Here is a 112,430-nt window from a genome sequence, read left to right on the forward strand (position 1 = left end):
GGGACGCGGAATCGATAAGACCACGTGGTGTAAGATGGATCAGACGTTTTATGATGCCTGCATAGACTCTACGGACTACCGGCCCCGCCATGCGCCGTAGGTTTTCAAACTGAGACACTACCCCCGCGCTTGCACGATTGCCAAAAAACTGTATAAGCGCGCTCACTCTGCCGGTCCAGTTGGGGGCTGAACGGAGGGCCGTGCGCGTATTTCATCGAAAATCCGCTCATCGTGTGAAGGCAAGAGGCCTTCCGCCTCCCGTGTCTCCGCTCTCGACCGTCTCGACCATGCGCCTTTCTTCTCCCGCCACGGCGGGCAAAGACAAGTCGCGGAGGCTTAGCCGCTGGTTGCCGGGAGAGCGAAACGGAAGAAAGGCAAAGTAACAATGGCTCTTTACGAACATGTGTTCCTTGCCCGGCAGGATCTGTCGCAGCAGCAGATCGACGCGCTTGTCGAACAGTACAAGGGCGTCGTTGAAGCCAATGGCGGATCGATCGGCCGGGTGGAGAACTGGGGACTGAAGTCCCTGACCTACCGCATCAAGAAAAACCGCAAGGCCTATTTCACGCTCATGGACCTGACCGCGCCCGCCGCCGCCATCGACGAGATGGAGCGCCAGATGGGCCTGTCGGAGGACGTGCTGCGCTTCATGACTATCCGCGTCGAAGCGCACGAGGAAGGCCCGTCGGCAATGATGCAGAAACGCGATCGTGACGATCGCGGCGACCGGTTCGGCGATCGTGGTGGACGCGGCGACCGTGGCGATCGCGGTGATCGTGGCCCGCGCCGGCCGCGCGAACAGTCCTAAGGAGCACGACAATGGTCGACATCAACCAGATCCCGACCCGGCGCCCCTTTCATCGCCGGCGCAAGACCTGCCCGTTCTCCGGCTCCAACGCGCCGAAGATCGACTACAAGGATGTGAAGCTCCTGCAGCGCTACATTTCCGAACGCGGCAAGATCGTGCCATCGCGCATCACTGCCGTCAGCCAGAAGAAGCAGCGCGAACTCGCCAAGGCGATCAAGCGCGCGCGTTTCCTCGGCCTTCTGCCCTACGTGGTCCGCTAAGGATTTTCGGCGCCGCCGCTAGGCGGCGCCTGTCCCCCGCGACGGGCGCGGTACGGACTGATCGAACGAAAATCCCGGGCTGGGGCCCACGCCCCTAACTGCCGGATGGCAGGACAGCGACAGGACGGCGATCACGCCGTCATTCGGCTTCCCGCAATCCGGTCCGCGCCGCCAAGGCGCCCGAAACAAGGATTGGTATCATGGAAGTCATTCTTCTCGAACGCATCGCACGGCTCGGCCAGATGGGCGACACGGTCAAGGTGCGCGACGGCTACGCCCGCAATTTCCTTTTGCCGAAAGGCAAGGCACTGCGCGCCAACGAAGCCAACAAGAAAAAGTTCGAAGGCCAGCGCGTCCAGCTCGAGGCACGCGACCTGGAACGCAAATCCGAAGCCGAAAAGATCGCCGAGAGCCTCGACGGCATGTCCTTCATCATCGTGCGCGCCGCCGGCGAAACCGGCCAGCTCTACGGTTCGGTGTCCCCGCGCGACATCGCCGACCTGCTGGTTAACGAGGGTTTTACGGTCAACCGCAACCAGATCGAGCTCAACCAGCCGATCAAGGCGATCGGGCTGACGAACGTCATCATCGCGCTTCATCCGGAGGTCGAGGTGACCGTCACCATGAACATCGCCCGCTCCACCGACGAGGCGGAACGTCAGGCGGCCGGCGAAAAGTTGGATTCAGCAGAGGCGATCTACGGCGACGACATCAACGAGAATGCCCGCCCGGACAGCTTTTTTGACCCGAACGAGGATGGCGAAGACCTCGAAGAGGGTGATCCAACCGTCTGACACAGAAAAAAAATGGTTCAGGATCAATGCCCGGAATGCGAATTCCGGGCATTTTTTCTTGATCGGCGGGCATCTGTTCCCACATTCTTCGGTACAGGTGAACCAAATTGTAAATTGTTGCGGGAGGCGCTGCTCCCATGAACATGTTTTTGCGCAGCCTCATCGAACGCCTGATCCGGACAGGCAATCTGACCGTGATCGACCATAAAGGGCGATCGGCCTCATTCGGCGACCAGAGCGGAAAGCGCGTGACGGTCGCCATCCATTCGGCCCACGCCGAGCGCGCCATCACCTTCGACCCGGTTCTCGCACTGCCCGAATCCTACATGAACGGCGAGATCGACGTCCTGGAAGGCGATCTGCTCGACCTTCTGGAAGTCATCTACAAAAACGCCCCCACGCTCGATGTCGGCGCCTTCTGGACCCGGATGGCCGATGGCTTCCGGCACGGGCTGCGGCGGCTGCAGCAGTTCAACACGACCGAACGTGCCAGGCGCAATGTACGCCGGCACTACGATCTGTCACGCGAACTCTATCGGCTTTTTCTCGATACCGACCTGCAATATTCCTGCGCCTATTTCGCACGGCCGGACATGACGCTCGAGAAGGCCCAGCTAGCCAAGAAACGCCACCTCGCAGCCAAGCTGGCGCTCAGGCCCGGCCAGACCGTGCTGGACATCGGATGCGGTTTCGGGGGGCTCGGCCTTTACCTCGCCCGCAATCTCGACGTCGACGTTCTGGGCATCACCCTGTCGGAAGAGCAATTGGCGATCGCCACCGAGCGGGCACAGCAGGAGGGGCTGGAGGACCGTGCCCATTTCGAGCTCAGAGACTACCGCAAACTCGGCGAACGCTTCGACCGCATCGTTTCGGTCGGCATGTTCGAGCATGTCGGCGTCAACCATTATCGCGCCTTTTTCGACAAATGCGCAACGATCCTGAAGCCGGACGGCGTGATGATGCTGCATTCGATCGGCCGCTCGGGGCCGCCATCGGCGACGACACCCTTCATCCGCAAGCATATTTTTCCCGGCGGCTACATTCCCGCGCTTTCGGAAGTGCTGCCGGCGATCGAACGCTCGGGCCTTGAAGTGACCGATGTCGAGATCCTGCGCCTTCACTATGCCGATACGCTGAAACACTGGCGCCAGCGCTTCCTCGCCAACCGCGACCGCATTCGCGAAATCTACGACGAACGTTTCTGCCGCATGTGGGAATTCTATCTCGCCGGCTCGGAGGCCGGTTTTCGCTGGCAGGACCTGATGGTGTTCCAGATCCAGCTCACGCGCCGCAACGACACGTTGCCGATCACTCGCGACTATATCGGCGTCGCGGAAGACAGGCTGGCCGATGCCGACGAGCACAGACCGCATTCGCCACCCGCCACGCCGACGCGGAAACGCACGACGTCATAGGACTGGCTCCGCCCACGACGTAACTGGTGCGTCCGGAAGGAGAGCCTGGGCTTGCCGCGGTGATAGAATGTGATTCGGGTCAACTGGATTCGTCGTCTCCGAACACGCAAGTTTGTGGACGACTGTGGATGACGGGGTGGATGATGGGTATCGAGACATGAATCTCGGTGCCTGACAGATGAATCTTTCCCCGGCGCCGCCGCCTTCTGCTAACGCGAGGCTCGAGGGATTTTGACGGGGACACGATGGCAGAAGCAGTCCGCAAGCTCGGCGCGCCGGAAACGCCGCTCTACCGCGAGCCGCCGCACAATATCGAGGCCGAGCAGGCACTGCTCGGCGCGATCCTGGTCAACAACGACGCCTTCTACCGGGTCTCCGATTTCCTGAAGCCGGGCCATTTCTTCGAGCCACTGCACCGCAAGATCTTCGAGGTCGGCGGCGAGCTGATACGGATGGGCAAGACCGCCAACCCGGTGACGATGAAAACCTTCCTGCCGGCCGAGGAAAAAGTCGGCGACATGACGGTGGCGCATTATCTGGCACGCCTCGCCGCCGAGGCGGTCACGGTCATCAACGCCTCCGACTACGGTCGCGCGATCTACGACCTCGCCACGCGCCGGGCACTGATCACGGTCGGCGAGGACATGGTCAATATCGCCTTCGACGCCCCGGTCGACATGTCGCCCTCCGACCAGATCGAGGACGCCGAACGCCGTCTGTTCGAGCTTGCCGAAACCGGGCGCTACGATGGCGGGTTCGAAACCTTCACCGACGCGGTCAAGACCGCGATCGACATGGCCAACGCCGCTTATATGCGCGACGGCAATCTTTCGGGCATATCGACAGGTTTTCGCGACATTGACCGTCGCCTCGGCGGCCTGCAGCCTTCCGACCTTATCATCCTGGCCGGGCGACCGGCGATGGGCAAGACCTCGCTGGCAACCAACATCGCCTTCAACGTGGCCGCCGCCTACATGCCGGCGCAACAGGCCGACGGCTCATTCAAGGCTTCAAATGGCGGGGTCGTCGGCTTTTTTTCGCTCGAAATGTCGTCCGAACAGCTCGCCACCCGCATCATCTCCGAGCAGACGGAAATCTCGTCCTCGAAAATCCGCCGCGGCGAGATCACCGAAACCGAATTCGAAAAACTTGTCGCCTGCTCGCAGATGATGGAAAAGACGCCGCTTTATATCGACCAGACCGGCGGCATCTCGATCGCCCAACTCGCCGCCCGCGCCAGGCGCCTGAAACGCCAGCGCGGCCTCGACGTGATCGTCATCGACTATGTACAGCTCATGCAAGGCACCAGCGCGCGCGCAGCACAGAACCGCGTCCAGGAGATCACCGAGATCACCACCGGACTGAAGGCGCTCGCCAAGGAGTTGCAGGTGCCGATCATCGCGCTGTCACAGCTCTCGCGCCAGGTCGAAAACCGCGACGACAAGCGCCCGCAGCTCGCCGACCTGCGCGAATCGGGTTCGATCGAGCAGGATGCCGACGTGGTGCTGTTCGTCTATCGCGACGAATATTACCTGCAGAACAAGGAACCGGAAGAAGGCACGCCCGAATATGAGGAGTGGCGGCTGAAGTTCGAACGGGTGAAGGGCAAGGCCGAACTGATCGTCGCCAAGCAGCGTCACGGTCCGACCGGAACCGTGGAACTGGCCTTCGAAGGTCAGTTCACCCGCTTCTCGGACCTGGCCGAAGAGGATCGGCTTCCCGAGCGGTTCGAGTAACGGCATTTCGGAACACAAAGTGTCAGGCACAATCAGCATTCAGGAAACCGGCGTCGAGGCCCGGCTTGCCGGCGCGTTCGCCACGATCGACCTGCGCGCGCTGCAACAGAACTACCGCGCCCTGGCAGCCCGCGCAGCACCGGCGCGCACGGCATGCGTGGTCAAGGCCGACGCCTACGGGTTGGGGATCGCCAAGGCGGTCCCGGCTCTCGCCGCAGCGGGCTGCGACACGTTTTTCGTCGCCTGGCCGGAGGAAGGCCGCGCGGTGCGCGAGGCGGCGCCGGACGCGCGGATATTCGTGCTCGGCGGGCTGTTCGGCCGCGAGGCGGCGGAGGCCTACGCCGAAGCGAAGCTGATCCCGGTGCTCAATTCGCGCGGCGAAGCGGCGATCTGGGAAGGGTTTTGCAGCACCGACGGTGTAGCCCGTCCCTGCGCGATCCATGTCGACACCGGCATGAACCGGCTCGGCCTGACGCTGGATCAGGCCAGGACGCTGGCAGAGGAAAATGCGCTTACCGGCGCGCTTGATCCCGTTTTGGTGATGAGCCATCTCGCCTGTGGCGATCAGCCCGACCACCCGCTCAACCAGCGCCAGCTCACCGCGTTCACACAGGTGCGTCGCCTCTTCGGCGGCATCGAAGCGAGCCTGGCCAATTCGGCCGGGATTCAGCTTGGCGCCGACTACCATTTCGACCTCGTCAGGCCCGGCGTCGCCCTTTTCGGAGGCCTGTCGGGACCGGGCCTGGAACCGGTGGTGACCGTGCAGGCGCGGATCGTGCAGATCCGCCATGTGCGTGCCGGAGAAGCGGTCAGCTACGGCGCGGCGGCGGTGATGCAGCGCGACAGCCGTGTTGCGATCTGCGCGGCCGGCTATGCCGACGGGCTGCACCGCGCGCTGTCGGGCAGTGGCGTGCCGCTGCGCGAGATCACCGGCGGCGGGCACGGTTTCGCGGCCGGACGGCGCGTGCCGGTGCTCGGTCGCGTGACCATGGACATGACCATGTTCGACATCACCGATGTGGAGGGCGGCGCGCTCACCGTCGGCGACCGGATCGAATTTTTCGGCCCCAATATCGGTATCGAGGAAGCCGCGACGGCGGCCGGAACGATCTCTTACGAATTGTTGACCGGGCTCGGACGGCGCCACCACCGTACCTATATCGGGCCTTCGGGGGAAAGCGGCACAAGCGGAGACCAGCGCTGATGGCACGCGCACGCGTCCAGTTCATCTGCCAGAATTGCGGCAGCGTGCATTCACGCTGGGCCGGCAAATGCGACGCCTGCGGCGAGTGGAACACGCTGGTCGAGGAAGGAACCTCAGGCGGGATCGGCTCCGGGCCGGCCTCGGCGAGAAAGGCGCGGCCCGGCCGCCCGGTGGCCTTGACCACGCTTTCCGGCGAGATCGAGGACGCGCCGCGGATCGCCTCTGGCATCGACGAGCTCGACCGGGCCACCGGCGGCGGTTTCGTGCGCGGCTCGGCGCTTTTGATCGGCGGCGATCCCGGCATCGGCAAGTCGACCCTGCTCACCCAGGCCGCCGGCGCGCTGGCGCGTCAGGGCCACCGCGTCGTCTATGTGTCGGGCGAGGAGGCCGTGGCCCAGATCAGGCTGCGCGCCCAACGCCTGAAGGCCGCCGATACACCGGTCGAACTGGCCGCGGAGACGAATGTCGAAGATATCTTGGCCACCGTAGCCGACGGCAGGCGGCCGGACCTTTTGATTATCGATTCGATTCAGACGCTGTGGACCGACATGGCCGATTCCGCGCCGGGCACCGTCACCCAGGTGCGTGCCTCCGCCCAGGCGCTGATTCGCTACGCGAAGTCGACGGGCGCGGCCGTCGTGCTCGTCGGCCACGTGACCAAGGACGGTCAGATCGCTGGACCGCGCGTGGTCGAGCATATGGTCGACGGCGTGCTGTATTTCGAAGGCGAAGGCGGTCATCATTATCGCATCCTGAGAACGGTGAAGAACCGTTTCGGTCCGACCGACGAGATCGGCGTGTTCGAAATGTCTGACCGGGGCCTGCGCGAGGTTTCCAACCCGTCCGAACTGTTTTTGGGCGAGCGCAGCGCGCGCGCGCCGGGCGCGGCGGTGTTTGCCGGCATGGAAGGAACGCGGCCCGTCCTGGTGGAAATCCAGGCGCTGGTTGCGCCCTCGCCGCTCGGCACGCCGCGCCGCGCCGTCGTCGGCTGGGACTCGCCCCGCCTTTCCATGGTGCTGGCCGTGCTTGAGGCCCATTGCGGCGTGCGTTTCTCAACCAATGACGTCTATCTCAACGTCGCCGGCGGGTATCGCATTTCCGAGCCGGCCGCCGATCTCGCGGTTGCCGCGGCGCTTGTTTCCTCGCTGGTCGGGCTTGCCCTTCCCGCGGATTGTGTCTATTTCGGCGAAATCAGCCTTTCGGGCGCCGTCAGACCTGTCGCACACGCGCAGCAGCGGCTGAAGGAGGCCGAGAAGCTGGGATTTGCCCAAGCGGTCATGCCCGCCGGCAGCGGAGATGTCGCCGGGGGCATCGCAGCGCGATCCTTCCAGCCCGGCGCGCTTGCCGATCTGGTGGCCCGGATCGCGGGCTCGAAACGAGGACGCGGCGAGGATTGATGCCTTGCTTCAAACGAATGCCCGCGGGTCACAGGGAGTGGAGCTCTGATGCCGATCACGCTGCTTGACGGAGTCCTTATCGGCTTCACACTCGTGTCCGCCGTGCTGGCGATGGTACGCGGCTTCTCGCGCGAAATCCTGTCGATCGCGTCCTGGGCGGCGGCGGCCGCGGCAGCCTATTTCTTCTACCCGTTGGTGCTGCCTTACGTAGTGCCCTATATCGACAATGCGCAGATCGCGCTGGCGGCAGCGGCGGCGATCGTGTTTTTCATCGCACTGATCATCGTGTCGGTGATCACGATGAAAATTGCCGACTTCATCATCGACAGCCGCGTCGGCGCGCTCGACCGCACACTCGGCTTCGTCTACGGCGCGGCGCGCGGCGTTCTGGTGATCGCGGTGGCACTGTTGTTCTTCAACTGGCTGGTCGGGGAGAACCGTCCGGACTGGGTGGCGCAGGCCAAGTCGCTGCCGCTGCTTGAGGGAATAGGCGAAAGGCTGCAGGCGCTGCTTCCGGACGACCCAGAAAACTCGATCCTGAAGAAGATCACCAGCAGCGACGACGGCTGAACATCCCGGCCACAGCCGAGCCGGCGGCAACGCGGACGCCACCGCGTATCGCTCAACTGAAAGGCAGCCTGTCATGACGGACATGCTTGCAAAACCCGTTGGCGACGATGCCCGGGCCGCGGAAGCGGACGATCATTTCCACGACGAATGCGGCGTGTTCGGCATATTCGGGCGCCAGGACGCCGCGGCGATCGTCACGCTTGGTCTGCACGCGCTTCAGCACCGCGGCCAGGAGGCGGCCGGCATCGTCTCCTTCGACGGCAGCCAGTTCCATGTCGAGCGCCATGTCGGGCTGATCGGCGACACCTTCACCAAGCAGGCCGTGATCGACAGCCTGAAAGGCAACCGCGCCATTGGCCATACCCGGTACGCCACCACCGGCGGCTCCGGCATCCGCAATATCCAGCCGCTGTTTGCCGAACTGGCCGATGGCGGCTTTGCCGTCGCGCATAACGGCAACATCACCAACGCGATGACCGTGCAGCGCAATCTGCAGAAGCTGGGCGCGATCTTCTCGTCGACCTCGGACACCGAGACACTCCTACATCTGGTGGCGACCAGCCAGGAAAAGGATTTCAACGCCCGTTTCATCGAGGCCATACGCCAGCTCGAGGGCGCGTTCTCGCTGGTGGCGCTGTCGTCGAAAAAGATGATCGGCTGCCGCGACCCGCTGGGCATCCGCCCGCTGGTGCTGGGCGATCTCGACGGAGCGTGGATTCTCGCCTCGGAGACCTGCGCCCTCGACATTATCGGCGCGCGCTTCGTGCGCGACATCAAGCCGGGCGAGATGGTCGTGATCACCAGCAAGGGGGTCGAGAGCCACTTCCCCTTCGGCGAGGTGCGGCCGCGCTTCTGCATCTTCGAATATGTCTATTTCGCGAGGCCGGATTCTTCGGTCGAGGGCCGCAACGTCTATGACGTGCGCAAGAATATCGGCATGGAACTGGCGCGCGAATGCCCGGTCGAGGCGGATATCGTCGTGCCGGTGCCCGATTCGGGCACACCGGCGGCGATCGGCTTTGCCCAGGCCGCGGCCCTGCCCTTCGAACTCGGCATCATCCGCAACCACTATGTGGGACGCACCTTCATCCAGCCGGGCGATTCAATCCGCCATATGGGCGTGAAGCTGAAACACAACGCCAACCGGCGGATGATCGAGGGCAAGCGCGTAGTGCTGGTCGACGATTCGATCGTGCGCGGCACCACCTCGCAAAAGATCGTGCAGATGGTGCGCGACGCCGGTGCGAAGGAAGTACATATGCGCATTGCTTCGCCGCCGACGCGCGCCTCGTGTTTTTACGGCGTCGACACGCCGGAGACAGCCAAGCTGCTCGCGTCGCGCATGTCGATCGACGAGATGCGCGATTTCATCCGGGTCGATTCGCTTGGCTTTCTGCCGATCGACGGGCTCTACCGTGCGGTCGGCGAGGCCGCGCGCGACAACGAGGCGCCGCAATTCTGCGACGCCTGCTTCACGCGCGACTATCCGACCCGGCTTCTCGACCACGAGGGTGCCGATAATGTGCGCCAGCTGTCCATCCTCGCATCGCGCGCGCAATTCTAGCGAAAGCAGTCTCGACGTGACCTCTTCTCCTAATCTTACCGGACGCCTGGCGCTCGTCACCGGCGCCTCGCGCGGCATCGGCTACCATATCGCCAAGCAGATGGCGGCGGCGGGTGCGCATGTGATCGCGGTCGCGCGCACAGTCGGCGGACTCGAGGAGCTCGACGACGAGATCAAGGCCGAGCACGCCCGCACCGGCAAGGGCGAAGCGACGCTGGTGCCGCTCGACCTGGCCGACATGGCCGGCATCGACCGGCTCGGCGGGGCGATCCACGAGCGCTGGGGCAAGCTCGACATCCTGGTCGCCAATGCCGGCGTGCTCGGCGTGATCGCGCCGATCGGCCATGTTGAGGCCAAGGTGTTCGACAAGGTGATGACGGTGAACGTAACGGCGTCCTGGCGGCTGATCCGCTCGGTCGATCCGCTTCTGCGCGCCGCCGATGCCGGGCGGGCGATCGTGCTGTCGTCGGGGGCGGCGCATTCGGCACGCGCTTATTGGGGGCCCTACGCGGCCTCGAAAGCCGCGGTCGAGGCGCTGGCGCGATCCTGGGCCGACGAAACCAAAAACACACCGCTCAGGGTCAACATCGTCAATCCGGGCGTGGCGCGCACCGCCATGCGGGCACAGGCGATGCCGGGCGAAGATCCCGAGACCCTGCCGCATCCGTCGGAGACCGCCGCCGGGATCGTGGGGCTGGCCGGACCCGACATTACCGAGACCGGAAAGATCTGGGATGTCGAGCTCGGCCGCTTCGCCTCCTGGCAAAAGCCGCGATAGGACGGCTGCCCTACACGCGAACGTGACTGGCCCTGCGCTGTGCTCCACCGGAATATGCCTGCGGGGGCGGAGTACCGAATGCGGAGGAACGCCATGAAACGCTTATTGACGACGGTCGTATTGTCGACATTCGTTGCGCTCGCCAGCGCGCAGGCCCAAGACAATTCGATGAGTTTCTTCATCACCAGCGCCGGGCCCGGCAATGGCGCCGATCTCGGCGGGCTCGCCGGCGCGGACGCGCATTGCGCGAGCCTTGCGGAGGCGGCCGGCGTGTCCGGCAAGACCTGGCGCGCCTATCTGTCGACCGACACCGAAAACGCGCGCGATCGTATCGGCAGCGGACCATGGCACAATGCCAAGGGTGACAAGATCGCCGACGACGTCGCCGCGCTGCATAGCGACGCCAACGCGATCTCGAAGGAGACCGGGCTCGACGAAAGCGGCGCCATGGTCAATGGCCGCGGCGACCAGCCGAACCGGCACGACATCCTGACCGGCTCCAACCCGGACGGCACGGCGGCGGCCGCGACTTGCGCAAACTGGACCGCCAGCGGTGACGGCCAGGCGATCGTCGGTCATCACGACCGCATGGGCCTGCGCGACGACGCGCCGTCGAAATCGTGGAATTCGTCGCATCCCTCGCGCGGCTGTGGCCAGGAGGCTTTGCAGGGCACTGGCGGCGACGGCCTGTTCTACTGCTTCGCGGCCGACTGACTTTCGGGCCTCCCACATAAAAGGCCCCGGATGCGTGCTCCGGGGCCTCGTCGTGGCAATGTCTTCAAATCAGCGGCCGAGCCGCATCTGGTAATCCGCGCCGAACCGAGTGTAGCCGTTCGAGCCGTAGCGACGGTGCAGTTCCTCGCGCTTTTGCGCCTTTTCGCGCCAGTATTTCATCGCCGCCTCGCGCTTGGCCTTCTGCTTGGTCCGCCATGCGGCCAGACGGCGCTCGCCTTCGGCCTCGCGCTGGCATTGTTGGCAGTTCGCCTTGTCGTGCTTGACCTCCCGCTTGATGCGGCGGGCGCGCTTGGCCGGCTTGCCGCCGAGCACCTGACGCGTCACATCGCCGGGGGTGTAGCGCGTATCCATGCCAAACCCCTTGTCGAAGATGCACCACACGACCGTGCAGGAGAAATCGCCGACCAAACCGCCGATCACGCTCAGCCCGACCCGGCGCGGCGCGCCGCCCATCTGGATGATCTTGGCGGTGTCGTCGAGATTGTTGCGCTTCTTGGGGACCGGCCGGTTGGCGGTTTCTTTCTTCGGCACGGGCTTATCGCCGATCTCGATCGTGCCCCGGTACTCGCGGCCACTTCCGCCGCCATCGCGGGCCGAGGCGATATCGGCGGCAGCCAGAGAACCGGCCAGGATCGCGGCTGCGGTGAAGATATGGGTCAGTTTGAAGACCGTGGCAGACATGTCGTCCCTCCGCTGTGTGCGTTGCCAATAGCGTTTGGTCGTCACAGAGGAGGGAAAGGTTCACGGCAATCAGAAAAAATCCGGACCGAGGCCGCGCAGGAGGCCAACTGCCTGACGAAGTGAGAAATTCCGACCGGGCGCGCAAGCCCCGGAAGACCGAACCGTAAGGCTGCGAGTGCCTCGATGGGCTTTCGACGCGCCATCGCGCCTACTCGGGTCGGCGCGCTTCGAAGCTGATGATGTCGTCGCCGTTGCGCGGTTTGCGCCCGTGCTCGTAATTGCCCGACACCACCATGTCGGTGAAACCCGCGCCCCGCAGGACGAGGGAGAATTCCTCGACGCCCCACCAACGCAGCTTGAACAGATCCAGTTCGGATTTCAACAGACCTCCATCCCGCCAATGATCGTAACGCAGATGGGCAAGGGTGGTCTGTGCGACAAAGTCGGTTTCGACCCTTTGATCGGTGAGCGTCAGCAGATCACCGTCCTGCGTCGTCCAACTGCGAATGGAGTCTGTGGGTCCTAGGAAACTCCCAATCGGGTCGAGGTCCAGGACCAACTTTCCACCGGGAGCCAAATGATCGAAAAACCGCTGGAGCACGGCGGCTGCGGACGTCGCCTCCGTGATCAATTGAAACGATCCCGCCGGGACGATGATGGCCGAAAAACTGGTGTCGTAGGAGAAATCCTCGAATGTCTGGCGGGTCAGGCTCGCGAAAAGGTTCCTATCTCGGCACTCATGCCGGCAGTAGCCCAGCATCTCTTCCGATGCGTCGAAGCCCTCCATCGGAAACCCGGCCTCGAGAAGCGGAACGAAAATACGCCCGTTTCCGACTGCCGGCTCGAGAATCGGGCCTTCACACCCGTCAAGACGTTGCCGGTAATACTCCAGATCGCCGAACGAACGTCCGACCGGCTTGTCCAGATCGTAGACCCAGGATGCGAGCTTTCCGTAACGATTGTTCATGCTGCACTGACAGGATTGAAACAAGACGATGGCGACGCGCCGGGTTTCCCCGGCCGACCACCGAAGGCCCGGTAGACTATCGGGGGCGAAACCGCAAACGGGCCGGCGAGACCGCCCAGCGAAAATTTTCCCGTGTCGTCCAATGGACACAGGTCCGGATCGTGACCGGCCTTGCGGCAGGGCGGAATTAGAAACGATCTGCCGTGCGCCGCGTGGTCTCGCGCGGCAATTCGCCGAATTCGCGGCGATAGGCGGCGGAGAATCGGCCGAGATGGGCAAACCCCCATTTCAGCGCGATGTCGGTGACCGAAACATCCTCGCCATGCTGCAGATCGAAGCGCACGCGCCGCAGGCGCTCGCGTTGCAGGGCATGCATGGGCGACAGGCCGTGGCGGGCCTTGAAGGCGAGTTGCAGCGTACGCGGCGCCACATCGGCCGCCTCGGCGACGTCGATGAGGGTGATGGGACGATGGCAATTGGCGCGCAGGAACTCTTCGGCCCGGCGCAGGTGACGCGGTGTCGCACCGTGTGATCCATGCTCGAGGAAGATCGACATGTTGCTCGGCTGACCACGCAGGAACGCCTCCAACAGCCGCTGCTCATTATAGGCGGCCTGGATGCCGGCACTCCAGCCGGAACCGCATTCGGCGGTCTGGAAAAGCAGTTCGGCAAGCCGCCGCCACTCGCGCATTTCGGGACGAGAGAAATCGATCTGCGGATCGAAGATGACCGGCCCCGGCAGCGCGCGATCAAACAGGCGCTCGGCAAAGGCCATAAAGGGCGCCTTGCGGATCTGGACCAGCAATTGCCCACAGCCGCGCCACCAGTGCATGCGCGTTTCGAGATCGGCGTTCAGAACCGAAGCCGTCTCCAGACCGGTCAGGAACTCCTTGCGGCCGTTGCAGATAGTCGCCGCACCGGCGATCGGCATCTGGATGAGATAAAAACTGTCCAGAGCGCCGGGATCGATCATCACGTCGGCGCCGTAGCTGATGTAGTTGAGCGAGATCAATCCGCCGGGCGCATGATGCTGGGTGGCGTGAAAGGCGGCGCCGTCGCCGACGATCTCCAAGCGATGATTGCAGAAAATCCGCGCGACCCGTTCGCGCGCGCAATCCAAGTCGCCCGTCTCGAACAAGACGTGACGGGAAAGAGGAGGCGCGTGGCGGGAACCTTCTTCAGCCCTCATACCCGAAGTGTAGCATCGTTGGGGCGCCATCCAAGTTTTCGTCGCTTCATTCGGCCGCAACGAGGGTTTTTTTTCGCTTTTCGGATAGTCGGCTCGCAATCCGGACAGAAATCACGCTCGATTCGCGCCTAGTCTGGTACCGAGAACACAGGCGTCCGGTCGAAGGCGCCTCCTCGAGCACAATGGGAGAACGATATGAGCAAAGTCCTCGACAAGGGTATCACGCGCAACGGTACCGGCTTCAACGGCACCACCTGGAACATTCTCGGCCAGGTCTATTTCCCGAAAGCGTCTTGCGCGTCCACTTTCGCCTTCGAGACCAACAGCGATCCGGGCCAGTTTGTCCCGGTCCACATCCATCCGACCCAGGAGGAATTCATCCTGGTCCAGGAAGGCGAGCTCGACCTAAAGCTCGACGGCGAATGGTCAAAGGCGAAGGCCGGCGACCTGGTGCGCATGCCGCGCGGCATTCCGCACGGTTATTTCAACAAGTCGGACAAGCCGGCGCGGGCGCTGTTCTGGGTTTCACCCGCGGGTGAACTGGAAGCGCTTTTCAACCGGCTGCATGATTTGACCGACCCCGACGAGGTCGTAAAAATCTCCGCCGAACACGCGGTCGACTTCCTGCCACCCGAAGCCAACGACTGAGTTTCTAGCGCAGATCAACACGGCGGCCGCCCAAAAAGGCCGCCGGCGGCGTGTTGAGCGCGCCGCATGGCGGAGCCGTGGGCAAAGCGGCCGCCCAAAAAATCCGGGGAACCTCCATGGTCGAGAAAAAGAAAGTCGCCGTCATCGGCGCGGGTGTCAGCGGCCTGGCCGCGGCCAAAGCCTTCAAGGAACGCGGGCACGCGGTCACTGTCATTGAGCGCAGCCACGCGCTGGGCGGGGTGTGGGAGCCGTCTCGCTCCTATCCCGACGTCCAGACACAGAGCCCGAAGGATCTTTACCGCTATACGGGCAAGCCGATGCCGGACCACTATCCGGAATGGCCGAAGGGGCCACAGGTCCATGCCTATCTGACCGACTACGCGCACGAGAACGGCCTGACGCCGCTGGTCCGCTACAAAACGCGGGTTGCAGCCATGGAACGGCGCGCAGACGGCTGCAAGGGCTGGACGCTCGACCTCGAAGGCGGCGACGGCAAGGCGGCGAAGGAGGACTTCGACTTCGTCGCCGTCTGTACGGGCCAGTTTTCAGAAAAGAACATTCTGTCCCATCCCGGCCAGGAGACGTTCGAGCAGGCCGGCGGCCAGGTGATGCACTCGTCGGACTATACCGATCCGGCGACGCTGAAAGGCAAGAAGGTGGTGGTGCTCGGCTTTTCGAAATCCGCCACCGATATCGCCGTCAACGCGGTCAAATCGGGCGCGGCCGCCGTCACCATCGTCTATCTGGAAACGGTATGGCGCATCCCCTATTTCATCGGCGGGCTGATCAACTTCAAGCGCATTCTCTACATCCGGGCGCAGGAAAAGATGTTTCCCGGCTGGGGCCAGTCGACCCTGGCCAGGCTCAATCACGCGCTCGCCAAGCCGTTCGTGTGGGCGAACTGGCGGGCTCTGGAAAGCCTGTTGTCGATCCAGCTCAAGCTCAACAAGACCGGGCTCAGGCCCAAGGAGCCGATCGAACGCGGCATCAACTGCTCGGTGCCGATCGTCACGCCCGGCTTCTTCGACATGGTCGCCGACGGCCGCATCCGGGCCGTCCAGGGCACGTTCGACCATTACGAGCCCGGTACGGTCGTGCTGACCGGCGGGAAGCGGGTGGTCGCCGACATGGCGATCCTCGCCGTCGGCTGGAAGCTCGGCGTGCCCTTCCTGCCGGAGGAGTACCGCAAGAAGCTGGTCGAGCCCGACGGCCAGTACCGGCTTTATCGCATCATCGCCAATCCGGACCTGCCGGATATGGGGTTCGTCGGTTTCAACTCCTCCTTCTGCACCGTGCTGTGCGCCGAACTCGCCGCCAACTGGCTGGTGCGCTACGCCGACGGCATGCTCGCCCATCAGCCGAGCGCGGAGGAGATGAACCGCAATATCGACATGATGATCGAATGGAAGCGCAAAAAACGGCCGGCGGCCGGGGTCTATGGCGGCCTGTGCGTCGCGCCCTACCACTTCAAGCATTTCGACGAATTGCTGGCGGACATGGGCGCGCGCAAGAAAAAGCGCAATCCGGTGGCCGAAAACCTCACCCCGCCCAACGCTGACGCCTTTGCGCGCTATCTGGCCTCGACGCCGCAATATCGCGCGGCCTGAAACGTCGAAGGGCGGCCGCTGGGCCGCCCTTGCTTGTATTGGCTGAACGCCAGACCGATGGCCCGGTTCAGAGCGCGGCGATGACAATCACCTCGACGAGGTGCTGAGCGGTCGCAAGCCGTGCCTCGCCGGTGGCGCGCGCGGGCGGGTTCTGGGGATCGATCCACGCGTCCCAGACCTCGTTCATGGCGGCGAAGTCGCGCATGTCGGACATCCAGATCGTCGCCTGCAGGATCTTCGACTTGCTGGAACCGGCAGCGGCCAGATGACGATCGACGGCGGCCAGCGCGTCCCTGGTCTGATCGGCGACACTCTTGCCGGGGGTTCCGACCTGACCGGCCAGATAGACGGTGTTGCCGTGGATGACGGCCTGGCTCATACGTTTGCCGGGCTCGAGACGACGAATGGACATTGCAAAACTCCTTGTTGATTTGCGTGTGGAGAGGGTAAGCGAAGCTGCGGTTCGGGCCCCGCGTCAGGCGGGTCCGGCGGTCTGCTCGCTGGCTTCGCGGCGCCGGTAGAGGCGCCAGCTCACGGGAATGAAGGCCAGGTAGGCGAGAGCAGTCACGCTCATCGTGTGCCAAGGATAGTTAATCAGAAGCAGGACGTAAAACACGATCAACAAAATCAGCGGCATCACCATGTCACCACGGACGCGACCAATATTCTTGCCCGACCAGATCGGCACGCGGCTGACCAGCAGACAGGCGACAAGCAGGGTGAAGGCACTGGAAAGGCCCGTGAAAACCGCGCCGTGCTCCACGCCGAGAAAGCTGAGATAGGCCGGCAGAAGCACCAGCATGGCGCCAGCCGGCGCGGGCACACCGACGAAATAACCGCCCCGCCAGCCGGCGGCGCGGTTGGGATCGTGGTCCATGACGTTGAAGCGCGCCAGCCTGAGGCCACAGGCGATCGCGAACAAAAGCGCGGCGATCCAGCCCGGCGCGCCGGCCCCGTCCAGCAGGAACGCGTACAGCACAAGAGCCGGCGCAACGCCGAAATTAACGATGTCGGCAAGCGAATCCATTTCGGCGCCGAATTTCGAAGTCGCCTTGAGGGCGCGGGCCACGCGGCCGTCGACGCCGTCGAGAAAGGCGGCCAGAAGCACCATGGCCACGGCCAGTTCGATGCGCTGTTCAAAGGCGAGGCGGATGCCGGTCAGGCCGGCGCAGATCGCCAGCACGGTCACCAGATTGGGCACCACCATGCGCAGCGGGATCTCGCGAATGCCCGGCCCGCGCGGATCGGGCGTCTTCAACCCGGTCCCGCCGCCCGATTTGCGATCGAACGGCACCGGTCAGGATACCCTGACCAGCGGCGCGACCCGCGGCGCGCCGAATTCCGCAATCACGGTTTCGCCGGCGATCGCCGTCTGACCGATCGCCACGCGCGCCACCGCGCCCTCCGGCAGGAAAACGTCAACCCTGGAGCCAAAGCGAATCAGGCCGATGCGTTCGCCGACGGCGGTGTCGGCGCCCTCCTCTGCCCAGCAAACGATACGGCGCGCGACGAGGCCGGCGATCTGGACGGTGGCCACGGTGCCATGCGGGCTTTCGATGACGAGCCCGTTGCGCTCGTTTTCCTGGCTCGCCTTGTCGAGCTCGGCATTCAGGAACTTGCCGGCCCGGTGCTCGATGCGCGACAGCCGTCCGCGCACCGGCGTGCGGTTCACGTGGCAGGAAAAGACGTTCATGAATACGGAGATGCGCAGCATCTCGCCGGCGCCGAGGCCAAGCTCTCGCGGCGGCACCGCCGGCCCCACCGCTGAGACGATGCCATCGGCCGGGCTTATGGCCAGACGGTCGTCGACCGGGGTGACACGCTCGGGATCGCGGAAGAAATAGGCACACCAGGCCGTCAGGATGGCGCCGATCCAGAACAGGCTGGTCGAAAACACGCCCAGAATGATCGCCGCGCCGGCGAACGCGCCGATGAACGGCCAGCCCTCGCGGTGCACGGGCACGAATGCGTTGCGGATCGATTGCTGCAGGCTCATCGCCGTCGACTGGCTCCGGTTTCGTCAGAGCCGGAGGCTTATCCGAAACGCCAGCCGCCCGCAACGCGGCGTGTGCGCCGCGTCAGTCCCCAAGGGCATCGATCTCGGGCGTGCGACGGCGCACGACGACACCCATTTCGTCGGTCTCGCGGGCGCGGCGCAACCGCTCCTCGGCCTCGGTTGCCTCGCGCTGGCGATCCCACATCGCCGCATATAGCCCGCCCGCGTCGAGCAAGGCGCGATGGGTGCCCCGTTCGGCGATCAGGCCCTCCTTGAGCACGATGATCTCGTCGGCGCCGATCACCGTCGACAGGCGATGGGCGATCACCAGCGTGGTGCGGCCCTGGCTGACCAGATCGAGCGCGCTCTGGATTTCCTGCTCGGTATGGGTGTCGAGCGCGGAGGTCGCCTCGTCGAGGATCAGGATCGGCGGCGCCTTCAAAATCGTGCGGGCAATGGCCACACGCTGTTTTTCGCCGCCGGACAATTTTAGGCCACGCTCGCCGACCATGGCTTTGTAGCCGTCGGGCAATTGCCCGATGAAGCCGGAAATCTGCGCCAGATCAGCGGCTTTGCGGACGTCCTCGTCGGTGGCGTCGACGCGGCCGTAGCGGATATTGTAGGCGATGGTGTCGTTGAACAGTACCGTGTCCTGCGGCACCATGCCGATCGCGGCCCTGAGACTTTTCTGCGTGACGTGGCGCACGTCCTGGCCGTCGATGGTGATGCGGCCTTCCTGGATGTCGTAGAAGCGGAACAGAAGCCGGGAAATGGTGGATTTTCCCGCTCCCGACGGGCCGACGATCGCCACCGTCTTGCCCGGCGGAACCTCAAAGCTGATGCCCTTGAGGATCGGCCGGCTGGCGTCGTAGGAAAACCGCACGTCCTCGAAGCGGATCGCGCCCTGCCCGGGCACGAGGTCGGGCGCGCCGGGCCGGTCGCTGATTTCCTGCGGCACGTCGAGCAAGTCGAACATCTGCTCGATGTCGGTCAGCCCCTGCCGGATCTCGCGATAGATGAAGCCGATGAAGTTGAGCGGCACGGAAAGCTGCATCAGCATGGCGTTTACGAACACGAAATCGCCGATCGTGTGCGTGCCGGCCATCACTTCGCGCGCCGACATCACCATGATGGCGGTCATCCCGACGCCGAAGATCGCGCCCTGGCCGAAATTCAGCCAGCCGAGCGAGGTCCAGGTCTTGGTCGCCGCACTTTCGTAGCGTTCCATCGACCGGTCGAAACGGCGCGCCTCCATGGCCTCGTTGTTGAAATATTTGACGGTCTCGAAATTCAGCAGCGAATCGACCGCCTTGGTGTTGGCGTCGGTATCGGAATCGTTCATCTCCTTGCGGATGGCGATGCGCCAGTCGCTGGCGCGCACCGTGAACCAGGTATAGGCCCACACCGTCGCGGCGATTACCGCGAGATAGGTAAGGCCGTAGAAGAAGCCGAACACCACCGCCACCAGGGCGAATTCGAAGATGGTCGGCACCGTGTTGAGGATGGTGAAGCGCACGATCGTCTCGATGCCCTTGACGCCGCGCTCGATGACGCGCGACAGGCCGCCGGTCCGGCGCTCCAGGTGAAAGCGAAGCGACAACGCATGCAGGTGCACGAAGGTCCTGTAGGCGAGCTGGCGCACGGCATGCTGGCCGACCCTTGCAAACAGCGCGTCGCGGAGCTGGTTGAAGCCCCATTGCACCAGCCGCACGACGTTGTAGGCGACGACCAGCATTACCGGCGCAAGCAGAAACGCCGGCAGGTAGGGTTGCGCGGCGCCGTCGTCAGCGAGGGCGTCGGTGGCCCATTTGAAGAAGAACGGCACCATGAGCAGCACGAGCTTGGCCGCGACGAGGAAAAAGCTCGCCCATATCACCCGCAACTTCAGATCCGCGCGATCGGCCGGCCACATATAGGGCCATAGATTGCGCAGGGTCTTCAGCGTGGCGCCGGAATCGGCGGAAACGGTTTTGTCGGCCAATCAAGGCTCCCTGGATGGATTGACTGTCACGTCGGTGTCAGACGTGGCAACAGGACAGAAAGGTCGACACCTGTTCTTCAAGGCGCGCCACCGCCTCGCGGTCGACCATGTAGCGCGAGCGTCGATTTTCCGGCCGGTAATGCACCAGGCCGGCATCGACCAGGACTTTGAGATGTTGCGAGACCGTCGACTGCGCCAGTTCGAACGTGTCGACGATCTCGCGACAACAGCAGGCGTCCCGACGGGCCAGATGGCACAGAATGCGCAGCCTCGCGGGATGCGCCAGAGCCGCGAAACCGGCAGCGAGGACAGGCAGATCGGTCGCCGCGCCGGCGGTCTTGCTGGGGATATCGACGTTATTCATCGTACATCGACGATAAACGATGAATGCGACCCGCGCAAGTCTCGGGCAAATGGGATCTTATTCGACGGCGGTCGTCGCCTCGCTGGCGGCCCCGATCGTGGTCATCTGATCCTCAAGCGCCCGCATGTCGGCCTCCTCACCGTCATCCGAGGTGTCGGGAACACGGAACACCTGCCCCGGCCAGATCCGATCCGGATCCTCGATCTGGTCCTCATTGGCGAGATAAATCGTGGAATAGCGCACGCCACGGCCATAGACCCGTCGCGATATGCGCCACAGCGTATCGCCCCGGCGGATAATCACCGCGCTCTGCACGGACTGCAACTTCGGTGCCAGCACCTCCGCGACCGCGGTTGCCGCCGGCTCGGCACGCGCCGCGACGACCGCTTCCCCGGAGTCTCCGGCCTGATCCCTGCCGGTCTCGCCGGCGGCGGGCGGCGTGGTTTCGGCGCTCACCTGCGGCCGTTTTGCCGGCAGGTCGGCGGACATCTCTTCGGCGGGCGCCTCCTCGGCCCTGACCGTCTCTACCGTCCCCTCGGGCGCCGACGGCGGCGGCGCGACGGCGGCGACGGTCTCGCCCGGCTCGCGCTGGAACGGCACGGCCGCGCGGGCCACGACCTTGCGGCCGCCATCGTCGAGCAGATCGGCACGCACAATATAGTCGCCGACCGGCAAATCGCGCTCGGTCTCGATCAGGAACCGGCCGGAAGCGGCGACCTGCGCCTCGCCGAGCAGGATCGCGTTGGCATAAACCCTGACGGTCATGCCGGACGCACCGGTGCCGGCCACGAAGACCTGGCGGCCCTCGATCTCGACAGCCTCGACGCGCACGCGCGGCGAGGCTTTTTCAGCTGGCTTCGACGCCTTGTCCGGCTGCGGTTCCTCCGGCCGCGGCGCGACCACCGCCTCGGAGGCGTCGGAGCCTTCCGGCGCCGCTGGACCAGGCTCGGCTGCCGCGATCCCGACCGGATCGTCTCCCGCTTCTTCAGACCGGTCGGCCTTGTCGGCCGGATCGACAGGCCTCGTATCGGGCAAATCTCGCGCGGCCGTGTCGACCGGCGCTGCGCGCGCCTCCGCCGTTTCAGGCAAATCTCGCGCAACCGTGTCGACCGGCGCGTCGACCTGCGCTTTTGACGCGGGCTGGTCGGACGCGGTTTCCTCAGCGTCCTCCTTCGGATCCTCGACGATCGTGCCGGAGTTAGCGACATCGGCCGCGGCCGCGTCGTCCTCAACCGCTGCGACTTCGGGCAAGGTGATCAGCTTGCTCGGCTTTCCCGGTTCCTCGACCAACGCCAGGACCTGACCTGATTCGGTCTCCGGCACCGCCACGACCGCGGTCTCGACGGAGGTCGCGACCACGTTGTCGGGCGTCGTGGAGCGCAGCACGATCTGATAGTTGCCGGGCTCGAGCGGGTCGTCGAGGATGACCGCGAAATCGCCTTCGGGGGTCGCGGTCGCCTTGGCGATCACACGCGTCCCGGTGATAATTTCAACCGACGCGTTCGGCGCGGCCTTGCCTGCAAGCACGACCGAACCGTCTGGCTCAACACGAACCAGATCGAAGCTTGGCGGCAGGATGTCTTTCTTTTCAGCGCCTTGCGTGTCGTCTTGGTTAACCGGCCCGACCGATGGACCGTCCTTGTCCGAGGTCGCCCGATCGGTGTTCCTGTCGGCCCTGATGGCGGCACCATCCTCCGGCAGGGCCGCGACCATCGCCGGCGGCTCTTTCAGCATGCCATCGAACGCGCCGCTTACATAAGCGGCCGAAACGGCAGCGGCCGACCCACCGGCCAGAAACAGAAGCGCCTTGAGCGGCGAAATCACCATTTTGAGAGCAGTCCTTTGCCGATTAGGGACGATTTATCCTGTTTTGCGTGGTGCGACAAGAAAAACGGCATCCGGCACTTGACCCGCAAAGTCAGGGGGACCACCAATCGCGACTATGAAAAGAATCCACTCGATCTGTGTCTATTGCGGTTCATCTCCAGGTAGCTCCGCCCGCTATGTCGATGCCGGCAGGGCGCTCGGCGCGGCCATCGCGAGGGCCGGCCTGCGCCTGATCTATGGCGGCGGCGCCAAAGGCGTCATGGGCGCGGTCGCGACCGGCGCCATGGGCGCCGGCGGCAAGGTGACCGGCATCATTCCGCGCTTCCTCATGAACAAGGAGGCCACCGAAGACGCCCTTGCCCAACTCGACGAACTCGTCACCACCGAGGACATGCATCAGCGCAAACACATCATGTTCGAAAAATCAGACGCTTTCGTGGCGTTGCCCGGCGGCATCGGCACGCTGGAGGAAATCGTCGAGATCATGACCTGGGCCCAGCTCGGACGCCATTCCAAGCCAATCGTCTTCGCCAATCTGGACGGGTTCTGGGACCCGATGCTGGCGCTGCTCGAGCACATGCGCGCCGAAGGCTTCGTTCACACCGGCGACCGCGTGCGCCCGCTGGTCATCGACCGTCCGGAGGAGATCGTCTCGACGCTGATCGCCGACGCACGCCCGCGCCACGACATGACCGGCGACCGGCAGGTGATCAACAGGCTTTAGAGCCATTCATCTCGACACTGCACGATCTCTGGATCCGGGCGCGGCTCCGAGCTGGGCGTGGGCCTACGCTGACGCGCCGCGATCCCGGTACATAGACCAACTGTAAAGGGCCAGCGCGATCCAGATCAAGCCGAAGGCCAGCAGGCGCGTTTCGCCAAACGGCTCGCCGAACACAAAGACCGCAAGCAGGAAAATCATGCTCGGGGCGATATATTGCATGATGCCGATGGTCGACAGCCGCAACAGCTTGGCGCCGAAACCATAAAGCATCAGCGGCCCGGCCGTGACCACCCCGCATCCAACAAGCAGCAGCATATCCGCCGGCCCGGACAGCACGAAATGCCCCTCGCCCCGCATGCCCAGCCAGAGGACATAGCCGAGCGCGGGCAGGCACAGCACCATCACCTCGAGGAAAAAACCCTGGCTCGGCCCGATCGGTAGCGTCTTGCGGAAGAAGCCGTAGACGGCGAAGGAAAAGGCCAGCACCAGCGACACCCAGGGCAGACCGCCGGCCGTAATCGTCAACAGCGCGACAGCGATCGCGGCCAGCGCGACTGCCACCATCTGCAGGCGCGAAAGCTTCTCCTTCAGGAACACGGCTCCCATCAGCACGCTGACCAGCGGATTGATGTAGTAGCCGAACGAGGCCTCGACCGTTCGTTCGGCCGCGATCGCCCAGACATAAACACCCCAATTGATCGAGATCAGGGCCGCGGTGAGCGCGGCCATGGCGAGCGTGCGCGGCGACCGCAGAGCGGATTTCACATCGCCGGTCCGGCCGAGCAGGATCAGCACCACGCCGGCGAACGGTACCGACCAGACGATACGATGCGCCAGTACCTCGACGGCCGGGATATGCCCCACCAGCTTCAGATAGAGCGGCAGGAGCCCCCACAACAGATATGCGGAAAGGGCGAAGGCGAAGCCGCGCGCGGCGGCGTTTTCGGCCGGAGCCGTGTCGGCTGTCATGGCCGTGCTATGCGCCCTGACCCGGCATCCGGTCAACGGCGTGACCGCATGGCTCAGTAGTGAACCCGGTTCTGGCCTACTGCGCGGCCGCCAAGCCGGCGCTCTCGCGGTTCTTGATCAGCTTGTAGACGATCGAGTCCATCAGCGCCTGGAAAGAGGCGTCGATGATGTTGTCGGACACGCCCACCGTCCACCAGCGCGCGCCGGCGCCGTCATGCGATTCGATCAGCACGCGGGTGATTGCCTCCGTGCCGCCATTGAGGATACGCACCTTGTAGTCGACCAGTTCCATGTCGGCGATCTCGTTCTGGAAAATGCCGAGATCCTTGCGCAACGCGATGTCGAGCGCGTTGACCGGGCCATGCCCCTCGGCCACCGACAATTTGGTCTCGCCGTCGACCGTCACCCGCACGATCGCCTCGGACACTGTCTTCAACTGGCCGTTGGCATCGAAACGACGCTCGACCATGCAGCGGAAGGAATCGACCGTGAAAAAATCCGGCACGCGACCGAGCGTGCGTCGCGCCAGCAGGTCGAAACTGGCATCCGCTCCCTCATAGGCGTAGCCCGACGCCTCGCGTTCTTTGACCAGCGCGATCAGCGTGTCGAGTCGCGGATCGTCCTTGGCGACGGCGATGCCGCGGCGCTTCAGCTCGGCGATGAAATTGGCCTTGCCGCCCTGGTCGGAAACCATGACACGCCGAGCATTGCCGACCGCCTCCGGCGGCACGTGCTCATAGGTCTGCGGTTCCTTCAACAGGGCCGAGGCGTGGATGCCGGCCTTGGTGGCGAAGGCCGACGCGCCGACATAGGGCGCCTGCTGGTCCGGCGCGCGGTTCAGGAGTTCGTCGAAGGCGTGGCTGAGCCGCGAAATGTCCGCCAGCGCGTCGGCCGAAAGCCCGGTCTCGAAGCGGCTCGCATAGGCCTCTTTCAGCATCAGCGTCGGGATGATGGAGACGAGGTTGGCGTTGCCGCAGCGTTCGCCGATGCCGTTGAGCGTGCCCTGGACCTGGCGCACTCCCGCCTCTATAGCGGCCAGCGAATTGGCCACCGCCTGGCCGGTATCGTCATGGGCATGGATGCCGAGCCGGTCGCCGGGAATGCCGGCGGCGATCACGCTTTCGACGATCCTGCTGATCTCGGCTGGCTGGGTGCCGCCATTGGTGTCGCACAACACCACCCAGCGCGCGCCGGCCTCGTGGGCGGCCCTGGCGCAGGCGAGCGCGTAGTCGGGGTTGGCCTTGTAGCCGTCGAAGAAATGCTCGCAGTCCAGCATCGCCTCCTTGCCGGCTGCGACCGCAACAGCGATCGAGGCGCGGATCGATTCGAGATTTTCATCGTTGGTGCAGCCGAGCGCGACGCGCACATGGTAGTCCCAGCTCTTGGCGACGAAGCAGACCGCATCGGAGGCCGAGGCGATCAGCGCCGCCAGCCCCGGATCGTTGGAGGTCGACACGCCGGCGCGCTTGGTCATGCCGAAGGCGACGAAGGCCGAGCGCGTCGTGCGCTTTTCGGAGAAAAACGCCGTGTCGGTCGGATTGGCGCCCGGATAGCCGCCCTCGACATAGTCGATGCCGAAATCGTCCAGAAGCGCGGCGATGGCGATCTTGTCTTCGAGCGAAAAGTCGACACCGGGCGTCTGCTGGCCGTCTCGGAGCGTGGTGTCGAAGAGAAAGATGCGTTGTTTTGTCATGTCAGCTATCCGAAAGAGCTCCGCACGGCGCGCGGCGTCACGATTTTTCCGCGAAACCGTCGGTCGCGCGGATCAGCCGGTCGAGAATGCCGGGTTCGGAGAAGGCATGGCCAGCGCCTTCCACGAGATGGAACTCCGCCCGCGGCCAGGCCTTGTGCAGCGCCCAAGCGTTTTTGGCCGGACAGGGCATGTCATAGCGGCCGTGGACAATGACGCCGGGAATGTCGGCGAGCCGGCCAGCGTCGCGCAGCAACTGCCCCTCTTCGAGCCAGCCATTATGGACGAAATAATGGTTCTCGATGCGGGCGAAAGCGAGCGCGAAGTCGTTCTCGCCGAACTTGCCGCTGGTGGAGGGTTCGGGCAGGAGCGTGATCGTCTCGCCTTCCCACAGGCTCCACGCCTTGGCCGTCTCGATCTGCGCGGCCCGGTCGGCGCCGGTCAGGCGCCTGCGATAGGCGCCCATCATGTCGGCCCGCTCAGCCGGCGGGATCGGGGCGACGAACCGCTCCCACTTGTCGGGAAACATTTCCGAGACGCCGAACTGATAATACCAGGACAGTTCGGCCCGCGTCAGCAGGTAGATGCCGCGCAGGACCAGCTCCGATACGCGCCCGGGGTGGGCCTCGGCGTAGGCAAGCGCCAGGGTGGAGCCCCAGGAACCGCCGAAGACCTGCCATTTTTCGACCCCCACCATCGCGCGCAACCGCTCGATGTCGGCGACCAGATGCCAGGTGGTGTTGGCCTCGATCGAGGCGTGCGGGGTCGAGCGGCCGCAGCCGCGCTGGTCGAACAGCAGCACGTCGTAGCGGGCCGGGTCGAACAGCCGCCTGTGCGCCGGCGCGATGCCACCGCCCGGCCCGCCATGCAGGAAGACCGCCGGCTTGGCGCCCCTGGTGCCGGCGCGTTCCCAGTAGATCACGTGGCCGTCGCCGACATCGAGCCGGCCCGTTTCGAACGGTTCGATTTCTGGATAAAGCGTGCGCAGTGCTGTCATGACGACCCTTCGGGCGGCCAGGTTTCGGTGTCGCGATCTGGGTGCTGGCGGCTTTTCACCGAGGCCATGAACGCGTCGGTGGCCGGGCTTTCGCCGGCGAGCCGCCACGGCAGTGCGTGAAGACCCTCGACGAAAGCGAGTTTGTCGGCCGGGTTGAACTGGACGACCGGCGCGGCCAACGACGGATCGTCGAGCGCACCGATGGCGATTTCGGCGCCGCCGTCATATTCATAACTCAGCGGCGTGCCGCATTTTTGGCAAAAGCCGCGTCGGACCACGTTGGAACTCGCAAACCGCGCCGGGGCGGCTCGCGTCCATTCGAGCCCCCGCGCAGTCACCAGCGGCCCGTAAAAGCCGCCGAACGCCTTCTGGCACATGCGGCAATGGCACAACGAGGCGCGGCCGAGGCCGTCGGCGCGAAAACGCACCGCGCCGCACTGGCAGCCGCCGGTAATGGCATTACTCATCATTTGTCCTCCGGCGGCCAGGTTTCGGTGTCATGGTCGGGATGCTGGTGATTGGAGGCTCGGATCGTCTCCATTTCCTCGGCCGTGAAGTCGTCATCCGTGATTTTCTGATGCAGGTCCGGCCATGGAGCGACGAAGGGAAGTCGAGATTCGACCGAGTCTTCGGAGACCGGCCTGTAACGCGATGGATCGTCGAGGCTGCCGAGCGTGACAAGCATATGGCTGGTCGCGACCGCATCGAAGAAAAGCGGCGTGCCGCATTTTTGGCAGAAGCCGCGCCGAACGATGTCGGAGGAATGAAACCAGGCGGGCCGGCCACGTGTCATGACGACCTTTTCGCGGGGCGCCCAGGCCAACGGCATGAAATAATTGCCCGCCGCTTTCTGACACATGCGGCAGTGACAAAGATGCGGGTTGGACAAGACCACATCGACCCGGTAGCGCACGGCGCCGCACTGGCAGCCGCCGGTGATCGTCTTCGTCGTCATGGCGTTTCCTCCTGTGGCGGCCAGGTGTCGGTGTCGTGGTCAGGATGCTGGAAGGAGTGGATCTCGCGGAGGAAATCGCCGGCCGCTTCGTCTTCAAGCGTCGTGTGGCCGGGCAGGCCGTGAACGCCGTCGACATAAGGCAGCCTGGCCTCCACGCCCCATTGTACTACCGGCGCGATTTCATCTGGATGGTCGAAGGCGGCGATGGCGAGCGCCACGCCGTCCGGCGCCTCGTAGGTGAGCGGGGTGCCACATTTTTCGCAAAAGCCGCGCTGCACATGGTTGGAAGAGCGAAACCGTTTCGGTTCGGCACGGGTCCAGTCGAGCCGGGCGGTGCGCACGGAAACCAGCGGCAGGAAGAAATTGCCGGCCGCCTTCTGGCACATGCGGCAATGACACACGGACGCTTCGCCAAGCGCGCCCTCGACGCGAAAACGCACCGCGCCGCACTGGCAGCCGCCAGTATAGACCGGCTTGTTGTCGAGGCTCATCGCGGGCCTCCTCTGCGGATCGGCGCGGCCCTCGACCCCTCCCCCTCGAGGGGAAGGGAACGCGCGCGCGCCCTCACCGCTTCACCTCCCAGGTGGTGACGCGCTCGCCGGTCCCGGGATCCTTGCCGTCCTTCAACTGAATGCCCTTTGCCGCCAGTTCGTCGCGGATGCGGTCGGCCTCGGCCCAGTTCTTGTCGCGGATCAAGGCGAGGCGACGTTCGACGAATTGAGCGACGTCGATATCCGCCTCAAGGGTCGACAGATCGATGCCGATCAGCGCGCCGGCCGCAAAAAGCGTGTCCGGGGAAAGCTCCGAGGCGTTCATCAGCTTAAAATAGCCGGACAGATCGAGATCGTCACAAAGCGCCTCAACGAACGGCGGCTCGACCTCGCCGCCGTGCGCATCCGCAACACGGCGACGCCATTTGGCGAGCAGGTTCTCCGCCTCCTCCAGCCTGCGCACGGAAAAATCGATCGGCTCGCGGTAATGGGTCATCAGCATGGCGAGCCGCAAGACCGCGCCCGGCCATTTGCGCCCGCCGAATTTTTCCGTGTGCAGCAGATCGTGGATGGTGACGAAATTGCCCTCCGACTTCGACATCTTGCGGCCCTCGACCTGCAGGAAGCCGTTATGCATCCAGTAATTCGCCATCGCCTGGGTGCCGTGGGCGCAGCGCGACTGGGCGATCTCGTTTTCGTGATGCGGGAAGATCAGGTCGAGCCCGCCGCCGTGAATGTCGAAGACCTCGCCCAGATAGGCCGCCGACATCGCCGAGCACTCGATGTGCCAGCCGGGCCGGCCGCGAATGGTCGTGCTTTTGCCGTCGATCACGAAGCTGGCGTCCCATCCGGGCTCGTCGCTGGAAGACTGTTTCCACAACACGAAATCGGCCGGGGTCTTCTTGTGCGCCTCGACCGCCACCCGGGCGCCGGCCTGCTGGTCCTCCAGCTTGCGCCGCGACAGGCGGCCATAGTCGGGCATGGAAGCGGTATCGAACAGGATTTCGCCTTCCGCCGCATAGGCATGACCGCGTTCGATGAGAGATTGAATCAGGCCGACCATGTCGGTCTTGCCGTCGTCGCGCGGTAGCACGAATTCGGTCGCGCGGGGCTCGAAATTCGGCTCGAGGCAGCCGAGCGCCTTCACGTCCTCATGAAACTGGTCGGCCGTCTTGTGCGTCACCTTGCCGATCGCCTGATTGAGGCTCAGCCGGCCGGCGCGGATGTCGTCGCCGAAATCGCGCAAGGCGCGCGCGTTGATCTTGTCGTCGACGTCGGTGATGTTGCGCACATAGGTGACGTGGTCGGCGCCGTAGAGATGACGCAGCAGCCGGTACAAAACGTCGAAGACGATGACGGGACGGGCATTGCCGATATGGGCGAAGTCGTAGACCGTCGGTCCGCACACATATACGCGCACGTTTTTGCGATCGACGGGGACGAAATCCTCCTTCTGTCGGCTCAGCGTGTTGTAGAGGCGAAGTCCGCGAAAGGCCTCAGACATGCGTTTTTCCTTCATCGCCGGCCGCCGGAACCGGCCGGCCGTTACCCGAAATCCGTCGCCCGCCGACTGGCCGGGGCGTTTTTCTCAACCGTGAAGAGGAACGAAAACGACCGGGCCAGCGGGGCGCTAGCCACAAATGCAGATGCCGGTAATGGCACGAAGCGTTTTCATGGCCGGCTTTATCGCCCCGGCGGAGCCGAGCGTCAAGGCGAATTGGCGTGCCGCGAGCGCCAGGCTTGTTGTCGGAACGCAACAGTCGGCCCGGAAGAAACCCTCCGTTAAGCGGAATCGCCGCACCCTACGGAACGGACGGGCAACCGCCATGTTTCGGTCGCAATCGACGATCAAGTGGCCGCCCGTTCAGCGGTCGCCGCGAACGAGAACGAGACGGGTTCAAAACGCCATGCCACGCACCACGATCGAAGCCGAACGCGAACGCCAACGCGCCGAGGATCAAGCACTCACCAACAAGTACCGCGCCATCGGGCCGGCGGCCATCCTGGCGGCGCTGGTCTGCCTGAAGGCGAAAGAAAACAACGGCGTTGCGGCGCAAGGCGGCCGGACGACGTAGCCGCGCGCCACGGCGCCTTGCGGGGACGCCGTCAAAACAGGTCCAGCTGGCCGCCCGCGGTCGAGTCGGGCGCTTCGCGCCGACCGGTATCGGCCGCAAGCGCGACCGGTTCCAGGATATCCGGTCCGGCATTGGCGACCTTGTTGACCTTGTTAGAAATCGGAATAGCCTCGAAGAAGCCGGGTTCGACCGGGCTGAGCAGGTCGGCAACATCGGCCGGACGGTGGGAGCGGCAGTCGAGCCAGCGCGAAAAATCCTCGCGGCGGATCACCACCGGCATGCGGTGGTGAATAGGCGCGATCTGGGTGTTGGCCGCCGTCGTCAAGATCGCCGCAGTGTCGAGTTCCGATCCGCCGGGATCGAGATAGGTTTCCATCAGCCCGCCAAAGGCGACCAGCCCGCCGTCCCGCGGGCGAACGAAATAGGGCTGGGCCTTCCCCTCGTCCTGGCGCTTCCATTCGAAAAACCCCGAGGCCGGGACCAGCGCGCGACGATGGCGTATCGCGGCCTTGAAGGTGTTTTTCTCCGCAGCCGTCTCCGCGCGCGCATTGATGAGCAGCGGCAGATCCTTCGGGTTCTTCGCCCAGGACGGGATGAAACCCCAGCGCACCAGCAGCGCCTGCCTGTCGGGCAGGTTCGAGCCCGGTTCGCGCGGCGGGCCGGCGAGCGCGACCAGGATCGGCTGGGTTGGGGCGATATTGTAGCGCGGCGGAAAATCCGTGCCGCCGACCACGCCCAAAAACATTTCGACCTCGTCAAGGGTAACCGTCAATGTAAAGCGTCCGCACATGGCGGCACGTTCGCTTTCGAAGGCGCGCACGTCAAGCACGCGGCGCCGTCGCGGATTGCACGACGGCGCGGGGACGGCTACCTGTTACGGCCATGAGACACGCTGAAACGCCCATACCGGCCGTGTCGGTCGCGCTCAGGCGCGGCGACCGGCTCTTGCTGGTGCGACGCGCGCGCGCGCCGTCGAAGGGCGTTTACGCGTTTCCCGGCGGCCGGGTCGAGGCCGGCGAGACGCTGGAAGAAGCGGCGCGGCGCGAACTGAGGGAAGAAACCGGGCTTTCGGCCGGCGCGCTCATCGTCCATCAGGTCGTCGACCTGCCGGCGGCGAGCGACCACCCGTCGACCTTTAAGCTGACAGTGTTTGCAGCCGACTATGCCGGCGGCGAGGCGGTCGCTGCCGACGACGCCGAGACGGTCGGATGGTATTCGCTGCACGAGGCGCGCGCGCTCGCAATGCCACCGTCCATGCGCAGCGCCGTCGATGCCATGCTAGCTGAAACCAGCATGGCGGCCGGTCTTGCTGGTGACAAAATCGGCAGCCAGGACTGATGGTCATGCGTGCGACAATAGCCATCCTTTCCGCTTTCCTGGCCGTTTCGACACTGGCCGCCACGCCGGCGCGCGCGGTCGACGCGCCCTATGAGGAGCGCCTGTTGCGGCTCGCCGAGGTGTTGGGCTCGCTGCATTATCTGCGCAATCTGTGCGGAGAGACGGGCAATCTGTGGCGCGAGCAGATGGAAGCGCTTCTGGCGAGCGAGAACCCGACAATAGACAAGCGGGCGCGCTTCGTAGCGCGGTTCAACCGCGGCTACCGCTCGTTCGCCGAAACGCATGTGACCTGCACCGAATCGACCATGGCCGCAATCGAACGCTATATGAAGGAGGGCGAGGCATTGTCGCGCGACACCGCGGCGATGTTCGGCAATTAGGGCTTCGTTAACTTTTTCCGCAAGCGCGGCGTGCAAGCCATCTTGCATATGCTAAAAGATTAACGGGACATTAAGGGACGACGGCCGGCGGAGCCGATTCGGCGCACCGCTGAAAGGGTGGAATGCTACATGGAACATGGCAGCGGCGAGATTGACGCGCTGATCCGCGAGGAAAAGCGCTTGACCGCGATCGAAAGTCAGACGGAAGCCTGGGCCGAGGGCCTGTCGGCCGGAATCGAGCCCGAAATCATCGCCGAGGCGGCGCTGACCACGGCGTTCGAGGAGTTGCTGCGATCCTGCAGCGAAGACATCGCGCTCGGGCTGATCGAGAAAATCCGCGAAAAGGTCATCAGCGGCGAATTCGAGCACGCTCGTTCCTGCCACTGACCCATCGTCCAGCACCAGGGCCAAGCCAGGCGATCCATACCGCATGCTGAGCGCATCGACAGGACGATCATGGACCGAACCGCGATGGCGAGCGGTACTGCCGTTGTTTCTGGCGGCAGCCGGTCTGGCCGTTGCGATCCCGACGGCCAATGCCGGCGTCGCGGCGACCGCGCCCGGCGAGCGGGTTGCACTGAGCGAACTCAAGCGCGACGAAGTACCGGACGAAGCCCCCGAAAACGCCGAGGATACGGCCGCACCCGCCGCTGAGCCGGTCGAAACCGTCCCCCTGCCCGACCCGATCGAGCGTTTTCCGCTGCCCGAGGCCCCCGGCGAGACGGAGGAAACCCCGCCGCCGGACAGCGGCGGCGAGGATGGCGGCACGGAAGCAGCGCCCGACGATCAGGCGCTTCCCGAGATCATCTACGACCTCGACCGGCTGCCCGAGCCGGTCCGGCGCATGCACGGGCTGATCATGTCGGCCTGTCGCGGCGGCGATCTGGAGGCGCTCAGGCCGCTGATCGGCCCGGGGCCCAACGGCACCCAGCTCTCCTTCGGCTCAGTCGAGGGCGATCCGATCGAGTTCCTGCGCCAGGCGGCGGGCGACGCCGACGGGCAGGAAATCCTCGCCATTCTGCTCGAGGTGCTGGATGCCGGCTACGTCCACCTCGACGCGGGCACGCCGAACGAAATCTATGTCTGGCCCTATTTCTTCTCGATGCCGCTCGACGCGCTGACGCCGCCGCAGCGGGTGGAGCTGTTCGAGATCGTCACCGCCGGCGATTATGAGGACATGAAGAATTTCGGCGGTTACAATTTCTACCGCGTCGGCATCACGCCTGAAGGTCGCTGGGTGTTTTTCGTGGCCGGCGACTGACCGCCGCTTCTTGCAAGCGGCGCCGGCGCGCCCATATGAAAAGGCGAGAGGGAGAGCCGTGATGAGCGTGCGCGATAACCTCGCCCCGCATTTCGAACAGTCGTTGAGACAACGCCGCGTCCGCTCGCGCGCGGGGATCGTCCGCCGCGTCGCGATGTTCCAGCTAAAACTGTTCGCCGACGGGCTGCGCGACGTGGTGATGAGCCCGCTCTCCATCCTCGCCGCGATCGCCGGCGCCTTTTCCAAGCGCGATCCGGAACTCTATTTCGACAGGCTGATGCATTTCGGTCGCGACACGGACCGCTGGATCAACCTGTTTGAATTGAGCGATCCGGCGCTGCGCGATACCACGACGCTCGACACCATCGCCGACGACCTGGAACAGGCCGTACGCGGTGACTATGCCTCCGGCGGGCTCAGCGCCCAGGGCGCCGAACGCCTGCGCAGACTTGCCGCGCAATTGCGCCGGCGCGGCGATGCTGGAAGCGACGGGTAGCCGGACGACCGCTCCCGCGTATGTCCTCTTGCTCCTCCGGCCGGCGCGGCTTACCTAGGCGAAGAGTTCAATCACAAGCTGATTTGTGTCCATGCCTACCACCCGCCTCGACGACCGCGCCCTCCTATCGGTGCACGGCCCTGACGCCGAAAGCCTGCTCCAGAACGTGGTCACGCCCGACCTCGCGGCACTTGGCGAGAGCGCCGTGAAACCCGGCGCGCTGTTGACGCCACAAGGCAAGATCCTGTTCGATTTCCTGATCGCCCGCGATGGCGAAGCCGGTTTCGTGCTGGAGTGCCGGGCGGACATCGCCGAGGATTTCCTGCGCCGGCTGATGCTCTACAAACTTCGCGCCAAGGTCGATTTAACAAAGCAGGATCAAGGGCCTGTCCTTGTTTCCTGGCAGAATGAATCGGATGGTTCGCATCCCGATTCAAGTGTTTCACACAATGATTCAGGTGTGCTGACGGATACGCGTTTTCCCGAACGGTTGTCGGTGCGCCGCCACCATCACCCAGCGCCAGACGCGCGGCCGGATGCGAATGGGGAGACCTGGACGCGTCTGCGCATCGAGCATGGCGTGGCCGAAAGCGGCACCGACTACGCGCTCGGCGATGTCTTTCCGCATGACGTGCTCCTCGACCAGAACGGCGGCGTCGGGCTGCGCAAAGGCTGTTTTGTCGGCCAGGAAGTGGTCAGCCGCATGCATCATCGCGGCACCGCGCGGCGGCGCCTTCTGATCGCGCGCGCGGCATCCCCCCTGCCCGCTCCCGGCACGTCGGTCACCGCCGACGGTCGTGCCATCGGTACGCTCGGATCGGTGGCCGGCGGGACAGGCCTCGCCATCGTGCGTATCGACCGGGTCAAGGAGGCGATCGACGCCGGCACGACGATCAGCGCCGGCGCCGTCGGGGTGACGCTGGAGATCCCGCCCGGCATGGGCTTTTCTTTTCCCGAACCGGCGGCCGGCGGGGCCGACCGGTGAACGCCGCCACGCCGGGGCGCGCCTGGCAACGCATGCTGTCTGGACGCAGGCTCGACCTGCTCGACCCCTCGCCGCTCGACATTGAGATCGCCGACATCGCCCACGGGCTGGCGCGCGTGGCACGCTGGAACGGCCAGACACATGGCGACCATGCCTTCTCGGTGGCGCAACACTCGCTACTGGTGGAAGCGATCCTCGCCCAAAGCCCCGGCCGGCAGGAGCGCCGCCTGCGCCTGGCCGCGCTCCTGCATGACGGCGCCGAATATGTGATCGGCGACATGATCTCGCCGTTCAAGGCCGTCGTCGGCGGCGGCTACAAGGAGGTGGAAAACCGCATCCAGGCGGCCATCCATCTGCGTTACGGCCTGCCGGCGAAACTCCCCGAAACGTTGAAGAAAGCCATCAAGCGCGCCGACCAGATCGCCGCCTATTTCGAAGCGACGGAACTGGCCGGGTTTTCCGAAAGCGAGGCGGCGACGTTTTTCGGCCGGCCGCGCGGCTTTACCGCCGCCATGCTCGACCTCGAGCCGAAACCGGCGAGCGAAGCGCAACGCGCCTTCGTGGCGCGTTTCGAGGCGATCGAGGCCGGCTGAGCACACGATGGTCGGGCGACCTGACTCGGGTTGCCGGCCTATCGCTCCAGCCGGTCGAGAAACCATTGTGTCAGACGCGTCCAGACCGCGTCCTTCTCGCCGGCGTCCTCGCACCCATGGTCGAGATTGGGATTGTCGTTGACCTCGATGACGAACACGCCGTCCGGCGTTTCCTTGAGGTCGACACCGTAGAGCCCGTCGCCAATGCAACGCGCCGCGCGCACCGCGACATCCATCACGTTGGCGGGCGTATTGCGCAGGGTGAAAGCCTTGAAGCCGCCTTGTACGGGCTTGCCGCCACGGTCGTGATTGACGATCTGCCAGTGTTTCTTCGCCATCAGATACTGGACGGCGAACAGCGGCTCGCCGCCGAGCACGCCGATGCGCCAGTCGAACTCGGTGGGCAGGAATTTCTGCGCGATCAGCAGATCGGATTCGCGCAGCCAATGGCTGGCAAGCTCCTTAAGCGCGCGCTCGTCGGCCGCCTTCTTCACCCCGCGCGAAAAGGCGCTATCGGGGATTTTCAGCACCAGCGGAAAGCCGAGCCGGTTCGCGGCCGTGTCGAGATCGGCAAGGCCGGCGATCATCACCGTCGGCGGCACGGGCACCTTGTTTAGCTCCATCAGTTCGTTGAGATAGACCTTGTTGGTGCAGCGGATCATCGACAACGGATCGTCGATGACCGGCATGCCTTCCTGCTGGGCGCGGCGGGCGAAGCGGTAGGTGTGATTGGAGATCGCCGTCGTCTCGCGGATAAACAGCGCGTCGTAATTGGCGAGCCGGGCCAGATCCTTCTTCGTCACCGGCTCGACCTCGACCCCCATTCTGGCGGCTACCCTGGCCCAGTGGCGCAGCGACGAGACCTGCGAGGGCGGCAACTCCTCGTTGGGGTCGATCAGCGTGGCGAAGGTGTAGCGCGCCGTGGTGCGCGATTTCGTCTCGCGCCACTCGCGGCCGGTATAGGTGGCCAGGCAGGCGACGAAGCGCGCCTGCTCCTCGGATTTCATCCGGGCCAGCGGCAGAAAGCCGATCTTGCGGATCGCCGCCCAGCCGGCGCGATCCTCGATCGTCACCTCAAGTGCGGGAGCGCGAAACCAGTCAAACAGCAAACGCGCGAAGCGATCGGTCGCCTTGGTTGACGCAATGCCGAAGAACACCGTCAGTCGCGCCGGAACGATGCCTCCCAGATCCTTGCGACATCTGTTCAACGCCTGCTCCAGCTCCGGCAGCGCGTTTTCATACAGTTTGCGCTCTGACAGATCGATGATCGTCTCGACCGAGGGGATGACGCGATGACCGCGCGAAGACGCCAGCAGCGACGCATAATAACCGCGGCTTTGATAGGCATAGCTGTTCGACAGGTTGATGACCTTCGGCCGCTGGCCCCGAAACAGCGCCGGGTGTGCGAGGTAATCGCGATTGGTGATGATCTTGTGCGGCGTGGCGGCCGGACCGAGGTCGTTACGCCTGCCCGTGAGAATGACCCAGCTCATCGTTCCTCGTGCCGTTTGATCATCACTGCGGCGCGCAACCCGTCACGCCCGAACTGCGCCATGCGCATGAAAATCGCGTAAGGCACAGGGATACCTGCGGCATCCGTCATGGTTTCGCCGCGCTCGTCTTCGACCCACGGATCATGGATGGTAATATGTTTGCCGTCGTCGGCGATGGCCAGCACCCAGTGCGGGACCTTTTGGCCGAACATCAAATAGCCGCTCACCAAAACCATCGCGAGCCCACCACCGGACAGGCAGGCGCCGATATCATCCAGTGAAAAGGCGCGCGTGTGGGTGGGAATCTCATACCCGGCCGCTCGCCGACGGAAATCGGCCTGGGCCACTTCCATCACCGAGCGTTTTTCGTGGCTGCGCACCGACTGCAGAAAAAGCGGACCGACGGCCGACACGAAGATTTCGGCCGACAGGCCGAGATCGTGAGCGGCCACCGCCAGTCCGAACGGTTCGCAGCCGCCGGCGCCCGACATCATGAACACCGTCGTCGCCTCGCGCCAAAGGCGCAGTTCGGCGGTGCGGTCGGCCTTGTAACCGGGCAGGAAATGGCCGGCGGCCATCATCAAACAGCACGGGCCGCAGGTGAAATCCCAACTCTGCGGATAATAGGGGACGCCGGTCGCGGGCGGATGCTGGCCGCGCAGCGTCTTTTCGAAACGCAGCGCCGCCATACCGTCGTGGTAATAGTCGGGCTCGCGGCCGATGCAGCGGTAGCCGTTCTGCTTGTAAAGCGCGATCGCCCGGTGATTGTCCTCGCGCACTTCGAGCCGCAGCAGAAGCCTTTCGCGATCAAACGCCACGCTTTCAGCCGCCTGGAGCAGCGCCCGACCGAGCCCGGGCTCATCGGATGCACGTGCGATCGAATAAAGCCTGGCCACACCGCTGCCCTTGCGAAACAGCACCATGACATAGCCGGCGACGCGTCCGTCCACCTCAACAACGAGCGCGGCGGCGGTCTCCCGCTCGATTAGCTGGCGAAAAGAGCGGCGCGATATCCGGTCGCCCGCAAAAGCGGCTTGCTCGATGGCGACCAGAGCATCGATATCAGCCGTGCAGGCCGAGCGAATGCGCGAAGACATGCCTGTGTCATGATCCATGGGCGACCCCGAGGCTCCGCCCTTGGAGCCGCCTGCACCGGGTCGTCATGCGGCGCAGGCCGAGGATTGCCATCGCACCCGAAATGCGACGGAAGTGTGGCGAAACCTGTGGACAGGCACCGCCCGTCCCAAGCGACAATCGCCGGTGTCGCGGGGCTGGCGGCGGCATCCGGCTTTTGCCGCGCGCGGCCTTTCAAGCCGGGACACGATCCGGTCTAATGCCGGCCAAATCAGACAATAGCGAAGGAAGACCATGGACACGATCGGAGAAAACGCAACAGGCCTGATGGCGGCGCTCAGCGCCGGATTGGAGCAGGCGGGCGCGCTCGCCGTGGAATATTCCTTTTCCGTCCTGGGCGCGGTGATCCTTTTAATCGCCGGCTTCATCGTCGCCGGGGTGGTCGAGCGCGCGGCCTATCGCGGGCTGTCCGGCGTGCGCGGTTTCGACGAGACGCTGAAGAAATTTCTGTCCAAGACGGCGCGCTACGGCGTATTGATCATCACCGTCGTCGCCGTTCTGGCGCAATTCGGCGTCCAGACGGCAAGCATCCTGGCCGCGCTCGGCGCCGCCGGCCTCGCCATCGGGCTCGCCTTGCAGGGAACCCTGCAGAACATCGCCGCCGGCATCATGCTTCTGGTGCTCAGACCCTTCCGCGTCGGCGAATATGTCGATGCGGGCAGCGTTTCGGGCACCATCGTGGAGATCGGGCTGTTTGCGACCGAGCTGAAAACCATCGACGGGCTGTTCGTGCTCGCCCCCAACAGCGAATTGTGGAACTCGCCGGTCACCAACTATACGCGCAACGCGCTGCGCCGGGCCGACGTGACGATCGGCATCGGTTATGGCGACGACATCGACCTGGCCCAGACGACGCTGGCCGGGCTGATCGACAGCGACGAGCGCGTACTCTCCGAACCGGCGCCGACGACGTTCGTCAGCGAACTCGGCGACAGCGCCGTGGCGGTGACGGCGCGCTACTGGACCAAGACGCCGGACTGGTTCCAGACCAAGCTCGACGTGACCAAGGCGGCCAAGCTCGCCTTCGACGATAAGGGTATTTCGATCCCCTTTCCGCAGCGCGACGTGCATCTGATCGGCCAGGACAAGGACTGATCCACGCCGGCGCCGCGCTGGGCACGACGCCGGCCGCCCGTTTCTTTCATCAAAAAAATTGATCCACACAACGCGCTCTATTCGCTGGAATGAACCCGACCGATCGGTAAGATCCATGCGAACAGGAGTTCTCCCGTATGGCCATCCCGTCCAGTCCCGCCGAGAGCCGATCCACGCTGCCCTGGCTTATCATCATCTGCGGCTGCCTGATCGCGGCGTTGACCTTCGGTCCGCGTTCGGCGATGGGCTTTTTCCAGTTGCCCATGCTCGCCGAAAAAGGCTGGGACCGCACGACGTTCGGGCTGGCGATGGCGATCCAGAACCTGGCCTGGGGGCTGGGCACGCCGGTGTTCGGCGCGATCGCCGACAAATTCGGCACGTGGCGGGTGCTGGCGCTGTCGGGCGCGATGTATACGGCCGGGCTCTACCTGATGGCGGGCGCCGAGAGCGCGACCATGCTTCACATCGGCGGCGGTCTGCTGGTGGGTCTCGGCGTGGCGTCCGGTTCGTTCGGCATCGTGCTCGCCGCCTTCGCGCGCAATGTCGCACCGGAGAGACGCAGCCTCGCCTTCGGCATCGGCACGGCCGCCGGTTCGGCCGGCATGTTCCTGTTCGCCCCGCTCAGCCAGGGGCTGATCGACAGCTATGGCTGGCATGACACGCTGGTTATCATGAGTGTGATGATGCTGGCCATTCCGCTATTGGCGATCCCGCTGCGCGGCAATTCGGCGAGCGGCAGCAACAGCCAGGACGAGATGGATCAGACGATGGGCCAGGCACTGCGCGAGGCCTTCGGTCACCACAGCTACCTGCTTCTGGTCTCCGGATTTTTCGTCTGCGGCTTCCAGGTCGCTTTCATCACCGCGCATTTCCCCGCCTATATTTCAGACATCGGCGTCGAGGCCCGCTACGCGGTGATTGCCCTCGCCCTGATCGGCTTTTTCAACATTGTCGGTTCGCTCGCCTCCGGCTTCATCGGCCAGCGCTATTCCAAACCGATCTTCCTGGCCTGGATCTATATCGGCCGTTCGGTGCTGGTGACGGCGTTCCTGCTTCTGCCGCAATCGCCGGCGAGCGTCGTCGTGTTCGCCGTCATCATGGGGCTGTTGTGGCTGTCGACGGTCCCACCGACCAACGCGCTGGTCGCCATCATGTTCGGCACCCGCCATCTCGGCATGCTAGGCGGGTTCGTCTTCCTGTCGCACCAGATCGGCTCGTTCATGGGCGTCTGGCTCGGCGGCTATCTCTACGATCTGTACGGTTCCTACGACGCGGTGTGGTGGCTGGGCGTCGCGCTCGGTCTGTTCGCGGCGATCGTGCATTGGCCGATCAGGGAACAGGCGGTCGAACGGCCGGTGCTCGCCGCGGCCGAATAGGGTTCAGCGCGGCTTCAGCTTCTCCGCCGGAAAGATCGAGCAGGTCTCGGTGCCGAAGGCGAGCAGCTTGCCGTTGCCGTCAAGGAGCTTGGCTTCGGAGACCGCCAGCGTCCGGCCCTTGTGCACGACAACACCCTCGCAAACGACCTCGCCGGTCCCGGGCGTGATCGGGCGGGTCAGGTTCACCTTGAACTCGGCCGTGGTGTAGGCCTCGCCCTTCGCCAGAAGGGTCTGTACCGCGCAGGCCAGAGCCGAATCGAGCAGCGTCGCCGCCCAACCGCCATGAACGCCGCCAAGCGGGTTCAAATGGCGCTCGTTCGGGACACCGCGAAAAACCGCGCGCCCCTCGGAGACCTCGACCAGACCGTAATTGAGCGCCGCGCCGATCGGCGGTGCGGGGTAGGTTCCGTCGACGATGCGTTGCAGAAGCTCGAGCCCTGTGTGGTTTTCGATGTCCTCATGCGGGATCGTGCCCACGCCCAGCGGCGACACATATCCGGGATAGAGTTCCACGGCGCTCATTCACGTCTCCTCGTTTACGGCGATATCGGTGGCGGCGCGGTTTCGCCTGAGCGCGGCCAGGAACCCGGCCCTGGTTTGCGGCGGTTCGATGCCGCGCGGCTCGTAGACGTGCCGGGTGAAGAAATAACCGGTCAGCCGGAACGCCGCCTCGACCGCGTCGAGATCGCCGCCCAGGCCGGCGCGCGCGTGCAGGAATGCCGGCAGCGCCAACAGCCGGTCGGCGTAGGGCTGGCCGGCCAGGCGCGACACTGCGCGTCCGGATTTGGGCGAGACGAAAACAAGGTCCTCGGCCGAGCCAGTGGCCGCGCAGCGCGACAGGTCGAGCCCGAAACCGAGTTCGTCGAGGATCAACAGTTCGAAACGCACGATCAGTTCGGCCGCCAGCGTCTCGTCGTCGAGATGTTGCAGGATCACCGCAAAGGTCTCGAAAAGGCGCAGATGCGGATCGCGCTCGGGCAAAAGCCGCAGATGCGCGGACAGGGTCTGCAGGCCATAGACGGCGCAGGCGCCCGACAGGAGACGGGCGGCGTTGAGTTCCAGCGCCTCGACCTGATAGGTGCCGAGATGTTCGTCGAGCCGCGCCCGCCAGGCCAGTTCGACCCGGTTGCCCGCCTGCAACACCGGCTGCTGCTTGCGCGAGCGCCCGCCGCGCACCAGCCCGAGATGCCGGCCGTGGGCGCGCGTCATCACCTCCAAAATGAGGCTGGTTTCGCCGTGCCGGCGCGAGCCGATGATGATGCCCTCGTCACGCCATTCCATTGTTCATGCCTGAACCGATTTCGGCCGGAAGGCAAGACCGGTCGGGCCGGGTGATGGCAAGCCACGTCCAATGAACGCCGAGCGCCCGGTTTTGCGGCTGAATCGACGCTGTTTGTGTTTTGCGCAGGAGGCCGAGCCCGTTCGCCGAGGCAAGGGCGACCGTATCGCTTGAGCGGATCGCCGAGACCGGACGGCCCGGCGCGCCGGGCCCGTGACGCAGCGCCATGATCATCAGACCGCCGGGCGCAAGCGCTTCAGCGAGACGGCTCATCGCCAGTGGGCGATGCCGGTCGGCGAGATGCTGCCAGACACCGACCACCAGCATCAGGTCGAACGGGTCCAACGCCGCAAGATGGCCAAGCTCCGGCAGGCGGTCGTCCAGCCAGGAGATACCGGCATCCGCGTGCAGCGCGGCGCCGGCGCATCTGAGCCGTGCCACCGGTTCGACGGCGACGACGCGGTGGCCCTGATCGGCAAGCCATGCGGCATCACGGCCAGTCCCGGCGCCGATATCGGCGACACGCAGCGGCCGGCGCGGGAAGAGATCGGCGACAGGCGTGTATAATCTCTCAGGTGAAATCGCCTCCGAGCGCGCCACCCAAGCGTCCGACACCGCGGCGTAACCGTCAAGCACGTCATCGATCATAGTGCCGCTCCGCGCCCTGCCCCGTCACTTTCCCGCGCAGTGGTGGCAAGCCGGGACGGGCCGGTCAAGCAGCGGACACGGCAGCCCATTCGAAGCTGACAAGAATATCGATCGCGTAGACGACCAGCGCCAGGAAAGCGACGAGAAAAGCCACGGTACGCGCCATCAGCACGGAAACACCGGCGACATAGATCACCGCGTGCGCGACGCGTGCGAAGAAGAAGATTGCCGTGCACCAGACCGTGACCGCGTCGTGCACGCCGGCAAGATGTGCGACGAGGACCAGCCCGGCGAACGCGCCATATTGTTCCACGAGATTGAGATGGGCGCGGTCGGCGCGGCGTATCCAGTGCGGCACTTCGGCGTGGCGGCCTTCGACATATTCCTTCGGCGTCAACGGGCCGACATGCGTCGCCTGTCCATAGATGAAGGGAATCCAGACCACGGCGAGCAGCACCGAGGTCAGGAACAGATAAAACAGCTCGGTCGTCATCGATCACCCTTCCACCGTCAGGTTGGACGAGATCAATTTAACACAAATGTAAATTAATTGAAGCCGCCGTCTTCAGTCCGGATAATCGAGCCCCATCTCGCGATAACGATCCGGGTCGTCGCCCCAGTTCTCGCGCACCTTGACGAACAGGAACAGATGCACCTTCTGCTCCATCACCTCGGCGATCTCCTTGCGGGCGGCGCTGCCGATCGCCTTGATCGTCTCGCCCTTGTGGCCGAGCACGATCTTTTTCTGGCTATCGCGCTCGACATAGACCACCTGCTCGATGCGCACCGAGCCGTCCGGCTTTTCCTCCCATGTCTCGGTTTCGACGTGCGAGGAATAAGGAAGCTCCTGATGGAGGCGCAGATAGAGCTTTTCGCGGGTGATCTCGGCGGCGAGCTGGCGCATCGGCAAGTCCGAAACCTGGTCCTCGGGGTAATACCATGGCCCTTCCGGCAGGGTCGCGGCCAGGTGATCGAGCAGATCAGCGCAGCCCGAGCCGGTCAGCGCAGAGATCATGAAGGTGCGCGCGAAGGCGGCCTTCTCGTTCGCGGCTGCCGTCAGCGCCAGAAGAGCTTCGCGTTTGACGCGGTCGATCTTGTTGAGAACCAGCACCATCGGCTGGGAGATTTCGCCGACCCGGTCGAGCAGCGCCTCGGCGTCGCCCCTGATCCCGCGCTCGGCGTCGATCATCACCAGGACGATATCGGCGTCCCTGGCCCCGCCCCAGGCGGTACTCACCATAGCCCGATCGAGGCGACGGCGCGGCTTGAAGATGCCGGGCGTGTCGACAAATACGATCTGGGCGTTGCCGTGGGTAGCGATGCCACGCACGATCGAGCGCGTCGTCTGCACTTTGTGGGTGACGATCGAGACCTTGGTGCCGACCAGTTGGTTGATCAGCGTCGACTTGCCTGCATTCGGCGCGCCGACCAGCGCCACGAAGCCGGAATGCGTCGGCACGCTTTCGTGTTCGGTGTTGTCGGTATCTTCGGTCACTGTGCCGGTTCCGTCTTTTCCCATACGCCCTCGCGCATCAGCATCGCCGCGGCCGCTGCCTGCTCCGCCTCACGCTTGGCGCGGCCGCTGCCCCGTGCGGGGGCGAGATCGCCGACGCTGACGGTAACGGTGAACAGCGGCTCATGATCGGGGCCCTCGCGGCCTTCCAGCCGATAGGTCGGTGTCGTCCCGGCGGCCTGATGCGCCCATTCCTGCAATTCGGTCTTGGCATCGCGCGCCGCGCTTTGCGCCTTGCGGCTGCGCGGCTCCCAATATCTCAGGATGAAGAGCCGCGCCGCATCGAGCCCGCCATCAAGATAGATCGCCGCGATCAGCGCTTCCATGACATCGGCGCGGGTGCCACGTCCCTTGCGTCCGGATGCGGATTTAAGCCCCGCTTCGGCGCGGATAAAATCCGCCAGGCCGATCTCGTCGGCGACTTCGGCGCAAGCATCGCCGCTAACCAGCGCGTTGAGCCGGAGCGCCAGTTCGCCCTCCGGCGCGCCGGGAAAGGCGTGGAACAGCAAGTCGGCCACCACCAGCCCGAGCACGCGGTCACCGAGAAATTCGAGCCGCTCGTAGTCCGAACCGGTCCGGCGCCGGGCGCTCGAATGGGTCAGCGCGCGTTCGAGCCGCTCGAGATCGTTGAAGGTGTGTCCAGTGCGTTCGCGCAGCGCCTCGGCCAGCGCCGCTCCGGAAAAGCGCTTTCGGGCCGTCATCTGATCATATTGAACAGCCGCGTCGGGCGGATATGGCTCGGCCATTTCCATATCTCGAGCGGGCTGGCGCCACCGGAGATGGAAAAGAAGATGATGTTGGCCCGGCCGACGAGGTTTTCCTCCGGCACGAAACCGAAGACGCGACTGTCGGCGGAATTGTCGCGATTGTCGCCCATCATGAAATAATGGCCCTCCGGCACGGCGAATTCACGCGTGTCGTCGCTGATGCCGTTCGGCGTCACGTCGAGCGTGTCGTAGGAAACGCCGTTGGGCAGGGTCTCGCGATAGACGTCGACCGGGCGGTTGACCTCGGTGATATCGGGATTGTCGATCTGGCCGGTCTTTTGACGGCTCACCGCCTCGCCATTGATGAAAAGCTGGCCGTCGCGCATCTGAATGCGGTCGCCCGGCAGGCCGATGACGCGCTTGATGTAGTCGAGTGCCGGATTGGGCGGATATTTGAACACGGCGACGTCGCCGCGCTCGGGTGCCGTATCCCAGATCCGGCCTTCGAACAGATCCGGCGAAAACGGCAGTGAATGCCGGGAGTAGCCGTAAGCCCATTTGGTCACGAAGAGATAATCGCCCTCCAAAAGGGTCGGCCGCATCGATCCGGAAGGAATGGAAAAGGGTTGAAAAAGAAACGTCCTGATCACCAAGGCCAACAACAGCGCCTGGACGATGACGCTGACCGTCTCGCCCAGCCCGCCAGATTTCTTCCGCGATTTGTCAGCCACGCTCATTTCGTCCTCAAATCAGTCAGCCGACCGGTCTTATCGGCTTGCGCGACGCGGGGCAACGGCATTGCCCCGCATCGCGCAGGCCAAACACCGCAAACGTGGCGCTTATTCGGCACGAACCGCTTCGATGATCACGAAAGCCTGCGCCAGCGGGTGATCGTCGGTGATGGTGAGATGGATGCGCGCCTCGTGGCCTGGCGGCAAGATCATCCGCAGCCGCGCGGCCGCACCGCCGGAAAGCTCCATGGTCGGGCGACCGCCGTCGAGATTGACCACGCCCATCTCGTTCCAGAACACACCCTCGGCGATGCCGGTGCCGAGCGCCTTGGCGCAGGCCTCCTTGGCAGCGAAACGCTTGGCGTAGGATGCCGCGCGATGCTTGCGCCCCTCGGATTTTGTCCGTTCGGTTTCCGTGAAGATGCGATGCGTGAAGCGCCGTCCGTAACGCTCGAGCGAGCGTTCGATGCGACGGATGTCGATCAGATCGGAACCGAGACCGACGATCATCCGCGCGCCACCGCCCCGCCGGCCGGCCGCAAAGCCCGTCGCATCGCCCGTTCGGCGAGCCGACGCTGGCGCTGGCGGCGGAAAGCGGCGACGCCCCAGCGGGTCAGGAGGTAGAAACCGAGCGCGAAGGCCATGCCAAGCGGGATCCCGCCGGCCGTCATCGGCTTCAAGAGCGGATCCCAAAGCTGGGAAAACTCGAGATGGCGCAGCATGCGCCCGAAATGGATCGTCTCAGAGGCGCCGGGCCGGCCGGTGCCGAGAAGAAAACTGCCGAGTTCATAGGTGCTGGCCCAGATCAGCGGAAAGGTGATCGGATTGCCGATAGCGGTGCCGATGGCCGAGGCGAGCAGATTGCCGGCGAGAACCCAGGCAAACACGGCGGCGAAAATGAAATGAAAGCCGAGAAAGGGCATGAAGGACACGAACACGCCGGAAGCGATGCCGGCAGCGATCGCATGCGGCGTCGCGTTGAGGCGCAGGACCCGCTTGGCGTAGTATTGGGCCGAGCGCCAGAAGGACCGCCGCGGCCACACGAATGTGCGCGTGCGCTCCCACATGTCCGCCGGCTTTCTGCGCCGAAACAGCATCGATAGAACACCCCGGCTCGTTCGCGGAAATCAGGTCCGGAAATATCTCCGGCGGCCGCCGCCGGATCCGATCCGGCCAGGCAACCATCCCATTACCCGCTTAACAAAGATATAGCCCCGCAATGTGGCATCGCCAATATGGATATCAGTCGCGGCGCCAGCGCGTCGATTCCCGCGCCTGGCGGCCAGGGCCCAATCTACCCGTTCACGCGATGTCCCTCGCTGACGGACGGCGTATCGCGAAGTTGCCCCAGAAGCCGGTTGAGGTGCTTGAGGTCCCAGACCTCGAGGTCGAAAACCATCTCGGTGAAATCCGGCGCGGTCCGCACCATCGACAATTTGTGGATGTTGGCGTCGTTGGAGGCGATCACCTGGGCGATCTCGGCCAGCGAGCCCGGCTCGTTGATCGCGGTGACGGAAATACGCGCCGGAAAACGCTCATTGGTGCCCTCGACGATGTCCCAGCGCACGTCGATCCAGCGTTCCGGCTGATCGTCGAAGGCGGTCAGCGAGGGTGACTGGATCGGATAGATGGTGATGCCGGATCCTGGCTGCATGATGCCGACAATCCGGTCGCCCGGGACCGCGCCCTCGGGTGCGAAACGCACGGGAAGATCGCCGGCCACGCCGCGGATCGGCAGGGCGCTCTCATCCGAGGCCTTTTTCTTACGCTTCCGCGCCCCGTCCTTCTTCGCCGACCGGCCGGGTATCTTGAACAGCATGCCGGCGGCATCTCTCAGGTTGAACCAGCCCTCCTCGCGCGGACGCGGTACCGCGGTCACGCGCTCGTCCTTGTAGTCGGGAAACACGGCGCGCAGCACGTCGGGCGAGGACAGTTCGCCGCGCCCTACCGCCGCCACCACATCCTCGATGTCCTTGCGTGCCAGACGGTGCAGCACCGGCTTCAACTGATCGCGCGAATAGGCGTGGCCGGCCCGCTCGAAGGCCCGTTCGAGGATGCGCGTGCCGAGCCCGGAATACTGCTTGCGGATCGCGGCGCGCGTGGCGCGCCTGATGGCCGAGCGCGCCTTGCCGGTGACAACCACCTGCTCCCAGGCGGCGGGCGGCACCTGGGCCTTGGAACGGATGATGTCGACCTCGTCGCCGTTCTTCAACTCCGTCATCAATGGCATGATCCTGCCGTTGACCTTGGCGCCGACACAGGTGTCGCCGACATCGGTGTGGACGGCGTAGGCGAAGTCGATCGGGGTGGCGCCGCGCGGCAGCGCGATAAGCTTGCCTTTCGGGGTGAAACAGAACACCTGGTCCTGGAACATCTCCAGCCGGGTATTCTCCAAAAACTCCTCGGGATTGTCGCCTTCCGACAGCGCCTCGATGGTGCGGCGGAGCCAGGCATAGGCGTTGGTTTCCGTTGAGATCGCGTGGCCGGCACCGTTCGGCCTGTTGCCAAAGTCCTTGTAGATGGAATGGGCGGCGACACCATATTCCGCGACCCGGTCCATGGAATAAGTGCGGATCTGCAGTTCGACGCGCTGGCGCGATGGGCCGACGATGGTGGTGTGGATCGAGCGGTAGTCGTTCTGCTTCGGGGTAGAGATGTAATCCTTGAAGCGGCCGGGCACCATCGACCAAGTGGTATGGATCGCGCACAGTGCCCGGTAGCAATCCTCGGTCTCTTCGACCAATACGCGAAAGCCGAAAATGTCTGAAAGCTGCTCGAAGGAAAGCGCCTTGGTCTCCATCTTGCGGAACACCGACCACGGCTTTTTCTGGCGGCTCTTCACCTCCGCCTTGATGTCGTATTCGACAAACAGCGCCGAAAGCGCGGTTTCGATCTCGCCGATCACGCCCCGGTTGCGCTCGAAGATTTCCGTCAGGCGTTCGGTCACCGCCCGGTAGCCGCCGGGATTGATGTGCTTGAAGGCGAGTTCCTCCAGCTCCTCGCGCATATCCTGCATGCCCATGCGTCCGGCGAGCGGCGCATAGATGTCCATGGTTTCTTCGGCGATGCGCAGGCGCTTGTGTTCCGGCACGTGATCGAGCGTGCGCATATTGTGCAGCCGGTCGGCCAGTTTGACCAGCAGCACCCGCACATCCTCGGCGATCGCCAGAAGCAGTTTGCGCAGGTTTTCCGCCTGCTCCGCCTTCTTGGAGACGAGGTCGAGCTTCTTGAGCTTTGTCAGCCCGTCGACCAACTTGCCCATGTCCTTGCCGAACAGCTCGTCGATTTCCTGGCGGGTGGCGGTGGTGTCCTCGATCGTGTCGTGAAGCAAGGCGACGGCGATGGTCGATTCGTCGAGATGCATGTCGACCAGAATGGCGGCGACCTCGAGCGGATGCGAAAAATACGGATCGCCGGAAGCGCGCTTCTGATGGCCATGTTTTTGCATGGCGTAGACATAGGCCTTGTTCAGGAGCGCCTCGTTGACGTCGGGCTTGTAGCGTTGCACACGCTCGACAAGCTCATACTGGCGCATCATCGCAAGGCCGGCTCCTCAAAACAAAAAACATGCGCCGCGACGACACGGCGCATGTCATAATTATACACGACTTGGCGCCCCCGGTAGGGGGAGCGGCCCGTTCGTGTCAGAAATCGTCGCTTTTCTCCGGCGGGACCAGGCCTTCGATGCCCGCCAGAAGGTCTTCTTCGCTCATCCGGTCGAAGGAAACCGGCTCGTCGTCGGTCGGCGCCGCGTCGGCAAGCGGGGACGCCGCCTCGTCCTGCTCGATAACCTCCGGCTCGTCCGCCTCGGGCTCGTCGACCTCGACGTGCTTTTGCAGAGAATGGATCAGATCTTCCTTCAAGTCGCCGGGCGACAGCGTCTCGTCGGCGATCTCGCGCAACGCCACGACGGGGTTTTTGTCGTTGTCGCGATCGACGGTGATCGCCGCGCCCTGGGAAATCTGCCGAGCGCGGTGACCGGACAGGAGCACCAGCTCGAAACGGTTTTCGACCTTGTCGATGCAGTCTTCAACGGTGACGCGGGCCATCAATGCCCCTTTCAGCTTCGATTGTTCGGGATTTGGTCGGCTCCTTACTCCGGATGCGGCCAAATTACAAGCATTCCCGCATCGCCCCCCACCGGTGCGCGCGCCATATCAAAGCGGCGGCGGCCACTAGAAGGACGGCGCGGCGACGCCGGCGCGCCGGCAGGCCGCAGCCAGCGTATTGGCCATCAGCATCGCGATCGTCATCGGTCCGATGCCACCCGGCACCGGCGTTATCGCTCCGGCATTCTCGCAGGCCGCCTCGAAATCGACATCGCCGACGAGGCGCGACTTGCCGTCGCCTTTCTCGGGCGCCGGGATCCGGTTGATGCCGACATCAATAACCGTGGCGCCAGGCTTGATCCAGTCGCCCTTGACCATCCGTGGCCGCCCCACCGCGGCCACGAGGATGTCGGCCGTGCGGCACAGCGCGGCGAGATCGCGCGTGCGGCTGTGCGCGATCGTGACAGTGGCGTTGGCCGCCAGAAGCAGATTGGCCATCGGCTTGCCGACAATGTTGGAGCGGCCGATGACAACGGCGGTGAGGCCCGACAGATCGCGGCCGCGCGCGCGCTCCGTCAAGATCATCGAGCCGGCCGGTGTACACGGCACGAAGGCGGAATCGGTCTCGCCGGTCGAAAGCTTGCCGACATTGATGAAATGGAAACCGTCGACATCCTTGTCGGGGTCGATCGACTGAATGACGCGGCCGGCGTCGATATGAGCGGGCAAGGGAAGCTGAACCAGAATGCCGTGAATGGCCGGATCGGCGTTCAGGTCGGCGATCAGGGCAAGAAGCGTCGCTTCATCCGTCTCCTCGGCCAGTTCGTGCTGCAGGGAATGAAAACCGCATTCCTTGGCTTTCCTGGATTTCGACGCCACGTAGACCTGACTGGCGGGATCGGTTCCAACGATCACCACCGCAATGCCTGGCACGACGCCGGTCCGCCCGCGCAGCCCCTCGGCACCGCCCTTGACGGCCGCGACGATCTCGTCGGCAACCTTCCGTCCCTCGATCCGCTCGGCCATTCGTCGCTCCCGAATCCATTCGATCCGGGAGCATTATGCGACAATCCACACTGGCGATACCTGCGATTGCGTCGCGGTGTGCCGTAAACGCGAAAGCCGTCAGATGAAGCGGCGACGACCGCGATTTTCACTAAGCTCGCGCAGGGCTTCGCGGAACTCGCGCAGGCTTTCGCGGATCTCGTTGATAGCGTCGCCGTCGTGGTCCTGAGCAGCTACGGACCTGTCCGTGACCGGTCGTCCGGCAGCCGCATCGACATGCGGCGCGGCGCCATAACCGGCCGGGTCGGCTTGCGGCGCATGCGGCGGCGCGTGGTGTTGCCACGGCTGGACGTTATGCTGCGGATCGGGCCAATAGGGCTGGGCCTGTGGTATCGGCCGAGGCCAATAGGCCGGCGACGCTGGTGGGTAACCATGCCCGGGCTGCGCCCAGGGATGACGCGGTTGCGACGCATGCCGATGAACGGACGCAGGCTCGCCGACAAAGCCCGGATACCAGCCATAGACCGGACCGGGTGCGGGATAGTGGGCGGCCGTCGCGGGGTCGTACCAATATTGACCATGGGGGCCGGGTGCGGGCTCGGCTGTTTCGGGCGAACGTGTCGCCGGCCACGCTGAATAGTCCGGCATGCGATGCATATCTGCCTCCTCGGCGGTCTCCGCCGCAGTTGCGGCGGGTTCGGTTGCACTGGATTCTCGGTGACGGGACTCTGAACCGGAAGCCTCTACAAACTCGGCCTGCGGCGACTCTTTTCTAACGGCAGAAACGCCATTATCGTCCGGCTCGTCCGGCTCGTCCGGCTCCCGCCGGCGCTCGGCGGGCGCAAGTTGCGTTGTCGGCGATGCGGGCGCCGGCGGACCGACCGGCGCGGCGGACGCCCTGCCCATGCTGGCACGAAAACTGTCATAGGCACCGCGGGCACCACCCAGCCCGACGCCGGCGGCAAATCCGAACATGGTGGCGAGCACAGTCATTGTCTTGCGCGACATGCCGGTCGGTTCAAGCGGCGGCATCGCTTCGGAGATGACGCTAATATTGACCGCGTTGATATCCTTTTGCTGCCCGGTCTCGCGGGCGCGCAGCAGGAACCCTTCGTAGACCGCCCGCTTGGCGGACGCTTCACGCTCGAGCTCGCGCACCGTCACCAGCTCGTCACTCAGATTGGCTTGGCGCGCCTTTAGCTGCGCGAGGCGCGCGGCCAACTCCTGCTCGAGCTGCACGGCCCGCTTGAGGTCGACCTGGATCGATTGCGCCACCAGCCGCAATTCCTGGGAAATCTGCTGACGCGCGCTGACGAGCTGCGCCTCGACTGCGGCGCGTTCGGGATGCCTAGGTCCGAGTTTGGCGCCAAGCCGGTCCGCTTCCTGGCGCAGCGTCGAATATTGCGCACGCATTTCGGTGAGAACCGGCGAGTTGATCTGCTCGGGCAGGTTTCCGGTCAGGATAGAGTCGACCGAGACCGAACGTGCGGACGAAGCGCGCGCGTTGAGCTCGAGCGTGCGGGCCCGCGCGGTCGCAAGCTGATCGTTGAGCTTGATGATCTCGTCGTCGCTGATCAGGCGTCCCTGGGCGTCGACGATATCGTTTTCAGCCTTGAACGCCTCGATCTGCCGTTCCGCAGCCTCAACACCGGCGCGCAGTTCGGCCAGCCGCGAGGACAACTCATCCGACGCCTTGCCGGCCGTTCCGGACTGCAAGTCACCATAGGTCTCAAGGAACACTTCGGTGACGGTGTTGGCGATCAGGGCCGCTTTTTGCGGACTTTCCGATTTGGCGGCGATGGAAATTACAAAAGTCTTGCCGCCGCGCTCGGCGTCGACGGCGTGAAAAAGGTTTTCCACGGTTATCGCGTGGCGGTTGGCGTTGGCGCCCTCCTCCCCACCCGCCAGCGAAAGCAGGGAGGTTAGCCCGGAAAGCAGACTTCCCAGGCCGCCGCTGCCGCCCTCGCCGTTGAATTCCGGATCTTGATCCAGGTTAAGCCGGGCAACCGTCTTGTTCATCACTGTGCCGGAAAGGATGACCCGCACCTGATTTTCCACTAGGGCCAGGGTCGCGTCGGATGGCAGCCCGCCGGACGTCAGATCGCGGTCCAGGAACTTGATGTCGCGCGGATCGACGAGCATCTCGGCGATCGCCTGGTATTCCTTCGGCGTCGACAGGGCGATGAACACCCCGAGCAGCGCACCGCAGATCGTTGTGGCGGCGATCAAGCCTTTCGAATTGAAGATACCGCCGATAACGGCCATCGGATCGATCAGCGGCCGCCAGTATGGATCGCGCTCGTCGCTCGAGGTCCTCGTTCCAACGTCGCGGCCGCGACCGGGCGTGTCTGTCTTGGCCGACCGATCTGCCGGGACGGCGCGAGCGGGCCCGTCGGAACGAGGAACCCAAAGTCCCGACCATCCAGGTTCGGCGCGATGCTGACGGTTCGGTTGCGGGGCGTCCTGAATACCAATGTCGTCGCCCGATTCGGCCGAATGCCGCGACAACGCCTTGATCAGCGGGCTGCGCCCTGCCTCGCGGCGCGAGCGCGCGATCTCATGGCGCTCGGCCGGCGAAACCGCCAACTCATCCGCCGCGGCCACCGGCTCGCGGCCATCGCGCCCCCCCTTCGTGCCCCGACCGTCCGCATGCGGGTCGACGAGGGTCAAGAGAGACCCTTTTCGCTTCTTGCGGTCGCGGTTGTCGAAAGCTGGCATCGGTTCGCATATCTCGGATAGGTTGCAACGCCCACCGGCGCCAATCGTTAAGGCACGCTAAACAGCCATGGGAAACAAAAGGTTAATTTTCTTAATTTTTCGCGACCTTGCGGCCCCGGTGTGGCGGCGGTGCGCGGGACCGCAAAACCGCGCGTTAATGTTTGATCGATAAGGTACTTTCGAAAAGGCAGGACATCAGCGCCTATGGCACCGCATTCCGGCATCGACGCCACCGACGCCAGGGTCGGTGCGATGGACCGTATTTCCGATTTTCTGACGTCGCGAACCGCGCTGCTGCGCGACTACCTGACCGCGGTGAGCGGTTCGCTCGGACGCCTCGTTTTCTCGCTGCTTTATTTCGTCGTGCTGGCCAACACACTGTCGATCGCCGAGTTCGGGCTTTTTGCCACCGCATCGGCCGCCGGCGTGATGCTGTCACGCATTGTCGGCTTCGGCTTCGTGTCCTCGCTCTATCGAATAGCAACCGTCAAACCGCGCTTACTTGGCACGTTCGCCGGCGGCTTTCTGCTGATGACCGTGCTGTCGCTTCCTGTGCTCGCGGCTGCGAGCTGGCTCACGCATTCCATCTTTTTCGTCGGCGACCTGCCGTTCGCGACTTTCGCGCTAGTGATCGTGTCGGAGGCGCTGCTGTGGCGCATGGTCGAAACGGTAGTTATCGTCAACAACGGACTGAACCGCTTCGCGGCCGCCGCCGTGCTGGTGATCGCCGGAACGGCGTTGCGGGCCGTCGCGGCCGGGCTGTTCGCGCTCGCGACCGCGCCCGTGCTTGTCGATTGGGTTTACTATTACCTCGCCGCGAACGGGGCATGCCTCGCGATCGCGCTTGCCTTCTTCTGGCCGCGCCAGCGCCTGCGGCTGCGACCGGCACTCTACTGGTCCCGTCTCGCCGACGCGCTCTACGTGGCGGGGGCGGAGCTTCTGTTCTACCTGCAGATGGAACTGGACAAGCTCCTGGTTCTTGCGCTGGGCGGGCCGCATCTGGCCGGCATCTACGCGATCGTCATGCGGCTGGTTGATCTGACCGCGATCCCGGTCCGCACCTTCACCATGTTGCTCGTGCAAAGGCTGATGCGCGCGCCCGAAACGCTGTCGAAACTATGGCTGCGCGTCGGGTTCGAGGCCGGCATCCTGGCCATTTCCACGCTCGGCCTGGCCGGGCTCGCGCTGGTGTTGCATTTCTACCCGACGGTCCTGGGCGGCAATGTCTCGCAGGCCGGGCCACTGGTTATCTTCGCGCTCGCCGTGCCGGGGCTGCGCAACCTGATCGAATATCAAGCGGAATTGCTGTTCGCGCGCGGTCAGATGCTGTTGCGCGCAATCAACCTGGCCATACTTGCCGGCGCCAAAGCCCTCGTGCTCACCTATCTGCTGCTCGGCGCGCTCGACGCCCAGCAACTCGTGCTGATGCTGAACGGCGCGTTCGCGGTGCTCTATCTCGCCTCCGCGGTCCTGACCTACAGCGCGCTCAGGCTGCCGGCGAAACGCGCCTGACGGGCCCGACGCGGCCTAACGGCCTTCAGCGGCGCGCACCAGATCACGGATCAGGGTCACGTCGGTACCGATAAAGGACTGCATGCCGATCGCCACCTGGCCAGGGTCCATCCCGTCGACGAATGCCCGCACCGTCGTGTCCGTCAACCGCGGGCCGCGCCAATAGACCCGGCACAGTTCCTCGTCGGACAGAAAATGGCCCCGTCCCTTCAGGACCTCGTCGACATAGCGCCCGTAGATCATGCATTCGGAGAATTTCCGATTCGCCCCGATCGCCTCGACCCAGTGTCGCCCGCTCGTCCGTTCGATCTGCTCGCACATCGATACGACCGCGTCGCGCCGCCAGGCGATGAAGGTCGCGATATAATCGTGCGGCGCGACCATCGGGGCCGTTATACCAAGCACCTTCGCGGCATTTTTCGACCATATCTTCTGATCGCCGTCCACGGTCCGCTGAAGCGCGTTGTCGCGCCGGAACAGGCGTACCCGTCCGTCCTTCCAGAAGCGGCCGCAGTCGAAATCCTTCAGAACGGCAACATCCGAATCGCAATAAATCAGCGCGTCTTCCTTCGCATGGGCGGCGATGGCGATGCGACGCAATTGCTGCACATGCCAGCCGCGCAACGGCTTGGTGCGTGTCGAAAGCCAGAATTTGCGCCGGAACAGGCTCGTCGGATCCGGCACCACCCGCAGCCAGGTGGGCAGGATATCGCGTTCGTCGACCACGATCCGGTCGGCGGTCTCGAGCGCGCGAAAAAGCGCCACGTCGGCATGCGCGACCAGAATGTAGTGCCGGCTGTGGCCGGTAACGTGCCGATCGATAGTTTCGCACAGAAGCCGACAGCGCTCGAAATCCGGTGCGTAACTCGCCGTCACCAGCGCGCTGGTGCCGACAGCTTGCATTTCGCACGGCGTGTCGATCCCCGGCTGAACGGCCACGTTCACGCCGCCGGCCCCGCGCGCCGCAATTTTTGCAACAGAACCCGGAACAGGAAAAGCGGATTACCGACAATATAGCGGCGCCATAGGCGCGCGGGCTCCAACCCAAGCCGGAAGAGCCATTCCAGGCGCAGCCATCGCACCCATGAGGGCGCGCGCGGGATGGCGCCGCTCAGGAAATCGAACAGCGCGCCGACCGCAAACGCGGTCGTGCAATGATCCGCGCTCAACCGGTCGTCGATCCAGTATTCCTGGCGCGGTACGCCCATCGCCACCAAAAGAACGTCGGGACGTTGCTGGCGGAGCCGCGCCAAAATCTCATCCTCCGCCGCTGCGTCGAAAAACCCGTCATGAACGACCGTGACCAGATGGTGCGGCAACATCTCCCTTAAGCGCTCCGCCGCCTGCTCGACATTGTCCCTGCTCGCGCCGAGCAGGCCGACCGACAGCGGTTTTTGCTGCGATTTCAGGAAAGCCGGGATGAAATCGGTGCCGTTGAGATTGGCCGGAAACGGGGCGCCGTAAAGAATCTTCGCCGCCATATCGACGCCAACGCCGTCGGCCAGCACCACGAAGTCAGAGAGCAGGGCCGCGAAACGGGCATCGGTGCTGGCAATGTTGGCGATATGAGCGTTGAGGAAGCCGATCTTGGTGAACCGCCGCTCCTGGATGCGATGCGCCAGGAAATCGATCGCCTCGGCTCGGTCGAAGGGTGCGACATTGACGCCGAGAATGTCCTTTTCCCGCTGAACGTTAGGCTGTCCTGCCGGTGCGGTGAGGGAATGCATGCTCATGCCGCGACCTCGCCCGGGGCGGCGCCGAGGGCGTCAAGCCCTTTGGCGACGGCGGCGTCGAGCGCGCGTATCTGGCCGGCATAAAAAGCCGAACCGTCGATCGCGTCCATCCGCCCGGCCGCTTTCTCTACCAGCGCGGCGGCGAAGGCGGCCGGATCGTCGGCCACCGTGCAATTGGACGGCAGGTAGGAGATGCCGCGCAGCGAGCGGGATGTCGCCACCGACGGCAGCCCGAGCTCGAAGGTCTCGATGGTCTTCAATTGGACGCCGGTGCCGGCCTGCGCGATCAGCGGCACGACGGCAGCCTGGCGGACGAAATCGCCCGCATCCGTCACGCGGCCAACAAACTCGACCGTAGTGGGCACATGTCCCAGCCCGCCCGGCGCATGCCCGGCGATCCTGACGCGGAAATCGCGCGGCAGGCGCGGCGCCACTTCGCGCAAAAACCAGTCGAGGCCGATACGGTTCGGCTCCCAGCTCCAGGTGCCGATCATGCCCGCCCCGAAAGCGATTTCGCGCGATCGCGACCGCGGCGGCGCGTCCCGCGTCACCAGCGCCAGCGCCGCCGAACGCGGCCCGGCCACGCCGAGCGCTTCGCGATCCTCCTCGGCAAGCGTGAAAACGAAGCGGGCCTGCCGACACAACCGGTCCTCCATGGCGTGCAAAAGCCGCGCCTCACGGCGAAAGAGCGCGCGCTGAAACACGTCGCGCGCGGCGGCGGCGTTTTCCAGTGCCGAGCGGAACTCGACATTATGCGCCACAAAGATCGACGGCTTGTCGGTAAAAAGATGTTCGTAGGCGCCGGCAAGCTGGACGGCGTTGAGCACATAGGCGTCGAACGGACCGATCCGTTCGAGCGCCGCGCGCAAATCCCGTTCAGACGCGGCGCGCATCTTGGCCGAAGACACCGTAAGACCCGACACGACCGCACCGGCCAGCCACCTCATTTTCTGGATCGCCGGAGCGCCCTCGGTACGCACATCGACCGACCCGAGCGCGACGGTATTCTGCGGATCAGACGGGGCTTTGCCGGGCCAGGTGTAGCCCAGAACCGTGACCCGGACGCCAGAGCGACGCAAGGCGGCGATGATCGCCGCGTTGGCGATCTCGTAGCCCGTCGTCGGCGCGCCATCGGGGACGAGTGATGTAACAAAAACCAAATGCATGTCGCTTACCTGAACGTGACCCTAGCAGCCTTCGGTGAAGTCTTGCTTAAGCACGCAAGGGGCGTGCCTTGTGGCGGCGAAACGGGGACCGTGGCGGGGCAAAACCGGCACAGTGCTTAACCATGCGTTAACAGGCAGTGCGCTTTATGGACGAAACGGACGGCCAAGGTCTCTCAATGCAAGCGCTCGCCACTGTCGAAAACGTCCGGCTCGTCGCACAATCGCCCGGTCTCGAGCCGGAAAAGGTACGGATTGCCGTCACCCTGCCGACTTTCCGTCGACCCGAACAGGTGCTGGAGACGATCCGCTCGGTCGCCGCCCAGAATACCGAACGGGGCTTCGCGTTGATCGTGATGGAAAATGACGCAGAACGGCACGCCGGGGCCGATGCGGCCGCGACATTGTTCGAAAATGGCACGGTGAACGGGCTTTTGATCGTGGCGGAGGAGCGCGGCAATTGCAGCGCATACAATGCCGGCTGGTCGACCGCTCTGGCCGCCTTTGCCGAGCTGACCCATGTATTGGTGATCGACGACGACGAAATCGCCGGTCCCGACTGGCTCGAGACCATGGTCGCTACCGCCGAAAGGCTGGGCGCCGACATCGTCGGTGGCCCGCAGGTGCCGATGTTCGAGGGAACGGGAAACGAGCATTGGGCGGGCCACCCGGTCTTCGCCCCGCCCTATCGCGAGACGCGCGCGGTCGAGGCCCTCTATTCGTCCGGCAATCTGCTCGTGTCGCGACGGGTGCTCGACGCCATGGAGCGGCCCTTCCTGGAGCCGGCGTTCAATTTCATGGGCGGGGGCGATTCGGATTTCCTGAGCCGCGCGGCGCGCAAGGGGTTCAGGCTCGCCTGGTGCGCGGAAGCGCCGGTGATGGAGACGATCCCGACCCGCCGCTTGGAAAGCGACTGGATCAGGGCTCGTTCACTGCGCAACGGCGTGATCTCTACGCTGGTGGAAAAGCGCAAGCGTGCGGGCGATCCGCTCGGCTCCATGCGTGTCGCGGCCAAGAGCCTCGCGCTGCTTGCCGCAGCGCCGCCGCGCAGCCTTTTGAGCCTGGCGCGCACCGGGTCGCTCACCATCGGCGCCTATCCGATCTACGTCGCGCTTGGGCGTGTGCTCGCCGAATTCGGCTATGCCAATGAGCAATACAGACAGGCTGAGAAGAACTGAGGCCGTGCCGCTCGACGGCCCGACCCTACGCCAGATCTCGACGGTGCTGGCAACCGTACTGCTCGCGATCGTGCTGATTTCGTTCCGGCCGTTCCAGCCCGAAGGGCCGGCGTCCCAGGGCGGGGACATCGTCAACCAGATCGGCTTCGGCTCACTGGCATTGCTTGCCGGATTTTCGCTTCTTACGCTGTCCGACCGCAGGGTCGTGGCGATCATGGTCAGCCCGTGGTGGCTGATCGTGTTCGGATTTCTGGCGCTTTCAGTCTTTCACGCCATCGACCCCCCATCTGCGGGGCGCGCGGCACTGTTCACCGCGATCGGCGTGCTGGCGGTCGTCACCATCCTGGTGCTGCCGCGCGACGCCGATTCGTTCACGACCGTGCTGCTGGTCGCCGGCCTTGCGGCGGTTTTGCTCAGCTATGCGGGGCTGGTGCTGTTTCCGGCCACGGCGGTCCACTTAGGCGAAGGCGTCGAACCGCAGCATGCCGGGCTTTGGCGCGGCGCGTTTTCACACAAGAACGTCGCCGGACCGGTGATGGCCTGTCTGAGCTTCGCCGGGCTTTACGCCTTCCGCCGCGGCCGGCGCCGGGCCGGGGGCACGCTGCTGGTGCTCGCCATGGTCTTCATGGCAAATACGGGCTCGAAGACGACGGCAGGGTTGGTACCGCTGTCGATCGTGCTGGTGGCCCTTCCCGGCATTTTGGGTATGCGCTTTCTGACGCCACTGATCTTCCTTGGAACGATGATCGGGGCGACGCTCGCGACGCTGGGCATCGTCTTCATCGAGCCGCTCAAGGAACTGGCGCAACATGTCGCCCCCAACCTGACCTATACCGGGCGAACGGCATTGTGGGATTTTCTCGGCGGCATGATCGCCCAGAAACCCTGGTTCGGCTTCGGCTATGAGAGCTTTTGGGGCACGCCCTTCATCTATTACATGGATCAGCCCTTCGACCGCGCCTGGGATATCCGCGGCTCCGTGCACGGCCACAATGGCTATCTCGACATCGCCGTGATCATGGGGCTGCCGGCGCTGGCGGCGTGCCTCGTCGCCTTCTGGATCGTGCCGCTTTTTGACTATATGCGCACGCCGCGCCTGAAGGAGAACATCTATCTGTCCGATTTCTTCATGATGATTTTGCTGTTCACCTCGCTGAACGCCTTTCTGGAAAGCTTCTTCCTTCGCCGGGTAGATCCGGTGTGGCTGTTTTTCCTCATGGGATGCCTGGGTCTGCGCATGGCTGCCCGTATCAGGATACCCTCCTCGTCACTGGACTGAGAGAAAAGAGATTGCCGGTTGCGGCCACTGGTCCGTTACGGCATTGCTGCGGGGCTTACCAACCAGATCGGCGGCTGGGTCTGCCGGAGGAGATTGGAATTGGCCGTGAAAGTATTGTTGGTCGGATGTGGCAATATGGGCCGCGCCATGCTCGTGGGCTGGCTGGTGTCCGGCAAACTGGCCGCCGCCGAGGTTGCCGTCGTCGAACCGAACGAAGCCCTGCGCCAGCGCGCCTCCGAGACCGGTGCCGCAGTGGCCGAGCACGTTTCGCAACTACCCGCCGGGCTGCGACCCGAGCTAATCATCTTTGCCGTCAAGCCGCAGGTGATGCGTGCCGTCGTTGCCGAATATTGCGGTTTCGCGACCGGCCGCACGACCTTCGTCTCGATCGCCGCCGGCATCGGCATTGCGCTGTTCGAATCGCTGCTCGGCGAGAAAACCCCGATCGTCCGCTGCATGCCCAACACGCCCGCCGCAATCGGCAAGGGCATGATGGTGACGGTCTCCAACGCCCAGGTCGCACCGGCCGCCGAGACCTTCCTGGCCGACCTGCTCTCGGTCAGCGGAAGGGTGCTTAAGATCGACGACGAAGGCATGATGGACGCCGTCACCGCCGTGTCCGGCTCCGGCCCGGCCTATATCTTCCACTTCATCGAATGCCTCACCGCGGCCGGCGAACGTGTCGGCCTGCCCGCGGAAGCGGCGAAGCTGCTGGCGATGCAGACCGTGTTCGGCGCAGCCTCGCTGGCGGCCGAAAGCGATACCGCGCCCGGCCTCCTGCGCGAACAGGTCACCAGCCCGAACGGTACCACCGCCGCCGCGCTGCAGGTTCTGATGGGGCAGGATCGTCTTCGGAAGCTGATCGCGGAAGCCGTCGAAGCGGCACGCGACCGCTCGATCGAGCTCGGGAAATAATCACGGCTCCGCCCCCTTCTCACGGCGCCGTGTCGCAGGTTCTCCTTACGTAGTTCAGGCAGCCGCGCGTGCCGCCAGGAGCGCACGCGCCTCGACGTCGCCCGCGACCGGGCGGGTGGCGCCGTTCCGCCTGGCATGGGTGTCGGCGAGTTTCCTCGACAGCCGCTGGAACGGCTTTTCAATCAGCAGATGCGCGATCGCCGCCACGGCCACCACCATCGCGATCATCAGCGCCGTCATCAGCGTGCCGAAAAGCGGCCCGTTGAGGCCGAAGCCGTAAAAACCCTGCCCGTTTATCTCGAAGACGCCGATCAGTTCGACCCCGACGATCCTCTCCACGATGCCGGCGACGTTGATCATGCGCGCCTGAACGAAAATATGCACCATGTAGATCCCATAGGAGAGCGCTCCCAGCCAAAGAAACAACCGCGTCCCAAGCAGGCGGCTGATTATTCCCCCTTCATGCACAAAGATGCACAGAGCCAGAGCGAACACAAACGGTGCCGCGATGCTAACCGCATTGCCGCCCGCGACCACGACGAAGGCGGCGACCATCACGATGGCGGCAAGCTCCGAAGCAGTCGCTCCCGCCACCGTTCCCACCGTCGGCCGCGCCGCCTGATCCGCTTTTGCCGACAGCAGGCTGGCCCCGGCCACGTAATAAAGCAGCGCACCAAGCGAAAAGCCGTAGACGCATCGTACAAAACCCAGATTCCAGGTTGCATCCATGTAATCGGGCGAAAAGAGGTAGAGCACCGGCGGACCAGCGATAATAGCCGCGACCAAGGCGATCCAACAGCGGCGCCCCAGCAAAACCACAAGCCCGCCGAAAAGGATGTATGTCCACAGTTCGGCCGAAATACTCCAGCTCGGGCCATTCCAGGCCAGCCGGCTGTCGAAGCCCAGGCCGTTGAGTAGTGCAAGGCTCGTCAGCAGTTCGGACGGGCTGTTGCCATCGGTAAACGGCATCGTACCATTTCCGGCGAGCGCCGGAACGGCCCAGCGCAGCGCTTCGAAGGCGACGAACAGAGCGAGGACCGCGATATGGAGCGGATAGATCCGGCCGATCCGCAGAATGACGAAGCGCATGTAGTCGACGCCGTCGGCCAGCTTGGCACCATATCCATGGGCGATCACGAAGCCCGACAACACGAAGAAATAGTCGACGAACAGATAGGCGTTACGCACAAACGGGCTTTCGCCGATCGGGCCGGATACCGGAAAATGCATGATCGCCACGAGCAGCGCGCAGATGCCGCGCCATGAATCGAGAGTTTCCAGCCGAACATTGCCCTTGGCCGCGTTGCGATGTGCCGCCCTGATACGCGCCACCATGTCGTTCTGGTTCATTCGACCGTCGTGCTCCCTCGTTCGGGCGCGGAAATTTCGTCGCGCGCCGCTGTCAATCCGAACAAAGCAAAAACCATGCCACCATCGACGGCCCGGTCGGCGGGATCGCTATCCGTAGAGCATCTGATCCTGGCGCCGGCGCAGCGCGTAAAGCCGCGTGCCGGGGTCGGGCGCGGCATTGTCGGCGGTCAGCAATTCGCCCTTCCGGACCGGCTTCAACACTTTGCCGCCTTCGAGCAGGCCTACGGGAAGCGCTTTCTTGGCGCGCGCGTCGGCCACCGTCATGGTGAAGGAGCGATAGCAAGTCTCGCCGATCGCGTCGAAGGTCTCGCCGGAAGCGAGATCGCGCTTGGCGAGCGCGCAGACCTCGGCCACGGGGCGCGGCAGGGGCACCATGTCGGGCTTGCCGGTCAGCATGATCCGTGCCGCCGTCAGCAGCACTTCCAGCGAGGTCAAATGGTAGGGCCGGAAGAAGCTGTAATAGGGACCCGTGCCGATATGCAGGTCGTCCATGCGCTCGATGATGCGCGGATGGGTCGCCTCGACGATGACGAAGACGCCCGGCGCCACCCCCTTGCCGATCGTGTAGTCGACGACGCCCTTGCGCGAAAGAATGCCACCGTCCTGCCTGGGAATGAGGACCTGGACCATCTCGTCGCGGTCCGCGTTCGGCCCGTGCATTCCGGGAACGTCGGGCACAAGGCCGGTGGCGTTGGCGATCGCGGCCATTTCGACCATGGTCTTGGATCCGTCGACGAACTCGACCAGCATGCGCGGGTTCATGTTGCGCCGCGTCGCCTCCGCGACATAGTCGTCCGGCACCGCGTCGTGGTTGAGCGGATTGTTCTTGCCCTTGCCGGCCGAGACGATCGAATAGCCGAGCGCGGAGGCGAATTCGATCAGCTCCATGCATGATGACGGCTCGTCGCCCGCCCCGACCGAATAGACCACGCCCAGCCGGTCGGCCTCCTGTTTAAGCAGGCAGCCTATCGTGACGTCGGCTTCGACATTCATCATCACCAGATGCTTGCCGTGCTCCATCGCCATCAGGTCGAAATCCGCCGCCACGCCCGGCTTGCCGGTGGCGTCGATCACCACGTCGACCAGCGGGTTGGTGACAAGCAACTCGTTGGAGGTGATCGCGATTCCGCCGGCCTCGATCGCCGCCGTGACGGCCGAAGCCGTGCCGGCCTCGCGCGCCATCGCCTCGTCGCCATAGGCGATGCGGATCGCGGCACGCGCGGTATGCGGCCTGCGCGTCGAGATCGCGCACACCTCGATGCCGCGCATCAACATGGCCTGGGTAACCAGATCGGTGCCCATCTCGCCGGAACCGATCACGCCGACGCGCACAGGCCGGCCTTCATCCGCCCGCCGCGCGAGGTCACGGGCCAGACCGGTAAGAGCGACATTGGTCATGGACGGCATTTTCCCGCAAGCTTCGGTGGGCGGAGCTAGTAAACCCCATGCCGACAATGTCAATCATCGCGCTGGCATCGCGCTGGCGCTGGCGCGCTTCATGCCCGTCCTGCGCATGTCTTGCAATTTTAGGTGTCTATAAAACAGTTGATGCACCAAATACGAGAAAAAATTGGTTCGATTCAGGCGTTTGTGCCAAAACCCCGTTCAAGATTGCTTAAAACTTTTCCTTTCAAAGTCTGCTGCGAAATTCATCGTTTCGCAGGGATACCAATTCATGAACCCGAAGTCCCGCAAGGCGCCGCTTGCCCGCGCCTTCAAGATCCTGGTCGTGCTCAACTGTGTCTGTCTCACAGCCCTGGCCGGCGCGTTTTTCTATCAAAGCAACGCACAATCGGACGCGCGCGCGGCCTATCAGGTCCAGCATGCCTCCTATCTGCTCGCCGACGAGTTCCGTCAGAGTTCCGACGACCTCACCCGCCTGGTGCGCACCTATGCCGCGACCGGCAACGCCAAATATGAAAAATGGTATTTTGACGTCGTGGCGATGCGCGACGGCACGCTTGCGCGACCGCAATCCCCGCATCGCATCTATTGGGACCTGATCCTGGAGGAGGGTCAGAAGCCGCGACCGGACGGCGAGCAGAAACCCCTGCTGCAATCGATGATGGACGCCGGCTTCGCCAAGGCCGAACTTGACCTCCTGGCCGAAGCCAAGAAGCGCTCCGACGCCCTCATCCAGCTCGAAGTTCGGGCGATGGATGCGGTCAAGGGCAAGGGTACCGTCAGCGGTCAACCGGACCTGAAGCTTGCCGGCGACCTGCTTTATTCCGCCGACTATCATCAAGCGAAAGCCTCGGTGATGCAGCCAGTCGACGCCTTTTTCACCGCGATCGAGGACCGTACCGCCGCCCGCATCTCCGACGCTCAGGCGGCCGCCGCCACGGCGAGCGCGATCATGGTCGTTCTCGGCCTGCTGCTGGTCGCATCCGTCACAGCCACCGCGGTCATCCTGCAGCGCCGGGTAATGACGCCCGTGGCCAAACTGGAAGACTGCATGAGCGCGTTGGCCTCCGGCGATCTGGGGGCGGAGGTGCCGATGGCCGACCGCGAGGACGAGATGGGTTCGATGGCCAAGACGCTGCTCGTGTTCAAGAACGCGGTGTCGGGCATGCAGTCGGCCGAGGAGGCCGAAGAGCAGCGGCAGTTGATAGAGCGCGAACGGAACGAAAACGACCAACGCAAGGCGCGCGAGGCGGCTGACGACCAGACCGTCATCTCCGGGCTCGCCGACGGGCTCAAGCAGCTCGCCAACGGCAATCTCGGCTATCGGATCACCGAGGAATTCGCGCCCAAGGCGAGGCAGCTCAAGGACGACTTCAACACCGCCATCGCCGGTCTCGAGGAAACGATGTCGACGATTTCGGGATCGGCCGCCGGCATCCGCACCGGCACCGGCGAAATCAGCCAGGCGGCCGACGATCTGTCGCGGCGCACGGAGCAGCAGGCGGCGAGCCTCGAGGAAACGGCCGCGGCGCTCGGCGAAGTGACCGAGACGGTGAACAGGACGGCCGATTCGGCCAAGCAGGCGGCGACCCTGACGACCCGGGCCCGTGGCAATACGGAAAAATCCGGCGGCGTGATGCGCGAGGCGGTCGGGGCGATGGGCGAGATCGAGAAGTCTTCCGAGCAGATCGGCCAGATCATCGGCGTGATCGACGAAATCGCCTTCCAGACCAACCTTTTGGCGCTCAATGCCGGGGTCGAGGCGGCGCGCGCCGGCGACGCCGGCAAGGGCTTCGCGGTCGTCGCCCAGGAGGTGCGCGCGCTCGCCCAGCGCTCGGCCGAGGCCGCCAAGGAAATCAAGGCGCTGATCTCGGCATCCAGCGAACAGGTCGGCCGCGGCGTGGAACTCGTCGGCCAGACCGGAACGGCGCTCGAACAGATATTGGCCGAAGTGGTGGAGATCGCCGGGCTGATGTCGGGCATCGCCGGTTCCGCGCAGGAACAGGCCACCGGCCTGAGCGAGGTGAACACGGCCATCGCCCAGATGGACCAGGTTACCCAGCAGAACGCGGCGATGGTCGAGGAATCGACCGCCGCCAGCCATTCGCTCGCCAAGGAAGCCGAGCAGCTCGAAAGGCTGGTCGCGCATTTTAAGCTCGGCGAGGCCGCAAAAACGACCGCGAGACGAGCGGACAGGCACGCACCGGTCGTGACGCTGAGGACACCGTCGAGCGGACAGCGCCATTCCGCCGTGACCGCCGCCCAGCCGGAAGCCGACGGCTGGGAAGAATTCTGATCCGTTCCGGAACAAGTCGCTCGGAAAAGCCGGCACCGCCGAATGGTGCCGGCTTTTTTGTGTCCCGGCACGCCGCGATCGGGCTCGGGTCAGATATCGACCGAAAGGCCGAACGGCGTGCCCTCGAAGGCATCGGCGCCGCGACCGATCGAGCGCACCGCCTCGACCATGCGCCCGTCGCGCCCCAGAAGGTCGTCGGCCAGCGCGACCAGCCGGATATTTGGGGTCGCGGAGGGCGAAAGCCGGCGCAATGTGCGGGCGAGTTCGGCTTCGCCGCGCGTAGGCGCCAATGCGGCGGCGATGATGTAGGCGGAGGCGGTGGAGCGCGAAATGCCGGCGAAGCAGTTGATCACAAGTGGCGCGGCGCGATCCCAGCCCCGGCCGAATTCGATCAGGCTTTCAACATGCGCGCTGGCCGGCGCCACCATGTCGGGCGCCTCCTCGACAATGTCGTGCATCGACAGCAAAAGGTGCTGATCGGCGGCGATCGGCGCCGGCCGGTCGAACGGGGTGCCGTGTTTGAGCAGCGTCAAAAGCCGGCGCGCACCGGTCGTGACGATCGTATCGTCGAGCCGCGAGAGTGGACAGACCCAGATCATCGTTTCTCCGCCTCTTTGGCCGGATCGGCAGGCTGGTTTCGCGCGGACCAGGCTGCAAGCGCGGCCTCGAGCCTCGGCCAGGCGTCGTCGCCGGGCAGGCCGATCCGCAGACACTCCGGCCGGCCTTCGAACCGGCGCGTGAATATGCCCGCAGCGCCCAGCCAAGCAAACAGGTCCGGCGCGGCCGGATAGCGCACGAAGGCAAAAAGCGGTGTTCCGCCGCTAGGCTCGATCCCGGCTGCGGCAAGCAATGCATCGAGACGCGCGCGCTCGGCCCGCAACCGGGCGCGCATCCGCGTCTGCCAGGCCCCGTCTTCCAGCGCTCGCAGGCCGATCTCGAGCGCCGGACCGGAGACCGCCCAGGGCCCAAGCGTGGCGGCCAATCCGGCCGTCAGGTCCGGCGCGCCGAGCGCGAAGCCGAGCCTGATACCGGCAAGGCCGAAGAATTTCCCGAACGAGCGCAGGACGACGACCCCGCCTGCCCCGCAGCCACCGGCGAGACTATGCTCGGCGGGCCCGACATCCATGAACGCCTCGTCGACGACCAGCAGCCCGCCTTTGGCGCGCATATGGCCGGCAAGCGCGAGCAGGGTTTTGCGCGCAACAGAGCGGCCGTCCGGATTGTTCGGATTGACGATGACGGCGAGGTCGGCGTCAAACAACGCGTCGACGGACGACACCTCCTCGACCGCGTGGCCGGCAAGGCGCGCGCAACGCGCATGTTCGGCATAAGTCGGTCCGAGCACCCGGGCGCGGCCGGCAGGGACCTGCCGCATTACCAGCGGCAGCAAGGCCTGGGTTCCGGGCGCCGGTACGACGGCGACATCTGGCCCGGCGCGATAGGCGCCGGCGGCGACCGCCGCCAGTTCGGCGATCCGGCCCGGCTCGGGCAGGCGCGAAAAAGCGGTGGCCGGCAGGTCGAAAAGCGGATAGGCGTGCGGGTTGATGCCGGTCGACAGGTCGACCCACGGCTGCGGCGCGTCGGCAAACAGCGCCCTTGCCGCGTCGAGGCTGCCGCCATGATCGGAAACCGCGGTTTTTTCAGCCCGTTGCAACGCCATGTTCTTGTCCATCGCCTTTCTGTCGCTGCTTGTCGAGCGCGCCACCGGCTATCCCGACCGCCTGTTTACGGCGATCGGTCATCCGGTGACCTGGATCGGCGCGCTGATCGAGCGTCTCGACCGGCGCTGGAACCGGAAGACGGACAGCACGGCGCGTCGTCGACAAGCCGGTTTGGCTGCGCTGGTGACGATTGCAGCGCTCGCCGGCGGCGCCGGGCTGGGCCTGCAGGCGCTGCTTATGACCCTGCCCGCTTCCATAGCCCTCGCGCTCGCTGCCTGCCTGGCGGCAACGCTGATCGCGCAAAAAAGCCTCGACGATCATGTCGCGATCGTCGCCAGCGCGCTGGAAAGCAGCGGTCTTGACGCCGGACGGGCGGCGGTGTCGCAGATTGTCGGGCGCGATCCCGACACGCTCGACAGGGCCGGGGTGAGCCGCGCGGCGATCGAGAGCCTGGCGGAAAACTTCTCCGACGGCGTCACCGCGCCGGTTTTCTGGCTCGCGCTTGCCGGCCTGCCGGGGATCGCGATCTATAAGGCGGTCAACACGGCCGATTCGATGATCGGCCATCGCACACCGCGCCACGAAGCCTTCGGCCGCGCCGCGGCCCGCTTCGACGATCTGATCAATCTGCCGGCCTCCCGGCTGACCGCGCTCGCGCTGGTGGCCGCGGCGGCCATTCTTCCGAACATGTCGGGCCGAGACGCCTGGCGGGCCGTCCGGCGCGACGCCAAAAATCACCGTTCGCCCAATGCCGGCTGGCCGGAGGCGGCGATGGCCGGCGCGCTCGGCCTGGCGCTTGCCGGGCCGCGCACCTATGACGGGGTTGTGGTGGACGACGCGGTGATGGGTCAAGGCGGCCGCCGAAGTGCCGACGCGAGCGATATTCGCCGTGCACTTACCCTTTACCGGTGGGCGGACGGGCTGTTGATTGTGTCGACCGGCGCGCTCGCCGTCCTTGTCAGCGGGCATTGGTGATCAGCCCGTCAATGTCGAGATGGGCCTCCATATGGTCGGCCAGACCGTCAAGCGCGGCCTCGACGCCGCCCTCGTAATCAAGCCCGGAGGCGGCGCCCCCGAGACGCTCCAACCAGGCCGCGCGCTGGCGATCGTCGGCGAACAGGCCGTGCACATAAGTACCGGCAACGCGGCCGTCCGGCGCGGTCGCACCGTCGGCCCGGCCGGCGATGGTGGCGAACGGCCGCGCGGCATCGGGTCCGACGGTGACGCCGATATGCATTTCGTAGCCGTGAAAGGAGACACCGTCGGCGGTGTCGCCATGCACCTCGACCAGGGATTTTTCGCCGGTCAGGCGGGTGTCGACGTCAAGCAGGCCGAGGCCTTCGACCCGTCCGGCCGGTCCTTCGACGCCGTCGGGATCGTCAATGGTGCGGCCGAGCATCTGGTAGCCGCCGCACAGGCCGAGCACGAAACCGCCGCGCCGACGATGCGCGGCGATATCGACATCGAAGCCGGCCGCGCGCAGGGCGGCCAGATCGGCGATCGTGGCCTTGGAACCGACCAGCAGCACGAGGTCGGTATCGCCGGGAAGCGGCATGCCCGGCCACAACCGTGTCAACGCCACGTCGGGTTCGGCCTCGAGCGGGTCGAGATCGTCGAAATTGGAAATATGCGGCAGGATCGGCACCGCGATCTTCACCTGCCCTGTGGCGCGGCCGCGCCGGTCCTTGCCGGTCAGCGCCAGCGCGTCCTCGGCCGGCAGGCGGTTCGCATCGACAAAATGCGGCAAGAGCCCAAAGGCGGTCCAGCCAGTGCGCCTGGCGATCTCGTTGATGCCGTCGACGAACAGGGCCGGATCGCCGCGAAAACGGTTGACGAGGAACCCGACGACCAGCGCGGCGTCGGCCGGATCGATCACCGCTTTGGTGCCGACCAGGCTGGCGATGACGCCGCCCCGGTCGATATCGCCGATCACCACCACCGGCACGTCGGCGGCGCGCGCGAAGCCGAAATTGGCGATGTCGTTGGCGCGTAGATTGGTTTCGGAGGCGCTGCCGGCGCCCTCGACCAGGACGATGTCGGCCTCCTGCTTCAGACGGGCGAAACTGTCGAGCACGGCCGGCAGCAGACTGGGCTTGACGCCCTGATAGTCGGCCGCGCGCGCGGTGCCCCGGACCCGGCCCTGGACGACGATCTGTGCACCCGTCTCGCCCTGCGGCTTCAAAAGCACCGGGTTCATGTGTACGCTCGGCGCCACGCCGGCAGCGCGGGCCTGCAAGGCCTGGGCGCGGCCGATCTCGCCGCCGTCGGCGGTGACGGCGGCGTTGTTCGACATGTTCTGCGGCTTGAACGGACGCACACGCAGGCCGCGCTTCGTCAAAGCACGCGCCAGGCCGGCCACGACCAGCGTCTTGCCGACATCGGAGCCGGTGCCCTGGAACATCAGCGCGCGGGCCGTCATGATGGCGTGGTCCGGGCCGGGCGGACAGGCATTGCTAGAACTCGATGCCCTTTTGCGCCTTCACGCCGGCGGCGAAATGGTGCTTGACCTGGCCCATCTCGGTGACGAGGTCGGCGGCCTCCGTCAAAGCGGGCTTGGCGTTGCGGCCGGTGACGACGACATGCAGGTCGTCGCGGCGGGCCTGCAGCGTCTCCACGACCTTTTCAAGGTCGAGATAGTCGTAGCGCAAGGCGATGTTGAGCTCGTCGAGAATGACGAGGCCGATTTCGGGATCGGCCATCAGCGCCTCGGCCTTGGCCCAGGCGGCCTCGGCGGCGGCCACGTCGCGCTTCAGGTCCTGGGTCTCCCAGGTGAAGCCCTCGCCCATGGCGTACCATTCCACTTTGTCGCCGAAGGTCGAAAGCGCGTCCTTCTCACCGGTGTGCCAGGCGCCCTTGACGAACTGGACGACGCCGACCTTGCGGCCGTGGCCGAGCATACGCAGCGCCAGTCCGAAAGCCGCCGTCGACTTGCCCTTGCCCGGGCCGGTGTTGACGATCAGCAGGCCCTTTTCGATCTTTTTCGACGCCACTTCGGCATCCTGGACGGCCTTACGCTTTTCCATCTTGGCGCGATGGCGCGCGGCCTCGGTTTCGCTGACTTGTTTCATCTATTTCACCCGCATCGGCAGCCCGGCGACCATGAAGAGAACCTCGTCGGCCACGGCGGCGACCGCCTGGTTGAGGCGCCCGGCCGCGTCGCGAAAACGGCGGGCGAGCGCATTGTCCGGCACGATACCGAGACCGACCTCGTTGGCGACCGCGACCCAAAGACCGCGCGGGGCGGCAAGGGCGGCGACCAGACGGGCGGTCTCGGCCTCCACGTCCCGGCCGGCCAGCATCTGGTTCGACAACCACAAGGTCAGGCAGTCGACCAGAACCGGCCCGCCGGCCTCCGGCGTGGCCAACGCCCCGACCAGATCGAGCGGCGCATCGTGCGTCGACCAGCGCCGGTCGCGCCGGGCCCGGTGTATGGCGATGCGCTCGCTCATTTCGGCATCGAATGCCTGCGCGGTCGCCAGGTAGGCCCAGGGTGGCGGCTGCGCCTCGATGCGTTTTTCCGCGTGCGCGCTCTTGCCGGAACGCGCACCGCCAAGCACCAGGATCAGCCGCCCTTTGTCAGGCAAAGCGCGTCCGCGCATTGTCGGCGCGACCGAAAAAGCGCGGCCGCAGGGCGCCGACCGCCGCGCCCAGTACCAGCCAGAAGACGAGGTTGGTGACGGTGACGACAACGACAAAACGATGATGCAGATCGGCCGGAACCGGCGATTCGTGACTGACCGGTTGCGGCGCGCCGACCAGATGCGGCGCAACGATCAGCGCCACCCCGACCACCGCCCACAAAGCCGAGGCGCGAAACGCGATCAGCGCCAGGCCGGCCGCGGTCGCGGCGATGGTGGCGATCCACCAGACCTGCCGCGCCACGAGGTCGGCCGCCGGCATGGCCGGCAATTCGGGCGGCAGGCCGAGGCCTGGAGCCAGGGTGAAGACGCCGAAACCGGCAAAACCCCAGACGAGACCCTGACGCCAACCGGCAATGCCGCCGGCGAATTCAGATGCAGCGACCAGCAGAAGCCCGAAACCGATGCCGGTGACGATTGCAGCAAGCGCGGTGTAAAGATTGCGTTCCATCCCGTCGGCGGGCGCCCAGGCTTCCGCGCCTGCCTCTTCGGCGGCGGCGGCGTCGCCATGATGGCCGCCGCCGGCGCTCTCGAAAGTCTCGGCCTGGAGAATCAGCGGCACGGTCGCGTAGACCTGCATGGCCGTCAGCACGAGCCCGGCCAACAGCCCGGCGAGCGCCGCGACGAACACGACGTTACGAAGATCGGACATGTCGGATCACCCGTTAGTGGCAGGGAAAGGCCATGGAGTGACGATAGTCGTGGGCGGCGTTGTGGACCGCCTCCATCGGGGCGAAGCCCGAAACCGCGACAACGAAAAGTCCGAGCAGCCCGGCCATCGCCAACGGCATGGCGCGGGATCGGGTCGAGGCGGAAGCGCCCAAGGTCGTGGTGTTCGAATTCATGTCCTGTCCTTTCGCCCTCCACCCGAGGGCCTTGGCATTGCGTTCACGACGACGGCAGGTTTCCTGGCTTGCGGCTCGACGCTCCCTGCCCGCCTTCCCGAAGCAGCGCTTCAGTGGCCTTTGGGGTGGAGCTTGCCGCCTACAGTTGCGGGGGCAGCCGCGGATTTGGGCACGAGGCCCGCACCGCATTCCCTTGTTCTCTCGGGAACCATCGACAGCCGCAGTCATAACGCAATTCGAAACGGGCGCAAACCTCAATTCTCCCGCTTCGCTGTCCCGATGCCGACATGACAGCCTGGAATCGGCGTCGGCGTGCCAGGTGTTCACATGCGGAGCGCGAGCGCGACCGACAGGATCAGCATCGCGGCGAAAGCAATGTTGATGACACGATTAAGCCTAGGCCGGCGCAGAAACCGGGTCATGAGCGCGCCGCCGGCGAGCCATGCCGTGTTGACCAGAGCAAGGATGACGAGCAGCAGTCCCGCCTTGATGAACGCGTCGACGATGGAAGAGCCCCCAAACAGAACGAAGCCGGAAAACATCGCCGCCATCGCGGCGTAGGCCTTGGGGTTGAGCAGCGAAAGCACGATCCCGTCGCCGAGCGAGGGCGCGCGCGCCGTCTGCCGCGCCGTCGACAGCGGCGGGGCGGTGGCGATGCGCCAGGCGAGATAGATGAAATAGGCAGCGGCGGCGGCCGTCACCACGGGCCCGAGCGCGGGCACGGCCAGCACGATGGCGATCATGCCGCTCGCTGTCAGCGCCATGACAAGCACCATGCCGACGAGAAGGCCCGTCATGTAGCCGAGGCCGCGCCGGGCACCGAACGCCGCTCCCGCCGCCGCGAGGCTGAGCGTATTGGGACCCGGACTGCCGGTCAGCACCAAGCCGGCGACGAGAAACCCGATCAAGTCTTCCATAGTGTGCGTCCGTTGCGATCCAGGCGGGATCGGCAGGGTCCTACAGCCGCGCCGTGCCGGCAAGCAGCCATGCAGGCGTTGCATTGACAGCCCTGTCGCTCGCGGCCTAAATGCCGGCCTGACGGTTCCCTTCCACGCGGAAGGGCTAAGAGGGAACGCGGTGCGAAGCGACCGGCTTCAATTCCGCGGCTGTCCCCGCAACTGTGAGCGGCGAGCTTCGCGTCGATTGCCACTGGATTTGTCCGGGAAGGCGGCGCGGTGCGGCGACCCGCAAGCCAGGAGACCTGCCGTCGCAACAGCAATCCTGACCGCCCGGCGGGTGACCCGGGCAAGGAGTTCGACGATTGACCTTCGACGACAGGACTGACTCGTCCGCGACGGACCCGGCTGCGACAGCAGACGCGCCAACGCCTGCTGCCGCCACGATCCTTGTGTGCAGCTCGTGCCGCGGCGCGGACGGCGCCGACGACCGGCCGCGTCCGGGACATCTTCTTGCCGAGGCCGCCCGCGCGGCCAACGAGGATGCCGGCATCCGGATCGTTGAGATCGAATGCCTGGGCAATTGCAAGCGCCGTCTGAGCGCGGCGCTGTTGTGCGAGGGCGCCTGGAGCTACGTGTTCGGCGACCTCGCGGTCGAAAACGGCGCCGACCTGGTGGCCGGAGCCAAGCTCTTCCAGACGTCCGAAAACGGTCTCATGCCCTGGCGCGGACGACCCGAATGTCTCAAGCGCGGGCTGGTTTCCAGACTGCCGCCCGCAACCGCCATTGCCCTTGCCGCAACCCAAAAGGATCCATCATGACTGCTTCCGCCGACCGCGTCCCCTGCACCGTCGTCACCGGTTTCCTCGGGGCGGGCAAGACGACGCTGATCCGCAACCTGATCGAGAACGCCAACGGCCGGCGCATCGCCATCATCGTCAACGAGTTCGGCGATGTCGGCATCGACGGCGAGATCCTGAAGAGTTGCGGCATCGAGAACTGCCCGGAAGAAAATGTGTTCGAACTGGCCAATGGCTGCATCTGCTGCACGGTCGCCGACGATTTCGTGCCGGCGCTCGACCAAATCCTGGCGCGCGAGCCGAAGGTCGACCATATTCTGATCGAGACCTCCGGCCTGGCCTTGCCCAAGCCGCTGGTGCAGGCATTCCAGTGGCCGGCGATCAAGGGGCGGGTCACCGTCGACGGCGTGGTGGCGGTGGTCGACGGGCCGGCGCTCGCCGACGGCCGGGTCGCCGCCGACATGGACGCGCTCGCCGCCCAGCGCGCGGCCGACGAAACGCTCGACCACGACGACCCGGTCGAGGAAGTGTTCGAGGACCAGGTCGCCTGCGCCGACCTCGTCATCCTGTCGAAGAGCGACCTGCTTGATGAAGACCAGGCCGGCCGCGCCCGCGCGGCGGTGGAGCGCCACCTTGCCCGCGCCGTCAAGATCGTGCCGGCCGCCAACGGCAAGGTCGATCCGTCGGTGCTGCTCGGGCTGGGGCTCGCCGTCGAGGACGATATCGAGAACCGGCGCACGCATCACGACGGCATGCTCGACCACGAGCACGACGATTTCGACACGCATGTGATCGAGCTGCCCGCGATTTCCGACCCCGATGCACTCGCGCGCCGGGTGACGGCGGCGGCGGAAAATGCCGGCGTGCTGAGGCTCAAGGGTTTTGCCCATGTCGAGGGCAAGCCGATGCGCCTGCTCGTTCAGGCGGTGGGGCCGCGCGTGTCGCATTATTACGACCGCGCCTGGGCGCCGGACGAGACCAAAGGCACGCGGCTTGTGGTGATCGGGCTGAAAGGCCTGGACCGCGACGCGATCGAAAAGACCCTGGCGGCATAGGAGGACGAACCGCAGCGCGATGCACATCCTCGCCACCAGTTCCGCGACGCTCGACGATCTGATCGAGCCGGTCGACCTGCGCCAGGCGCCGGCCGACATGGTGGCGTTGTCGTTCACCGACAGCGATCTTTCCGCGCTGGCCGCCGCCTGGCGCGCCGAAAGCGAGGCGGTGCCGTCGCTGAGGCTCGCCAGCCTGCGCGAACTGCGCCATCCGATGTCGGTCGATCTGTGGCTCGACAGCGTCGCCGCCCAGGCGAAGGTGATCCTGGTGCGGATTCTGGGCGGCTATGACTGGTGGCGCTACGGCTGCGACCGGCTGGCAGAGATCGCGCGTCAAAAGGGCATCGCGCTGGCGCTGCTGCCCGGCGAATGCCGCGAAACCGACGAGCGGCTCGCCGCGCTGTCGACGGTCGGGCCCGAGGAACAGGCCGGCCTGCTCGCCTATTTCCGCGAGGGCGGGACGGCGAACATGCGCGCGCTGCTGCGCCGGATGGCCGTGCACGCAGGCCACGACATCGACGCGGAACCGGCAACACCGCTGCCCAAGGCGGGGTTTTATTGTCCCGGCCGCGGCGCGGTCGATGCCGCGACCGCGCTGGCCGCGCGGCCGGCCGGCGCGGCGACGGTGCCGCTGCTGTTTTATCGTTCGATGCTGCTTGCCGAGGACGTCGCGCCGATCGACCGGCTTTCCGAGGCGATGGCCGCGCGCGGGATGTTTGCCCTGCCGCTGTTCGTGTCGAGTCTGAAGGATCCGGCGGTCCGCGCCTTCGTCCTCGATACGACACGGAAGCAGGCGGCGCGCGCCATCGTCACCACGACCGCCTTTGCCAGCGGTGCGGAGCCCGGCGCCGAAACGCTGTTCGACACGCTCGGCGTGCCGGTTTTCCAGGCGGTTATCGCCACGACGCGGCGCGAGGCCTGGCAGAGCGGCGCGCGCGGCCTGGCTCCGGCCGACCTTGCCATGCATGTTGTCCTGCCCGAACTCGACGGGCGCATCCTCGCCGGGGCGATCTCCTTCAAGGACACGGTCGAGAGCGAGGATGCGCTCGCCTATCGCGGCCAGGTCAACAGGCCCGAGCCCGACCGGGTGGCGGGTGTCGCGGACCGAATCGCGACCTGTCTGAGGCTCCAGGCGACGCCGCGCGCAAAACGCCGCATCGCCATTCTGATGCCCGATTACCCGGGCGCGGCCGGGCGCACCGGCTACGCCGTCGGCCTCGACGTGCCGGGCAGCGTCCTGACCATGCTCGCCGACCTTAAGGCTGTCGGCTATGACGTTAAAAACATTCCGGAAACGCCGCGCGATCTGCTGCGGCTGATCGAACGCGGCGAAGAGGCCGTTTCGGCCGAAACCTATGCGCGCCATTTCGAAGCCCTGCCCGAGGCCGCGCGTGCGGCCGTGGAGGCGGCGTGGGGACCCTCGCCCGCCGACGGATCGGAGGATTTCGGCTTTCGCGCCGCGACGTTCGGCAATGTCACGGTGGCGCTCGCCCCCGATCGCGGACGCGCCGAGGACCGCCGCGTCGACTATCACGACCCGGCCCTGCCGCCGCGCCACGCCCTGCTTGCCTTCGGGCTGTGGCTGCGGGAGCGGCAAGGGTGCCACGCACTTGTCCATGTCGGCGCGCACGGCACGCTCGAATGGCTGCCCGGCAAGACCGTGGCGTTGTCAAACGCCTGCTTTCCCGAGATCGTGACCGGCGGCCTGCCGGTGATCTATCCCTTCATCGTTTCCAATCCGGGCGAGGCCGCGCAGGCCAAGAGACGCATCGCGGCCGTGACCATCGGCCACCTGCCGCCGCCTTTGACCGGTGCCGGCCTGTCGCCCGAGCAGCAGGAACTGGAGCGCCTGGTCGACGAATACGCCCAGGCCGACGGGCTCGACCGGCGCCGACGCGACCGTCTGGCCGGGCTGATCGTGGAGAAGGCGGCGCAAAACGGTCTTGCCCCGGAGGCCGGGGTCGCAGACGCCGACGATCCCGACGCCGCGCTGATGAAGATCGACGCCTGGCTGTGCGACCTGAAGGATTTCGCCGTCAAGGACGGTCTGCACATCTATGGCCGCGCGGCCGCAATCGACGACGAACCGATCCGCCATGCCAGCGCCGATGCCGAACGCGACGCGCTGATCGCAGCCCTCGACGGGCGCCATGTCGCGGCCGGCCCTGCCGGCGCGCCGGCGCGGGGCCGCACGGACGTGCTGCCGACCGGCCGCAATCTCTACACCGCCGATCCGCGCACCATGCCGACGCCGACCGCCTTCGAACTCGGCCGGCTGGCCAGCGAGGAAGTGCTGCGGCGCTACTTGCAGGATCACGGTGATTGGCCGCGCTCGCTGGTGATCGATTTGTGGGGCAGCGCCAGCCTGCGCACCGGCGGCGAGGAGATCGCGCAAGGGCTGGCGCTGATGGGCTGCCGGCCGCAATGGGACGCCGCCACAGGCCGGGTGACCGGCATCGAGGTCTTGCCGCCGGCGCGCCTGGGGCGGCCGCGCGTCGACGTCACCTTCCGTATTTCCGGCCTGTTCCGCGACATGTTCGCGACCCAGATCGCGTTGCTCGATACCGCCGTCGCCGCGGTGGCCGCGCGCGAGGAGGCGACCGGCGACAATCCGCTCGCCGAGGCAAGCCGCGGCGGCGCCCGGCCGCAACGGATTTTCGGCTCCTCGCCCGGCGCCTATGGCGCGGGCATCGAAGGCCTGCTTGCCGGCGGTGCCTGGGCCGAGCGTGCCGAGATCGGGCAGGCGTTTCTGAACGCGACCTCGCATGCGTTCGGCGGCGCCGATGGCGAGGCCATGGCGGCGCCCGGCGCCTTCGCCGAACGCGTGGCCGACGCCGCGCTGCTGATCCATACCGGCGACGATCCGGGCCGCGACATTCTCGAGGGCTCGGCCGACGTCGCCTTCATCGGCGGTTTCGCGGCCGCCGCGGCCGCGCTCGGCAACAAGGCCGATCTGATCGCGCTCGATACGACCGATCCGGCCAGGCCGCGCGCCCGGTCGGTGGCGGAAGCGGTGACGCGCGTGGTGCGGGCGCGTGCGGTCAATCCGCGCTTCATCGCCGGCCAGATGCGCCACGGCCCGCGCGGGGCAGCCGAATTCGCCGAGACGGTCGATCGCCTGGTCGGTTTTGCCGAGACCACGGCGGCGATACCGGGCAGCCTGATCGAGGCCGTGCACGAGGCCTATCTCGGCGACGCGCGGGTGCGCGCCTTTCTTCTCAGGGAAAACCCAGCCGCCGCGCGCGCTATCGCCCAGCGCTTTGCCGACGCGCGCCGGCGCGGCCTGTGGCATCCGCGCCGCAACGCCATCGACGACGACCTCGCCATCCTGATCGCGGAAGCGCGCGCCGGGGAGCAGGCAGCATGAACGCTTCCCCGCGGCGCGGCGCCTGCCCGTCCCTGAGCGCGCCGATGGAAACCGGCGACGGGCTGCTTGTTCGGCTGCAGCCCTTGCAGGGCGGGGTGAGCCCGGCCCAGCTTGCCGGCCTCGCCGAGGCCGCGGCGCGCTTCGGCAACGCGATGATGGAGGTCACGGCGCGCGGCAGCCTGCAGATCCGCGGGCTCAGCCACGGTTCGGCCGGCGATCTTGCCGACGCCGTCGACCGGCTCGGCATCACCGTGCGCAGCGGCGTGCCTGTCGAAACCGGACCGCTCGCCGGCCTCGACCCGAGCGAAACCGCCGATCCGCGCCCGCTGGCAGAAAAGATCCGCGCCGGCATCGCCGCCTCCGGCCTGGCGCCGAAACTGGCACCGAAAATTTCGGTGATCGTCGATGGCGGCGGCGCGCTGACGCTCGGCGACCTGATCGCCGATCTGCGCCTGACGGCGCTGGATGCGAACTCCTGGCGGCTTGCGGTCGGCGGTACGGCGGCGCGCGCGCGGGTGATCGGCGTCGTGACGGGCGAGACCGCGCACGCCGCGATCGTGACGCTGCTTGAGGCGATCGCCGCCAAGGGAGGCGCTGCGCGCGGGCGCGATCTTGCGCCCGACGAGCTGGCAGGCTCGCTGCGCGGCCTTGCCATCGCCGCAGCCCCCGACGCCGATGCCCCTGCCCTGCCGGTCGGCCGGTTTGCGCTGAAAGGCGATCGCACAGCGCTCGGCATCGCGCTATCCTTCGGCCAGGTCCATGCGGGCCCTCTCGCCGAGCTTGCGAACACGGCCGGGCGCGCCGGCATTGCCGAAATCCGCTTCGCGCCGGGGCGCGGACTTTTGTTGCTGGCGAAGGCCGGCACCGACGTTTCAACCTTGCGTCAGATCAGCGCAAAGTCCGGCTTCGTTGTCGATGCCGACGATCCGCGCCTGTCGGTCGTCGCCTGCGCCGGCCAGCCGGCCTGCGCTGCCGGCCGTTACCGGACCCGCGAGACCGCAGCTGCGATCACCAAGGCGGCGGCCGGCCTGTTCGACGGCTCGCTTCGGCTGCATCTTTCGGGTTGCGCCAAGCGCTGCGCGCAGCCGGCGCGGCCCGGCTGGACGCTGCTCGGCGGCGACGCGACCCGCACGCTGACCACCGACACGGCCGACACACACGAAACCTGCGGCGAGGTCGCGGCCGGAGAAGAAGCCGGCGCATTCGCACGCTTGACGGCAGCCTTCAAGCGCCACAGGAAGACGGACGAAACAGCTGCCGCCTTCCTGGCCCGCCAGGACGCCTCCACGCTTACCACTTGGCTTCGCCGGGACCCGACATGACCACGACCGACTATATCCGCGACGGCAACGCGATCTACGAACGCTCCTTCGCGATCATTCGCGAGGAAGCCGACCTGGCCCGGTTTTCCGATGCCGAGGCCGACGTCGCGGTGCGCATGATCCACGCCTGCGGGCTGGTCGAGGCGGCCACGCATTTCGCCTTCGCGCCGGGTTTTGTCGACGCCGCGCGGGCCGCGCTGGTGGCCGGGGCGCCTGTCCTGTGCGACGCGGAAATGGTGGCGCACGGGGTGACGCGGGCACGGCTGCCGGCCGACAATGCCGTGATGTGCACGCTTCGCGACGCACGCACCCCCGACCTTGCAAGGCAGATCGGCAATACGCGCTCGGCGGCTGCGCTGGAGCTGTGGCGCGACCGGCTCGACGGCGCGCTGGTGGCGATCGGCAATGCGCCAACGGCGTTGTTTCACCTGCTCGACATGATCGCGGGCGGTGCGCCGAAACCGGCCGCCATCATCGGCATGCCGGTCGGCTTCGTCGGGGCGGCCGAATCCAAGGACGCGCTGGCGGCGAACACGCTCGACATTCCCTATGCGATCGTGCGCGGCCGGCTGGGCGGCAGCGCGATGACGGCGGCCTGCGTCAACGCGCTTGCGAGGGCGGGCCTGTGACTTCCCCCAGCCCTGGCCGCCTGATCGGCGTCGGCACCGGCCCCGGCGATCCCGAACTGTTGACGGTCAAGGCCGTGCGCGCGCTCGAAAACGCCGACGTGGTCGCGCATTTCGCCAAGCGCGGCAACAATTCCAATGCGCGCCGCATCGTGGCCGATTTGCTGCCGCCGGATGTCGCCGAACTGGCGCTGCTTTATCCGGTCACGACCGAGATCGACAAAAGCGAGGCCGCCTATCGCTGCGCGATCGACGGGTTTTACGAACAGGCCGCCGCCAGCGTCGCCGAACGGCTCGACGCCGGCCAGACCGTGGCGGTGCTGTCGGAGGGCGACCCGCTCTTTTATGGCTCGTACATGCATCTGCATGTGCGGCTGGCCGGACGCTACCGGACCGACATCATCCCCGGCGTCACCGCGATGTCCGGCGCCTGGTCGCAGACCGGGTTGCCGATCTCGCAGGGCGACGACGTGCTGACGGTGCTGCCCGGCACAATGGCCGAGGCCGAGTTGGCGCGCCGGCTCTCAGACACCGACGCCGCCGTCATCATGAAAGTCGGGCGCAATCTGCCCAAGATCCGCCGCGCGCTGGAAAATACCGGCCGGCTTGGCGATGCGTTTTACGTCGAGCGCGCGACGATGGAAAACGGCCATGCCATACGGCTTGCCGACAAGGACGACGACCAGGCGCCGTATTTTTCCATCGTGCTGATACCGGGTTGGCGGGGGCGCGCATGACCGGCAGGCTGTTCGTGATCGGCACCGGACCCGGCAACCCGGCCCAGACCACCCCGGAAGCAAGCGCGGCGATCGCCGAAGCCGGGCATTTTTTCGGCTACGGACCCTATCTCGACCGGCTGTCGCTGCGGCCGAACCAGCAACGCCACGCCTCCGACAATCGCGAGGAGCTGGCGCGGGCGCGCGCGGCCCTCGACATGGCGGCCGGCGGTGCAGTCGTCGCGGTCGTTTCGGGCGGCGACCCCGGCGTCTTCGCCATGGCGGCGGCGATCTGCGAGGCGGTCGAAGCCGGCCCGGCGCGCTACCGCGCGATCGATCTCACCGTTGTGCCCGGCGTCACCGCCATGCTGGCGGTCGCGGCCCGGGCCGGCGCGCCGCTCGGTCACGATTTCTGCGCGATGTCCCTATCAGACAATTTGAAACCCTGGACGCTGGTGGAACGCCGGCTCGCGGCCGCTGCCGACGCCGGCTTCGTGATCGCGCTCTATAACCCGATCAGCCGCGCCCGGCCCTGGCAGCTCGGCCGCGCCTTCGCGCTTTTGCGGACACATCTGCCGGGAACGGTGCCGGTGGTGTTCGGACGCGCAGCCGGACGCGCCGACGAAAACATCACCGTGATGCCGCTCGGCGAGGCCGACCCGGCCAAAGCCGACATGGCGACCTGCGTGATCGTCGGATCGGCCGAAACGCGGCTGATCGACCGGCCCGGCCGGCCGCCCCTGGTCTACGCACCGCGCTCGGCCGGGGCACTGGCGGAAAGGGCGGGCACGACATGAGTGAGCGCCCGCACCGCCTCGTCCACGGTCGCGACGATGATGCCGCCTTCAGGAGAAGGTGGCCGGCGCACCAGCACGACCTCGATGCCGAGCGCGCGGGCGGCGGCAAGCTTGGCGTAGGTGGCGTCACCGCCGCTATTCTTGGCAAGCACGGCATCGATGCCATAGCGTCGGAACAGCGTTTCTTCCCCGTCCTTGGCGAACGGACCACGGGCGAGCAGATATGCGATCGAGGGCAGCGCCAGCGGCGGCTCGACCGGGTCGACGCTGCGCACGAGATAAAAATGCTGCGGCGCGGACAGAAGCGGTGTCAGTTCCTGGCGTCCGAACGCGACGAAGACGCGGCGCGGCGCGGTGCCGAGCGCAGCAACCGCCTCGGCGACCGTGCCGACCTCGTGCCAGCGATCGCCCTGTTGCCGCTGCCAGGCAGGCCTGCAAAGCGCGATCAGGGGAACACCGGCGGCGCGCGCGGCCGCGGCGGCATTAGCGGTGATGCGCGCGGCAAAGGGGTGGGTCGCGTCGACCAGCACGGTCACGCCTTCGCGGCGCAGCCACGCCTCAAGCCCGGCCGCGCCGCCGAAACCGCCGACCCGCACCGGCACGGGCTGTTCGGCCGGGTTCCTGGTCCGACCTGCGAGCGACAGGGTGAGCCGGCATTGGCCCTCGAGCCGCGCGGCCAGGTTTCGGGCCTCGCCCGTTCCGCCGAGGATCAGGATATGGTGTTGCATCATGCCATCTAGCGATCCGCGCCCGACAAGCTCAACCGAAAAACGCTGGCTGACGATCGTCGGCATCGGCGAGGACGGGCTCGACGGGCTCTCGCCGCAGGCTCTGCGGGCGATCGCGAAGGCCGCGCATGTCTTCGGCGGCCAACGACACCTGAAGCTCGCCGCAGACCGAATTACCGGCGTCGCCCACCCCTGGCCGTCGCCGTTCGATGCGGCAATGACGGCGGTCTGCGCGTTGCGCGGCCAAGAGGTCTGCGTGCTCGCCTCGGGCGATCCGTTCTGTCACGGCGTCGGCGCGACGCTGGCGCGCCATCTGCCGGCCGGCGAGATGACCGTGCTGCCGGCGCCCTCGGCCTTCAGCCTGGCGGCGGCGCGGCTGGGCTGGGCGCTCCAGGACGTCGACACGGTGTCGCTGCACGGCCGCCCGGTCGAATATCTGCGCCCGCTGCTGCAGCCGGGCCGGCGCGTCATGGCGCTGACCTCGGACGAAACCGGCCCCGAGAAAATCGCCGAATTGCTGCGCGCCGACGGGTTTTGCGGATCGCGGATGACCGTGCTGGAAGCGCTCGGCGGTTCGGCGGAAAGGATCACGACGCTCAGCGCCGACGCGGCCCTGCCGGGGACGATCAACCCGCTCAACCTAGTCGCCATCGAACCCGTCGCCGACGCCAATGCCAGGCTTTTGCCGCGCGCCGCCGGCCTCGACGACGCGCTGTTCGTGCATGACGGCCAGATCACCAAACGCGAGATCCGCGCGCTGACCCTGTCGGCGCTCGCCCCGCTGCGCGGGCAGTTGTTGTGGGATGTCGGCGCGGGGTCCGGCTCGGTGGCGATCGAATGGATGCTGGCCGATCCGGCCATGCGCGCGATCGCGATAGAAGCCGACCCCGCGCGCGCCGAAACCATCCGCCACAATGCGCTGCGCTGCGGTGTGCCGGCACTTACGGTGGTGGAGGGCGCAGCACCGGACGCGCTTGCCGGCCTGGAACCACCCGATGCGATCTTCATCGGCGGCGGCGGCACGCGGCCGGGCGTGATGGAAACGGTAATGAAGGCGCTGAAACCGGGCGGACGCCTGGTTGCAAACGCGGTGACCCTGGAGATGGAAGCCCGACTGTTGGCTTTGCGCGCGAGCCACGGCGGCCCGCTGACCAGGCTATCGGTGGAACGCGCCGGAGCGATCGGCACGATGACGGCCTGGCGGCCGGCCATGCCGATCGTGCAATGGACATGGGGCAAGCCATGATCGTGGCGGGTCTGGGCTGCCGGCGCGGCGTGACGGCGGAAGACATTCTGGCCGGACTTACGGCCGGCATGGCGGAAGCCGGATTGTCCGGCAAACTTCCGGACATGCTTGCGACCGGGACAATGAAACGCCACGAACGCGCCATCGGCGAAGCCGGCGCGCGGATCGAACGGACGGTCGTTCTGGTGGACGGGCCGGCGCTCGCCGCCGTAGAACCGGCACTGGTGACGCGCTCGGCCGCCTCGCGCAAAACCAGCGGGTCGTCCTCGCTAGCCGAGGCGGCAGCGCTGGCGGCCGCGGGCCCCGGCGCGAAACTGCTCGCGCCGCGCACGATTTTCGGCGCGGTGACCTGCGCCGTCGCGCAAGCAGGAGGCCAGCCATGACGGTGCACTTCATCGGCGCCGGCCCCGGCGCGGCCGACCTGATCACGGTGCGCGGCCGCGACCTGATCGCGCGCTGTCCGGTCTGTCTTTACGCCGGCTCGATCGTGCCGGGCGCCCTTCTGGAGCATTGTCCGCCGGACGCGCTTGTGCGCGACACCGCACCCTTGTCGCTCGACGAGATCGAGGCCGCCTTCGTCGACGCGCATGCCAAGGGCCAGGACGTCGCGCGGCTGCATTCGGGCGATCTGTCGGTGTGGAGCGCCATCGCCGAGCAGATGCGGCGGCTCGACAAGCGAGGCATTGCCTATACGCTCACCCCCGGCGTGCCGGCTTTTTCGGCCGCCGCCGCGGCGCTTGGGCGCGAGCTGACCATCCCCGAGGTCGCGCAGAGCCTGGTGCTGACGCGCGTCTCGGGCCGGGCTTCCAAGATGCCGCCGGGCGAGAGCTTGCCGGTCTTCGGCGCGAGCGGCGCCACGCTGGCCGTCCATCTCGCCATCCATGCGCTCGACCAGGTGGTGGCGGAACTGACCCCGCTCTACGGGCCCGACTGTCCGGTGGCCGTTGTGGCGCATGCGAGCTGGCCGCAACAACGTATCGTTCGCGGCACGCTCGCTACAATCGCACGCCAGGTCGCCGACGACCCGATCGAACGCACGGCGATCATCTTTGTCGGCCCCGGCCTGGCGGCCGAGGATTTCCGTGAGAGCGCGCTATACGACGCGGCCTATCAGCGCCGTTTCAGGGGACGGGAGGCGATATGAGTATCGAGAAGGCGATCGGGCGGCTGGCGCCCGAAATCGTCGAGTTCAAGGCCGGCCAGGTCTGGCTTGCCGGGGCGGGCCCGGGCAATGCCGGCCAGCTTACCCTCGACGTGGTTTCCGCGCTCGCCCAGGCCGACGCGATCGTCTACGACGCGCTCGTCGATCCCTCGATCCTCAAGGCGGCCGACGGTGCCGATCTGCATTTCGTCGGCAAGCGCGGCGGCAAACCGTCGACGCCACAGGACGACATCACAGCGCTGTTGATCGCGCTCGCCGGCCGCGGCAGGCGCGTCCTGCGGCTGAAGGGCGGCGACCCCTACGTATTCGGACGCGGCGGCGAGGAGGCAATGGCGCTCGCCCGGGCCGGAATCCAGTTCCGCATCCTGCCGGGCGTCACATCCGCCTTCGGCGCGCTGGCGAGCGCGGGCATTCCCGCCACCATGCGCGGCATGAACAAGGCGATCATCCTGGCAACCGGCCACGCCGCCGGCGAACCGGAGGATCTCGACTGGGCGGCGCTCGCCCGCACCGGCCAGCCGATCGTGGTCTATATGGGACTGAAACGGGTCGAGACGATCGCCGCGGCACTCATATCGGGAGGCTTGGCGGCGACGACGCCGGCGGCGGTGATCGCGGCCGCCACGACCGAGGGCGAAACCGTGCTGGTGTCGACATTGGCCGCAATCGCACGCGAAGCGGCGGCTTCCGGCGTCGCTTCGCCGGCGCTGATCGTGGTCGGCGAGATCGTGTCGATGCGCGCCGAACTCGGCCAATTCGTCAAACTGGTCAAAAGCGCATGAGCGCGCGCGCCTTGATGATCGGCGCCGCGCGCTCGGGCTCCGGCAAGACCAGCGTGACCATCGGCCTGCTGCGCGCCCTCAGTCGGCGCGGCATCGCCGTCAGAGGCGCCAAATCCGGACCGGACTATATCGATCCCGGCTTCCACGCGGCCGCCACCGGCCGGCCCGGCGTCAATCTCGACAGTTGGGCGATGCCGCCCGCCCTGCTCGACGCGCTGACGGGAGCGGCCGCGCATGACAGCGATCTGGTGATCGTGGAAAGCGCGATGGGGCTTTTCGACGGCATCCGCGCCGAGCCCGGCTGCACGGGTGCCGCGTCGGACCTGGCGCGGCGCTACGGCGTGCCGGTGCTTCTGGTTCTCGACGTGTCCGGCCAGTCGCAAACGGCTGCAGCCATCGCGCGCGGATTTGCCAGCCACGACCCGCAGGTCCGCATCGCCGGCGTGATCCTCAACCAGGTCGCCAGTCCCCGGCACGAAACCTATGTGCGCGAGGCGCTGGAGGATATCGGCATCGAGGTGGTCGGCGTCATCTATCGCAATCCCGAAATGGCGTTGCCGGAACGCCATCTCGGCCTGGTGCAGGCAAGCGAGCACGCGGCCATCGACGCCTTCATCGAGCGGCTGGCCGACACGATGGAAAAATCGATCGATCTCGACCGGGTCATGGATCTCGCAGGCCCGCTCGCGCCCGCTTCCGCGGGCGACGCCACAGCGATCCTGCCGCCGCCCGGACAGCGGGTCGCGATTGCCCGCGACGCGGCGTTTTCGTTCGTCTACCCGCATGTGCTGGCTGCCTGGCACGCCGCCGGGATCGACATCCTGCCGTTTTCGCCGCTCGCCGACGAGGCGCCGGACGAAACCGCCGATGCGTGCTGGCTACCCGGGGGCTATCCGGAGTTGCACGCCGCCCAACTTGCCGCGGCCAGCCGTTTCAGGGACGGGATGCGCGCCTTCGCCACGTCCAGGCCCGTCCATGGCGAGTGCGGCGGCTTCATGGTGCTCGGGCGGGCGATCGAGGATGCCGACGGCGTCGGCCACGCCATGCTCGGCCTGCTCGGTCACGAGACCAGCTTCGCCAAGCGCAAGATCAATCTCGGCTACCGCCAGGCGCGGCTGCGTTGCGACTGCGCCATCGGACGGGCTGGCGACACGGTGCGCGGCCACGAATTTCATTACGCACGCGTCACACAGGCGGGCGCGGACGAGGCGCTGGCCGACATCGCCGACGGCGCCGGCAATCCGCTCGGCCCCTCCGGCGCGCGGCGGGGCACCGTGACCGGCACATTCTTCCACGCGATCGCGAGGGCCTGACAATGGCGGGAGTTCCCCGTTCGGACGAGATTTTGGCCGATATGGCAACCGCGCTCGGCTTTTTCACGCGACTGCCGGTTCCGTTTTCTGCCGATGCCGGGCGCTCGCTGTCGCAAAGCCTGTGGGCCGCACCGCTGGCCGGGCTGGCGGTTGCACTTGCCGGCTGGCTAGCCTTCATCGTCGCGCTGTGGCTCGGCCTCTTCACCGACATCGCAGCACTTGTGGCGCTGGGCGCGATGCTCGTGGTCACCGGCGCGCTGCACGAGGATGGCCTTGCCGATATCGCCGACGGCTTCGGCGGCGGACGCGAGCGCGAGGCAAAACTCGCCATCATGCGCGACAGCCGCATCGGCACCTATGGCGTATGCGCGCTCACGCTCAGCCTGATCGCCCGCTGGCTTGCTCTCGCCGCGCTGGTGACGCCCGGCGAGGCGCTTGCCGGCCTGATCGCTGCGCATATGGCCTCGCGCGCGCTGCTGCCGGCCTTCATGCACCTGGTGCCAAATGCACGCCACGACGGACTGTCGGCCGGCGCTGGCGACGTCGACATGCGCTCCGTCCAGGTCGCCGCCCTTCTTGGGGCGGTGGCGCTGCTGCTTCTGGGTCCCGGCGGCGCGATCGTGGCCGCGCTGGCGCTGGCGCTATGGTTTTTTTCCCTGCGCCGGATCGCCATGCGCCAGATCGGCGGCCGCACCGGCGACGTTCTGGGCGCGCTGCAGCAGGGCGGCGAAATCATCGTGCTGGTGACCGCCTGCGCCATGCTCGCCTGAGCCCACGGGAGATTTCATGAACGGCTTTTCCACGCTCGATCATCTCAAGGCCGCGTGCCGCGACCTGCCCGAAGCCGACCCCCGTGCCGACGAGGCGGCGCGGGCGCGCCAGGGCCAGTTGACCAAACCGCCCGGCAGTCTCGGCCGCCTGGAGGAGCTGGCGGTATGGCTCGCCGCCTGGCAGGGGTGCGAAAAACCCGGACTCAACACGGTAGAGGTGATCGTGTTCGCCGGCTCGCACGGCATCACCGCGCGCGGCGTCTCGGCCTTTCCGGCCGAGGTGACGGCACAGATGGTGGCGAATTTTTCCGCCGGCGGCGCGGCCATCAACCAACTCGCCGAAGCAGCCGGCGCAGGGCTGACAGTGGTGCCGCTTTCGATCGACACGCCAACGGCCGATTTCACTCGGGCGCCGGCGATGAGCGAGGCCGCGTTTCTGGACGCGGTCTCAACCGGTTATGCGGCGGTATCGCCCGACACCGACCTGATCGCGCTTGGCGAAATGGGGATCGGCAACACGACCGCGGCCGCCGCGCTGGCCGCCGCGCTGTTCGGCGGCACGGGTGCCGACTGGGCCGGACGCGGCACCGGCGTCGACGACGCCGGTCTGGGACGCAAGGCGGCCGTGATCGACGAGGGGCTTGCCCGGCATGGTGAGCGCCGCGACGACCCGCTTGGTCTGCTCGCGGCGCTCGGCGGCCGCGAACTGGCGGCGATCTTCGGCACCACGCTTGCCGCCCGGCATCACCGCATTCCGGTCGTGCTGGACGGGTTCGTGTGCACTGCCGCCGCCGCGCCGCTTGGAAGATTGCATGCGCGCGGCCTCGATCACGCCATCGCCGGCCATGTGTCGGCCGAGGCCGGGCACCGGCGGCTGCTCGAGGCGGTCGGGCTGTCGCCGCTGCTCGATCTCGGCATGCGGCTCGGCGAGGCGTCGGGCGCCTGCGTGGCGCTGACGATCCTACGCGCGGCAGTCGCCTGTCATAGCGGCATGGCCACTTTCGCCGAGGCCGGCGTCTCCGACGGCTGAGACAGGAAACCCGATATCATGCGCACCCTACTTGTCATCGGCATCGGCGCCGGCGATCCGGACCAGATGACCATCCAGGCGATCAAGGCGCTGAACAGGGCCGAGGTCGTGTTCATCCCCGCCAAACAGGGCAAGGACGGGCTCGCCGCGCTGCGCCGCGAGATCTGCCGGCGTTTCATGACGCGCGAGAGCTGGCGCGAGGTCAACTATCCGGTACCGAAACGGGCAGAGCCCGATCCGTCCTATCGGCAAAGCGTGGACGACTGGCACGCGGCGATCGGGGCGACCTGGGAAAAGCTGCTGGAAGACGAGCTCGACGAGAACGGCTGCGCAGCACTGCTGGTGTGGGGCGATCCTTCGCTCTACGATTCGACCCTGCGCATCGTCGGACATCTTGCCAGGCGCGGCCGGATCGCCTTCGACTACGAGGTCTTTCCGGGCATCACCAGCATCCAGGCCCTGGCAGCGAAACACCGGATTGCGTTGAATACGATCGGCGGGCCGGTCCATGTCACCACCGGCCGGCGCCTGACGGAAAAATTTCCCGCCGACGCCGACAGCGTCGTCGTCATGCTCGACGGCGTGCAGGCCTTCCGCGGCTTGCCGCCGGAAAATGTCGACATCTACTGGGGCGCCAATCTCGGCACCGACAGCGAAAGCGCAATCGCCGGACCGCTTGGCGAAAAGGCCGATGCGATTTCACAGGCCCGCGCGACCGCCCGCGACAAGGCGGGCTGGGTGATGGACACCTATCTCCTGCGCAAGCGTTTGCCCGACGGCGACTGAGCCAGCGGACAGCAAGCCCATTCCCACGCAATCGGGGCGCACCCTTCCCTTTACCCGGCAAACAAGCCAGCCTACCGACACGGACCCATCGGGGCACGGTGACAGGCGCGCCGTGCGAATTTCACCCACAACACGCCGCGTGCGGTTGACGGGCGCCCGACGCCTCACTAACAAATATGTAAATGAATATAATTTGGTCCAAAACGGACCGCTGGGAGGAAAACATGAAAAAGACACTCGCACTGACCGCAGCCTTCGCGATGCTGGCCGGCTCGGCCGCGGCCGAAGAGGTGACGCTGAAAGCGGCGAGCGCCTTCGCGACCGGAACGACCTTCGCGCGGCCGTTTGCGGCCTTCGTCGACTGGGTCAACGAAAACGGCAAGGGCGTGCTGCAGATCAACGTGGTCGGCGGACCTGAGGCGGTGCCGCCCTTCGAACTCGGCAACGCGGTGTCTTCGGGTGTTGTCGATCTGGCTAACAACACCGCCGCCTTTTACACCAACCTCTTGCCGGAGGGAGACGCGCTGAAACTCGCCACCAACACGATCCAGGATCAGCGTGCCAATGGCTGCTACGACATCATCGACGAGATGCACCAATCGGCGATGAACGTGAAATATCTGGCGCGCACCGGCGACAACGTCAATTTCCACCTCTATCTGACCAAGCCGATCGAAAAGCCGGACCTCAACGGCCTGACCATCCGTACCACGCCGGTCTACCAGGCGATGTTCAAGGCGCTCGGCGCCAATCTGGTGCGCACCGCGCCCGGCGAGGTTTACACGGCACTCGAGCGCGGCGCGATCGACGGGTATGGCTGGCCGATCCAGGGTGTGCTCGATCTCGGCTGGGACGAACAAACAAAATACCGGGTCGATCCGGGCTTCTACCAGGTCGACGTCAATGTGATCGTCAATCTCGACAAATGGAACGGGCTCGGCGACGAGCAGAAGGCGCTGCTGGAAAAGGCGGCGGAATGGATCGAGGCCAAGAATGCCGACAATCTCGACATTAACGCCAAGGAGGCGGCCGCCCAGGCCGAGGCCGGCATTGAGGTGATCGAATTTTCCGGCGACGACCGCGAGGCGTGGCTGAAGGCCGCGCAGGACGAAGGGTGGGCAGCGATCGCCGCCATCAATGCCGACGCGGCCGACAAGCTCAAGACCTGCTTCTGACGGCGCCCGGCTGACGGACAGAGGCCGATGCGGGCCCTGACCTCGCTCTATCGGGCCGTTATCCAGGCGCTCGCCATCGCGGCGGGCGCCATCATCGCCGCGATCGCTCTCGCCATCTCGCTCGACGTGGTGCTGAGGACCTGTTGCACCAGCGCCATTCACGGCCTGACGGACATGACAGAGCACGGCATCGCGGCGGCGACGTTTCTGGCGGCGCCGTGGGTGTTGATGAAGAATGCGCATGTGGCGGTCGACCTGATGGTGATGCTGTTGCCGACACGGGCGCGCCTGCGTCTCGATCTCATCATGAACCTCGTCGGCGCCGCGGTCTCGGCCACGTTTTCCTGGTACTTGTTGCAGGCCCTGACAAACGCCCTGCAGCGCGGCTCGATGGTGCGCGGTATCATCGTGGTGCCGGAATGGATGACTTTCGCCGCGCCTGCCGCCTGCACGCTGCTACTGGCGATCGGCTTTGGGCTCAGGATCGGCACAATCCCCGAAAAACGTGGTGCAACGGGACTTTAGGGCCTTTCATGCACAAAATGATTCAAGTTCGGGTCGCGGCGAACGCGCCGTGCGGCACAACGGGCGAGGCCGGTCTCGCAGGCCGATTTTCGTGCGACGACCGCAAGGAGCGCTAGCGCATGGACTGGCCCGTCATCCTTTTGTTGATGCTCGGCGGCCTGGTCGCGCTTCTGGCGGCCGGACTGCCAGTCGCCTTCGCCTTCATCGCGGTCAATCTCGTCGGCGCGTTCGCCATCCTCGGCGGCGAGATCGGCCTGGTGCAGATGGCGCGCAACTCGGTCCAGTCGATCACCAGCTTTCAGTTGACACCGATCCCGCTGTTCATCCTGATGGGCGAGATCCTATTTCAGACGCGGGTCGCCCACCGCGCCATCGACGCGGTCGAGCGCGTCGTCACGCGCATCCCCGGACGGTTGTCGATCGTGACCGTGTTCGCCGGCACGATCTTCGCCGCGCTGTCCGGCTCGACCATCGCCAACACTGCCATGCTCGGCTCGACGCTTTTGCCGTCCATGCTCAAGCGCGGCTATCACCCCACGCTCGCCATGGGTCCGATCATGGCCTCGGGTGCGATCGCGATGCTGATTCCGCCCTCTGCGCTGGCCGTACTGGTGGGCAGCCTCGCCGGCATTTCGATCGCCGGGCTTTTGGTCGCCGGGATCGTGCCGGCGCTGATCCTGTCGCTCGCCTTCGTGGCCATTATCGTCGTGTCGGCACTGCTGCGGCCCGAGCTTGCGCCGCAGGACGAACTGCCGCCGATGCCGGCCTGGGAGCGCTGGAAGCCGTTCGTCATCCATGTCCTGCCGCTGTCGGGCATCTTCATCGTCGTTATCGGCAGCCTGCTGGCAGGGATCGCCACGCCGACCGAATCGGCCGCGCTCGGCTGTATTGCGGCTGTCGTCGCCGGCGCCGGCTACCGATCGCTCAGCTTGAAGAACCTGTATGTGGCGGCGATGGAGACGGTGAAGCTGTCGGTGATGATCCTGTTCATCATCGCCGCGAGCCAGACGTTCAGCCAGATCCTGTCGTTCAGCGGCGCCACTAGCGGCCTGATCAACCTCATCCAGACGATGGAGCTGTCTTCGCTGCAGATCCTGGTCGGCATGATCCTGATCCTGCTTTTTCTCGGCTGCTTCGTCGATCAGGTGAGCATGTTGATGGTCACAATCCCGGTCTTCGTGCCGCTGGCCCGGGCCGTCGGTATCGACGATTTGATCCTGGGGGTGATGTACCTGCTGACTATGGAGATCGCGCTATTGACTCCGCCTTTCGGGCTGTTGCTGTTCGTCATGCAGGGCGTGTCGCCGGACTGGATCAAGATGCGCCACATCTACGTGGCAGTGACGCCGTTCGTGATCACCAAGCTTATCGTGCTGATCCTGGTGCTCGCCTTCCCGGCGCTCGGAACCTGGCTGCCGGCCCAACTCGGACGCTGACGGAAACAATCAGGCAACCGGTTCGACCGGGCCTTTGCAGAAGCGATAATATATGCAAATGAATATAATTCGACCTGCTGACCACAATGGAGGCCGTATCAATGGCTGAACGCTCCTTCGCCAAGGAAGTCGAAAAGCTGCGTTTGGGTGACGGCGAAACCTTCCACGGAGAAGGCATCCTCGCCATCACCAAGGCGCTGCTGCAATGCGGCGTGGGGTATGTCGGCGGTTATCAGGGCGCGCCTATCTCGCATCTGATGGACGTGCTCGCCGACGCACAGGACATCCTGGCCGAACTCGGCGTGCGCTACGAGGCCAATGCTTCGGAATCGGCGGCAGCGGCCATGCTGGCCGCTTCCGTGCACTACCCCATCCGCGGCGCCGTCGCCTTCAAGTCGACGGTCGGCACCAATGTCGCCTCCGACGCGCTCGCCAACCTCGCCTCCGGCGGTGTGACCGGCGGCGCGCTGGTCATCGTCGGCGAGGATTACGGTGAAGGCTCATCCATCATGCAGGAACGCAGCCATGCCTTTGCGATGAAATCGCAAATCTGGCTGCTTGATCCGCGCCCGAACCTGCCGTCGATCGTCAAGGCGGTCGAGGACGGCTTCGAGCTGTCGGAAGCGACCAACACGCCGGTGATGCTGGAAGTGCGCATCCGCGCCTGCCACCTCTCCGGCGCCTTCGAAACCAAGGCCAATCGCCGCCCGCCGCTGACGGTGCGCGAGGCCGTCGACAATCCGCGCCGCCAGACCGACCGCATCGTTTTGCCCCCCGCCGCCTTCGTCCACGAGCAGGAAAAGATCGCCAAACGCTGGCCGGCGGCACAGGCATTCATCAAAGAGCGCGGCCTGAACGAGTTGTTCGGGCCGCCGAACGGCAAGCTCGGCATCATCCTGCAAGGCGGTATGTACAATTCCGTCGTGCGCGCGCTGCAACGGCTCGGCCTCGCCGACATAAACGGCGACACCGACGTGCCGCTCTACGCGCTTAACGTGACCTATCCGCTGGTCGATGACGAGATCGAAGCGTTCTGCGCCGGTAAGGACGCCGTGCTGGTCGTCGAGGAGGGCCAACCCAACTATATCGAACAGGCGATCGGCGCCATGCTGCATGCCGGCGGCGTTTCGACCCGTGTCGTCGGCAAGACCGCGCTGCCTATGGCCGGCGAATATACCGGCCAGGTCATGCTCGACGGCGTCGGCCGCTTCCTGCGCGAGTACGGGCCGGAGGTGCTGGCGCCGGAGCACCGGGCGCCGAACCGCCCACGGGAGCCGCAGCCCGCGCCGGAGCTCGCCGAGATCGTGCCGCAGCGCCCGCCCGGCTTTTGCACCGGTTGCCCGGAACGACCGATCTTCGCGGCGATGAAGTTGGTCGAGCAGGAACACGGCAAGCATCAGATCGCCGCCGACATCGGCTGCCACCTGTTTTCGATCCTGCCGCCGTTCGAGATCGGCGGCACCACGATGGGCTACGGCCTGGGTCCGGCCTCCAACGCCGCCTTCCACGGCGGCGGCGGCAAACGGCCGATCTCGATCATCGGCGATGGCGGCTTCTGGCACAATGGCCTGTCTTCGAGCATCGGCAACGCGGTCTACAACGAGGCCGACGGCGTCATTCTGGTAGTCGACAACTACTATTCGGCCGCCACCGGCGGGCAGGACGTGTTGTCCTCGCGCGCCGACAACCGCTCCAAATCGACCAATCATCCGATCGCCGACGCGGTGAAGGGCGTCGGCGTCAAATGGGTGCGCCAGATCGACCGCACCTACGATGTCGCCAAGATGCGCGATACGCTGGCGGAGGCGCTGACCACGCCAGAAAAAGGCCCGAAGGTGATCGTTGCGTCATCGGAGTGCATGCTCAACCGCCAGCGTCGCGAAAAGCCGCTCATGGCCAAAGCGGTCAAGGACGGCAGGCGGGTGGTCAAGCCGCGCTTCGGCGTCGACGAGGACGTGTGCACCGGCGATCACGCCTGCATGCGGCTGTCGGGTTGTCCCTCGCTCAGCGTCAAGACGCTCGATGACCCGCTGCGCGACGATCCCGTGGCAGCGATCGACCAGACCTGCGTCGGCTGCGGCAATTGCGGCGAGGTCGCCGACGCGGCCGTGCTGTGCCCGTCCTTCTACCGGGCCGACATCATCCGCAACCCGACGCGGAGCGAGCGCGCCCTGGCGCGCCTGCGCCAACGCGTGACGCGCGCGCTCGCCGGCTGGCGCGCCCGCCGCCGCCTCGATTTTGCAGGAGACGCCGCAGCATGAACATCGCCCACACCCCGGACGCGGGTCCGCAGACGCCGCTTCCCGGCCAGCACATCATCAAGCTCGCCATCCTTGCCGTCGGCGGCCAGGGTGGCGGCGTGCTGTCGGACTGGGTCGTGGAAACGGCGGAAGCAAGCGGGTACACCGTCCAAGCGACGTCGGTACCGGGCGTCGCCCAGCGTACCGGCGCCACGATCTACAGCATCGAAATGACGCCGCGCACCGACCGGCTGCCGGTGCTCGCCCTGATGCCCTCACCCGGCGACGTCGACATCGTGATCGCGGCGGAACTGATGGAGGCCGGACGGGCGGTGATGCGCGGCCTGGTCACCCCCGATCGCACGACGCTGATCGCCTCGACACACCGCATGCTCGCCATCTCGGAAAAGATCGCCATCGGCAACGGCATCGCCGACGGCGATGCGGTGTTCGCCACCGTCAGGGACGCCGCCAAGCAGTTCATCGGCTTCGACATGGAAAAAATCGCCGCCGACGCGGGCACGATGATTTCGGCCAGCCTATTCGGCGCACTCGCCGGTTCCGGCGCCCTGCCCTTCGAACGTGCCGCATTCGAAGCCGCGATCCGCAAGAGTGGCCGCGGCGTGGACGCCAGTCTGCGCGCTTTCGGCACGGCCTTCGAGCGGGCGCGCGACACCCACGCGTCGACCGCCGCCAACGACGAACCGCGGCCGGTCCCCGGCCCCGCCGCGCCCAACGGGCCGACGCATCTTCTCAGGCAATGGCGTGGCCTTTGCGACCGGATCGCCGCCTATCCGCTTGCCATGCGCGACATGGCCACGCGCGGACTGGCCAAGGTGGTCGATTTCCAGGACCTCGCCTATGGCTCGGACTATCTCGATCGGCTCGACGCGGTGCTGGAAATCGACAACGCCACGGGTGCCGAAGTCGAGGAATGGGCGCTGGCGACCGCGGCCGCCAAACATGTCGCCAACGCTATGGCTTATGACGATGTGATCCGCGTCGCCGACCGCAAGACCCGCTCCGCCCGCTTCACGCGTATCGAGCGCGAGATCCAGGCGCCCGATGACGCGATCGTGCAGGTGACCGAATTCATGCATCCACGCGGCGAGGAAGTGTGTTCGATGTTGCCGACAAGGTTCGGCCGGTTCATCGAAGCGCGGCCGCGCCTGCTTGCCGGGCTCGACCGAATGGTCAACCGGGGACGGCGCGTACGCACCGACTCCCTGATCTGGTTCACGGTTTTGTTCACTCTCGCCGGACTGCGCCGCTGGCGGCGGCGGCTGTTGCGCCATGCCAAGGAAACCGCCCATATCGACGAATGGCTGACCCAGGCGCTGCAGACCGCGCCGCAAAACTATGCACTGGCAGTCGAGATCGTCTCATGCCGGCGTTTGATCAAGGGCTATAGCGACACGCATCAGCGCGGGCTGTCGAAATTCGACCGCGTGCTGGCGACGGTGCCGCTGCTTGTGCCACGCCAAGATGGCGGTGACTGGTTGCGCCGCCTGCGCGAGGCCGCGCTCAAGGACGAAGACGGCGGTGCCCTCGACGGCGCCATCAAAACCGTGCGCTCCTTCGCCGGAACCGGCGACACGCTTGCGGCGCGCGTCAAAGCCGACTAGTCGGAGCCCTCAGGGTCACGTGTAGTCAGGACTTGCCATGCAGGAGCGGCCAGAACCAAAACGGACAGCCGAGCAGCCGGACAGCGGACGGCGGACCGTTTTGCTGGACAACATCCTGCCCTATCTCATCAACCGGCTCGGCTTTCGCATGAGCCGCATGCTGAACCGCGACCTGCGCGCCTATGGCCTTGGCATCTCGCACTGGCGTGTTCTGGCGGTGCTCGACTCCGCCCGCGCTGTCACCATCAACGATCTCGCCGACTATGCGATGATCGAGCAGTCGACGCTGAGCAGGCTGGTGATGCGCATGGAGGAACAGGCGCTGGTGCGGCGCAAGCGCAGCGGTCCGGACGGGCGCGTCGTCACCGTGTCGATGACCGCGGAGGGACGCCGCGCCTACGAGAAGGTCCGCGCCATGAGCCTGGCCCATACCGAGCGTGTCGTGATGGGCTTTTCCGACCAAGAGAAGGCGACGCTGAAAAAGGCGGTGCGCCGCATGACCCGCAATCTCGAAAATTACGATATCGCCGATGCCGAGGCGGAAGGCCAGCCAGCGCGGATCGTCCCGCGCCGGCCATGAGGCTCAGTTCCCGGAACATTATGGTGATCCATTGAATCACCATCATGATCCATCACATTGCTTTCAAGCTGTTTTTCGCGTGCTCGCGATCCGCCTTCCGGGTCATTCTCCAGTTGTACCGATCGAGACCGGCCGCACCGGCGAGCCGGACCCGCCGCGCGACCGTAGCGGCAAGATCATCGTGCACGACGTCCATACCTTGTCGGCGGCCAGTTCGCCGAGCCGAGCGTTCTGGATCTGATGGATACCGGCCTCGGCGAGGTTGAAGCTGTGGATCGCGAAGGGCTGTCCGTCCGGTACGCCTTCCGGCGGCCCTGCCTTGCCCTGCAGCGCGCCGTCATTGACCGGATCGGTGAAGGGGTTGTCGAGTGCGATCAGCACGATGCGCTTTTCGGCCAGATATTGCGCGGCGTCGTAGGCCAGCCCCGGACCCATCCCGTAATAGGGCGTATTGCCGGCCGGATCCTGCCAGTTCTCGCTCCAGCCGGTGTGGATATAGACCACGTCGCCCGGCAGGATGCCACGTTCGGCAAGTCCCTGGCTTTCAAGCATCGCCTCGATATCGGCGGTTGTCACCCGGTCGCCCGCCCCCAGCGCCTCGCCGCCATTATGCGCCTTGGCGTCCAAAAGCACGGCCGAGGTGACGATCGGCGGCACGTGCTCGATACCGAGCTTGAGGAGCGGCGAATCCGGCGCCGGCTTGACCTGGTCCTGACTGTAGCCGCCATAATATTGCGCCGTGCCGGACGGGAACTCGCCCTGACCGTCCCAAGCTTTCGGCAGGATGGCGAAATGGCCGAGCGCGTCCATCTGCGTGCCTTGCGCACCGGGCTCGCCGCTTTCGACCTGCTCGCCGTTGAAGGCGTGCACGGTGCCGGGAATGCCGACCGTCGGGCGGTAAACATATTTCAGCGGCACGCCGAACGGCGACAGCGGCATGGTGTTGGAGCGTTCGTGCGACAGTTCGTAGGCCTTGGCGTTTGGCGCAGCCAGGTGCGCGGCGCAGCGCAGCCACGTCCCCTGCCCCAGCGCATTGGCCATGCCGACCTGATCGCCTTCGCCCCAGGGCGGGCTCGGCACCATCGTTTTGGAGCGTTCGACGGCATCGTTCAAACCGTCCGACTGCGCGAATGCGCCGCCCGCACCGACTACCGCGAGCGCCGCCAAGACGCCCAGAAGCTTTCTCATGATGGTCCTCCCTCGAATGCGCCGGCCGAACGTCCACGCGCGACCGGTTCTAATTATCTGCATTTACATATAATCAGGCCGACGAGCCAGTGTCGAGCGCGCGCAGATGCACGAAGGCGCGACCGGAGCCGGCCGCGCCTTTGTCTGCAGGAGAGGCTTCGAGGCTGGAGAAACCTCAGAACGCGCTGGGCAGCCGCATCTTCATGTGTTTGGTCTCCAGGAAGGCGTCAAGGCCTTCCGGTCCGAGCTCACGTCCCATCCCGCTCATCTTCCAGCCGCCGAACGGCGCCTGCAACTCGCTGGTGTCGTTGACGTTCACCCCGATCGCGCCGAATTCCAGCTTTTCAGCGATCGCCCAAAGCCGACCGAGATCGCCGCCATAAAGATAGGCGGCAAGCCCGTATTCGAGCCCGTTGGCCATCGCCAGCATGTCCTCGACGCCATCGAAGGGTGCGATCGCGGCAAGCGGACCATAGGTTTCCTCGCTCATCGGCATGCTGTCGAGCGGCGCATTGTCGATCACGGTCGGGCGATAGAAATGACCGTGCCTGAAGGCGCCGTCCTGCGGCGCGAAGCCGCCGGCGAGCAGGGTCGCGCCCTTGGCGAGCGCATCCTTCTTATGCGCCTCGACGCGGCGGATGACGGACGGATTGAGCACCGGTCCGTAACCCACACCGTCCTCCAGCCCGTTGCCGAGTTCGGTCGCCTCGGCGAGCGCGGCGAGGCAGTCGGCGAAATCGCGATGCACCTCGCGCGCCACCAGGATGCGGTTCACCGTGATGCAGATCTGGCCCATATTGGAGAATCCGCGCCGGTGGGCGGCCTTGGCCGCCGCCTCGATGTCGGCGTCGGGCATGACGATGAAGGGCGCATGGCCGCCGAGTTCGAGGCTGACCTTCTTCAGGTTGCCGGCGGCGTTGCGCATGATGTCCTGGCCGGCCGCGATCGAGGCGGTGGCGGAGATCATGCGTATCTTGGGATGGCGCGACAAGGCGGCGCCGGCGACCGGGCCGAGCCCCGGCAGATCGGCGATCGCGCCGGCAGGCAGGCCCGCCTCGTGGAGGCAGTCGACGAACATGCCGATCGCGAATGGCGTCTCGTGCGGGCTCTTGACCACCAGCGGGCAGCCGGCCGCGATCGCCGGGCCCACCTTCCAGCAATAAAGGTCGACCGGATAGTTCCATGGCACGATCGCCGCGCACACGCCGACCGGGTGGCGGGTCACCAGATTGCGGATGTCCGGCGCCGAGGCCGGCCGCAGCGAACCGCCGAGACGCACCGCCTCGCCGGCGTAATAGCGCAGAACCTCGGCGCCGAAGCGGATCTCCTTGATATTGTCGGCGATCGGCTTGCCCTGCTCGCGGGTCAGAAGCACAGCCATGTCGTGTTCGCGCTCGTTCATCAGCGCGGCCGTGCGCTCGAGGATCGCCCCGCGCTCGCGCGCAGCCATTTCCGCCATCACCGGCGCAACGGCAACGGCTGCCTCCACGGCTTGGTCGATATGGGTCTCGGCGGCAAGCAGCGTCGTGCCGACCGGCTTGCCGGTTGCCGGCTCGGCGATGTCGAAACGCTCGGCATCGTCGAAGAACCGCCATTGGCCGGCGATGAAAAATCCGCGTTGCATGGTCATTATCCCGATTGGTTGCTGTCGCCGGCTCAGCGCGCCTTCAGGCGGCGCCACAATTCAGCGTAGTTGCGGTCGTTCTGGGCGTCGGCCGCGGCCTTTTCCGTTGTGTTGGGCGAAACCATGACGAACGGCTTGACGCCGCGCCCGGCCAGTTTCTCGGCAGTGGCGGCGTTGATCGCCTGGCCGACGGCGATCGCGATCGAGGTCGAGGTCGCGCCCACTGCACCGTCCACACCGTCGATGCGGATCGATGCGTCGCCCTTCGGCACGCCGGTGTCGATGACCACATCGGCGAGCTCGAACAGCCGCTTGCCGCAGCTATGCCGCGAGGGCGTGCTGGAGGAGTGCGGCACCGAGGTCACGCCGATCACCTTCATGCCACGTGCCTTGGCGCCGACGGCGATGTCGAGCGTCACGGCGTTGAGGCCGGAATGGGAAAAGATCAGCATGGCGTCCTGCCCGTCGAGCTGGTGCGAGGCCAGGATCGCGTCGCCATAACCTTCGCGGCTGTGAATGAAGCGATACTGGCGCGCGCCACCGTCGCCGAGCACGCGATGGAAGGAGATCATCGTGCTTTCCACGATCGGCCGGAAGCCGGTGACCGTGCCGGTGCGCGGAAACATCTCCATGGCGGCGAACGAGCCGTGGCCGGTGCCGAAGGTGAAAACGAGCTTGTCGCGGGCAATCGCCTCGGCGCAGATTTCGGCGGCCGCCTCGATGGCCTCGGCCTGGGTTTCCATCACGGTATTGAGCCGCTCGATGACGAGCGCGAAATAGTTTTGGGCAATCGTGGTCATGCGAAGCTCCGTTGGATCGATTGGCGGACCGGCAAGCAGGCCGCGTTCAAAGGGATGTGATGGCGTTGAGCGCCGTCGTGAACAGCCGGTGCTCTGCGGCGGCCATCGCCTCCGGCTCCAGCTTGGCGCGGGTGACACCGTCGACCGTGCCGACACACAGGCTGGTGAAGCGGACGTCGAGCGCGGCCGCGGCATTGACCAGCGCCGAGGTCTCCATGTCGGCGGCGACGACGCCGCGTTCGGCAAGCATGGTGCGATTGGCGTCGACCCGCGCCTGGGTCTGCGCGTCGAGCGCGAACATGTCGCGATAAAACGCGTCAAAGGTGGCGAAGGTGCCGGTGTGGAGTTTGGCGTCGCCAGCTGCGACCGCCGTGGCCACTGCGCGGTTGAGGCCGGCGTCGGCGCGCTGCGCCTCGACATCGTCGACATAGGACCGGGAAGTCCCTTCGAAACAGGCGATGCGGTCGCTGAGCACGAAATCGCCGGGCGCGACCGGCGCAAAATACATCGCCGTGCCGATACGCATGAAGCTCTTGACGCCGAGATCGGCCAGTTCGTGCAGCACGACGGTGGCGATTGGCGCGCCCATGCCGAAGGCGACCGCCGTCACCTTTTTGCCGGCATAGGTTCCGGTCACCGACTTGAGCCCACGCTTAACCGGCATCGGCCGGGCGTCGTCGAGCAACAGCGCGATGCGGTCGACCCGGTCGGGATCGCCGGCCAGCAACGCGCTGTCGCCGACATCGGCTTGCGAATAGCCCAGATACCAGGCCGATTTCATGAAAGGCTCCTTTCTGCGCGACCGCGGACCTCGAGCATCTGCCGGGTCGCCGCCGCCGCGACCTGCGCGGCGGCGTGCGGATCGCCGTCTTTCAAATATGCGCCGATGAAAGCGCCGGCGAAGGTGTCTCCGGCGCCGGTCGGGTCGGAGACGGAAACCGGATCGGCGGCGACGATGCGGCTTTGCCCACGGACGCCGACCTGATAGCCGCGCCGGCCCATCGTCTCGATCACGATCTGATCGTCGCGGGTACCGGCTGCGATCAGTGCGCGTTCGGCCTGATTGCAGAAGATGACGCTTGCCCGCGCCGAAAGCCGTGCGCACAGGGCCGGCGTGAAGCAGGTCGGGTCGTTCTTGGCCACCCAGTAGAGTGTCGCGTCCGGCCCGACGAGATCGAGGATTTCGGCAAGCAGATGCCCCGGCCCGACGGTGACGCACACATGCGCCGCCTCGGTGAGGCGATGGCGCTGGACTGGGGTCAAAGCCTCGCGGCCGGCGAAACCGGGATCGTAGAGGCAGATCGAGGTTCCGTCAGCCTGGTAGAGCATCAGCGAGACCGGCGAGCGCGGCGCGTCGATCCTGGCAAGCGCGTCGGTCGCCATGCCCGCCTCTCCGGTCATGCGCATATAGGTATCGCCGGCCTGGTCGGAGGCGACCCAGCTTATCGGGGTCGCCCGATGACCGCAGCGCGCCAGCGCCGCGCCGGCATAGGCCGGCGAGCCGCCGAGCCGCGGCCAGGCACCGGGATCGCGAAAGCGGATCTGCGTCGTGCTGTCGCCCGCCACCGTGCCGTCGAGGAGCGCGGGGTAGTCCAAGCTGGCGTAACCGGTGATGACCACCTCAGCCATTGGCATCGCCGGCAAGCTGGGACAGCGCCTCGTCGAGTTCGACGACATGACCGAGATAGCGGTCGATGTCTTCCAGCGAGGCCTCTTGGAGATTGGCGCGGTTGGAGTTGGTGGCCTGACGCGGCACCACGACCCTAAAACCGTTGGCGAAGGCGTCCTGAGAGGTCGCGCGCACGCATACATTGGTCTTCACACCGCATATGATCGCGGTCTCGACGCCGTTTTCCCTCAGCATCAGGCCGAGATCGGTGGCAAAGAAGGCGCTGTAGCGGCGCTTGACGATCTCGACCTCACGCGGGTTGTCTGTCAGCGGACCGAAGCCCTCGAAATAGGCGGCGTCGAAACCGCCTTCGAGGCAATGCTCGGGCAGGCGTTTCTGCTCGAAGTCGATCAACCCGCGGCGATGGCGGTCGAGCGTGTGGACGATCAGGCGGTTGCCTTTGCGGGCGGCGTCCAGAAGCCGGCGCACCGGCTCAACGGTCTCGCCCGCTGACGCATAGTAGTTTTCCCCTTTCGGATGCAGGAAGGAATTCTGCATGTCGATGACGATCAGTGCGGGTTCGCTCATGCTTGCGCCTTTCTTTTCAGGTTCCAGGCCGTCAGGCACAGGCCGAGAATGACCATCGCGTATGGCAGGGTGCCGATCAGTTGCGGCGGCAGGCCCACCGTCTGCAGGCGGATCTGGGTCGCATCGAGAAAACCGAAAAATAGGCACACCAGCGCCGTGCCGACCGGCCGGTTGCGGGCGAAGTAGAAGGCGGCGAGCGCGATGAAACCGCGGCCGGCCGTCAGCCCTTCGTTGAACAGGCCGATGGAGGCCAGCGCCAGGTGCGCGCCGGCAAGGCCCGAATAAAACCCGGCAAAGGCCGTGCCGAAATCCTGCAGCGACTTTTCGCGCAGCCCAACGGCGCGGGCGACATGCGGCGCGTTGCCGGCCGCGCGCAGGCGCAGACCGAGGCGCGTATTGGCAAGCAGGAACGGAAGCGCGGCGACACTCAGCCAGGCGAAGACGGTGAGCGGGTCGAGATCAGAAAGCGCCTCACCGACAAGCGGCAGCGCGGCGACGGAACCAGGCAGCAATTTGGGCAGCAATTCGACGTGGGGCATGCGCAAGGTGCCGCTGGCGTCGAAGCCGACATTCATGATGAAACCGACGAAACCGGCGACCAGCACGTTGAGGCCTAGACCGGCGATGATCATGTTGGCGCGCGCGCGGGTGATCGTCAGCGAAAACAGATAGCCGATCGCCGCCGACACGATGGCCGCGGCCAGGACCGCGACGCCCCACGAGCCGGTCGCCGAGGAAACGACGACGGCGACGAAGGCGCCGGTGAGCATTTTTGCTTCCAGCGCGATGTTGACGATGCCACCCTGGCGGTTGACCAGCCCGCCGATGGCGGCAAGCAGGATCGGCGTGGCGAGCACGACCGAGGCGGCCAGAACCTGTTCGGCAATCTGCATCATGACGCCCGTCCCCGCCGCAGCGACAGGCGGCCCAGTTCCATCACCGCGAAGATCATCACCGTTCCCTCGATCACGTTGACGATGTCGAGCGGCACGTCGGAAAACAGCTGAATGGTGGTGCCGGCCGAGGCCAGCGCACCGAACAAGACGGCCCCGAACACGATGCCGAAGGCAGAATTGCGGGCAAGCAGCGCCACCGCCATGCCGGTGAAACCGTAGCCGGCGGAAAAGCCGTCGGAGAATTTGTGCACCTGGCCAAGCGCGTGGCTGGCGCCGCCAAGCCCGGCGACGATGCCCGAAATCGCCATCACCAGGACGATGGAGGCGGGGATCGCGATGCCGACGGCACGCGCGAAACGCTGGTTGAGGCCGACCAGCTTGGCCTCGTAGCCGGCCGGCGTCCAGCGCGCCCAGACCCAGTAGGCGGCAACGCAGGCGAGCCCGATCAGAAAGCCGCTGTGAAGCGTCGAGGGCGGCATCAGCCTGGAAAGTTCGGCCACGGCATGGATGGTGTCGGTGGTGTTGTTGCCGGACGTTTCCGACAAAAGCAGCGTGTTGACCAGGAAGCCGGACAGCCCCAGCGCGATGAAGTTGAGCATCAGCGTCGACACCACCTCGTCGACATCGAGCCGCGCCAGCAACAGGCCCGGCACATAGAGCCAGACCCCGGCAACCGCCATCGCCGCCACCATGGCGAGCGGCGCGATCGACCAGCCCAACGCCACCGGCAAAAGGGCGCCGGCGGCCGCCGCCGCCAGCCCGCCGAGCACGAAAGCGCCGTCGACGCCGACATTGAAGACGCCGGAGCGAAAACAGATCGCCGTGGCAACGGCGGTGAACAGAAGCGGGGTCGCGGCCGACAGGGTGGCCGCGACGCGCCGCGACGAGCCGAAACCCTCCGACAGCATCAGCGCATAGGTGTCGAGCGGGTTTTCGCCGATGAAGGCCAGGACCACCGCCCCGACGAAAAAAGCGAACAGGACCGGCAGCGCGAAGCGCAAGATGTCTGCCGCCATGCGTTCGAGCGCCGGCACCAGGCTCGGCCGGCCGGAGCCCGGCTCCGTGGTCGCCTCAGCCATTGGCCGCCTCCTTGTGACTGTCCTGCTGCAGCATCAGCCGCCCGATCGCCTCCGGCGTCGCGGTTTCGTCGGCGATCTCGCCGACGATGCCGCCCTCGGCCATCACCACGATGCGGTCGGACAGCGCGATCAACTCGTCGAGTTCCTCCGACACCAGAAGCACCGCGCCGCCGCGCGCGGCGAACTCGCGCAGGATCGCGTGAATGGCGGCGATGCCGCCGAGATCGACGCCGCGCGTCGGCTGGGCAACGACGAGCAGCGCCGGCTCGGTCGCGATCTCGCGGGCAAAGACGAGGCGCTGCTGATTGCCGCCCGACAGGCTGGCGACCGGATCGGACAGGCGGCCGAACCGCACCTTGAGCTGCGACAGGCGGCGGAAGGCCTCGGCCCGCACGGCGCCCAGGCGGCGGAACGGACCGCGGCGGAAGGCCGGCGCGCGCTGGCTCGCAGCCATCACGTTGTCCTCGATCGACGCGGCCTTGGCGAGCCCCTCATGCGCGCGGTCGGGGCTGATATAGCCAAGGCCCGCGGCGCGGAAATCGGCATTGTCGCAGCCGGCGAGCGCGTGCCCCTTAAGGCGCACCGTGCCCGAAGACGGTTTTCTCAGGCCGACGACGCACTCGATGAACTCGTCCTGGCCGTTGCCGGCGATGCCGGCCATGCCGACAATCTCGCCCGCACGCACCCGAAGATCGACCGCCCGCACCGGGTGCGAGCCGGCAAGCGCGGGCGCGCTCAGCCCCGACACCTCGAGCACCGGCTCGCCGGCAGCGGCGCGCACAGCAGCAGCCGGCGGTGCTACAGACGCGGCCTCGCCGACGATGTGGCGCGTCATCGTGTCGATGTCGGTCTCGCCGATGCGGGAGGAGGACACAACCCGGCCGCGGCGCATGATGGTCACACGGTCGGCGAGCGCGATCACCTCGCGCAGCTTGTGGCTGATAAACACGATCGACGTGCCCTGATCGCGCAATTGACGCAAAAGCATGAACAGGTCGTCGGCCTGCTGCGGCGCCAGTACGGCCGTCGGCTCGTCGAGGATCAGCACTTTCATGCCGCGCTGCAAGAGCCGCAGGATTTCGGTATATTGCTGAATGTGGACCGGCGCGGTGCCGGCACGGCGGTCCCAGTCGATCGCCAGGTCGGTCTTGGCAGCCAGGGCATCGCCGGCCGCGCGCGCCGCACGCCAGTCGATGCGGCGGCCAAGCGGCAGTGCGGCCGTCACCGGCTCGTGGCCGAGCACGAAATTCTCCAAAAGGGTCAGTTCCGGCGCCAGCATGAATTCCTGGTGCACCATGCCGATGCCGAGGCCGAGCGCCTGCTCGGGGTCGCGCAGCCGGATCGGCCGGTCGTTGAAGACGATGCTGCCGGCGTCGGGCTGTTCGAGCCCCTGCAAGAGTCGCATCAGGGTCGATTTGCCGGCGCCGTTCTCGCCGACGATCGCATGAATCTCGGCCGGCGCGACCTCCAGCGTAATGCCGCTATTGGCCTGTACGGCGCCGTAGCTCTTGGCGACGTCGCGCGCGCCCAGCCGCACGGCGACCGGCGCGGCGCTATGATTTCGGGTGTCGGCCAAAACGGTTTACCGGGCTTTTGCAACGGAAAGAAAGACCGGGCGCCACGCGCCCGGCCCAAGCGGCGATCGATCAGTTGTAGAAGTCGGGATAGCCCTTCTCGGTCACATCCCAGACCTCGACCGAACCGTCGACGATGCCGGCCTTCAATTCCTCAACCTTGGCGAGATAGGCGGCGGGAATGCGGTCCTTGGTGTGCTCCATGTCCGACAAGGCCACGCCGTTTTCCTTCAGACCGAAGGTCAGCACCTGGCCGCCGGGAAACGCCCCGCCGGCATAGTCCTCGAGAATCTTTTCGACCGCCACGTCGACGCGCTTGACCATGCTGGTCAGCACATGGCCGGGCGCCATGGAGTCCTGGTCGGTGTCGACGCCGATCGCATAGCGGCCTTCCGCCTTGGCCGCCTCGATGATGCCGATGCCGGTGCCGCCGGCGACCTGATAGACGATGTCGGCGCCCTCGGCGAACATCGCCTTGGCGAGTTGTTCGCCCTTGGCCGGATCGCCGAAGGATTCAGCATAGGCGACCTTGACGTCGATATCCGGGTTGACCGCCTTGGCGCCCTGGATATAGCCGACGATGAACTTGTCGATGCCCGGCGACTTGACCCCGCCGATGACGCCGATCACCGGATCGGCATTGATGCCCTCGATCGACGTGTCGGTGGTGACCTGGGCGGCGAGCGCGCCGGCTAGATAGGAGCCCTGGTGCTCGGCAAACACCACCGAGGCGAGATTGTCGCCCTCGCGGGTCTGGTTCATGATGACGAAATTGGTGTCGGGATAGTCGGGCGCGATCTTCTGCATCGGCTCGCCGTGGATCCATTCCAAGCTGACGACCAATCCGAAGCCGCCATCGGCGGCGCGGCGCATGATCTCCTCGCCCTGGGCGACGACATCCTTGGATTCGATCGGACGGCCCTCGACGCCGGTCTTTTCGAGCCCGGCCTTGAAGCCGGCATAGGCGGTGTCGTTCCACGAGCCGTCGCCAAGTCCGCCCTGGGCGATGATCAGCGCGGCCGGCGCCACGTCGGCGGCCGCCGCCTGCGGGGCGGCGACGGCACCCAGAACGGTCGATACGGCAAGCAGTTTCGTCAGGTTTTTCATTAAATTCCCCTTTTCCATTGGCTCCAACCTTTGGTTCAGAAATCCGCCCCCGCAGCGACGATGCGCAGGCCGGAGCCGGCATGGCGTTCGCCGCGGACCAGATGGGTGTCGTAGGTGTAGAAATCGGCGCGATAGACCGCTTCGACCGCCTCGACCAAAAGATTGTCGGCGGCGTAGCTGGTTCGGAACACGACCATGACCGGGCTCGGCGCGGCCACGGCGAGCACGGCGCATTCCGCCACCGTGGCTAGCCGCGCGGTGACGCGCTCACGCGCCTCGCGCACCGCCAGGCCGGCGGTCTCGAAACGGGCGTAGAGCGAAAATTCCGGATCCTCGAGCAGCGCTGCCGCGTCGTCGCCAGCAAGGCCGATACGCTCGCACACGGCGGCCGGGATCACCGAGCCGTGGACCGCGCAGGGCTCGCCGTCGATCAGGCGCACGCGCTCGAGCCGGTGCGCCGGCGCGGCGACGCCGAATTGCTGCGCCTCGGCGTCGTCTGCTTGGCGAAAGGCGAGCAGGCGCTGCTCGGAGCGGTGCCCATCCTGGCGCGCGGTCTGGGAAAAGCTCAACAGATGGCCGGCCTTGCGGTGCAGCGAGCGGTTGGCGACGAAACTGCCCGCGCCCTGGCGGCGGGTGACGAAGCCCTGCGAGACAAGCTGCTCGATGGCGCGCACGACGGTGCCGCGGCTGACGCCGTTGGTCGCGCAAAGCTGCGCCTCGCTCGGCAGCCGGTCGCCCGGCTTCAGCACGCCGCCCTCGATGCGCGCGCGCAGCTCCTCGGCGAGGACGAGATATCGGGGCGTGCTGGCGACCATCGGCTTCATGTCAGCACGGTAAAATAGACTAGTTGACTAGTCAAGTTGGAAATTGCGCTCATCCCCCGCGCGGGATCTCGGCCGCCTGCGCCCTCTCTCGCTTCCCGCAAACCGCCGGCCACCGGCCACCGGCCCGGCCGCACCGCCATTGCCCTGGGGCGCGGCGCCCGCCGCCGGCCGGTTCGCTTGCGACGTCGCCGACCGCGCACGGCTCCATTGCCGCCGCGCGCCACCAACGCCGCCGGCGACGCGGGGCGCACTCCAATCCTTCTGTCAGGACGACAACCAGAAACGTGGTTCGACGATTTAGTCCCATCAGCCTCCGCCGGCCCTGGCAACAAATATTCGCCCCCGGCCGCCGTCGCGGGCGAAAGCTTGCTTGACAGGCTTGCCGCGGCGACTCTATATCCGCCGAGCCTTGCGGTTCGGGCCTGCCCGGACACCGCGCCGCCTCGCGGCGTGAACGGGGCGGAGTAGCTCAGCCGGTTAGAGCAGAGGAATCATAATCCTTGTGTCGGGGGTTCGAGTCCCTCCTCCGCTACCACCAATTTCAAGGGCTTACGGCCTATCCCGCCCGAATCCATGTCGCGCCATGTTGCAACTGGCGATCCTTAATTTTCAAGGGTTTTCACTGACAATCGGCAGTCCGACGCAACTTGGATTGCAACATGACAGATGGCGCGAATATAGAACCTCGGTTGACCAAGCGCGCTCTCAGCCTGGCAATTCTCGGTGCCGTGAAGCGCGCCGGGCGAACCGTGCACCGAAGCAACCTCCTAGGAACAGGCTATTCGCGCGGTGACCTAGCACATTATCTGGATCGAACAACACTCAGCGACGATGAGCGACAGGACGCGTATACCTGCTTCGAAGATCTTCTCCGCGTGCGTCTGCTCACACAGCCACGAATGGACATTTCTGCTCCGGACGATTGGGTAATGGTGTCACCTGCTGGTGTGGCCGCGCTCGAGCGCGGCGCGGTTGATGATCTCGACACTGCTCTGCTGAAATTGGATCCCCGTTTCCTGGAAATGCGTGAAGGCATGTGGGTGGCCGCGCTGAGCGCGAATCCGGATCGCGTTCGTCAAGCAGCACAGTCTGCGCGGGAACTGATCGATCAAGTCCTCAAAGACCACGGTAAGGGAGAAACACGTAGGCTGCGAGCGCGATCGCTGATGACCAAAATTCGAGGCAGTCGGTCAGAAAAAGATGAGGCCATCGCAGAAAATGCAATCGATCTTTTGCTTTCTGTCGCCGATAAGCTCATCAGCGAGTCTCACAGCCGGAAAAACGTGATGGCTCGAGACATCAGTGACCTTCTGCAGACAGCTGAGATCGCTTTGCGCCGCCTCTTGAGTTGACGGCTGCATCACTCCCTGAAGTCTTTGTTTGGGCTCATCCGAAGGAATGCCACTTCGGATCAGCGACCATGGGCCGGTCGTAGAACGTTCCGCCCAGTTCGCCCATTGATGCCCGCTGTATGGCCATCATCGCGGCCGATGCACCGTCGATCCGGTCCCGGCTGGCTGCTTTCGAAAATAGCCGATTGCCGTTCCTGTCGGGCTTCGTCATGGCGATGTTTTCGAAGCACCACCGCAGCACCGGATTTCCGCCGTGCAGCATGCGGCCAGCCTGACATCGGTGGTTCGGCGCGGATGTTCCAGGGCGGTGACGCCCGATCCCGCTTCCGGCTTTCCGATCCAGATCCCGGCCCGGCCCGGCCTTCCGAGGATCGTGGCTGTTGGCCTCGCCCGCTACCGCGCCGCCCGCAGCTGCCGCGTGGCTGCCGCATCGACCCGGTCGCCGTCGATCTTCACCCCGTAGATCGTCTCGGCCTCTTCCCGACTCAGCAGTTCGTCGAGCACGTCGCGCAGCACCCGGTCGGGCTCGCGCTCGAACGGATCGCCGAAACCGCCGCCCGAGGAGGACCTCATGCGCAACACGTCGCCGGCGCGCAGATGCAGCACCTTGATGCGTCCGACGGTGCGGCTTGCCTGCCCGGGCGCGTCGATTTCGGCCAGGCTGTTGCCGCCGGGCGTGCCGCCGGCCACGCCCCACGGGCGGCAGCGGAACCGGTCGAGCCCGCGCACGGTGATCGCGGCTTCCGGGGCCCGGTTCTCGAGCTCGATCGCCACCGACGCGCCGCCGCGAAACCGGCCGTGGCCGAAACTGCCGGCAACCAGGTCGTGGCGGCGCACGACCAGCGGCATCTCGCTTTCGACATGCTCGACCGGCGCGCTTTTCAAAACGGCGATCATGGTGTCGCTCGCGTCCACCCCGTCGCCGCGCACGCGTCCGCCGGAACCGCCCGAAAACGGCTCGACGACGGCGACGCGCTGCCGGCCGTCGCCCGACGGGCTCCAGGCATAGCTTATGATCCCGGCCTGACCCGCGCCGCAGGCGACGATGCCACCGGGCACCGCCTGGTTGAGACAGCCCATCAAGGTGTCGTAGCTGCGCATCACCGCCACGAAGCGGTTGCCCATGGCGGCGGGAAATGTCGCGTTCATCACGCTGCCGCGCGGCGCGCGGGCGCGGATGGGACGCATGATTCCGCCATTGACGGGAATGTCCGGCTCGACGGTGTGGATATAGTGGGTCAGCGCGAGGCACAGAAAGGGGTGGGTGCGGTCTCCGGTGGTAAAGTTGAAGGCCGCGCGCACCTGCGGCGAGCTCCCGTCATAGTCGATTTCGGCCTCGTCGCCGCGAATGATGAGCCTGCAGCGGAACTCGATATCGGCGCCATTCTGGTCGCCCTCGATCCGGTCGGCGAAGCTGTACTGCCCGTCCGTCAGCCCCGAAATCGCGCGGCGCGCCTTCATCTCCGCGTAGGCCATCACATCCGCCACGCCCTGCTCGAAACCGGCGCGGCCGACCTTTTCGCACAGTTCGTTGATGCGTCGGTCGAGCAGGCGCATTGCCGCCATCATCGCCTCGAGATCGCCCCAGATCGCCTCGCCGATGCGCGAATTGTCATGCAGGATATCGACGATGTCCTGGTTCAGCCGCCCGGCCTCGACCAGTTTTTTCGGCCGGATCCGCAAGCCCTCCTGAAAACACTCATAGAGATCGGGCGAGATGCTTCCGGGCACCGCGCCGCCAATGTCGGAGGCATGGATGAAAGACCAGGCAAAACAGGCGAGCCGGCCGTCGACGAAGATCGGCCGCGCCATGTGGATATCCATCATGTGGGTGACGACGCCTTCGGTGCGGAACGGATCGTTCGAGATCAGCACGTCGCCGGGCTGGAGCTGCTCGGCGCAAAAATGCTTCAGCAGGCCGGCGATCGTCTGCCCGCTTCCCGTCACGACGCCGGTCTGCATGGGATAGGCAAAGAAATACCCGTCCAGATCGGCCACGGCGACCTGGAAATCCTGGGTCTGCTTGACGAAGGTCGTATGCGCGGTCCGGTAGGCCAGCGTGGCCGCCTCCTCGGCCATCGCGGAAAACCGGTTCTTCATGATTTCGGTCTGGACGGGATCCATCGCTTGCTCCCTACCGTCGTTCCATCTCGAGATTGCCGAGGCCGTCGACGCGCGCCCGAAACCCGTCCGGGACAAGGATGGTGGCGATGGCCTGCTGCACGATGGCCGGGCCGTCGCAGCGCCAGCCCGTTCCCAGATCGGGCCAATCCCACACCGCCACGCGCCGCCAGGCGCCGTTCAGCCGGATATCGCGCTCGCCGACCGGAACAGCCGCGCCAACGCGCTCGGCAAGCATGCCCGCCGCCGGCCGCGCGCGCGGCCCGATCGTACGCACGCGCAGCGCGTCGATGCTGACGGGAGCCTCGCGGTCACAATAGTCGAACAATCTTTGATGCTGGTCGTGGAACGCCGCCTCGGCGGCCGCGACCGACATTGCGCCGGCCTGTGGCGCGGACACGTCGACGGATATCGTGAAAGACTGGGCGGCGTAGCGCATATCGGCCAGATAGACGTGACGCACCGCGGCCAGT

At 65.8% G+C, this 112,430-nt stretch carries 111 protein-coding genes, 1 tRNA gene, 1 pseudogene and 2 riboswitches (1 of these 115 running past the window's edge); of the genes and pseudogenes, 53 read left to right on the forward strand and 60 right to left on the reverse strand.

Annotated features, from left to right (window positions below; genetic code table 11):
• Positions 1-385: 385 nt before the first annotated feature.
• The 11 genes from rpsF to GN330_RS20500 all read left to right on the forward strand — a co-directional run bounded on the left by rpsF (position 386) and on the right by GN330_RS20500 (position 11,240).
• The gene (gene rpsF, locus GN330_RS20450) at positions 386-808 is read left to right on the forward strand and encodes a 30S ribosomal protein S6 (RefSeq protein WP_156715037.1); all 423 of its coding nucleotides are present in this window, start codon (positions 386-388) and stop codon (positions 806-808) included.
• 11 nt (positions 809-819) lie between these two features.
• Entirely contained in the window at positions 820-1,068 is a 249-nt protein-coding gene (gene rpsR / locus GN330_RS20455; RefSeq protein ID WP_106572379.1) for a 30S ribosomal protein S18, read from the forward strand.
• Positions 1,069-1,268: 200 nt separating this feature from the next.
• The gene (gene rplI / locus GN330_RS20460; RefSeq protein WP_156715039.1) at positions 1,269-1,862 is read left to right on the forward strand and encodes a 50S ribosomal protein L9; all 594 of its coding nucleotides are present in this window, start codon (positions 1,269-1,271) and stop codon (positions 1,860-1,862) included.
• A 137-nt stretch (positions 1,863-1,999) separates the two neighbouring features.
• Positions 2,000-3,277 (forward strand): cyclopropane fatty acid synthase, encoded by a 1,278-nt coding sequence (locus GN330_RS20465; protein ID WP_156715041.1) that lies wholly within the window; start codon positions 2,000-2,002, stop codon positions 3,275-3,277.
• A 245-nt stretch (positions 3,278-3,522) separates the two neighbouring features.
• Positions 3,523-5,013 carry a replicative DNA helicase gene (locus GN330_RS20470; protein WP_156715043.1) on the forward strand — a complete coding sequence of 497 codons (1,491 nt, stop codon included), beginning with the start codon at positions 3,523-3,525 and terminating at the stop codon, positions 5,011-5,013.
• 19 nt (positions 5,014-5,032) lie between these two features.
• Entirely contained in the window at positions 5,033-6,217 is a 1,185-nt protein-coding gene (gene alr, locus GN330_RS20475) for an alanine racemase (protein WP_425487189.1), read from the forward strand.
• A complete protein-coding gene (gene radA / locus GN330_RS20480) occupies positions 6,217-7,614 on the forward strand; it encodes a DNA repair protein RadA (protein WP_156715045.1) in 1,398 nt (465 codons plus the stop codon). Before alr ends, radA begins: the two co-directional genes overlap by 1 nt.
• A 48-nt stretch (positions 7,615-7,662) precedes the next feature.
• On the forward strand, positions 7,663-8,184 hold the full coding sequence (locus GN330_RS20485; protein WP_156715047.1) for a CvpA family protein: 522 nt from the start codon (positions 7,663-7,665) through the stop codon (positions 8,182-8,184).
• 73 nt (positions 8,185-8,257) lie between these two features.
• Entirely contained in the window at positions 8,258-9,748 is a 1,491-nt protein-coding gene (gene purF, locus GN330_RS20490; protein WP_425487190.1) for an amidophosphoribosyltransferase, read from the forward strand.
• Positions 9,749-9,764: 16 nt separating this feature from the next.
• Positions 9,765-10,526, forward strand: a complete 762-nt coding sequence (locus GN330_RS20495; protein ID WP_343040992.1) for an SDR family NAD(P)-dependent oxidoreductase — start codon at positions 9,765-9,767, stop codon at positions 10,524-10,526.
• A 93-nt stretch (positions 10,527-10,619) separates the two neighbouring features.
• Positions 10,620-11,240 (forward strand): hypothetical protein, encoded by a 621-nt coding sequence (locus GN330_RS20500; protein ID WP_156715052.1) that lies wholly within the window; start codon positions 10,620-10,622, stop codon positions 11,238-11,240.
• 69 nt (positions 11,241-11,309) lie between these two features.
• Here the strand turns inward: GN330_RS20500 and GN330_RS20505 are convergent, their stop codons facing one another.
• The 3 genes from GN330_RS20505 to GN330_RS20515 form a co-directional block, all read right to left on the reverse strand.
• Positions 11,310-11,942 carry a hypothetical protein gene (locus GN330_RS20505; protein ID WP_156715054.1) on the reverse strand — a complete coding sequence of 211 codons (633 nt, stop codon included), beginning with the start codon at positions 11,940-11,942 and terminating at the stop codon, positions 11,310-11,312.
• A 208-nt stretch (positions 11,943-12,150) separates the two neighbouring features.
• Entirely contained in the window at positions 12,151-12,909 is a 759-nt protein-coding gene (locus GN330_RS20510) for a class I SAM-dependent methyltransferase (protein WP_156715057.1), read from the reverse strand.
• Between the two features lie 187 nt (positions 12,910-13,096).
• The gene (locus GN330_RS20515; RefSeq protein ID WP_246188788.1) at positions 13,097-14,029 is read right to left on the reverse strand and encodes an AraC family transcriptional regulator; all 933 of its coding nucleotides are present in this window, start codon (positions 14,027-14,029) and stop codon (positions 13,097-13,099) included.
• A 264-nt stretch (positions 14,030-14,293) separates the two neighbouring features.
• On the opposite strand from GN330_RS20515, the gene GN330_RS20520 reads away from it, so the two are divergent.
• Positions 14,294-14,746: a cupin domain-containing protein gene (locus GN330_RS20520; protein ID WP_156715059.1), complete on the forward strand. Its 453-nt coding sequence runs from the start codon at positions 14,294-14,296 to the stop codon at positions 14,744-14,746.
• Between the two features lie 116 nt (positions 14,747-14,862).
• Positions 14,863-16,353, forward strand: a complete 1,491-nt coding sequence (locus GN330_RS20525) for a flavin-containing monooxygenase (protein ID WP_156715061.1) — start codon at positions 14,863-14,865, stop codon at positions 16,351-16,353.
• 67 nt (positions 16,354-16,420) lie between these two features.
• Here the strand turns inward: GN330_RS20525 and GN330_RS20530 are convergent, their stop codons facing one another.
• The 6 genes and pseudogenes from GN330_RS20530 to GN330_RS20555 form a co-directional block, all read right to left on the reverse strand.
• Positions 16,421-16,765: a RidA family protein gene (locus GN330_RS20530; protein ID WP_156715063.1), complete on the reverse strand. Its 345-nt coding sequence runs from the start codon at positions 16,763-16,765 to the stop codon at positions 16,421-16,423.
• 63 nt (positions 16,766-16,828) lie between these two features.
• Positions 16,829-17,647: a CDP-diacylglycerol--serine O-phosphatidyltransferase gene (gene pssA / locus GN330_RS20535; protein WP_343040994.1), complete on the reverse strand. Its 819-nt coding sequence runs from the start codon at positions 17,645-17,647 to the stop codon at positions 16,829-16,831.
• Positions 17,648-17,650: 3 nt separating this feature from the next.
• Positions 17,651-18,352: pseudogene (locus GN330_RS20540) on the reverse strand (phosphatidylserine decarboxylase); the annotation flags it as partial.
• Between the two features lie 79 nt (positions 18,353-18,431).
• A complete protein-coding gene (locus GN330_RS20545; RefSeq protein ID WP_246188789.1) occupies positions 18,432-20,330 on the reverse strand; it encodes an ABCB family ABC transporter ATP-binding protein/permease in 1,899 nt (632 codons plus the stop codon).
• Positions 20,331-20,367: 37 nt separating this feature from the next.
• Entirely contained in the window at positions 20,368-20,694 is a 327-nt protein-coding gene (locus tag GN330_RS20550; RefSeq protein WP_156715067.1) for an ArsR/SmtB family transcription factor, read from the reverse strand.
• Between the two features lie 57 nt (positions 20,695-20,751).
• Positions 20,752-22,521 carry a LysM peptidoglycan-binding domain-containing protein gene (locus GN330_RS20555; protein ID WP_156715069.1) on the reverse strand — a complete coding sequence of 590 codons (1,770 nt, stop codon included), beginning with the start codon at positions 22,519-22,521 and terminating at the stop codon, positions 20,752-20,754.
• Between the two features lie 115 nt (positions 22,522-22,636).
• Between GN330_RS20555 and GN330_RS20560 the strand changes: the two genes are divergently transcribed.
• A complete protein-coding gene (locus GN330_RS20560) occupies positions 22,637-23,245 on the forward strand; it encodes an LOG family protein (protein WP_156715071.1) in 609 nt (202 codons plus the stop codon).
• A 63-nt stretch (positions 23,246-23,308) separates the two neighbouring features.
• Here GN330_RS20560 and rarD read toward each other — a convergent pair whose 3' ends face one another.
• The 7 genes from rarD to cysS form a co-directional block, all read right to left on the reverse strand.
• Positions 23,309-24,214 (reverse strand): EamA family transporter RarD, encoded by a 906-nt coding sequence (rarD, locus tag GN330_RS20565; RefSeq protein WP_156715073.1) that lies wholly within the window; start codon positions 24,212-24,214, stop codon positions 23,309-23,311.
• Positions 24,215-24,290: 76 nt separating this feature from the next.
• Entirely contained in the window at positions 24,291-25,907 is a 1,617-nt protein-coding gene (gene cimA, locus GN330_RS20570) for a citramalate synthase (protein WP_156715075.1), read from the reverse strand.
• 37 nt (positions 25,908-25,944) lie between these two features.
• The gene (pip, locus tag GN330_RS20575) at positions 25,945-26,901 is read right to left on the reverse strand and encodes a prolyl aminopeptidase (RefSeq protein WP_156715077.1); all 957 of its coding nucleotides are present in this window, start codon (positions 26,899-26,901) and stop codon (positions 25,945-25,947) included.
• A complete protein-coding gene (locus tag GN330_RS20580; RefSeq protein ID WP_156715079.1) occupies positions 26,898-27,371 on the reverse strand; it encodes a GFA family protein in 474 nt (157 codons plus the stop codon). Before GN330_RS20580 ends, pip begins: the two co-directional genes overlap by 4 nt.
• Entirely contained in the window at positions 27,368-27,856 is a 489-nt protein-coding gene (locus GN330_RS20585) for a GFA family protein (RefSeq protein ID WP_156715081.1), read from the reverse strand. Before GN330_RS20585 ends, GN330_RS20580 begins: the two co-directional genes overlap by 4 nt.
• Positions 27,853-28,347 carry a GFA family protein gene (locus GN330_RS20590; protein WP_156715083.1) on the reverse strand — a complete coding sequence of 165 codons (495 nt, stop codon included), beginning with the start codon at positions 28,345-28,347 and terminating at the stop codon, positions 27,853-27,855. The genes GN330_RS20585 and GN330_RS20590 overlap by 4 nt, the downstream gene beginning before the upstream one ends.
• Before the next feature lie 73 nt (positions 28,348-28,420).
• Complete coding sequence (gene cysS / locus GN330_RS20595; RefSeq protein ID WP_156715085.1) at positions 28,421-29,851, reverse strand: cysteine--tRNA ligase; 1,431 nt, start codon at positions 29,849-29,851, stop codon at positions 28,421-28,423.
• Between the two features lie 403 nt (positions 29,852-30,254).
• Here cysS and GN330_RS20600 point away from each other — a divergent pair, with 403 nt between their 5' ends.
• A complete protein-coding gene (locus GN330_RS20600; protein WP_156715087.1) occupies positions 30,255-30,422 on the forward strand; it encodes a transcriptional regulator in 168 nt (55 codons plus the stop codon).
• Between the two features lie 31 nt (positions 30,423-30,453).
• Here the strand turns inward: GN330_RS20600 and GN330_RS20605 are convergent, their stop codons facing one another.
• A complete protein-coding gene (locus tag GN330_RS20605; RefSeq protein WP_156715348.1) occupies positions 30,454-31,212 on the reverse strand; it encodes an SOS response-associated peptidase in 759 nt (252 codons plus the stop codon).
• A 92-nt stretch (positions 31,213-31,304) separates the two neighbouring features.
• On the opposite strand from GN330_RS20605, the gene GN330_RS20610 reads away from it, so the two are divergent.
• The 7 genes from GN330_RS20610 to GN330_RS20640 all read left to right on the forward strand — a co-directional run bounded on the left by GN330_RS20610 (position 31,305) and on the right by GN330_RS20640 (position 35,475).
• Positions 31,305-31,760, forward strand: a complete 456-nt coding sequence (locus tag GN330_RS20610) for an NUDIX hydrolase (protein WP_156715090.1) — start codon at positions 31,305-31,307, stop codon at positions 31,758-31,760.
• Between the two features lie 5 nt (positions 31,761-31,765).
• A complete protein-coding gene (locus GN330_RS20615) occupies positions 31,766-32,140 on the forward strand; it encodes a TIGR02301 family protein (protein WP_156715092.1) in 375 nt (124 codons plus the stop codon).
• A gap of 129 nt (positions 32,141-32,269) precedes the next feature.
• The gene (locus GN330_RS20620; RefSeq protein WP_156715094.1) at positions 32,270-32,527 is read left to right on the forward strand and encodes a hypothetical protein; all 258 of its coding nucleotides are present in this window, start codon (positions 32,270-32,272) and stop codon (positions 32,525-32,527) included.
• A 103-nt stretch (positions 32,528-32,630) separates the two neighbouring features.
• Positions 32,631-33,401: a hypothetical protein gene (locus GN330_RS20625; RefSeq protein WP_246188790.1), complete on the forward strand. Its 771-nt coding sequence runs from the start codon at positions 32,631-32,633 to the stop codon at positions 33,399-33,401.
• A gap of 61 nt (positions 33,402-33,462) precedes the next feature.
• Entirely contained in the window at positions 33,463-33,897 is a 435-nt protein-coding gene (locus GN330_RS20630; RefSeq protein WP_156715099.1) for a hypothetical protein, read from the forward strand.
• Between the two features lie 91 nt (positions 33,898-33,988).
• Positions 33,989-34,882, forward strand: a complete 894-nt coding sequence (gene ygfZ, locus GN330_RS20635; RefSeq protein ID WP_156715101.1) for a CAF17-like 4Fe-4S cluster assembly/insertion protein YgfZ — start codon at positions 33,989-33,991, stop codon at positions 34,880-34,882.
• A 32-nt stretch (positions 34,883-34,914) separates the two neighbouring features.
• A complete protein-coding gene (locus GN330_RS20640) occupies positions 34,915-35,475 on the forward strand; it encodes a YfbR-like 5'-deoxynucleotidase (RefSeq protein WP_156715350.1) in 561 nt (186 codons plus the stop codon).
• A gap of 38 nt (positions 35,476-35,513) precedes the next feature.
• Here GN330_RS20640 and GN330_RS20645 read toward each other — a convergent pair whose 3' ends face one another.
• Both GN330_RS20645 and GN330_RS20650 read right to left on the reverse strand, forming a co-directional pair.
• Positions 35,514-36,968, reverse strand: coding sequence for a RimK family protein (locus tag GN330_RS20645; RefSeq protein WP_156715103.1), 1,455 nt, complete (start codon positions 36,966-36,968; stop codon positions 35,514-35,516).
• Positions 36,965-38,065: a GNAT family N-acetyltransferase/peptidase C39 family protein gene (locus GN330_RS20650; protein WP_156715106.1), complete on the reverse strand. Its 1,101-nt coding sequence runs from the start codon at positions 38,063-38,065 to the stop codon at positions 36,965-36,967. Before GN330_RS20650 ends, GN330_RS20645 begins: the two co-directional genes overlap by 4 nt.
• Positions 38,066-38,336: 271 nt before the next feature.
• Between GN330_RS20650 and GN330_RS20655 the strand changes: the two genes are divergently transcribed.
• Both GN330_RS20655 and GN330_RS20660 read left to right on the forward strand, forming a co-directional pair.
• Positions 38,337-39,197, forward strand: a complete 861-nt coding sequence (locus GN330_RS20655; RefSeq protein ID WP_425487191.1) for a mechanosensitive ion channel family protein — start codon at positions 38,337-38,339, stop codon at positions 39,195-39,197.
• Positions 39,198-39,334: 137 nt separating this feature from the next.
• The gene (locus tag GN330_RS20660) at positions 39,335-40,573 is read left to right on the forward strand and encodes an MFS transporter (RefSeq protein ID WP_156715108.1); all 1,239 of its coding nucleotides are present in this window, start codon (positions 39,335-39,337) and stop codon (positions 40,571-40,573) included.
• 3 nt (positions 40,574-40,576) lie between these two features.
• Here GN330_RS20660 and GN330_RS20665 read toward each other — a convergent pair whose 3' ends face one another.
• From GN330_RS20665 to GN330_RS24160, 13 genes are all read right to left on the reverse strand, one after another.
• A complete protein-coding gene (locus GN330_RS20665) occupies positions 40,577-41,095 on the reverse strand; it encodes a PaaI family thioesterase (protein WP_156715110.1) in 519 nt (172 codons plus the stop codon).
• Positions 41,096-41,854: a DNA repair protein RecO gene (recO, locus tag GN330_RS20670; protein WP_156715113.1), complete on the reverse strand. Its 759-nt coding sequence runs from the start codon at positions 41,852-41,854 to the stop codon at positions 41,096-41,098.
• On the reverse strand, positions 41,841-42,500 hold the full coding sequence (locus GN330_RS20675; RefSeq protein WP_156715115.1) for a class I SAM-dependent methyltransferase: 660 nt from the start codon (positions 42,498-42,500) through the stop codon (positions 41,841-41,843). The genes recO and GN330_RS20675 overlap by 14 nt, the downstream gene beginning before the upstream one ends.
• Positions 42,501-42,564: 64 nt before the next feature.
• Entirely contained in the window at positions 42,565-42,993 is a 429-nt protein-coding gene (locus GN330_RS20680) for an MAPEG family protein (protein ID WP_156715117.1), read from the reverse strand.
• Positions 42,994-43,065: 72 nt separating this feature from the next.
• A complete protein-coding gene (gene era, locus GN330_RS20685; protein ID WP_156715118.1) occupies positions 43,066-44,019 on the reverse strand; it encodes a GTPase Era in 954 nt (317 codons plus the stop codon).
• Positions 43,992-44,714: a ribonuclease III gene (gene rnc / locus GN330_RS20690; RefSeq protein WP_156715120.1), complete on the reverse strand. Its 723-nt coding sequence runs from the start codon at positions 44,712-44,714 to the stop codon at positions 43,992-43,994. Before rnc ends, era begins: the two co-directional genes overlap by 28 nt.
• Positions 44,711-45,457, reverse strand: a complete 747-nt coding sequence (gene lepB / locus GN330_RS20695) for a signal peptidase I (RefSeq protein ID WP_156715122.1) — start codon at positions 45,455-45,457, stop codon at positions 44,711-44,713. Before lepB ends, rnc begins: the two co-directional genes overlap by 4 nt.
• Before the next feature lie 102 nt (positions 45,458-45,559).
• The gene (acpS, locus tag GN330_RS20700) at positions 45,560-45,961 is read right to left on the reverse strand and encodes a holo-ACP synthase (RefSeq protein WP_156715124.1); all 402 of its coding nucleotides are present in this window, start codon (positions 45,959-45,961) and stop codon (positions 45,560-45,562) included.
• A complete protein-coding gene (locus GN330_RS20705) occupies positions 45,958-46,548 on the reverse strand; it encodes a DUF2062 domain-containing protein (RefSeq protein WP_156715127.1) in 591 nt (196 codons plus the stop codon). The genes acpS and GN330_RS20705 overlap by 4 nt, the downstream gene beginning before the upstream one ends.
• A gap of 197 nt (positions 46,549-46,745) precedes the next feature.
• On the reverse strand, positions 46,746-48,989 hold the full coding sequence (locus tag GN330_RS20710) for a RelA/SpoT family protein (protein WP_156715129.1): 2,244 nt from the start codon (positions 48,987-48,989) through the stop codon (positions 46,746-46,748).
• Positions 48,990-49,095: 106 nt separating this feature from the next.
• Entirely contained in the window at positions 49,096-49,500 is a 405-nt protein-coding gene (rpoZ, locus tag GN330_RS20715) for a DNA-directed RNA polymerase subunit omega (protein ID WP_156715132.1), read from the reverse strand.
• 126 nt (positions 49,501-49,626) lie between these two features.
• The gene (gene folD / locus GN330_RS20720; RefSeq protein ID WP_156715134.1) at positions 49,627-50,526 is read right to left on the reverse strand and encodes a bifunctional methylenetetrahydrofolate dehydrogenase/methenyltetrahydrofolate cyclohydrolase FolD; all 900 of its coding nucleotides are present in this window, start codon (positions 50,524-50,526) and stop codon (positions 49,627-49,629) included.
• A 99-nt stretch (positions 50,527-50,625) separates the two neighbouring features.
• Positions 50,626-52,695 (reverse strand): succinoglycan biosynthesis protein exop, encoded by a 2,070-nt coding sequence (locus GN330_RS24160; protein WP_343041004.1) that lies wholly within the window; start codon positions 52,693-52,695, stop codon positions 50,626-50,628.
• A 732-nt stretch (positions 52,696-53,427) separates the two neighbouring features.
• Here GN330_RS24160 and GN330_RS20730 point away from each other — a divergent pair.
• Positions 53,428-54,735 (forward strand): lipopolysaccharide biosynthesis protein, encoded by a 1,308-nt coding sequence (locus GN330_RS20730; RefSeq protein WP_425487192.1) that lies wholly within the window; start codon positions 53,428-53,430, stop codon positions 54,733-54,735.
• 15 nt (positions 54,736-54,750) lie between these two features.
• Here GN330_RS20730 and GN330_RS20735 read toward each other — a convergent pair whose 3' ends face one another.
• From GN330_RS20735 to GN330_RS20745, 3 genes are read right to left on the reverse strand one after another with little or no spacing between them, the layout of a single operon-like run.
• Positions 54,751-55,680, reverse strand: a complete 930-nt coding sequence (locus tag GN330_RS20735; protein WP_425487193.1) for a DUF6492 family protein — start codon at positions 55,678-55,680, stop codon at positions 54,751-54,753.
• Entirely contained in the window at positions 55,677-56,468 is a 792-nt protein-coding gene (locus GN330_RS20740) for a WecB/TagA/CpsF family glycosyltransferase (RefSeq protein WP_156715138.1), read from the reverse strand. Before GN330_RS20740 ends, GN330_RS20735 begins: the two co-directional genes overlap by 4 nt.
• Complete coding sequence (locus tag GN330_RS20745) at positions 56,465-57,634, reverse strand: glycosyltransferase family 4 protein (protein ID WP_156715141.1); 1,170 nt, start codon at positions 57,632-57,634, stop codon at positions 56,465-56,467. Before GN330_RS20745 ends, GN330_RS20740 begins: the two co-directional genes overlap by 4 nt.
• 176 nt (positions 57,635-57,810) lie before the next feature.
• Between GN330_RS20745 and GN330_RS20750 the strand changes: the two genes are divergently transcribed.
• The 3 genes from GN330_RS20750 (at position 57,811) to proC (ending at position 61,003) form a co-directional block, all read left to right on the forward strand.
• On the forward strand, positions 57,811-58,809 hold the full coding sequence (locus GN330_RS20750; RefSeq protein WP_156715143.1) for a glycosyltransferase family 2 protein: 999 nt from the start codon (positions 57,811-57,813) through the stop codon (positions 58,807-58,809).
• Positions 58,778-60,088 carry an O-antigen ligase family protein gene (locus GN330_RS20755; RefSeq protein WP_156715145.1) on the forward strand — a complete coding sequence of 437 codons (1,311 nt, stop codon included), beginning with the start codon at positions 58,778-58,780 and terminating at the stop codon, positions 60,086-60,088. Before GN330_RS20750 ends, GN330_RS20755 begins: the two co-directional genes overlap by 32 nt.
• Before the next feature lie 99 nt (positions 60,089-60,187).
• Positions 60,188-61,003: a pyrroline-5-carboxylate reductase gene (gene proC, locus GN330_RS20760; RefSeq protein WP_156715147.1), complete on the forward strand. Its 816-nt coding sequence runs from the start codon at positions 60,188-60,190 to the stop codon at positions 61,001-61,003.
• 54 nt (positions 61,004-61,057) lie between these two features.
• On the opposite strand, the gene GN330_RS20765 is transcribed toward proC, so the two are convergent.
• Entirely contained in the window at positions 61,058-62,353 is a 1,296-nt protein-coding gene (locus GN330_RS20765; protein ID WP_156715149.1) for an acyltransferase family protein, read from the reverse strand.
• 108 nt (positions 62,354-62,461) lie between these two features.
• Entirely contained in the window at positions 62,462-63,772 is a 1,311-nt protein-coding gene (locus GN330_RS20770) for an NAD(P)H-dependent oxidoreductase (protein WP_156715151.1), read from the reverse strand.
• Between the two features lie 277 nt (positions 63,773-64,049).
• Here GN330_RS20770 and GN330_RS20775 point away from each other — a divergent pair, with 277 nt between their 5' ends.
• Entirely contained in the window at positions 64,050-66,074 is a 2,025-nt protein-coding gene (locus GN330_RS20775) for a methyl-accepting chemotaxis protein (protein WP_197435258.1), read from the forward strand.
• Positions 66,075-66,163: 89 nt separating this feature from the next.
• On the opposite strand, the gene GN330_RS20780 is transcribed toward GN330_RS20775, so the two are convergent.
• Positions 66,164-66,673, reverse strand: coding sequence for a tyrosine phosphatase family protein (locus GN330_RS20780; RefSeq protein ID WP_156715153.1), 510 nt, complete (start codon positions 66,671-66,673; stop codon positions 66,164-66,166).
• Entirely contained in the window at positions 66,670-67,734 is a 1,065-nt protein-coding gene (cobD, locus tag GN330_RS20785; protein WP_156715156.1) for a threonine-phosphate decarboxylase CobD, read from the reverse strand. The genes GN330_RS20780 and cobD overlap by 4 nt, the downstream gene beginning before the upstream one ends.
• On the opposite strand from cobD, the gene cbiB reads away from it, so the two are divergent.
• A complete protein-coding gene (cbiB, locus tag GN330_RS20790; protein ID WP_156715158.1) occupies positions 67,733-68,710 on the forward strand; it encodes an adenosylcobinamide-phosphate synthase CbiB in 978 nt (325 codons plus the stop codon). The two genes, cobD and cbiB, sit on opposite strands and share 2 nt — an antisense overlap.
• Here cbiB and GN330_RS20795 read toward each other — a convergent pair.
• The 6 genes from GN330_RS20795 to GN330_RS20820 all read right to left on the reverse strand — a co-directional run bounded on the left by GN330_RS20795 (position 68,694) and on the right by GN330_RS20820 (position 73,135).
• Positions 68,694-70,154 carry a cobyric acid synthase gene (locus GN330_RS20795; RefSeq protein WP_156715160.1) on the reverse strand — a complete coding sequence of 487 codons (1,461 nt, stop codon included), beginning with the start codon at positions 70,152-70,154 and terminating at the stop codon, positions 68,694-68,696. The genes cbiB and GN330_RS20795 overlap by 17 nt on opposite strands.
• 34 nt (positions 70,155-70,188) lie before the next feature.
• A complete protein-coding gene (gene cobO, locus GN330_RS20800; protein ID WP_156715162.1) occupies positions 70,189-70,803 on the reverse strand; it encodes a cob(I)yrinic acid a,c-diamide adenosyltransferase in 615 nt (204 codons plus the stop codon).
• Positions 70,804-71,319 carry a bifunctional adenosylcobinamide kinase/adenosylcobinamide-phosphate guanylyltransferase gene (gene cobU, locus GN330_RS20805; protein WP_197435259.1) on the reverse strand — a complete coding sequence of 172 codons (516 nt, stop codon included), beginning with the start codon at positions 71,317-71,319 and terminating at the stop codon, positions 70,804-70,806.
• Positions 71,312-72,025, reverse strand: a complete 714-nt coding sequence (locus GN330_RS20810) for a CbtA family protein (RefSeq protein WP_156715166.1) — start codon at positions 72,023-72,025, stop codon at positions 71,312-71,314. The genes cobU and GN330_RS20810 overlap by 8 nt, the downstream gene beginning before the upstream one ends.
• Positions 72,026-72,038: 13 nt before the next feature.
• Positions 72,039-72,218, reverse strand: coding sequence for a CbtB domain-containing protein (locus tag GN330_RS20815; protein ID WP_156715168.1), 180 nt, complete (start codon positions 72,216-72,218; stop codon positions 72,039-72,041).
• Between the two features lie 36 nt (positions 72,219-72,254).
• A riboswitch (cobalamin riboswitch) is annotated at positions 72,255-72,456 on the reverse strand.
• An 85-nt stretch (positions 72,457-72,541) separates the two neighbouring features.
• Positions 72,542-73,135 (reverse strand): LysE family translocator, encoded by a 594-nt coding sequence (locus tag GN330_RS20820; protein ID WP_197435260.1) that lies wholly within the window; start codon positions 73,133-73,135, stop codon positions 72,542-72,544.
• 105 nt (positions 73,136-73,240) lie between these two features.
• Positions 73,241-73,441, forward strand: a riboswitch (cobalamin riboswitch).
• A gap of 38 nt (positions 73,442-73,479) precedes the next feature.
• Here GN330_RS20820 and GN330_RS20825 point away from each other — a divergent pair.
• From GN330_RS20825 to GN330_RS20855, 7 genes are read left to right on the forward strand one after another with little or no spacing between them, the layout of a single operon-like run.
• On the forward strand, positions 73,480-73,935 hold the full coding sequence (locus GN330_RS20825; protein WP_156715172.1) for a DUF1636 family protein: 456 nt from the start codon (positions 73,480-73,482) through the stop codon (positions 73,933-73,935).
• Entirely contained in the window at positions 73,932-74,969 is a 1,038-nt protein-coding gene (gene cobW / locus GN330_RS20830; RefSeq protein ID WP_156715174.1) for a cobalamin biosynthesis protein CobW, read from the forward strand. Before GN330_RS20825 ends, cobW begins: the two co-directional genes overlap by 4 nt.
• Positions 74,970-74,988: 19 nt before the next feature.
• Positions 74,989-78,336: a cobaltochelatase subunit CobN gene (gene cobN, locus GN330_RS20835; RefSeq protein ID WP_156715176.1), complete on the forward strand. Its 3,348-nt coding sequence runs from the start codon at positions 74,989-74,991 to the stop codon at positions 78,334-78,336.
• Positions 78,333-79,658 (forward strand): precorrin-3B synthase, encoded by a 1,326-nt coding sequence (gene cobG / locus GN330_RS20840; RefSeq protein ID WP_156715178.1) that lies wholly within the window; start codon positions 78,333-78,335, stop codon positions 79,656-79,658. The genes cobN and cobG overlap by 4 nt, the downstream gene beginning before the upstream one ends.
• Positions 79,655-80,287, forward strand: coding sequence for a precorrin-8X methylmutase (locus GN330_RS20845; protein WP_156715180.1), 633 nt, complete (start codon positions 79,655-79,657; stop codon positions 80,285-80,287). The genes cobG and GN330_RS20845 overlap by 4 nt, the downstream gene beginning before the upstream one ends.
• Complete coding sequence (locus GN330_RS20850; protein ID WP_343041009.1) at positions 80,284-81,021, forward strand: precorrin-2 C(20)-methyltransferase; 738 nt, start codon at positions 80,284-80,286, stop codon at positions 81,019-81,021. The genes GN330_RS20845 and GN330_RS20850 overlap by 4 nt, the downstream gene beginning before the upstream one ends.
• Entirely contained in the window at positions 81,018-81,797 is a 780-nt protein-coding gene (locus tag GN330_RS20855) for a precorrin-3B C(17)-methyltransferase (RefSeq protein ID WP_156715182.1), read from the forward strand. Before GN330_RS20850 ends, GN330_RS20855 begins: the two co-directional genes overlap by 4 nt.
• Here GN330_RS20855 and GN330_RS20860 read toward each other — a convergent pair.
• On the reverse strand, positions 81,746-82,525 hold the full coding sequence (locus GN330_RS20860; RefSeq protein ID WP_156715360.1) for a cobalt-precorrin-6A reductase: 780 nt from the start codon (positions 82,523-82,525) through the stop codon (positions 81,746-81,748). The genes GN330_RS20855 and GN330_RS20860 overlap by 52 nt on opposite strands.
• Before the next feature lies 1 nt (position 82,526).
• On the opposite strand from GN330_RS20860, the gene cbiE reads away from it, so the two are divergent.
• The 14 genes from cbiE (at position 82,527) to GN330_RS20930 (ending at position 97,195) form a co-directional block, all read left to right on the forward strand.
• Complete coding sequence (gene cbiE, locus GN330_RS20865; protein WP_156715184.1) at positions 82,527-83,771, forward strand: precorrin-6y C5,15-methyltransferase (decarboxylating) subunit CbiE; 1,245 nt, start codon at positions 82,527-82,529, stop codon at positions 83,769-83,771.
• Positions 83,750-84,154 (forward strand): cobalamin biosynthesis protein, encoded by a 405-nt coding sequence (locus GN330_RS20870; protein ID WP_156715186.1) that lies wholly within the window; start codon positions 83,750-83,752, stop codon positions 84,152-84,154. Before cbiE ends, GN330_RS20870 begins: the two co-directional genes overlap by 22 nt.
• Positions 84,151-84,915 (forward strand): precorrin-4 C(11)-methyltransferase, encoded by a 765-nt coding sequence (gene cobM / locus GN330_RS20875; protein WP_156715188.1) that lies wholly within the window; start codon positions 84,151-84,153, stop codon positions 84,913-84,915. The genes GN330_RS20870 and cobM overlap by 4 nt, the downstream gene beginning before the upstream one ends.
• Complete coding sequence (gene cobA, locus GN330_RS20880) at positions 84,912-85,715, forward strand: uroporphyrinogen-III C-methyltransferase (protein WP_156715190.1); 804 nt, start codon at positions 84,912-84,914, stop codon at positions 85,713-85,715. Before cobM ends, cobA begins: the two co-directional genes overlap by 4 nt.
• A complete protein-coding gene (locus GN330_RS20885; protein ID WP_156715192.1) occupies positions 85,712-87,028 on the forward strand; it encodes a cobyrinic acid a,c-diamide synthase CobB in 1,317 nt (438 codons plus the stop codon). Before cobA ends, GN330_RS20885 begins: the two co-directional genes overlap by 4 nt.
• A gap of 2 nt (positions 87,029-87,030) precedes the next feature.
• Positions 87,031-87,798: an adenosylcobinamide-GDP ribazoletransferase gene (gene cobS / locus GN330_RS20890; protein ID WP_156715194.1), complete on the forward strand. Its 768-nt coding sequence runs from the start codon at positions 87,031-87,033 to the stop codon at positions 87,796-87,798.
• Between the two features lie 16 nt (positions 87,799-87,814).
• Entirely contained in the window at positions 87,815-88,828 is a 1,014-nt protein-coding gene (gene cobT, locus GN330_RS20895) for a nicotinate-nucleotide--dimethylbenzimidazole phosphoribosyltransferase (protein WP_156715196.1), read from the forward strand.
• A gap of 18 nt (positions 88,829-88,846) precedes the next feature.
• Positions 88,847-89,614, forward strand: coding sequence for a precorrin-6A synthase (deacetylating) (cobF, locus tag GN330_RS20900; RefSeq protein WP_156715198.1), 768 nt, complete (start codon positions 88,847-88,849; stop codon positions 89,612-89,614).
• A 224-nt stretch (positions 89,615-89,838) separates the two neighbouring features.
• On the forward strand, positions 89,839-90,789 hold the full coding sequence (gene dctP / locus GN330_RS20905) for a TRAP transporter substrate-binding protein DctP (protein ID WP_156715200.1): 951 nt from the start codon (positions 89,839-89,841) through the stop codon (positions 90,787-90,789).
• 27 nt (positions 90,790-90,816) lie between these two features.
• The gene (locus tag GN330_RS20910; protein ID WP_156715202.1) at positions 90,817-91,314 is read left to right on the forward strand and encodes a TRAP transporter small permease; all 498 of its coding nucleotides are present in this window, start codon (positions 90,817-90,819) and stop codon (positions 91,312-91,314) included.
• A 119-nt stretch (positions 91,315-91,433) separates the two neighbouring features.
• Positions 91,434-92,750 carry a TRAP transporter large permease gene (locus GN330_RS20915; RefSeq protein ID WP_156715205.1) on the forward strand — a complete coding sequence of 439 codons (1,317 nt, stop codon included), beginning with the start codon at positions 91,434-91,436 and terminating at the stop codon, positions 92,748-92,750.
• A gap of 101 nt (positions 92,751-92,851) precedes the next feature.
• Entirely contained in the window at positions 92,852-95,011 is a 2,160-nt protein-coding gene (locus GN330_RS20920; protein WP_156715207.1) for a thiamine pyrophosphate-dependent enzyme, read from the forward strand.
• Positions 95,008-96,615, forward strand: coding sequence for an indolepyruvate oxidoreductase subunit beta family protein (locus tag GN330_RS20925; protein ID WP_156715209.1), 1,608 nt, complete (start codon positions 95,008-95,010; stop codon positions 96,613-96,615). Before GN330_RS20920 ends, GN330_RS20925 begins: the two co-directional genes overlap by 4 nt.
• A 100-nt stretch (positions 96,616-96,715) precedes the next feature.
• The gene (locus tag GN330_RS20930; protein WP_197435262.1) at positions 96,716-97,195 is read left to right on the forward strand and encodes a MarR family winged helix-turn-helix transcriptional regulator; all 480 of its coding nucleotides are present in this window, start codon (positions 96,716-96,718) and stop codon (positions 97,193-97,195) included.
• Positions 97,196-97,297: 102 nt separating this feature from the next.
• Here GN330_RS20930 and GN330_RS20935 read toward each other — a convergent pair whose 3' ends face one another.
• From GN330_RS20935 to GN330_RS20985, 11 genes are all read right to left on the reverse strand, one after another.
• Positions 97,298-98,383: a cyclase family protein gene (locus GN330_RS20935; RefSeq protein WP_156715213.1), complete on the reverse strand. Its 1,086-nt coding sequence runs from the start codon at positions 98,381-98,383 to the stop codon at positions 97,298-97,300.
• 175 nt (positions 98,384-98,558) lie between these two features.
• Positions 98,559-100,007: an aldehyde dehydrogenase family protein gene (locus GN330_RS20940; RefSeq protein ID WP_156715215.1), complete on the reverse strand. Its 1,449-nt coding sequence runs from the start codon at positions 100,005-100,007 to the stop codon at positions 98,559-98,561.
• Positions 100,008-100,039: 32 nt separating this feature from the next.
• On the reverse strand, positions 100,040-100,807 hold the full coding sequence (locus GN330_RS20945) for a sugar isomerase domain-containing protein (RefSeq protein WP_156715219.1): 768 nt from the start codon (positions 100,805-100,807) through the stop codon (positions 100,040-100,042).
• A gap of 46 nt (positions 100,808-100,853) precedes the next feature.
• On the reverse strand, positions 100,854-101,588 hold the full coding sequence (locus GN330_RS20950) for a phosphorylase family protein (RefSeq protein ID WP_156715221.1): 735 nt from the start codon (positions 101,586-101,588) through the stop codon (positions 100,854-100,856).
• Positions 101,585-102,436, reverse strand: a complete 852-nt coding sequence (locus GN330_RS20955) for a carbohydrate kinase family protein (protein WP_197435264.1) — start codon at positions 102,434-102,436, stop codon at positions 101,585-101,587. The genes GN330_RS20950 and GN330_RS20955 overlap by 4 nt, the downstream gene beginning before the upstream one ends.
• The gene (locus GN330_RS20960; RefSeq protein ID WP_156715225.1) at positions 102,429-103,004 is read right to left on the reverse strand and encodes a cysteine hydrolase family protein; all 576 of its coding nucleotides are present in this window, start codon (positions 103,002-103,004) and stop codon (positions 102,429-102,431) included. The genes GN330_RS20955 and GN330_RS20960 overlap by 8 nt, the downstream gene beginning before the upstream one ends.
• Positions 103,001-103,900, reverse strand: coding sequence for an ABC transporter permease (locus tag GN330_RS20965; protein ID WP_246188791.1), 900 nt, complete (start codon positions 103,898-103,900; stop codon positions 103,001-103,003). Before GN330_RS20965 ends, GN330_RS20960 begins: the two co-directional genes overlap by 4 nt.
• The gene (locus tag GN330_RS20970) at positions 103,897-104,979 is read right to left on the reverse strand and encodes an ABC transporter permease (protein WP_156715227.1); all 1,083 of its coding nucleotides are present in this window, start codon (positions 104,977-104,979) and stop codon (positions 103,897-103,899) included. The genes GN330_RS20965 and GN330_RS20970 overlap by 4 nt, the downstream gene beginning before the upstream one ends.
• Positions 104,972-106,555, reverse strand: coding sequence for an ABC transporter ATP-binding protein (locus tag GN330_RS20975; RefSeq protein WP_156715229.1), 1,584 nt, complete (start codon positions 106,553-106,555; stop codon positions 104,972-104,974). Before GN330_RS20975 ends, GN330_RS20970 begins: the two co-directional genes overlap by 8 nt.
• Before the next feature lie 70 nt (positions 106,556-106,625).
• Positions 106,626-107,660 (reverse strand): BMP family lipoprotein, encoded by a 1,035-nt coding sequence (locus tag GN330_RS20980; protein ID WP_197435265.1) that lies wholly within the window; start codon positions 107,658-107,660, stop codon positions 106,626-106,628.
• 35 nt (positions 107,661-107,695) lie between these two features.
• On the reverse strand, positions 107,696-108,484 hold the full coding sequence (locus GN330_RS20985) for a GntR family transcriptional regulator (protein ID WP_156715233.1): 789 nt from the start codon (positions 108,482-108,484) through the stop codon (positions 107,696-107,698).
• Positions 108,485-108,942: 458 nt separating this feature from the next.
• Between GN330_RS20985 and GN330_RS20990 the strand changes: the two genes are divergently transcribed.
• Positions 108,943-109,019: transfer RNA gene (locus GN330_RS20990), tRNA-Met, on the forward strand.
• Between the two features lie 124 nt (positions 109,020-109,143).
• Entirely contained in the window at positions 109,144-109,836 is a 693-nt protein-coding gene (locus GN330_RS20995) for a pPIWI-associating nuclease domain-containing protein (protein WP_156715235.1), read from the forward strand.
• A gap of 34 nt (positions 109,837-109,870) precedes the next feature.
• On the opposite strand, the gene GN330_RS21000 is transcribed toward GN330_RS20995, so the two are convergent.
• The 3 genes from GN330_RS21000 to GN330_RS21010 form a co-directional block, all read right to left on the reverse strand.
• Positions 109,871-110,098: a hypothetical protein gene (locus GN330_RS21000; protein WP_156715237.1), complete on the reverse strand. Its 228-nt coding sequence runs from the start codon at positions 110,096-110,098 to the stop codon at positions 109,871-109,873.
• Between the two features lie 131 nt (positions 110,099-110,229).
• Positions 110,230-111,960 (reverse strand): hydantoinase B/oxoprolinase family protein, encoded by a 1,731-nt coding sequence (locus tag GN330_RS21005; protein WP_156715240.1) that lies wholly within the window; start codon positions 111,958-111,960, stop codon positions 110,230-110,232.
• Between the two features lie 10 nt (positions 111,961-111,970).
• Positions 111,971-112,430, reverse strand: the 3' portion of a protein-coding gene (locus tag GN330_RS21010; protein ID WP_156715242.1) for a hydantoinase/oxoprolinase family protein. It continues 1,580 nt past the right edge of the window; only the last 460 of its 2,040 coding nucleotides appear in the window; the start codon falls outside the window, past its right edge; the stop codon is at positions 111,971-111,973.

The organism is Nitratireductor arenosus, from assembly GCF_009742725.1.
Taxonomy (GTDB): Bacteria; Pseudomonadota; Alphaproteobacteria; order Rhizobiales; family Rhizobiaceae; genus Mangrovimarina; species Mangrovimarina arenosa.

What these genes read in the sequence shown, in the direction of transcription:
- rpsF (WP_156715037.1), top strand. Translation starts at nt 386, where the DNA reads ATGGCTCTTTACGAACATGTGTTCCTTGCCCGGCAGGATCTGTCGCAG.
- rpsR (WP_106572379.1), top strand. Translation starts at nt 820, where the DNA reads ATGGTCGACATCAACCAGATCCCGACCCGGCGCCCCTTTCATCGCCGG.
- rplI (WP_156715039.1), top strand. Translation starts at nt 1,269, where the DNA reads ATGGAAGTCATTCTTCTCGAACGCATCGCACGGCTCGGCCAGATGGGC.
- GN330_RS20465 (WP_156715041.1), top strand. Translation starts at nt 2,000, where the DNA reads ATGAACATGTTTTTGCGCAGCCTCATCGAACGCCTGATCCGGACAGGC.
- GN330_RS20470 (WP_156715043.1), top strand. Translation starts at nt 3,523, where the DNA reads ATGGCAGAAGCAGTCCGCAAGCTCGGCGCGCCGGAAACGCCGCTCTAC.
- radA (WP_156715045.1), top strand. Translation starts at nt 6,217, where the DNA reads ATGGCACGCGCACGCGTCCAGTTCATCTGCCAGAATTGCGGCAGCGTG.
- GN330_RS20485 (WP_156715047.1), top strand. Translation starts at nt 7,663, where the DNA reads ATGCCGATCACGCTGCTTGACGGAGTCCTTATCGGCTTCACACTCGTG.
- purF (WP_425487190.1), top strand. Translation starts at nt 8,258, where the DNA reads ATGACGGACATGCTTGCAAAACCCGTTGGCGACGATGCCCGGGCCGCG.
- GN330_RS20500 (WP_156715052.1), top strand. Translation starts at nt 10,620, where the DNA reads ATGAAACGCTTATTGACGACGGTCGTATTGTCGACATTCGTTGCGCTC.
- GN330_RS20505 (WP_156715054.1), bottom strand. Translation starts at nt 11,942, where the DNA reads ATGTCTGCCACGGTCTTCAAACTGACCCATATCTTCACCGCAGCCGCG.
- GN330_RS20510 (WP_156715057.1), bottom strand. Translation starts at nt 12,909, where the DNA reads ATGAACAATCGTTACGGAAAGCTCGCATCCTGGGTCTACGATCTGGAC.
- GN330_RS20520 (WP_156715059.1), top strand. Translation starts at nt 14,294, where the DNA reads ATGAGCAAAGTCCTCGACAAGGGTATCACGCGCAACGGTACCGGCTTC.
- GN330_RS20525 (WP_156715061.1), top strand. Translation starts at nt 14,863, where the DNA reads ATGGTCGAGAAAAAGAAAGTCGCCGTCATCGGCGCGGGTGTCAGCGGC.
- GN330_RS20530 (WP_156715063.1), bottom strand. Translation starts at nt 16,765, where the DNA reads ATGTCCATTCGTCGTCTCGAGCCCGGCAAACGTATGAGCCAGGCCGTC.
- GN330_RS20550 (WP_156715067.1), bottom strand. Translation starts at nt 20,694, where the DNA reads ATGAATAACGTCGATATCCCCAGCAAGACCGCCGGCGCGGCGACCGAT.
- GN330_RS20555 (WP_156715069.1), bottom strand. Translation starts at nt 22,521, where the DNA reads ATGGTGATTTCGCCGCTCAAGGCGCTTCTGTTTCTGGCCGGTGGGTCG.
- GN330_RS20560 (WP_156715071.1), top strand. Translation starts at nt 22,637, where the DNA reads ATGAAAAGAATCCACTCGATCTGTGTCTATTGCGGTTCATCTCCAGGT.
- rarD (WP_156715073.1), bottom strand. Translation starts at nt 24,214, where the DNA reads ATGACAGCCGACACGGCTCCGGCCGAAAACGCCGCCGCGCGCGGCTTC.
- cimA (WP_156715075.1), bottom strand. Translation starts at nt 25,907, where the DNA reads ATGACAAAACAACGCATCTTTCTCTTCGACACCACGCTCCGAGACGGC.
- pip (WP_156715077.1), bottom strand. Translation starts at nt 26,901, where the DNA reads ATGACAGCACTGCGCACGCTTTATCCAGAAATCGAACCGTTCGAAACG.
- GN330_RS20580 (WP_156715079.1), bottom strand. Translation starts at nt 27,371, where the DNA reads ATGATGAGTAATGCCATTACCGGCGGCTGCCAGTGCGGCGCGGTGCGT.
- GN330_RS20585 (WP_156715081.1), bottom strand. Translation starts at nt 27,856, where the DNA reads ATGACGACGAAGACGATCACCGGCGGCTGCCAGTGCGGCGCCGTGCGC.
- GN330_RS20590 (WP_156715083.1), bottom strand. Translation starts at nt 28,347, where the DNA reads ATGAGCCTCGACAACAAGCCGGTCTATACTGGCGGCTGCCAGTGCGGC.
- cysS (WP_156715085.1), bottom strand. Translation starts at nt 29,851, where the DNA reads ATGTCTGAGGCCTTTCGCGGACTTCGCCTCTACAACACGCTGAGCCGA.
- GN330_RS20600 (WP_156715087.1), top strand. Translation starts at nt 30,255, where the DNA reads ATGCCACGCACCACGATCGAAGCCGAACGCGAACGCCAACGCGCCGAG.
- GN330_RS20605 (WP_156715348.1), bottom strand. Translation starts at nt 31,212, where the DNA reads ATGTGCGGACGCTTTACATTGACGGTTACCCTTGACGAGGTCGAAATG.
- GN330_RS20610 (WP_156715090.1), top strand. Translation starts at nt 31,305, where the DNA reads ATGAGACACGCTGAAACGCCCATACCGGCCGTGTCGGTCGCGCTCAGG.
- GN330_RS20615 (WP_156715092.1), top strand. Translation starts at nt 31,766, where the DNA reads ATGCGTGCGACAATAGCCATCCTTTCCGCTTTCCTGGCCGTTTCGACA.
- GN330_RS20620 (WP_156715094.1), top strand. Translation starts at nt 32,270, where the DNA reads ATGGAACATGGCAGCGGCGAGATTGACGCGCTGATCCGCGAGGAAAAG.
- GN330_RS20630 (WP_156715099.1), top strand. Translation starts at nt 33,463, where the DNA reads ATGAGCGTGCGCGATAACCTCGCCCCGCATTTCGAACAGTCGTTGAGA.
- ygfZ (WP_156715101.1), top strand. Translation starts at nt 33,989, where the DNA reads ATGCCTACCACCCGCCTCGACGACCGCGCCCTCCTATCGGTGCACGGC.
- GN330_RS20640 (WP_156715350.1), top strand. Translation starts at nt 34,915, where the DNA reads ATGCTGTCTGGACGCAGGCTCGACCTGCTCGACCCCTCGCCGCTCGAC.
- GN330_RS20645 (WP_156715103.1), bottom strand. Translation starts at nt 36,968, where the DNA reads ATGAGCTGGGTCATTCTCACGGGCAGGCGTAACGACCTCGGTCCGGCC.
- GN330_RS20650 (WP_156715106.1), bottom strand. Translation starts at nt 38,065, where the DNA reads ATGTCTTCGCGCATTCGCTCGGCCTGCACGGCTGATATCGATGCTCTG.
- GN330_RS20655 (WP_425487191.1), top strand. Translation starts at nt 38,337, where the DNA reads ATGGACACGATCGGAGAAAACGCAACAGGCCTGATGGCGGCGCTCAGC.
- GN330_RS20660 (WP_156715108.1), top strand. Translation starts at nt 39,335, where the DNA reads ATGGCCATCCCGTCCAGTCCCGCCGAGAGCCGATCCACGCTGCCCTGG.
- GN330_RS20665 (WP_156715110.1), bottom strand. Translation starts at nt 41,095, where the DNA reads ATGAGCGCCGTGGAACTCTATCCCGGATATGTGTCGCCGCTGGGCGTG.
- recO (WP_156715113.1), bottom strand. Translation starts at nt 41,854, where the DNA reads ATGGAATGGCGTGACGAGGGCATCATCATCGGCTCGCGCCGGCACGGC.
- GN330_RS20675 (WP_156715115.1), bottom strand. Translation starts at nt 42,500, where the DNA reads ATGATCGATGACGTGCTTGACGGTTACGCCGCGGTGTCGGACGCTTGG.
- GN330_RS20680 (WP_156715117.1), bottom strand. Translation starts at nt 42,993, where the DNA reads ATGACGACCGAGCTGTTTTATCTGTTCCTGACCTCGGTGCTGCTCGCC.
- era (WP_156715118.1), bottom strand. Translation starts at nt 44,019, where the DNA reads ATGGGAAAAGACGGAACCGGCACAGTGACCGAAGATACCGACAACACC.
- rnc (WP_156715120.1), bottom strand. Translation starts at nt 44,714, where the DNA reads ATGACGGCCCGAAAGCGCTTTTCCGGAGCGGCGCTGGCCGAGGCGCTG.
- lepB (WP_156715122.1), bottom strand. Translation starts at nt 45,457, where the DNA reads ATGAGCGTGGCTGACAAATCGCGGAAGAAATCTGGCGGGCTGGGCGAG.
- acpS (WP_156715124.1), bottom strand. Translation starts at nt 45,961, where the DNA reads ATGATCGTCGGTCTCGGTTCCGATCTGATCGACATCCGTCGCATCGAA.
- GN330_RS20705 (WP_156715127.1), bottom strand. Translation starts at nt 46,548, where the DNA reads ATGCTGTTTCGGCGCAGAAAGCCGGCGGACATGTGGGAGCGCACGCGC.
- GN330_RS20710 (WP_156715129.1), bottom strand. Translation starts at nt 48,989, where the DNA reads ATGATGCGCCAGTATGAGCTTGTCGAGCGTGTGCAACGCTACAAGCCC.
- rpoZ (WP_156715132.1), bottom strand. Translation starts at nt 49,500, where the DNA reads ATGGCCCGCGTCACCGTTGAAGACTGCATCGACAAGGTCGAAAACCGT.
- folD (WP_156715134.1), bottom strand. Translation starts at nt 50,526, where the DNA reads ATGGCCGAGCGGATCGAGGGACGGAAGGTTGCCGACGAGATCGTCGCG.
- GN330_RS20730 (WP_425487192.1), top strand. Translation starts at nt 53,428, where the DNA reads ATGGCACCGCATTCCGGCATCGACGCCACCGACGCCAGGGTCGGTGCG.
- GN330_RS20740 (WP_156715138.1), bottom strand. Translation starts at nt 56,468, where the DNA reads ATGAGCATGCATTCCCTCACCGCACCGGCAGGACAGCCTAACGTTCAG.
- GN330_RS20745 (WP_156715141.1), bottom strand. Translation starts at nt 57,634, where the DNA reads ATGCATTTGGTTTTTGTTACATCACTCGTCCCCGATGGCGCGCCGACG.
- GN330_RS20750 (WP_156715143.1), top strand. Translation starts at nt 57,811, where the DNA reads ATGCAAGCGCTCGCCACTGTCGAAAACGTCCGGCTCGTCGCACAATCG.
- GN330_RS20755 (WP_156715145.1), top strand. Translation starts at nt 58,778, where the DNA reads ATGAGCAATACAGACAGGCTGAGAAGAACTGAGGCCGTGCCGCTCGAC.
- GN330_RS20765 (WP_156715149.1), bottom strand. Translation starts at nt 62,353, where the DNA reads ATGAACCAGAACGACATGGTGGCGCGTATCAGGGCGGCACATCGCAAC.
- GN330_RS20770 (WP_156715151.1), bottom strand. Translation starts at nt 63,772, where the DNA reads ATGACCAATGTCGCTCTTACCGGTCTGGCCCGTGACCTCGCGCGGCGG.
- GN330_RS20775 (WP_197435258.1), top strand. Translation starts at nt 64,050, where the DNA reads ATGAACCCGAAGTCCCGCAAGGCGCCGCTTGCCCGCGCCTTCAAGATC.
- GN330_RS20780 (WP_156715153.1), bottom strand. Translation starts at nt 66,673, where the DNA reads ATGATCTGGGTCTGTCCACTCTCGCGGCTCGACGATACGATCGTCACG.
- cbiB (WP_156715158.1), top strand. Translation starts at nt 67,733, where the DNA reads ATGTTCTTGTCCATCGCCTTTCTGTCGCTGCTTGTCGAGCGCGCCACC.
- cobD (WP_156715156.1), bottom strand. Translation starts at nt 67,734, where the DNA reads ATGGCGTTGCAACGGGCTGAAAAAACCGCGGTTTCCGATCATGGCGGC.
- GN330_RS20795 (WP_156715160.1), bottom strand. Translation starts at nt 70,154, where the DNA reads ATGACGGCCCGCGCGCTGATGTTCCAGGGCACCGGCTCCGATGTCGGC.
- cobO (WP_156715162.1), bottom strand. Translation starts at nt 70,803, where the DNA reads ATGAAACAAGTCAGCGAAACCGAGGCCGCGCGCCATCGCGCCAAGATG.
- GN330_RS20810 (WP_156715166.1), bottom strand. Translation starts at nt 72,025, where the DNA reads ATGTCCGATCTTCGTAACGTCGTGTTCGTCGCGGCGCTCGCCGGGCTG.
- GN330_RS20815 (WP_156715168.1), bottom strand. Translation starts at nt 72,218, where the DNA reads ATGAATTCGAACACCACGACCTTGGGCGCTTCCGCCTCGACCCGATCC.
- GN330_RS20820 (WP_197435260.1), bottom strand. Translation starts at nt 73,135, where the DNA reads ATGGAAGACTTGATCGGGTTTCTCGTCGCCGGCTTGGTGCTGACCGGC.
- cobW (WP_156715174.1), top strand. Translation starts at nt 73,932, where the DNA reads ATGACTGCTTCCGCCGACCGCGTCCCCTGCACCGTCGTCACCGGTTTC.
- cobN (WP_156715176.1), top strand. Translation starts at nt 74,989, where the DNA reads ATGCACATCCTCGCCACCAGTTCCGCGACGCTCGACGATCTGATCGAG.
- cobG (WP_156715178.1), top strand. Translation starts at nt 78,333, where the DNA reads ATGAACGCTTCCCCGCGGCGCGGCGCCTGCCCGTCCCTGAGCGCGCCG.
- GN330_RS20845 (WP_156715180.1), top strand. Translation starts at nt 79,655, where the DNA reads ATGACCACGACCGACTATATCCGCGACGGCAACGCGATCTACGAACGC.
- GN330_RS20855 (WP_156715182.1), top strand. Translation starts at nt 81,018, where the DNA reads ATGACCGGCAGGCTGTTCGTGATCGGCACCGGACCCGGCAACCCGGCC.
- GN330_RS20860 (WP_156715360.1), bottom strand. Translation starts at nt 82,525, where the DNA reads ATGCAACACCATATCCTGATCCTCGGCGGAACGGGCGAGGCCCGAAAC.
- cbiE (WP_156715184.1), top strand. Translation starts at nt 82,527, where the DNA reads ATGCCATCTAGCGATCCGCGCCCGACAAGCTCAACCGAAAAACGCTGG.
- GN330_RS20870 (WP_156715186.1), top strand. Translation starts at nt 83,750, where the DNA reads ATGGACATGGGGCAAGCCATGATCGTGGCGGGTCTGGGCTGCCGGCGC.
- cobM (WP_156715188.1), top strand. Translation starts at nt 84,151, where the DNA reads ATGACGGTGCACTTCATCGGCGCCGGCCCCGGCGCGGCCGACCTGATC.
- cobA (WP_156715190.1), top strand. Translation starts at nt 84,912, where the DNA reads ATGAGTATCGAGAAGGCGATCGGGCGGCTGGCGCCCGAAATCGTCGAG.
- GN330_RS20885 (WP_156715192.1), top strand. Translation starts at nt 85,712, where the DNA reads ATGAGCGCGCGCGCCTTGATGATCGGCGCCGCGCGCTCGGGCTCCGGC.
- cobS (WP_156715194.1), top strand. Translation starts at nt 87,031, where the DNA reads ATGGCGGGAGTTCCCCGTTCGGACGAGATTTTGGCCGATATGGCAACC.
- cobT (WP_156715196.1), top strand. Translation starts at nt 87,815, where the DNA reads ATGAACGGCTTTTCCACGCTCGATCATCTCAAGGCCGCGTGCCGCGAC.
- cobF (WP_156715198.1), top strand. Translation starts at nt 88,847, where the DNA reads ATGCGCACCCTACTTGTCATCGGCATCGGCGCCGGCGATCCGGACCAG.
- dctP (WP_156715200.1), top strand. Translation starts at nt 89,839, where the DNA reads ATGAAAAAGACACTCGCACTGACCGCAGCCTTCGCGATGCTGGCCGGC.
- GN330_RS20910 (WP_156715202.1), top strand. Translation starts at nt 90,817, where the DNA reads ATGCGGGCCCTGACCTCGCTCTATCGGGCCGTTATCCAGGCGCTCGCC.
- GN330_RS20915 (WP_156715205.1), top strand. Translation starts at nt 91,434, where the DNA reads ATGGACTGGCCCGTCATCCTTTTGTTGATGCTCGGCGGCCTGGTCGCG.
- GN330_RS20920 (WP_156715207.1), top strand. Translation starts at nt 92,852, where the DNA reads ATGGCTGAACGCTCCTTCGCCAAGGAAGTCGAAAAGCTGCGTTTGGGT.
- GN330_RS20925 (WP_156715209.1), top strand. Translation starts at nt 95,008, where the DNA reads ATGAACATCGCCCACACCCCGGACGCGGGTCCGCAGACGCCGCTTCCC.
- GN330_RS20935 (WP_156715213.1), bottom strand. Translation starts at nt 98,383, where the DNA reads ATGAGAAAGCTTCTGGGCGTCTTGGCGGCGCTCGCGGTAGTCGGTGCG.
- GN330_RS20940 (WP_156715215.1), bottom strand. Translation starts at nt 100,007, where the DNA reads ATGCAACGCGGATTTTTCATCGCCGGCCAATGGCGGTTCTTCGACGAT.
- GN330_RS20945 (WP_156715219.1), bottom strand. Translation starts at nt 100,807, where the DNA reads ATGACCACGATTGCCCAAAACTATTTCGCGCTCGTCATCGAGCGGCTC.
- GN330_RS20950 (WP_156715221.1), bottom strand. Translation starts at nt 101,588, where the DNA reads ATGAAATCGGCCTGGTATCTGGGCTATTCGCAAGCCGATGTCGGCGAC.
- GN330_RS20955 (WP_197435264.1), bottom strand. Translation starts at nt 102,436, where the DNA reads ATGGCTGAGGTGGTCATCACCGGTTACGCCAGCTTGGACTACCCCGCG.
- GN330_RS20960 (WP_156715225.1), bottom strand. Translation starts at nt 103,004, where the DNA reads ATGAGCGAACCCGCACTGATCGTCATCGACATGCAGAATTCCTTCCTG.
- GN330_RS20965 (WP_246188791.1), bottom strand. Translation starts at nt 103,900, where the DNA reads ATGATGCAGATTGCCGAACAGGTTCTGGCCGCCTCGGTCGTGCTCGCC.
- GN330_RS20970 (WP_156715227.1), bottom strand. Translation starts at nt 104,979, where the DNA reads ATGGCTGAGGCGACCACGGAGCCGGGCTCCGGCCGGCCGAGCCTGGTG.
- GN330_RS20980 (WP_197435265.1), bottom strand. Translation starts at nt 107,660, where the DNA reads ATGAAAAACCTGACGAAACTGCTTGCCGTATCGACCGTTCTGGGTGCC.
- GN330_RS20985 (WP_156715233.1), bottom strand. Translation starts at nt 108,484, where the DNA reads ATGAAGCCGATGGTCGCCAGCACGCCCCGATATCTCGTCCTCGCCGAG.
- GN330_RS20995 (WP_156715235.1), top strand. Translation starts at nt 109,144, where the DNA reads ATGACAGATGGCGCGAATATAGAACCTCGGTTGACCAAGCGCGCTCTC.
- GN330_RS21000 (WP_156715237.1), bottom strand. Translation starts at nt 110,098, where the DNA reads ATGCTGCACGGCGGAAATCCGGTGCTGCGGTGGTGCTTCGAAAACATC.
- GN330_RS21005 (WP_156715240.1), bottom strand. Translation starts at nt 111,960, where the DNA reads ATGGATCCCGTCCAGACCGAAATCATGAAGAACCGGTTTTCCGCGATG.